At 49.3% G+C, this 115343-nt stretch carries 102 protein-coding genes, 1 other RNA gene and 1 pseudogene (2 of these 104 running past the window's edge); 38 read left to right on the top strand and 66 right to left on the bottom strand.

The annotated features are described in order from the left end of the window. The 7 genes from ACJJII_RS04600 to ACJJII_RS04570 form a co-directional block, all read right to left on the bottom strand. A protein-coding gene (locus ACJJII_RS04600; RefSeq protein WP_444918454.1) for an alpha/beta hydrolase crosses the window boundary here: on the bottom strand, positions 1 to 898 show its 5' portion. It extends 32 nt beyond the left edge of the window; only the first 898 of its 930 coding nucleotides appear in the window; it begins with the start codon at positions 896 to 898; the stop codon falls past the left edge of the window. Between the two features lie 100 nt (positions 899 to 998). After that, positions 999 to 1817, bottom strand: a complete 819-nt coding sequence (locus ACJJII_RS04595; RefSeq protein WP_444918453.1) for a DUF5694 domain-containing protein — start codon at positions 1815 to 1817, stop codon at positions 999 to 1001. Between the two features lie 244 nt (positions 1818 to 2061). Then, positions 2062 to 2523 (bottom strand): YccF domain-containing protein, encoded by a 462-nt coding sequence (locus tag ACJJII_RS04590; RefSeq protein WP_444911708.1) that lies wholly within the window; start codon positions 2521 to 2523, stop codon positions 2062 to 2064. Positions 2524 to 2737: 214 nt separating this feature from the next. Further along, positions 2738 to 3262 (bottom strand): nuclear transport factor 2 family protein, encoded by a 525-nt coding sequence (locus ACJJII_RS04585; RefSeq protein WP_444911707.1) that lies wholly within the window; start codon positions 3260 to 3262, stop codon positions 2738 to 2740. Positions 3263 to 3554: 292 nt separating this feature from the next. Then, positions 3555 to 3785, bottom strand: a complete 231-nt coding sequence (locus tag ACJJII_RS04580) for a hexameric tyrosine-coordinated heme protein (RefSeq protein WP_108734816.1) — start codon at positions 3783 to 3785, stop codon at positions 3555 to 3557. A gap of 88 nt (positions 3786 to 3873) precedes the next feature. Beyond that, positions 3874 to 4251 carry a PH domain-containing protein gene (locus tag ACJJII_RS04575; RefSeq protein WP_282930901.1) on the bottom strand — a complete coding sequence of 126 codons (378 nt, stop codon included), beginning with the start codon at positions 4249 to 4251 and terminating at the stop codon, positions 3874 to 3876. A 231-nt stretch (positions 4252 to 4482) separates the two neighbouring features. Then, entirely contained in the window at positions 4483 to 5409 is a 927-nt protein-coding gene (locus tag ACJJII_RS04570; RefSeq protein WP_444918452.1) for a LysR family transcriptional regulator, read from the bottom strand. Between the two features lie 161 nt (positions 5410 to 5570). On the opposite strand from ACJJII_RS04570, the gene ACJJII_RS04565 reads away from it, so the two are divergent. The 3 genes from ACJJII_RS04565 to ACJJII_RS04555 all read left to right on the top strand — a co-directional run bounded on the left by ACJJII_RS04565 (position 5571) and on the right by ACJJII_RS04555 (position 9471). Further along, positions 5571 to 7016, top strand: a complete 1446-nt coding sequence (locus ACJJII_RS04565; RefSeq protein WP_444918451.1) for an NAD-dependent succinate-semialdehyde dehydrogenase — start codon at positions 5571 to 5573, stop codon at positions 7014 to 7016. Between the two features lie 126 nt (positions 7017 to 7142). Further along, positions 7143 to 8456: an omega-aminotransferase AptA gene (gene aptA / locus ACJJII_RS04560; protein WP_282930904.1), complete on the top strand. Its 1314-nt coding sequence runs from the start codon at positions 7143 to 7145 to the stop codon at positions 8454 to 8456. A gap of 430 nt (positions 8457 to 8886) precedes the next feature. Continuing rightward, positions 8887 to 9471 carry an HdeD family acid-resistance protein gene (locus ACJJII_RS04555; RefSeq protein WP_444918450.1) on the top strand — a complete coding sequence of 195 codons (585 nt, stop codon included), beginning with the start codon at positions 8887 to 8889 and terminating at the stop codon, positions 9469 to 9471. Between the two features lie 96 nt (positions 9472 to 9567). Here the strand turns inward: ACJJII_RS04555 and ACJJII_RS04550 are convergent, their stop codons facing one another. Further along, positions 9568 to 12306, bottom strand: a complete 2739-nt coding sequence (locus tag ACJJII_RS04550) for a M1 family metallopeptidase (RefSeq protein ID WP_444918449.1) — start codon at positions 12304 to 12306, stop codon at positions 9568 to 9570. Between the two features lie 129 nt (positions 12307 to 12435). Next, complete coding sequence (locus tag ACJJII_RS04545) at positions 12436 to 13986, bottom strand: CocE/NonD family hydrolase (RefSeq protein WP_282930907.1); 1551 nt, start codon at positions 13984 to 13986, stop codon at positions 12436 to 12438. 326 nt (positions 13987 to 14312) lie between these two features. Between ACJJII_RS04545 and ACJJII_RS04540 the strand changes: the two genes are divergently transcribed. After that, complete coding sequence (locus tag ACJJII_RS04540) at positions 14313 to 15815, top strand: hypothetical protein (protein WP_413663630.1); 1503 nt, start codon at positions 14313 to 14315, stop codon at positions 15813 to 15815. Positions 15816 to 16042: 227 nt separating this feature from the next. Beyond that, positions 16043 to 18250 (top strand): transporter substrate-binding domain-containing protein, encoded by a 2208-nt coding sequence (locus tag ACJJII_RS04535; RefSeq protein ID WP_444918448.1) that lies wholly within the window; start codon positions 16043 to 16045, stop codon positions 18248 to 18250. 77 nt (positions 18251 to 18327) lie between these two features. Here the strand turns inward: ACJJII_RS04535 and ACJJII_RS04530 are convergent, their stop codons facing one another. From ACJJII_RS04530 to ACJJII_RS04495, 8 genes are all read right to left on the bottom strand, one after another. Further along, complete coding sequence (locus ACJJII_RS04530) at positions 18328 to 19371, bottom strand: Kelch repeat-containing protein (protein ID WP_444918447.1); 1044 nt, start codon at positions 19369 to 19371, stop codon at positions 18328 to 18330. 44 nt (positions 19372 to 19415) lie between these two features. Continuing rightward, positions 19416 to 19877: a GNAT family N-acetyltransferase gene (locus ACJJII_RS04525; protein ID WP_444918446.1), complete on the bottom strand. Its 462-nt coding sequence runs from the start codon at positions 19875 to 19877 to the stop codon at positions 19416 to 19418. 275 nt (positions 19878 to 20152) lie between these two features. Continuing rightward, positions 20153 to 22846, bottom strand: coding sequence for an aminopeptidase N (gene pepN, locus ACJJII_RS04520; RefSeq protein WP_444918445.1), 2694 nt, complete (start codon positions 22844 to 22846; stop codon positions 20153 to 20155). A gap of 139 nt (positions 22847 to 22985) precedes the next feature. Next, positions 22986 to 24326: an omega-aminotransferase AptA gene (aptA, locus tag ACJJII_RS04515; RefSeq protein ID WP_444918444.1), complete on the bottom strand. Its 1341-nt coding sequence runs from the start codon at positions 24324 to 24326 to the stop codon at positions 22986 to 22988. Positions 24327 to 24552: 226 nt separating this feature from the next. Then, on the bottom strand, positions 24553 to 25116 hold the full coding sequence (locus ACJJII_RS04510) for a phosphoribosyltransferase (RefSeq protein WP_413663623.1): 564 nt from the start codon (positions 25114 to 25116) through the stop codon (positions 24553 to 24555). Between the two features lie 11 nt (positions 25117 to 25127). Continuing rightward, the gene (locus tag ACJJII_RS04505; protein WP_444895840.1) at positions 25128 to 26489 is read right to left on the bottom strand and encodes an NCS2 family permease; all 1362 of its coding nucleotides are present in this window, start codon (positions 26487 to 26489) and stop codon (positions 25128 to 25130) included. 1 nt (position 26490) lies between these two features. Continuing rightward, the gene (locus ACJJII_RS04500) at positions 26491 to 27276 is read right to left on the bottom strand and encodes an outer membrane protein OmpK (protein ID WP_444918443.1); all 786 of its coding nucleotides are present in this window, start codon (positions 27274 to 27276) and stop codon (positions 26491 to 26493) included. Positions 27277 to 28035: 759 nt separating this feature from the next. Then, positions 28036 to 29643: an ABC-F family ATPase gene (locus ACJJII_RS04495; RefSeq protein WP_444918442.1), complete on the bottom strand. Its 1608-nt coding sequence runs from the start codon at positions 29641 to 29643 to the stop codon at positions 28036 to 28038. A gap of 502 nt (positions 29644 to 30145) precedes the next feature. On the opposite strand from ACJJII_RS04495, the gene ACJJII_RS04490 reads away from it, so the two are divergent. Next, positions 30146 to 30562, top strand: a complete 417-nt coding sequence (locus ACJJII_RS04490; protein ID WP_282930918.1) for a VOC family protein — start codon at positions 30146 to 30148, stop codon at positions 30560 to 30562. Positions 30563 to 30637: 75 nt separating this feature from the next. Here the strand turns inward: ACJJII_RS04490 and ACJJII_RS04485 are convergent, their stop codons facing one another. The 4 genes from ACJJII_RS04485 to ACJJII_RS04470 form a co-directional block, all read right to left on the bottom strand. Beyond that, positions 30638 to 31558, bottom strand: a complete 921-nt coding sequence (locus ACJJII_RS04485) for a DMT family transporter (RefSeq protein ID WP_444918441.1) — start codon at positions 31556 to 31558, stop codon at positions 30638 to 30640. Beyond that, complete coding sequence (locus tag ACJJII_RS04480; protein WP_444918440.1) at positions 31555 to 32145, bottom strand: cysteine hydrolase family protein; 591 nt, start codon at positions 32143 to 32145, stop codon at positions 31555 to 31557. Before ACJJII_RS04480 ends, ACJJII_RS04485 begins: the two co-directional genes overlap by 4 nt. Positions 32146 to 32232: 87 nt before the next feature. Beyond that, positions 32233 to 33759, bottom strand: coding sequence for a cryptochrome/photolyase family protein (locus tag ACJJII_RS04475; RefSeq protein ID WP_444918439.1), 1527 nt, complete (start codon positions 33757 to 33759; stop codon positions 32233 to 32235). A 42-nt stretch (positions 33760 to 33801) separates the two neighbouring features. Next, complete coding sequence (locus ACJJII_RS04470; RefSeq protein WP_444918438.1) at positions 33802 to 35361, bottom strand: ABC-F family ATP-binding cassette domain-containing protein; 1560 nt, start codon at positions 35359 to 35361, stop codon at positions 33802 to 33804. Positions 35362 to 35736: 375 nt separating this feature from the next. Here ACJJII_RS04470 and ACJJII_RS04465 point away from each other — a divergent pair, with 375 nt between their 5' ends. Continuing rightward, positions 35737 to 36393, top strand: a complete 657-nt coding sequence (locus ACJJII_RS04465; protein WP_507015280.1) for a glycine-rich domain-containing protein — start codon at positions 35737 to 35739, stop codon at positions 36391 to 36393. A 39-nt stretch (positions 36394 to 36432) separates the two neighbouring features. Here the strand turns inward: ACJJII_RS04465 and ACJJII_RS04460 are convergent, their stop codons facing one another. The 4 genes from ACJJII_RS04460 to ACJJII_RS04445 all read right to left on the bottom strand — a co-directional run bounded on the left by ACJJII_RS04460 (position 36433) and on the right by ACJJII_RS04445 (position 42312). Then, positions 36433 to 37629, bottom strand: a complete 1197-nt coding sequence (locus tag ACJJII_RS04460; RefSeq protein ID WP_444918436.1) for a CaiB/BaiF CoA transferase family protein — start codon at positions 37627 to 37629, stop codon at positions 36433 to 36435. Between the two features lie 53 nt (positions 37630 to 37682). Continuing rightward, positions 37683 to 38831 (bottom strand): acyl-CoA dehydrogenase family protein, encoded by a 1149-nt coding sequence (locus ACJJII_RS04455; RefSeq protein WP_413663612.1) that lies wholly within the window; start codon positions 38829 to 38831, stop codon positions 37683 to 37685. Positions 38832 to 38936: 105 nt separating this feature from the next. After that, a complete protein-coding gene (locus tag ACJJII_RS04450; protein WP_444918435.1) occupies positions 38937 to 41093 on the bottom strand; it encodes a 3-hydroxyacyl-CoA dehydrogenase NAD-binding domain-containing protein in 2157 nt (718 codons plus the stop codon). 10 nt (positions 41094 to 41103) lie between these two features. Beyond that, entirely contained in the window at positions 41104 to 42312 is a 1209-nt protein-coding gene (locus tag ACJJII_RS04445; RefSeq protein ID WP_413663610.1) for an acetyl-CoA C-acetyltransferase, read from the bottom strand. 385 nt (positions 42313 to 42697) lie between these two features. Here ACJJII_RS04445 and ACJJII_RS04440 point away from each other — a divergent pair, with 385 nt between their 5' ends. Continuing rightward, positions 42698 to 43942: an OmpA family protein gene (locus ACJJII_RS04440; protein WP_444918434.1), complete on the top strand. Its 1245-nt coding sequence runs from the start codon at positions 42698 to 42700 to the stop codon at positions 43940 to 43942. 94 nt (positions 43943 to 44036) lie between these two features. On the opposite strand, the gene ACJJII_RS04435 is transcribed toward ACJJII_RS04440, so the two are convergent. Further along, positions 44037 to 45071, bottom strand: coding sequence for an AraC family transcriptional regulator (locus tag ACJJII_RS04435; protein ID WP_282930930.1), 1035 nt, complete (start codon positions 45069 to 45071; stop codon positions 44037 to 44039). A 364-nt stretch (positions 45072 to 45435) separates the two neighbouring features. On the opposite strand from ACJJII_RS04435, the gene ACJJII_RS04430 reads away from it, so the two are divergent. After that, positions 45436 to 45768, top strand: a complete 333-nt coding sequence (locus ACJJII_RS04430; RefSeq protein ID WP_413663608.1) for a helix-turn-helix domain-containing protein — start codon at positions 45436 to 45438, stop codon at positions 45766 to 45768. A 25-nt stretch (positions 45769 to 45793) separates the two neighbouring features. On the opposite strand, the gene ACJJII_RS04425 is transcribed toward ACJJII_RS04430, so the two are convergent. The 3 genes from ACJJII_RS04425 to rpiA all read right to left on the bottom strand — a co-directional run bounded on the left by ACJJII_RS04425 (position 45794) and on the right by rpiA (position 47800). After that, a complete protein-coding gene (locus ACJJII_RS04425; RefSeq protein WP_282930932.1) occupies positions 45794 to 46171 on the bottom strand; it encodes a DUF4168 domain-containing protein in 378 nt (125 codons plus the stop codon). A gap of 313 nt (positions 46172 to 46484) precedes the next feature. After that, entirely contained in the window at positions 46485 to 47111 is a 627-nt protein-coding gene (locus tag ACJJII_RS04420) for a transglycosylase SLT domain-containing protein (RefSeq protein ID WP_444918433.1), read from the bottom strand. Between the two features lie 17 nt (positions 47112 to 47128). Further along, a complete protein-coding gene (rpiA, locus tag ACJJII_RS04415; protein WP_282930934.1) occupies positions 47129 to 47800 on the bottom strand; it encodes a ribose-5-phosphate isomerase RpiA in 672 nt (223 codons plus the stop codon). A gap of 207 nt (positions 47801 to 48007) precedes the next feature. On the opposite strand from rpiA, the pseudogene ilvA reads away from it, so the two are divergent. Further along, a pseudogene (ilvA, locus tag ACJJII_RS04410) lies at positions 48008 to 49525 on the top strand (threonine ammonia-lyase, biosynthetic); the annotation flags it as partial. 244 nt (positions 49526 to 49769) lie between these two features. Next, a complete protein-coding gene (locus ACJJII_RS04405; RefSeq protein WP_192879435.1) occupies positions 49770 to 49907 on the top strand; it encodes a hypothetical protein in 138 nt (45 codons plus the stop codon). A 93-nt stretch (positions 49908 to 50000) separates the two neighbouring features. Here the strand turns inward: ACJJII_RS04405 and ACJJII_RS04400 are convergent, their stop codons facing one another. The 4 genes from ACJJII_RS04400 to ACJJII_RS04385 form a co-directional block, all read right to left on the bottom strand. Continuing rightward, on the bottom strand, positions 50001 to 50579 hold the full coding sequence (locus ACJJII_RS04400; protein ID WP_444915310.1) for a 5-formyltetrahydrofolate cyclo-ligase: 579 nt from the start codon (positions 50577 to 50579) through the stop codon (positions 50001 to 50003). Positions 50580 to 50607: 28 nt separating this feature from the next. Then, a non-coding RNA gene (gene ssrS / locus ACJJII_RS04395) (6S RNA) lies at positions 50608 to 50788 on the bottom strand. A gap of 85 nt (positions 50789 to 50873) precedes the next feature. After that, positions 50874 to 51203: a cell division protein ZapA gene (locus tag ACJJII_RS04390; RefSeq protein WP_444918432.1), complete on the bottom strand. Its 330-nt coding sequence runs from the start codon at positions 51201 to 51203 to the stop codon at positions 50874 to 50876. Beyond that, positions 51203 to 51445: a TIGR02449 family protein gene (locus ACJJII_RS04385; protein WP_444918431.1), complete on the bottom strand. Its 243-nt coding sequence runs from the start codon at positions 51443 to 51445 to the stop codon at positions 51203 to 51205. The genes ACJJII_RS04390 and ACJJII_RS04385 overlap by 1 nt, the downstream gene beginning before the upstream one ends. Positions 51446 to 51614: 169 nt before the next feature. On the opposite strand from ACJJII_RS04385, the gene ACJJII_RS04380 reads away from it, so the two are divergent. From ACJJII_RS04380 to gcvH, 8 genes are all read left to right on the top strand, one after another. Continuing rightward, a complete protein-coding gene (locus tag ACJJII_RS04380; RefSeq protein WP_413663604.1) occupies positions 51615 to 52169 on the top strand; it encodes a UPF0149 family protein in 555 nt (184 codons plus the stop codon). Then, positions 52169 to 53521, top strand: coding sequence for an aminopeptidase P N-terminal domain-containing protein (locus ACJJII_RS04375; protein ID WP_444918430.1), 1353 nt, complete (start codon positions 52169 to 52171; stop codon positions 53519 to 53521). The genes ACJJII_RS04380 and ACJJII_RS04375 overlap by 1 nt, the downstream gene beginning before the upstream one ends. A 64-nt stretch (positions 53522 to 53585) precedes the next feature. Next, positions 53586 to 54824: an FAD-dependent monooxygenase gene (locus ACJJII_RS04370; protein WP_444918429.1), complete on the top strand. Its 1239-nt coding sequence runs from the start codon at positions 53586 to 53588 to the stop codon at positions 54822 to 54824. A 50-nt stretch (positions 54825 to 54874) separates the two neighbouring features. After that, positions 54875 to 56113, top strand: a complete 1239-nt coding sequence (locus ACJJII_RS04365; protein ID WP_444918428.1) for a UbiH/UbiF/VisC/COQ6 family ubiquinone biosynthesis hydroxylase — start codon at positions 54875 to 54877, stop codon at positions 56111 to 56113. A gap of 149 nt (positions 56114 to 56262) precedes the next feature. Beyond that, complete coding sequence (locus ACJJII_RS04360) at positions 56263 to 57204, top strand: rhomboid family intramembrane serine protease (RefSeq protein WP_444918427.1); 942 nt, start codon at positions 56263 to 56265, stop codon at positions 57202 to 57204. Between the two features lie 5 nt (positions 57205 to 57209). Beyond that, positions 57210 to 58325 carry a CNNM domain-containing protein gene (locus tag ACJJII_RS04355; RefSeq protein WP_444907019.1) on the top strand — a complete coding sequence of 372 codons (1116 nt, stop codon included), beginning with the start codon at positions 57210 to 57212 and terminating at the stop codon, positions 58323 to 58325. 269 nt (positions 58326 to 58594) lie between these two features. After that, on the top strand, positions 58595 to 59683 hold the full coding sequence (gcvT, locus tag ACJJII_RS04350; RefSeq protein WP_413663598.1) for a glycine cleavage system aminomethyltransferase GcvT: 1089 nt from the start codon (positions 58595 to 58597) through the stop codon (positions 59681 to 59683). Between the two features lie 66 nt (positions 59684 to 59749). Continuing rightward, positions 59750 to 60136: a glycine cleavage system protein GcvH gene (gcvH, locus tag ACJJII_RS04345; RefSeq protein ID WP_282930945.1), complete on the top strand. Its 387-nt coding sequence runs from the start codon at positions 59750 to 59752 to the stop codon at positions 60134 to 60136. Positions 60137 to 60228: 92 nt separating this feature from the next. Here the strand turns inward: gcvH and ACJJII_RS04340 are convergent, their stop codons facing one another. From ACJJII_RS04340 to ACJJII_RS04315, 6 genes are all read right to left on the bottom strand, one after another. After that, on the bottom strand, positions 60229 to 60888 hold the full coding sequence (locus ACJJII_RS04340) for a hypothetical protein (RefSeq protein WP_444918426.1): 660 nt from the start codon (positions 60886 to 60888) through the stop codon (positions 60229 to 60231). Positions 60889 to 61130: 242 nt separating this feature from the next. After that, complete coding sequence (locus ACJJII_RS04335; protein ID WP_444918425.1) at positions 61131 to 61895, bottom strand: tRNA(His) guanylyltransferase Thg1 family protein; 765 nt, start codon at positions 61893 to 61895, stop codon at positions 61131 to 61133. Beyond that, complete coding sequence (locus ACJJII_RS04330; RefSeq protein WP_444918424.1) at positions 61882 to 62331, bottom strand: AAA family ATPase; 450 nt, start codon at positions 62329 to 62331, stop codon at positions 61882 to 61884. The genes ACJJII_RS04335 and ACJJII_RS04330 overlap by 14 nt, the downstream gene beginning before the upstream one ends. A 56-nt stretch (positions 62332 to 62387) precedes the next feature. Further along, the gene (locus tag ACJJII_RS04325) at positions 62388 to 63341 is read right to left on the bottom strand and encodes an alpha/beta hydrolase (RefSeq protein WP_444918423.1); all 954 of its coding nucleotides are present in this window, start codon (positions 63339 to 63341) and stop codon (positions 62388 to 62390) included. Positions 63342 to 63571: 230 nt separating this feature from the next. Further along, complete coding sequence (locus tag ACJJII_RS04320; protein WP_444918422.1) at positions 63572 to 63844, bottom strand: hypothetical protein; 273 nt, start codon at positions 63842 to 63844, stop codon at positions 63572 to 63574. Positions 63845 to 63846: 2 nt separating this feature from the next. Further along, complete coding sequence (locus ACJJII_RS04315; protein WP_444918421.1) at positions 63847 to 64290, bottom strand: hypothetical protein; 444 nt, start codon at positions 64288 to 64290, stop codon at positions 63847 to 63849. A 1097-nt stretch (positions 64291 to 65387) separates the two neighbouring features. Between ACJJII_RS04315 and csrA the strand changes: the two genes are divergently transcribed. Then, positions 65388 to 65576, top strand: a complete 189-nt coding sequence (gene csrA / locus ACJJII_RS04310) for a carbon storage regulator CsrA (RefSeq protein ID WP_444907032.1) — start codon at positions 65388 to 65390, stop codon at positions 65574 to 65576. Positions 65577 to 65669: 93 nt separating this feature from the next. On the opposite strand, the gene ACJJII_RS04305 is transcribed toward csrA, so the two are convergent. From ACJJII_RS04305 to ACJJII_RS04250, 12 genes are all read right to left on the bottom strand, one after another. Next, positions 65670 to 66032 (bottom strand): hypothetical protein, encoded by a 363-nt coding sequence (locus ACJJII_RS04305; protein WP_444907033.1) that lies wholly within the window; start codon positions 66030 to 66032, stop codon positions 65670 to 65672. Positions 66033 to 66125: 93 nt separating this feature from the next. Next, the gene (locus tag ACJJII_RS04300) at positions 66126 to 66926 is read right to left on the bottom strand and encodes an MBL fold metallo-hydrolase (protein ID WP_444918420.1); all 801 of its coding nucleotides are present in this window, start codon (positions 66924 to 66926) and stop codon (positions 66126 to 66128) included. A gap of 256 nt (positions 66927 to 67182) precedes the next feature. Next, positions 67183 to 67626, bottom strand: a complete 444-nt coding sequence (locus tag ACJJII_RS04295; protein ID WP_444918419.1) for a hypothetical protein — start codon at positions 67624 to 67626, stop codon at positions 67183 to 67185. A 1360-nt stretch (positions 67627 to 68986) separates the two neighbouring features. Next, the gene (locus tag ACJJII_RS04290; RefSeq protein WP_444918418.1) at positions 68987 to 69400 is read right to left on the bottom strand and encodes a hypothetical protein; all 414 of its coding nucleotides are present in this window, start codon (positions 69398 to 69400) and stop codon (positions 68987 to 68989) included. A gap of 276 nt (positions 69401 to 69676) precedes the next feature. Then, complete coding sequence (locus ACJJII_RS04285; RefSeq protein ID WP_444918417.1) at positions 69677 to 69835, bottom strand: hypothetical protein; 159 nt, start codon at positions 69833 to 69835, stop codon at positions 69677 to 69679. 267 nt (positions 69836 to 70102) lie between these two features. Further along, positions 70103 to 70744, bottom strand: coding sequence for a hypothetical protein (locus ACJJII_RS04280; RefSeq protein WP_444915334.1), 642 nt, complete (start codon positions 70742 to 70744; stop codon positions 70103 to 70105). A gap of 97 nt (positions 70745 to 70841) precedes the next feature. After that, complete coding sequence (locus ACJJII_RS04275) at positions 70842 to 71207, bottom strand: hypothetical protein (RefSeq protein WP_444918416.1); 366 nt, start codon at positions 71205 to 71207, stop codon at positions 70842 to 70844. Between the two features lie 18 nt (positions 71208 to 71225). Further along, positions 71226 to 71708: a hypothetical protein gene (locus tag ACJJII_RS04270; RefSeq protein WP_444918415.1), complete on the bottom strand. Its 483-nt coding sequence runs from the start codon at positions 71706 to 71708 to the stop codon at positions 71226 to 71228. A 35-nt stretch (positions 71709 to 71743) separates the two neighbouring features. After that, positions 71744 to 72208 carry a hypothetical protein gene (locus ACJJII_RS04265; RefSeq protein WP_444918414.1) on the bottom strand — a complete coding sequence of 155 codons (465 nt, stop codon included), beginning with the start codon at positions 72206 to 72208 and terminating at the stop codon, positions 71744 to 71746. A gap of 106 nt (positions 72209 to 72314) precedes the next feature. Then, positions 72315 to 72551, bottom strand: coding sequence for a hypothetical protein (locus ACJJII_RS04260; protein WP_444918413.1), 237 nt, complete (start codon positions 72549 to 72551; stop codon positions 72315 to 72317). A gap of 680 nt (positions 72552 to 73231) precedes the next feature. Beyond that, positions 73232 to 75484 carry a phosphoenolpyruvate--protein phosphotransferase gene (gene ptsP / locus ACJJII_RS04255; protein WP_444918412.1) on the bottom strand — a complete coding sequence of 751 codons (2253 nt, stop codon included), beginning with the start codon at positions 75482 to 75484 and terminating at the stop codon, positions 73232 to 73234. A 107-nt stretch (positions 75485 to 75591) separates the two neighbouring features. Beyond that, positions 75592 to 76098: an RNA pyrophosphohydrolase gene (locus ACJJII_RS04250; RefSeq protein ID WP_444919256.1), complete on the bottom strand. Its 507-nt coding sequence runs from the start codon at positions 76096 to 76098 to the stop codon at positions 75592 to 75594. A gap of 338 nt (positions 76099 to 76436) precedes the next feature. Between ACJJII_RS04250 and ACJJII_RS04245 the strand changes: the two genes are divergently transcribed. Together ACJJII_RS04245 and ACJJII_RS04240 are read left to right on the top strand one after the other, a co-directional pair. Beyond that, entirely contained in the window at positions 76437 to 77105 is a 669-nt protein-coding gene (locus ACJJII_RS04245) for a histidinol-phosphatase (protein WP_444919255.1), read from the top strand. Between the two features lie 42 nt (positions 77106 to 77147). Next, positions 77148 to 78332 carry an imelysin family protein gene (locus ACJJII_RS04240; protein WP_413663580.1) on the top strand — a complete coding sequence of 395 codons (1185 nt, stop codon included), beginning with the start codon at positions 77148 to 77150 and terminating at the stop codon, positions 78330 to 78332. Positions 78333 to 78400: 68 nt separating this feature from the next. Here the strand turns inward: ACJJII_RS04240 and mepK are convergent, their stop codons facing one another. From mepK to ACJJII_RS04215, 5 genes are all read right to left on the bottom strand, one after another. Further along, the gene (gene mepK, locus ACJJII_RS04235) at positions 78401 to 78934 is read right to left on the bottom strand and encodes a peptidoglycan L,D-endopeptidase MepK (protein ID WP_282930973.1); all 534 of its coding nucleotides are present in this window, start codon (positions 78932 to 78934) and stop codon (positions 78401 to 78403) included. Positions 78935 to 79793: 859 nt separating this feature from the next. Next, positions 79794 to 80972, bottom strand: a complete 1179-nt coding sequence (locus ACJJII_RS04230) for a L,D-transpeptidase family protein (RefSeq protein WP_444918411.1) — start codon at positions 80970 to 80972, stop codon at positions 79794 to 79796. A gap of 56 nt (positions 80973 to 81028) precedes the next feature. Further along, positions 81029 to 82252, bottom strand: a complete 1224-nt coding sequence (locus ACJJII_RS04225) for a L,D-transpeptidase family protein (RefSeq protein WP_444918410.1) — start codon at positions 82250 to 82252, stop codon at positions 81029 to 81031. A gap of 187 nt (positions 82253 to 82439) precedes the next feature. Next, positions 82440 to 84392: a L,D-transpeptidase family protein gene (locus ACJJII_RS04220; RefSeq protein WP_444918409.1), complete on the bottom strand. Its 1953-nt coding sequence runs from the start codon at positions 84390 to 84392 to the stop codon at positions 82440 to 82442. A gap of 414 nt (positions 84393 to 84806) precedes the next feature. After that, positions 84807 to 85628 (bottom strand): NRDE family protein, encoded by an 822-nt coding sequence (locus ACJJII_RS04215; protein WP_444918408.1) that lies wholly within the window; start codon positions 85626 to 85628, stop codon positions 84807 to 84809. An 88-nt stretch (positions 85629 to 85716) separates the two neighbouring features. On the opposite strand from ACJJII_RS04215, the gene lgt reads away from it, so the two are divergent. The 10 genes from lgt (at position 85717) to ACJJII_RS04165 (ending at position 94281) form a co-directional block, all read left to right on the top strand. Continuing rightward, complete coding sequence (gene lgt / locus ACJJII_RS04210; protein WP_413665894.1) at positions 85717 to 86568, top strand: prolipoprotein diacylglyceryl transferase; 852 nt, start codon at positions 85717 to 85719, stop codon at positions 86566 to 86568. 6 nt (positions 86569 to 86574) lie between these two features. Further along, positions 86575 to 87408 carry a thymidylate synthase gene (locus ACJJII_RS04205; protein ID WP_444918407.1) on the top strand — a complete coding sequence of 278 codons (834 nt, stop codon included), beginning with the start codon at positions 86575 to 86577 and terminating at the stop codon, positions 87406 to 87408. 9 nt (positions 87409 to 87417) lie between these two features. After that, the gene (locus ACJJII_RS04200) at positions 87418 to 87927 is read left to right on the top strand and encodes a dihydrofolate reductase (RefSeq protein WP_444915341.1); all 510 of its coding nucleotides are present in this window, start codon (positions 87418 to 87420) and stop codon (positions 87925 to 87927) included. A 287-nt stretch (positions 87928 to 88214) separates the two neighbouring features. Next, on the top strand, positions 88215 to 88997 hold the full coding sequence (locus ACJJII_RS04195) for a DUF3450 domain-containing protein (RefSeq protein ID WP_413663573.1): 783 nt from the start codon (positions 88215 to 88217) through the stop codon (positions 88995 to 88997). Then, positions 88994 to 90364, top strand: a complete 1371-nt coding sequence (locus ACJJII_RS04190) for a MotA/TolQ/ExbB proton channel family protein (protein WP_444918406.1) — start codon at positions 88994 to 88996, stop codon at positions 90362 to 90364. Before ACJJII_RS04195 ends, ACJJII_RS04190 begins: the two co-directional genes overlap by 4 nt. Before the next feature lie 14 nt (positions 90365 to 90378). Continuing rightward, positions 90379 to 90906, top strand: coding sequence for a MotA/TolQ/ExbB proton channel family protein (locus ACJJII_RS04185; RefSeq protein ID WP_108734755.1), 528 nt, complete (start codon positions 90379 to 90381; stop codon positions 90904 to 90906). A gap of 112 nt (positions 90907 to 91018) precedes the next feature. Beyond that, positions 91019 to 91420 (top strand): ExbD/TolR family protein, encoded by a 402-nt coding sequence (locus tag ACJJII_RS04180; RefSeq protein WP_413663571.1) that lies wholly within the window; start codon positions 91019 to 91021, stop codon positions 91418 to 91420. Positions 91421 to 91425: 5 nt separating this feature from the next. Further along, positions 91426 to 92043 carry an energy transducer TonB gene (locus ACJJII_RS04175; RefSeq protein WP_444918405.1) on the top strand — a complete coding sequence of 206 codons (618 nt, stop codon included), beginning with the start codon at positions 91426 to 91428 and terminating at the stop codon, positions 92041 to 92043. Positions 92044 to 92057: 14 nt separating this feature from the next. Beyond that, positions 92058 to 93410: a tetratricopeptide repeat protein gene (locus ACJJII_RS04170; protein WP_444915346.1), complete on the top strand. Its 1353-nt coding sequence runs from the start codon at positions 92058 to 92060 to the stop codon at positions 93408 to 93410. A 226-nt stretch (positions 93411 to 93636) separates the two neighbouring features. Further along, a complete protein-coding gene (locus ACJJII_RS04165) occupies positions 93637 to 94281 on the top strand; it encodes an energy transducer TonB (RefSeq protein WP_444918404.1) in 645 nt (214 codons plus the stop codon). A gap of 42 nt (positions 94282 to 94323) precedes the next feature. Here ACJJII_RS04165 and ilvD read toward each other — a convergent pair whose 3' ends face one another. The 6 genes from ilvD to ACJJII_RS04135 form a co-directional block, all read right to left on the bottom strand. Further along, a complete protein-coding gene (gene ilvD / locus ACJJII_RS04160; protein WP_444918403.1) occupies positions 94324 to 96156 on the bottom strand; it encodes a dihydroxy-acid dehydratase in 1833 nt (610 codons plus the stop codon). A gap of 127 nt (positions 96157 to 96283) precedes the next feature. After that, positions 96284 to 97606 (bottom strand): amino-acid N-acetyltransferase, encoded by a 1323-nt coding sequence (gene argA / locus ACJJII_RS04155; protein WP_444918402.1) that lies wholly within the window; start codon positions 97604 to 97606, stop codon positions 96284 to 96286. Between the two features lie 59 nt (positions 97607 to 97665). Continuing rightward, the gene (gene argE / locus ACJJII_RS04150; RefSeq protein WP_444918401.1) at positions 97666 to 98829 is read right to left on the bottom strand and encodes an acetylornithine deacetylase; all 1164 of its coding nucleotides are present in this window, start codon (positions 98827 to 98829) and stop codon (positions 97666 to 97668) included. After that, positions 98807 to 99685: a carboxylate/amino acid/amine transporter gene (locus tag ACJJII_RS04145; RefSeq protein ID WP_444918400.1), complete on the bottom strand. Its 879-nt coding sequence runs from the start codon at positions 99683 to 99685 to the stop codon at positions 98807 to 98809. Before ACJJII_RS04145 ends, argE begins: the two co-directional genes overlap by 23 nt. A gap of 181 nt (positions 99686 to 99866) precedes the next feature. After that, entirely contained in the window at positions 99867 to 101141 is a 1275-nt protein-coding gene (locus tag ACJJII_RS04140) for an inorganic phosphate transporter (protein WP_282930993.1), read from the bottom strand. A gap of 10 nt (positions 101142 to 101151) precedes the next feature. Next, complete coding sequence (locus ACJJII_RS04135; RefSeq protein WP_413663563.1) at positions 101152 to 101829, bottom strand: TIGR00153 family protein; 678 nt, start codon at positions 101827 to 101829, stop codon at positions 101152 to 101154. Between the two features lie 146 nt (positions 101830 to 101975). Between ACJJII_RS04135 and tfpB the strand changes: the two genes are divergently transcribed. The 3 genes from tfpB (at position 101976) to ACJJII_RS04120 (ending at position 107777) form a co-directional block, all read left to right on the top strand. Then, on the top strand, positions 101976 to 103751 hold the full coding sequence (tfpB, locus tag ACJJII_RS04130) for a type IV pilus assembly ATPase TfpB (protein WP_444918399.1): 1776 nt from the start codon (positions 101976 to 101978) through the stop codon (positions 103749 to 103751). A 169-nt stretch (positions 103752 to 103920) separates the two neighbouring features. Then, positions 103921 to 106764 (top strand): bifunctional [glutamate--ammonia ligase]-adenylyl-L-tyrosine phosphorylase/[glutamate--ammonia-ligase] adenylyltransferase, encoded by a 2844-nt coding sequence (gene glnE, locus ACJJII_RS04125; protein ID WP_444918398.1) that lies wholly within the window; start codon positions 103921 to 103923, stop codon positions 106762 to 106764. Positions 106765 to 106823: 59 nt separating this feature from the next. After that, positions 106824 to 107777: a branched-chain amino acid transaminase gene (locus tag ACJJII_RS04120; RefSeq protein WP_444895899.1), complete on the top strand. Its 954-nt coding sequence runs from the start codon at positions 106824 to 106826 to the stop codon at positions 107775 to 107777. Between the two features lie 52 nt (positions 107778 to 107829). On the opposite strand, the gene ACJJII_RS04115 is transcribed toward ACJJII_RS04120, so the two are convergent. Together ACJJII_RS04115 and ACJJII_RS04110 are read right to left on the bottom strand one after the other, a co-directional pair. Continuing rightward, positions 107830 to 109173: a UDP-glucose dehydrogenase family protein gene (locus ACJJII_RS04115; RefSeq protein WP_444918397.1), complete on the bottom strand. Its 1344-nt coding sequence runs from the start codon at positions 109171 to 109173 to the stop codon at positions 107830 to 107832. Positions 109174 to 109190: 17 nt separating this feature from the next. Then, a complete protein-coding gene (locus ACJJII_RS04110) occupies positions 109191 to 110474 on the bottom strand; it encodes an O-antigen ligase family protein (protein WP_444918396.1) in 1284 nt (427 codons plus the stop codon). Positions 110475 to 110750: 276 nt separating this feature from the next. On the opposite strand from ACJJII_RS04110, the gene ACJJII_RS04105 reads away from it, so the two are divergent. Next, positions 110751 to 111638 (top strand): ELM1/GtrOC1 family putative glycosyltransferase, encoded by an 888-nt coding sequence (locus ACJJII_RS04105; RefSeq protein ID WP_444918395.1) that lies wholly within the window; start codon positions 110751 to 110753, stop codon positions 111636 to 111638. Here ACJJII_RS04105 and ACJJII_RS04100 read toward each other — a convergent pair. Together ACJJII_RS04100 and ACJJII_RS04095 are read right to left on the bottom strand one after the other, a co-directional pair. Next, complete coding sequence (locus ACJJII_RS04100; protein WP_444918394.1) at positions 111635 to 112300, bottom strand: YrbL family protein; 666 nt, start codon at positions 112298 to 112300, stop codon at positions 111635 to 111637. The genes ACJJII_RS04105 and ACJJII_RS04100 overlap by 4 nt on opposite strands. After that, positions 112293 to 113423: a glycosyltransferase family 4 protein gene (locus ACJJII_RS04095; RefSeq protein ID WP_444918393.1), complete on the bottom strand. Its 1131-nt coding sequence runs from the start codon at positions 113421 to 113423 to the stop codon at positions 112293 to 112295. Before ACJJII_RS04095 ends, ACJJII_RS04100 begins: the two co-directional genes overlap by 8 nt. Positions 113424 to 113647: 224 nt before the next feature. Between ACJJII_RS04095 and ACJJII_RS04090 the strand changes: the two genes are divergently transcribed. Together ACJJII_RS04090 and waaA are read left to right on the top strand one after the other, a co-directional pair. After that, entirely contained in the window at positions 113648 to 114571 is a 924-nt protein-coding gene (locus ACJJII_RS04090; RefSeq protein WP_444918392.1) for a glycosyltransferase family 2 protein, read from the top strand. A gap of 103 nt (positions 114572 to 114674) precedes the next feature. Then, positions 114675 to 115343, top strand: partial view of a lipid IV(A) 3-deoxy-D-manno-octulosonic acid transferase gene (gene waaA / locus ACJJII_RS04085; RefSeq protein ID WP_444918391.1) — the 5' portion only. The gene runs 657 nt beyond the window's last position; 669 of the gene's 1326 nt are visible here — the first part of the coding sequence; it begins with the start codon at positions 114675 to 114677; the stop codon falls past the right edge of the window.

Genomic DNA, 115343 nt, shown 5'->3' with positions numbered 1-115343 from the left:
ATATTAATATTTCATCGAGTCTAGAATTCCATGATTTCTCATCATGAGCATGACCCTCAAATACTTGGGTTTGCCAATTTGAAGAGGAATACCCTTTCTGGCGCATGATTTTATCCACAGCCCGTTGCAGAGGTGGGTAATAAGCATCCAGCGTTTCTGTACCATGGTCAAAATAAAACCGGTGACTTCCAGGCTTAGGTAAATTTGCCTCTAGATAGTCGCGAATAGCCTCAGCTATCGGTAGTTTGTCGTCGGGGTTAATCCCTGGCCAATGGGTGGATATAGCTGCAGCCGTAGAGAACACTTCGGGGTACTCTGTGACCGCATAGAGTGATATTAATCCTCCCATACTCGCGCCGGCAATAAAGGTGTCGCTGTGATCACCACTCACAGCGTAATGACTATCAATATAGGGTTTCACCTTGGTCACCAAAAATTGTAAGTAAAGATCTCCACGCAATTCGGCTTGGTTAAATGGATGTTGGACCTGTGAAGCTTCTTTAGGCAAAAAACTCCGAGCTTTCTGGGGGAAGTAGTCACCGTGGCGAAGTGTCTCAATGTTATCGATAGCGACAACTATGAAGGGACGTACCTTCTTTTCTGCTATTAACCGAGAGGCGACTTCATCCATGCCCCACTCCTGACCATTCCAGGTGGTTTTACTGTCGAACAGCATCTGTCCATCGTGCATATAAAGGACGGCATAGGGTTTCTGTGTAGGATATTGATCAGGCAGCCATACATGAATTGGGCGCTCAGCAAGTCCTTCCAGTGTCAGGGAGGGCAGTGTTTCAAGCTTTCCTGCCGATACTTGTACTTCTTTAGGGGGTTCTTCAGCTGTACACGGTGGTATTAGACTGAAAAGAATACCGAATAATAAGGTCTTATAGATATCCATAGCGCCCTGCCTTTGGGGTGTAGATAAAGTTCTACTCTATCTATAAAACCAGTGGCAGGGCTCCTCCCTCTAAGGGGCTGACTTTGGTGTTGAGCCTTCTTTAGAAATAACTGCGGACATCCCAGGTTTCACGTTTATCATCCAATTCGAGCATCGGTCTCATTATAGAGCTATGCCCCTGTCCACCGAGAACGAAAACTTTGGTACCCGGTTGGGCGACGGCTTGGATATTGGCATACATACGGAAGTTTCTGGACCACCATTTGGAGGATAGATCGGCCCCGATAAAGTTATCACCTTGGCCAACATCATTGAGCATTATATAGGAGCCTAGGTTTACTTTGTCTTCGGCGGGGTCATTGTGTTTATCAAGAGCTTGCTCCAAGGTTGATGAGGCATACAAGTCATTGAAGCGTTTTCCCCAGGCTTCAAGGTAATCATCTATCAACTTTTTCCTCTCGGGAGAACTCTTCTCCAGATAGGATAAAAGCTCGCCGTAAGGAAGATCCTGATCCGAATCATAGCAATTTACTTTTGATAGGCCTGCCTTCTTGGCTACCCTAAATCCCAGTTGTTCGCTTTCTCCTATATTTAACTTATGCTCACCTTTAATATATTTGGCAAAGCGAAGGTTCATTTTGCTTTCGTCATTGGTGTGACATTCCAGAAGAACATGTGTTGGTGAGTCAGTGGCAATCCGTGAGGATAAGTCTTCCAAATAGTTTTGATTTTCTTCGGTATAAACATTAATGACTTGTGTTTTCACCATATCCTTACCGGGGTTGCTAAAATGAAAACTACCAAAAAGCATAACCTGTGCGGGCTCTGTATTTTTTACTGAATCCGCATAGGCACCCAGGCCAATAAGCCCCAAAGAAAGTATAATTGAGCCAGAGATTTGTCTTGCTATGTTTTTCATTAAATATCCTTATTTTATTATTTAGTTTCTATAGGTTGCCTAATTGCCGTACGAAATGAATAGCTCTGAATTTGATATTAATGGATGGATTCAAAATTGAATACTATAAATTAATCGTATCTACTTATAACAAAATTAATAGAGTGATTTTTCTGATCGAGTTAATACGATGAGGCTTGAGAGCTCAGGGCTATTTTATTAATAGCCCCAAGTTGGTACGGTATCATTGTTAATGTATGTTAACTTAAGTACCACTTCTTAATCTGGTCACTTCAACATCTGCATTACGCATTTTAGCGGAATGGGCTACTTCCTTGCTGACAATAGTCTTACCTATCGGAGAGAGTGAAATTGCTGCAAGCTTAAGGTGCTGCAAACCAAAAGGTATTCCAATAATGGTAATGAAACAGGCAATAGCATGCAGAAGGTGGCCAATAGCAAGCCAGATACCAGCCAATAGGAACCAGATAATATTTCCGACTAAACCAAAACCGCTTGTCCCAATATCACCGCGCAGGGTGAGTTCTTCTCGGGAAATTGCCTCCTTGCCGAAAGGGAAAAAGGAAAATTTGCCGATTACAAAGCAGGCTCTTCCCCAGGGAATACCAATAATACTGATAAAGGCAATCAGCGAGCAAAACCACCAGCAGAGTCCCATAAAGACACCGCCAAGGATAAACCAGAGGAAATTTCCAAGTGTTCGCATAACTACCCCTACCAATTCGGTAAAATTTATTAGTGAAAACGGTAATCTACTGATGTTACCGCAAATCCTAATCGCTATATCATTTATTTAAATTACAGTAGTTAGACGCAAATACCCACGCTTTGGATTCAGTTATGGCTATTTTCGTCGGCCTGATTGTGACTATCTGGTCAGGTTGGTTGTCTGCTTGGGTTTTACCCGTTGGGTATAAAATTTACGGTATCAGCTCATTTGCCGGAGCATTACTATTTAGCAAGCGATGACATTGACTACTTCCTGTTACCGGTAGACCTGACTGCAATATACCCAATTGATCCAAGACAGTCGCTTGGTCCCAGTAAATATGCTCAGAGCTGATTTTTCTATTGGAGAAGCTAATAATTCCCACATGGGGGACTGATAGCTTCTTCCCTGTTGCTTCGATACCAGGTGCGAACCAATCCATACGAATAGAATGGGTAAAGTGAAGAATAAACTCATCCACTAAGCTGTCTTTGCCCACGGTGCGGGAAAGAAGCTGTAAATTTATATCCGCTGGCATTTGAGGAATAAATATATCCCTATAAAATTTTCGTAAGGGTTCTTTCCCCGTTGCGCCGGTATTAACCGGTACATGAATTAATACGGGATTTTCTGTCATGGTAGCAATTGCGGTGTCGGCATCTTTTAGATCGAATTCGGCCTCGGTATGGGTTTCCCAAAGTTGAATTAAGTACTTTTCATCGTCATTGTATTCCATCTCATTCACCTTCCCATTTGAGGCGCAATATTACTGATCGTTGAATTAATCTATCTTGTGCCAAAGACAGTATCGCAATGTTTATAAATATCAATAAGGTCGAGAGCGTCAACAGTGAATATGACGATCTTGCAGCTACCTATAGTGATGGCTAATTTTTAGTACAGAATCAGAGTGTTTGTAGTACTAAAAGACCATAAATTATTGAGGAGGAGATGAAGGGAAATTGTTTGAAGGTTTGCAGATCTAGAATGCGTTACCCGTTCTACAAAGATAACGCATTCTTAACCCTTTAGCCGCGCCAGTAATTATTGGCTGCTGCAACGGTTTGGAAGTTAATGGCAACAACCTGAGAGGAGGCGATCAGGCTGTCTGCATTTTCCTCATAGGCGGACCTCAGCTTACCCCGTACTTCATCTGAAGGCTGGGTGTATTTAACTCCCATCCTGGATAGTTTCATTGCAAGTTCAAAGCCTTGTTGTGCATTTTCAGTAATTAGGCTTTCTAACCAGATTTGCGACATGGATATCCCTCTCTACTATCGGGTTGATTGATAAAGTTGTGGGGGCTGCTGAGCCCCAGTTATTTTGTATATTTACTAAGGGTTGATATCAGTCCAATATGTATTGGCTGATATATTTGTTGAACTGAATAAGATCGAAAGAACCTCTTATTTCGAACCTTACCTTACCGATCTCGCTTAAATAAACTTCTATTTCACAGTCCAGATCAAAAGTGCCAGCGGTCTCAACAGAAAATGCTTGTATCTTGCTGAAAGGCAAAGAGGTGTAGTCTACTTTTGAGCCCGTGATACCCTGAACATTGGCGGCAATAATGCGTTTGTTGGTGAAAACTACCTGATCGCGAATAGTTTTAAAACCTGCAAAAATAAACTCCCCCTCGATCAGGAACTTATTAAAGTCATCCCTGGATTCAGAGATATCTATAGGCTTAAGTTTAAATACTGGTGAGTTTTTAAAATCTATCACGGGTTATCCCTGTAATTCTATTGGAGGAGGAGATTACCACTGTGGCGCATTAAGTTACAGATGATTTACTTTTTGGTTGTGTTTTTATGTTTAAATTTATTTAATTATTATGACAATTTCCACAATAGAGGATCGATCATAAGTAGTTGGTAATTTTTGAAATGCTTATCTCTCTATTTACTGGATTCTTGACTCGATTATTTCAGTATCACTAGGGATAAACAGCAGTGGCTATATCTGTCTATTGATTTGCAAGGCTTCCAAAAAAAGCTGCACAGCGGGATGAGTTGTTGCACTTTTTTTGAAGGTGGCAGCATTTTGTATTTGGTAGTGAAACTTTTCCGGTAGCAGGGGGAGCAGGGTTCCTTCTCCGACATATCTGCGGGCCAGGTATTCCGGTAGGAAACCCACAAAGCACCCAGAAAGTATCATCGCCAACCTGGCCGCCATATGGTTGGCTGTGGATCGCTTGGGAAACAATCGATACAGGTGCGCCGCACCAGAGAGAACAGTATGACTGGGCGCAGCTAACTCCTGCTGGGTGAGTAGCTCCTCATCAATAGCTGACACCTGGGCACAGGGGTGGCTGTTACTGCAATAGAGAATCGATTGGTGATAAAACAGGGGTTGGTACTCCAGCCCCGGTCGGCGTGAGTGCAGGGGGTTGATACCGATATCGGCGCGGCCTGCGAGGATTTCCAACTCGAGTTCCTGAGGGGCGGCCAGTTGTACTTCCAGGTGGAGTTGCGGGGCCTTCTCACGCAGTTGGGTGATAGTTCCGGGCAAGTTCAGTTGCGGTATTTCCAATACATCGTCGGGCATTACCAGGCGCAGGGTACCGGTGAGTTGGGATTGGATTGCATTGACCTGGCTTTTGAAGGTATCCAGGTGCCCATCGAGCTCCAAAATAGCCCGATACAAGGCCTCCCCCTCCGGGGTCAGTTTGAAGTCGGCTCTGCCTCGAGAGCGCAAGCACAACTGCATACCCAGCCGTGTCTCCAGGTCGGAGATATGCACACTGATCGTGGAGCGGCTGATATTCAGGGTGACTTCGGCAGGGGTGATGCCTCCGGCGTGCACAACCTCGCGGAAGACGCGCAGCAGGCGCAAATCCATATCGCTGAGGCGGCCTCCCAGGGCGTTTTTGGTTTTGCTCATAGCTGCACTTCCTGGGGCGCTGAGATGGTTTCTGGCTGTAGATATAATTAAAGTTTGATAAATATAAACTTTAGTTGGAAAAATACTACTATTCTCCTCAGTCAGCTGCGGCCAGAATCGCCGCATACTACTAATAACATCTATTTACTAGGAATTTTCCTGTGAAACTTGCAAATTCGGACCTGTTGAAATTTCAGAACTATATAGCGGGCGAATGGCGTGACGCTGCCGCCACTGTAGATGTATGTGACCCGGCAAATGGTGAGTTGCTGGGCCGTGTGGCCGATGGTACCGCAGAGGATGCCGAGGCGGCAGTGGCGGCTGCCAGTGAAGCCTTCCCGGCATGGAGCCGCCGTACAGCTGGTGAGAGAGCTGCGGTGCTCAAGCGCTGGTACCAGCTGATCGTGGATAACAGCGATGACCTGGCAATGATCCTTAGCCTGGAGCAGGGCAAGCCGGTAGCGGAAGCGAAAGGTGAGATTATCTACGGGGCTTCCTTTATTGAGTGGTTCGCGGAAGAGTGCCGCCGGGCCTACGGCCAGACAATCCCGACCCACAACCCGGCCATGCGCCTGAATACCATCCGCCAGCCGGTGGGTGTGGTGTCCTGTATTACTCCCTGGAACTTCCCCAACGCCATGATTACCCGCAAGGCGGGTCCGGCACTGGCGGCGGGCTGTACTGTGGTGATCAAACCGGCCCTGGAGACGCCACTATCTGCGTTGGCACTGTGCCAGTTAGCGGAAGAAGCGGGCCTGCCCAAGGGGACTATCAATGTAGTTACCGGCAGTGATTCTCCGGGAATTGGCAAGGTTCTGACCCAAGATCCCCGTGTGGCCAAATTCACCTTCACCGGCTCCACTGTTGTGGGCAAGCTGTTGATGTCCCAGTGCGCCAGCACCGTGAAAAAAATGTCTATGGAGCTCGGCGGCAACGCGCCGTTTATCGTATTTGACGATGCGGATATGGATACCGCAGTCAGCGCCTGTATGGCGACCAAATTCCGCAATGCGGGCCAGGTGTGCGTGGCCACCAACCGTATTTACGTGCACGAATCCGTGCACGATGAGTTTGTGGAAAAGCTGCGCGAGCAGGTTGCCGCCCTGAAGATCGGCCACGCTACCGAGGAAGGGGTCAATATGGGCCCGATGATCTTCCGCAGGGCTGTGGACCGGGTTCAGGGGCTGGTACAGGACGCGGTTGCGGCCGGAGCAAAAATTGAAATTGGTGGTGAGCAGCTGGCCAATGGCGATAACTTTTTTGCGCCGACCATCCTCACTGGAGTTACCGATACCATGCGTATCGCTCAGGAGGAAATTTTTGGCCCTCTGGCGGCGATACAGAAGTTTTCCGATGAGGAAGATGTGGTTCGCCGTGCCAATGAAACGCCCTACGGCTTGGCGGCTTACGTGATGAGTGAAAACATTCGCCGAGCCAATCGTGTGGTAGAGGCGCTCGACTACGGCATGATTGCCTGTAACACCGGGGTTTTCTCCACCACTGTGGCACCCTTCGGTGGTGTTAAAGAGTCCGGTATTGGCCGCGAGGGCGGTGTCGAGGGTATGGCCGAATTTTACGAGACCAAATATTGCTGTTTCGGGGCCTGAGTCCCGGTCTGAACACAACTGGCCTGCGCTTGTCCTAGGTGACAAGCGCCCGAACAGATTTTCGGGAGCCTGTGGCTCCCCTACTTAAGAGTTTGAAACTTCAGGGAACTTGCGGAGATTAATACTATGTCTGAGATGCAAACCGATGCTTTCTGGATGCCGTTTACCCCCAACCGCACCTTTAAGTCTGCACCGAGAATTGTAGAGCACGCCGAGGGGATTTATCTCACGGAGAAAGGCGGTCGCCAGGTTATTGATGCGACTGCGGGTTTGTGGTGCAGCAATGCGGGTCACTGCCGTTCTGAAATTGCAGAGGCAATTTACCAACAGGCAAAAACACTCGACTACAGCTCTATTTTTAATTTTGGTCACGAGTTGGGTTTTGAGTATTCCGAGCGTCTGGTAAAGCACACTCCCGATGGCCTGGACCATGTGTTCTTCGGTAATTCCGGTTCCGAGGCAGTTGAGAGCGCCCTGAAAATTGCCCTGCAATACCAGCGTGTACGCGGCAAGGGCACTCGCACTATGTTTATCGGCCGTGAGAAGGGTTATCACGGAGTAAACTTCGGCGGTATTTCTGTGGGCGGTATTCCTCCCAACTACCAGGGTTTTGGCCAGCCGGTGAAAGCCAACCATATGCGTCACACCCTGGATATCGAACGCAATGCATTCAGTCGTGGCCTGCCGGAGCATGGTATTGAGTTGGCTGAAGACTTGGAGAGACTGGTAGCTTTCCACGGTGCCGACCAGATTGCCGCTGTGATTGTTGAGCCGTTTGCCGGTGCCGGCGGTGTGGTACTGCCTCCCAAAGGCTACCTGCAACGCCTGCGGGAAATTTGTGATAAGCACGACCTGCTGCTGATTTTTGATGAAGTCATCTCCGGCTGGGGCCGTACCGGTTCTGCATTTGCCTCCACGGAGTTCGGTGTGACCCCGGATATGATCACCTCCGCGAAAGGGATTACCAATGCCACAGTGCCCCTGAGTGCGGTATTTGTCAGCGACGAAATTTATAAAACCGTGATGAATGCGGCTCCCGATGGTGCGGTGGAATTCTTCCACGGTTATACCTACTCAGCACATCCGGTTGCCTGTGCTGCGGGTATGGCGACTCTGGATATTTACGAGCGCGAAGGCCTGTTGACCCGCGCTGCCGGTGAAATTGGCCAGCACTGGGAAAATGCTTTGCACAGCCTGGCTGACCTCGACAATGTTATCGATGTGCGCAATTACGGTTTAGTGGGCGCTATTGAGCTGCGCGCGCCGCAGGATCTGAAAGGGAAATACGGAGCCAAAGTCTCTGGTATGGCCTGGGAAGCTGGAGTGATGGCCCGTGGTATTGGCGATGCCCTGTGTATGTCCCCACCGCTGATTATCGAGAAGCACGAGATCGATGCTGTTGTGGATAAACTACGCGGTGTGATCGGCGCTCTGGCCTGATTATGCTATTGCGGCAGCCCGTTCGGGCTGCCGTTCTCTCCAAATTACTCTTTTGTCAGAAAGAATATACTTCTCTCGAGACGCGCTGTGCATACATCCCTGTAAGCTCATAATCGGCATCCATGCCTCATATGGTCCCGAGCGAAGTGTATTCTTTCCTTCCTGCCTTATTATTAGTTTTTCTCCCTTCCTCTCCTTTCCTGACCGGCAGGGCAGTTTGCGTAACTTCCCTATTGTCGTTTAGAGCTACACTGAAAATAGTGGTCTGCGGCGCGGTCACAGTCTTTGCAGAGTCGACTGCCTGGCCGCGCTCGTAGGCTGCCTTACGGAGTTATTCAGATGCTCCTTAAAAACCGCCGGGGGAAAATTCAATTCCCTGATGGTAAGGGACTCTTCAATATGGAAAGTTACTCAACCTGGGGACTTTTCTATGCCCGCTGACACTCCTCCCCTGGCGACCGGACCTATTTTGCAGGTGTTGTCTGCAAACTGGTGGCTACTCCTGCTGCGCGGTATTGTCGCGGTGATTTTTGGCGTGCTGACTTTTGTCTGGCCGGGATTGTCCTTGTTGACCCTGGTGTTGCTTTTTGGGATTTACGCTTTCCTGGATGGTATTTTTTCCCTGGTTGCGGCGGTGATGGGGCGGCATAAGTCCACTCCACTGTGGTGGTTGATTGTCTCGGGGCTGATCAGTTTGGCTGCGGGAATTGTGACTTTTATTTTCCCGCAGGTTACCGCATTAGTGTTGGTGATTTTTATCGGTGCCTGGGCCCTGGTGCGGGGTATCTTCGAAATTGTCGGTGCTGTTCGCCTGCGCAAGGAAATTGATAATGAGTGGCTGCTGATCGCCATTGGTGTTCTCTCGGTGATTTTCGGAGTTGCGATTTTAGTCAGCCCCGGGGCTGGTGCTCTGGCATTGCTCTGGGTAATCGGTGCCTATGCGATTATTTTGGGACTGCCATTGATCTGGTTATCTTTCCGACTGCGCAAACACAATAAATCCGCTTCTTCATAACCGTTTAACTCAAATACGCTCAGTAATAAAAAAGGCCGGTATTACTTAGTAATACCGGCCTTTTCGAATTGCTATTTAAATAACAGCTTCTGTTTTTTATTGTTTAGCAGCGAGATTGACTGCCTTCGGCAATGCCCCCATTAACGCTTTGCCTTTTTTCTCCAGTGCCATACACAGCTGGATTCGCTCCTCGGCTTGCGCGAGGCTGCGCTGGTATCCGGGAGCTAAATCACCTTTCTGGGCAAAGAGTTGTTGCAGTTCGCCCAGGTGCTGTTTATCGCAGAAGGCAGCGGCAAGTGATGGGGTGCGGCGGCGGATCTGGGCCGGAATCTTATCTACTACCTTGTCAAAGTTCTGTTGCAGCCACTCCCAGTGTTGTTCCTGAACCCTGGGTTGGGCCAGGGCGTAATGGATCAGGCCAAATGATTCTCTCGGCCCCATTTCGTCGCTGAGCGCTAATGCTTGAATGGTTTCCACTTGCTTGGGATTGTTGCTGGTACCGATGGCATTGGCACTGGCATTTTCAAAGCGGGGATCATCCAGCTCGGCGCGGACTTTGATCAGGTGTGCGAGGAAATCCTCCCCCGCATCCTGTACTGCCACACTCAGGGCTGCCTGGTATAGGTCAGAGCTTAACGCCTTCGCATCCCGTTCCTGTTTAAAGCCGGTAAAGGCGGTTGCCATTTTCTGTAACTGCTTGCGCGAGTCAGGATCTTCTGCAACTTGCGCCATAAAGGTTAGCAGGTCGCTGTGCAGCATCTGCTGGTCGCTATCACTGCTATTGGCGCTGCGATTTAGTATCGGCAGGTACAGGTTCTGGGCAAAGTTCAGAAATGCAGAGCGCTGGGATTCAACCAGGTAGTTATCCCGGTACTTCTGCAGGTAGCGCAGTGGCATGGTGATCACCTGGCGCTTGTCCGCCACTGCGGATTTGCGCACTACTTCCAGCAGTGGTGCCGCAGTGAGATTGCCGGCCTCGAAAGCTGAGAAGGCGCTGTCGATAATGGACAGCTGCTCAGTGGCAGAGAACTGGGCAAATTGTTTAATCAGTGCCTGCCACTGCGTCTTGGGAAGGTTCCAGCGGTAGTAGCCGCTGCCCTGAGCATTGGGCATTACCCAATTTGGGCAGGCACCGCCGGTAATCTCCAGGGTTTCCCTTGGCTCAGTCAGGATCTGGCACTGCTGCACGCCGCTATCGGTGCTGAAGCAGAAGGGGATGCTCCATTTATCGCTGGCGTCGGCGATAGGGGAGCCGAGTGGCTTGTAACGGCTCTGCTGAACCACTAGCGAGGCCTTGCCATCGCTATTGCAGTCCATGGAGATATCCAGTTGTGGAACCCCTTTTTGCTCGACAAAACTGCGGAAAGTCTCGGTCAGTTCCGGGGTGTTGGTTTCCTGGCCGATCACTTTGTAGAAGGGTGGTGAGTCGGCCACGCTGTCGGAGAAGGTTTCCAGGTAACGTCCCAGTGCCGGGCGGAAGTTTTCCGCTCCGAAATAGGTGTCCACCATGTGGATAACGCCCAGGCTCTTCGAGTAAGTGATCGAATCGTAGGCGTTGCGAATATTGTTGTTGTCCGCGATGGGCTCACGAATGGCGCGGGTGCTGGCCAGGGAGTCTAGCTGCATGGCGCCGATCGCATAAGTCGCTGCGTTGAGGTCGTGCCCCTCTTCAGGTTCCATAATGGTGAGGGCCAACGCCTCCCCCCAGGTAGCAAAACCTTCCTTCAGCCACAGGTCGTCCCACCAGGGAGGGGTGACCTGATTGCCAAACCACATATGGGCAATTTCGTGCGCATGAACTTCTACGAGAGCCAGGCGGGTGCCGGGAGCGGGGTTGTCGCCCACCAGGATACGCTGTTCGCGATAGGTAATTGCCGCGGACAATTCAGTAGCGCCACTGGGCCACTGGGGGGCGGCAATAATGTCCAGCTTCTTGAATGGGTAGGGGCGTTGCAGCTGGGTCTCGAAGGTCTCCACCATTTTGGGGGTGATATCGAGGATGTAGTTCATATCCTCACCGCGACCTTTACGGGCGAAGCCGCGCAGGGGAATGGGGTCTTTGCGGTATTTACTCGGCGGAATGGCTGGACGCTCAACCTGGTCAAAGGGGCCCACTGACAGGGACAGCAAATAGGTGGACATCGGTGGAGTGGTGGCGAAAGTGACTTTCTCCATGCCGTCACCTGCCGCTTCGCGCTTCAGCTCGGGCCCATTGCTAATCGCTGCGTAGCCTTCGGGTATTGTCAGGCTGACAGTAAAGGGGGCCTTCAGGCCTGGCTCGTCGAAGCCGGGTAAATACTTGCGGGCCTGGATCGATTCGGATTTTGCCAGGGCATAGGCATCGCCCTGTTCCTCGACCTTAAAAAGCCCGGCCAGGTTGCGATCAAATGCAGCACTGTAGTCGATGTGCAGTTTGAAACTGCCCGCATCGATCTTCTCAGCAAACTCTACTGCGGCAACACCACTGTCCAGTACTTCCCGGTATTCGGCCGGAATCTGGCGGCCGTCATCGAGCTGTGCGTAGACTTCGCCCACATCCAGGTTTTTGCCATGTAGCCAAATATGTCGGGCACCTTCCGCCAGCTGGATATCGATATCCACCTTGCCGGTGAAGGTGTCTTTGCGAGGGTCCAGCACCAGTTCCAGCTGGTAATCCAAGGGGGTAGTGCCCTCGGGCAGGCGCCCTTCGGGAGCCTTATCAAAATCGAGGCCTTTAGCCTCGACTTCCTGGGCAGTATTGGTTTTTGCTGGTTCCGATGCTTTTTCTGCGGGGTTACAACCTGCTACTGAGAGCAGGGCCGCGGTTAGCAGGGCGAGCGGGATGTTCTTTTTCATGGTAGGGGGAGCACTCAGCCAAAAGGCTGATTGTACCGCTTTGGAGAAAAATTACGCGATGCAAATAGTTGGGCTGAGGGGAAGGTGGGAGGAAACCCGGCAGTGGATGCCGGGTTTCTGTGGGGAGACTTACAGGTGCGGTACGGTCAGGCTAGAGACCTTGCTACTGCTGTAGGGCACTGTGATGGTGTAATTGGTATTTTCCGGCTTCTGGTAGATATAACCCTGAGTATCGATGGCCAATACTACACGGTGGCCAACCGGGACATCGTAGCTAGTGGTGAAAAAGTCCACTTCGAACTTTTGTTTTTGCCCAGACTTGTCTGAATGCAGGGTAATGGGGGCGTGAGTTATCAGACGCCCCAATCCCAACGGACCCACATCGTATAGGTGCACGTTGAGTTGCACTTCTTTTTTGCTGGGTTCCACCCACATTTCGAGTTTGGGTTCGCCGCGAATCTTCAGGGTTTCCCACTGAATCGGTGATTTGTACTCGATGGCGTAGTAGCCGTTGATAGCGATCATGGGCGCGTAAACGGGGATACCGAAGCCTTCCAGTGCATCGGAAACCAGCGGGATACCGGTGCCTGCAAAGGTATCTGAGCCGCCGTGGAATTCATTACTCCAGCTCCAACCGTCGTACTTGTCGCTCTCCATTTTTGCATTGTTGAACATGGTAAAGCGTGGCTGCAGGTACCAGGTGGTGCTTTCGTCTGTTACCGGGTAGTCCTCGAATTGCTCCAGCTCATTGCTGATACGCACAGTCATATCCACCTTGGGTTCGGTGTCGATCCCGTTGTCCTCGCCTTTAAGGTGGTGGTCGAACCAGCGGAAACTGGTGGACCAGATATGGCCATTGTTACCGGTAAGAGTCTCGGTAATCGCGTGGGTGCCGGGGTTTAGCATGAGTTTCTTGGGCCCTTCGAGCAGGGAGTAGAAATCGGTCATGCTATTCGGCTTAAACAGGTAGTCGGCGAAATTGTTTGAGAGCAACACCGCTGTGCCGTTTTGATTGATTTCGTCCACGTAACTCATTGCGGAGCGCTCAGCACCGAAATTAATTACCTGTTCCATATTTTCGCCGTCGCGCAGGTTGCTCCATACCTGCTCGAGTTCGGCCTCTTTCTGGAAGGCCGTAGTAACAAGCAGCGTGCCCCATACCAGGTTGACGGTTTCATTGGGGTACAAAGCTTCTACTACATCTGCCCAACCGGATAGCGCAGCTACTGCATCGACGCGAGGGTGCTTAGCGGCACTCAGTAGTGAAATTCCACCGCCGTAGGAAATTCCGGCCATACCCAGCTTGCCCACCGGGTAATTGGTTTCCAGCCAGTCGATCAGGACTCCCACATCGTTAAGGCTGTTATCCCCTGCGACGTCAACAAGTCCTCCCGAGTGCCCAAATCCCCGGGTGGAGTAGCTGAGCACCAGGTAGCCGTTTTCTGCCAGCTCTTTGGCCTGGAAGTGGTACTGGTGCTTCTCCAGCCCCCAGCTGTTGGTAAAAATAACGGTGGGGTAACCGTCTGCTGGTGCGGGCGTCTCCGGGATAAATAAGTTCGCATCCAGGACCGTACCGTCAAAAGAAGTAATATCCACGTCGGCGATATATTCCGGTGCCGACCAGGCATGAGCAGACATTAGGGCGCCGCCAAGCAGCGCCAGTAGTGGCTTGGTATTCATTAGTTTTCTCTCATCTGATGAAATCATTATTATTTTTTTGACCAGGATTCCCTCCTTGGTCGACCCCGTACTATAGGAGTTCATCCTAGTTTTGTACGTAAACAGGGCTAAATTTGAGACGTTTGTCTCGCTTCATGTCGCAATCTGCTGCAGAAAACTATTTGTGAATAGCTATCTATTTTGTGTCTTTCCGGTCACACAAAAATAGGCGAAAAGCCGTTTTGTGATCAAATTGATCTTTTTTTGATCAGTAAAAACCGGTACTGTGTCGTCTTCGCTAATCAGCTAGGGAGGGCTTCAGCAACAATGACTCGGTGGCCCGAACTATGGTTTCTCGTTCAGTTGTTCTATTAGTACTTTGTTTCGGATTTATCGCTTCAGCCTACGCCGCGCCGCGTGGTTTGGGGGAGGTGACCTGGTATGAAGTCGACAGTGATAATTTTCGCGTGATTACCGATGGTGATCCCAACGCAGTCAAAAGTCTGGTAGCAGACCTGGAGCGCTATCGCGCAGTGGCCTTGGAGTTACTCGATGCAGATCCAAAAAGCGAGCGATTAACTATTTATGCGGCCGCAGACCGGGACACCTATGCAAACCTGGTGGGTGTTGAGCTGGCGGATATGACCAACGGTTTGTTCGATACCTCTGCGGAGGGTAACTATGCCCTGGTAAACCTGGATGGTCGCAGCGTTGAGAGGCAGCTCAAAGCGCGCGAATTCCTGTTCCACGAATACACCCATTTTCTGAGCTATAACGGCAACACCACCCACTACCCCTATTGGTATAGCGAGGGGTTTGCTGAATTTATGGCAACCATGTCATTCCCGGAAAAAGGCACCTACGAAATTGGCTCCATTCCCAGCGAACGGGCCATGACCCTGATGTATACCGGGCTTATGCCGCTGGAAGACCTGTTGCGCGCGACGGTGTACAACACCGATGCGGACGAAAAGGCAGATGTCTATGCCGGAGGTTGGATTCTGTCTCACTGGTTGATGATGAAAAGCGGCAAGCAGGATAATTTCGATAATTTCGTCAAAGCCTATAACGATGGTGCCGACCCAGTACTCGCCCTGGAAGAAGCGCTGGGGATGTCGGTGAAAGAAATTGAAAAGGCCTATGTAGCCACTTATAAGGCGGATAGCTTTGAACATTTTAGTGGCGCTATCCCCGCGGACTTTAAAGAGGCCAGCCCTACGGTTAAACGCCTCAGTAAAAGAGAATCGGTGAGTATCCTGGCTGGATTTATCGCCCAGTCCGGTTACAACCTGCTGGCTTTGGATGAGTTGATTGAATATGCCTACAGTACGGGTATTTACAGTACTGAGCTGGCTGCGATTAAAGCGAGTGCCGATCTGCGATTGGGTAATTTCCCCCAGGCCAGCCACCTTTTGGCCAGTGTCCCCACTAAGGACCGGGGCCAGCTCTGGTACTTGAGTGCCCATGCTTGGTTAACGGTTAATCAGCAGGCGGTGGCGCCCGGTAGTAAGCGGGATCTTCGCAGCTTGAAAATGGCGCGGGAAGAGTTCGACTTCCTGGTGAAGGAAGAACCGAAAAATGCATCTCACTGGTTTGGCCTGGCGATGGCTATGGAGATGCTGGATTACCCCCGAGAGGAATATCTGGAAAAGCTGGAGCAGGCTTACAAGCGTGCCCCCCGTGAGCTGCATATTGCCCAGTGGCTGGCAGAAGAGCTCTACCAAAAGAAAGATGCGGAGTATTTTGCCCGAGTGGCGAAGCCGCTGATGTTCGAGCTCCCAGATGAGGAGCAGAACAAAGAAATAAAAATGAGGTTGGCAGAGCTGAAGGGCAAACCCAAGTCATCATAGCAACCATAAGAACGCTCACTGAATAAAAAAGGCTTGTCACTCTGTGTAAGAGACATCCGACATTCGCCAACGTATATTTGCCCGGCAATTGACTTTGCCGGGCTTTTTTTTAGGGGATAATTTCCCCGCAAACTGGTACGATTTCTGTAACAGCGGCAATACCATATTGTGAAGCATAGCGTGCGCGTTAAGGGTAATGCTTCTCATAGAATAAGAAAGGGTGCACTGTGAGCAGAAAACGGTTTTTCGTTATATTTCCGCTATTTGTCTTAATATTGCTGCTTGCCGCATGCGAGAGTAATAGAGATCCTGTTGTAGAAAACTCACAGGTTTTAACGGAATCTCCCCAACAACCGATACCAACGCCGCAGAATAAACAGCCCGCAAAGCCGCAGTTTGAAAATTATGTAGAGCAAGGAGATTTGCCAGCCCTGTTAGAGCGAGGTGTGTTGCGCCTGTTGGCTCCAAGGGGCCCCCAGGAGAGCGCCTTACCACGAGAAGGACTACCTGCAACAGAGTGGCGAAAACTTGCGGAAAATTTTGCTCGTAGCCGGGGATTAAAGCCTCAGTGGGTTTACGTAGATAACTTTTCCGATTTAATTCCTGCGGTTATTGATGGACGTGGGGATGTAATTGCCACCAATTTTTCCCGCACCGAAGAACGCAAATTATCACTGGGTTTTACCCGCCCATTACAATATGTTGATGAGTTGCTAATTACTCATAGAGAGTTCGAGGTGGAAGAGGCTGTGCCCCTGCAAGTCGTGCTGCGGCGGGGCAGTGCATTTGCTGAAACCCTGGAGCAGCGAGCCGATACGGAAAATTACAGGATCACTTACCTCGATAAGCCGGTTGCAGCCAGCGAGCTTATTGCGGCTGTAGCAGCCGGCGAATACCCCGCGACAATTATTGATAGTAATTTGGCCGATGTACTTCTAACTGATTACCCGCAACTCACATCCACCACAGAGCTCGATTCCCGCAGGCCTATAGCCTGGGCTGTACGCAAAAATGCTATCGCTTTGAGGCGTGAGTTGAATGAGTTCTTTACCGCAGAATTGGTATTGGCCAGTCAGAATCGAGAGCAGCCACTGAGAGATTGGCAGGCAATAAAGGAGAGCGGAACTTTAAGGGTGCTCACTCGCAATCACCCCGCTTCCTACTTTATCTGGCGCGGTGAGTTGATGGGGTTTGATTACGATCTGCTAAGGAAGTTTGCCCGTGACCACAAATTACGCCTGAGCATGGTTGTGCCCGATAAAGATCAGGATTTGGTCGAGGCATTGAATGATGGAATGGGGGACATGATTGCTGCATCCCTTACTGTTACCGAGGCCCGCCGCCAGCAGGGATTGGCATTTTCCAAGCCTTATATGACAGTTACGGAACAGGTAGTAGCCGCAAAATCAAAGGTGCCTGATAAAGAGTTACCCCTTCCAGAGAACCTGCTTTCTGGGCAAACAGTAGTGGTTAATCCCACCACGAGCTATCACGAGAGTCTGGTCAAAATAATGGAAAAGCAGCACGGGCAAGATATGGTGCCGCTACAGATCCATCGTCTAAAAGGCGCTACCAGTGAGTTTCTTATTGATGCAGTAGCCAGGGGTATTTTTCCCTATACCGTAGTTGACTCACACTTGGCCGCCATTGAGGGCACTTACCGGGATGACTTTACTGTAGTGGGGGAGTTGCCAGGGGAGCGAGATATCGCCTGGGCCGTTCGAACTGGCCAGCCGGTATTACTGGAACAACTGAATAACTTTCTGAACAAGCACAATCGGGACCTGTTCTTTAACGTTACTTACAATAAATATTTCAAGGAACAAAAGCGTATCCTCCGACATCAAGGGCAGCGCCTGCGCAGCACTGATGAACTATCGCCCTTTGATCCCATAGTAAAGAAATATACTGAGGCTACCGATCGGGATTGGCGTATGGTGGTTGCTCAGATGTACCAGGAGAGTCAATTTAACCCCCAAGCGCGCTCCTTTGCCGGTGCTCAGGGCTTGATGCAGGTATTACCGCGGACAGCACGACAGATGGGAGTTAACAATTTGTATGATCCTGAAAACGGTATCCGCGCAGGTGTATCTTATTTGGGGTGGCTGGATAAACGTTTTCCTGAAAATATACCCCTAGAGCAGAAGATCTATTTTACCCTGGCTGCATATAATGCGGGTCACGGCCATGTCAGGGATGCCAGGGCGTTAGCCCGACGACTGAAGTGGGACCCTAACCAGTGGTTTGGCCATGTTGAAGAGGCCATGTTGCTGTTGTCCCAGCCTGAATACTATCGCGATAGTCGTTTTGGTTACGTGCGCGGCAGGGAGCCAGTTAATTATGTGCGTGAGATACGGGATAGATATATTGGATATTTAGGAGTTGAGCGCCATCAGAACTATACAGATATTGATGGCAGCATTGCTCCCGATTAATTAATGCATCCCATCAGTGGGGCTCTGCAAGCCAGAGGCATTGTGGGTTTGCTCAAGGGTACTTTATTGATTGCCCTTTAGCTCCAGCGCAGCTGTATTGCGGAGGCGAGAGTTTCTTGCGGCCCAACTTTAGAGGCTCCACCAATCAAGTAGAGGCTTTCTCCTAGGGCTACTGCTCCGTGACCGTGCCGTGCCTGGGGCAACTGACCCTGATTGTTCCAATCATCTGTGACTGGATCGTAAATCCAAATATTGTTAAATGCTGTACCAGTCTTCCAGTTGCCATTGGGGCCAAATGCCTCACCGCCGGCAACTATTAATTTATTATTTAATGGGGTTGCTGTGAGCCCGGCAGCAGCCTGGGGTAGGGGGCGGATCTTTTCCCATTTATCCAGGCTGGGGTCATAAACTTCGGCATAAGTTAGATTCCTGGCCTTGCTACTATTGTCGCTAACCTGGCGGCCACCAACAACATATATTCTGTTATTTAAGTTTGCCCCACCTGCGGAGGTTCGCTTGATACTGGCTGGCGCTGCTTGCTCCCAATGATCCCCTCTTGTAAGCACATAATGAGAATTGGTATCTCTATTTTTAGACTGTTCGTCGGGGGCCCTACCGCCAATGACATGGATGTTCTCCCCAATGTTGGTGTAAATAGATTCAGCCAAGGGCCGGGGGAGAGGGCTGGTTTCTATCCAATGCTTATATTCGCTGGAAAGTTTATAAACGGTATTTCGGGCTTGCCAAGCGCTATCAGAATCGCCAAAAAATCCACCTATGCCATATAGGCTGTTGGAATTGCTGGCCATGCCAAGGTGATGTCTTGACTCAGGTAAATTGGGCCCTGGCCTCCAGTTTTGTTCCCGCGGAGAAAAGATATGTGTTTGTTTAGTTGGAGAGAGACCGAAGAAAACTGCAGTATCCGATGGGATAAATCCCCCTGCTACATAGATCTCGCCAGAAAAGACTGCGGGGTAAATCTCCTGTAAAGGCATTTCCAGGCTGGGAAGACTTGATATAGATAGACTGGAAATAGCCTCTTTAGCGGTTAGATTGACTCCACCAAAAGTAAGGGAAGCTAAGCTGGAATATTTAATAAAGGATCTTCTGGATAGCGTCATAGTAACAAACACTCTCACACTGACTGATAAAGAATACCTATTGATTATAATTTTTTACCTAAAAATAGGCTAAAAGGGTCATTTTTATAGTGACTGAAAGGGTCGCAATCGTCAAATCCATAACGGCGATAGAGAGCGATTGCGGGAGCAAAAGCTTCAGCGCGGCCTGTCTCCAGCTTTATCTCTTTATATTTACGCTGCTTTGCCTCCTCCAATATTCTTTCTATCAAGGCGCGGGCAACGCCTTTGCGCAGGAACAGAGGATGAGTTTTCATGGATTTTATTTCACCCAAATTAGGGTCGATCTCTTTTAGTGCACCACATCCGGCCAAAACTCCATCAATTCTTGCCCCCCAAAAGGTAATCATGGGGTCATTTAACTCATCAGAATTTAGTGCGTGAACGCTCCCAGGTGGGGAATGTCGGTACATTTCCCGTAGATGAGCTTCAAGAAGATTGTTAATGGAACCGTCGGACAGGTCGTCTAATTGTACTGATATATACATCTTTATTTGATTGTCTTTCTTTTTAAAACAATGGTTTAAATAGGAACGCCCGTTAAACTTTTAGGCTTTGAAATGTCACTGTAGCAAGATTTTTAGAGAAGGATAAGTATAATTTGGCTGGTGCAATAGATATGCTTTATTAGGGGGCATAGAGATAAAATATATATTTTTTGCACCGTTTTATTACGCGTAATACCCAGCCAAAAGCCTGGTAAGGGAAACTAAGGGCTGGATATTGCCCTTAGTTCAACATTAATAGCTAGTTTAAAGAAGATTTAGAGTAATCGCTTCCCGATATTGATACAGCGTTCACCGGAGTAGCGATTATTTTTTAGTGCTTTTACCAATATGAGCTTAAGTTGTGGTTTTTCTTTTAGTGACTTAGTAATCTCATTTACATTTTCTCTAGAGCACATTAGCGGTAAGGCGTAAGCATAAGCAGTAAGCAATTCCTGAGATTCATCTTCATTGACCTGAGCCAGTGAATCAAAAATCGGTTGACCGTGGATGTTGAATAGCTCTATTTGCTCTGGTGCAAAAAGGGACTCTGTAATTTTTCGAATTTCGCTTAACTTGAATTTGTCTCGATTAGATATAAGGTTAGCTACCCACTTTGATTTGTTTTCGGGTTGGGGGCGAATAACTTCAGCAGATAGTGCGTTGAGTTTAGATCTGTCGGAGTTATCTTTTTCCAATTCTCTTGTGATTGCCTGCTCATAATCTGAGAACAGATAACGATTCTGCAACTTGATAAGTTTCCAGCGCATATCAGGATCGAGTTCCAGTCCTTTAATGGCAAACTCTCCCATTAATAGGTCTCTAGCATGACTTAATGCTGGAGTGGAGTGGGCGATATTGGTAAAAACACCAAACCAGACTTTTTGTTGATCACTACCTTCAGCCGCCTCTAGTAGTTGACCCCAGACAAAGCTCTCAACGGTCTGAGTAAGTTCGTTACGGCGCTTTGTGCTTAGGGGGATTTGAGTCAGAAAATCGTAAGTGAATTCAATATATCTGGCATTCAAACGAATAATATTGATGTCCTTTTCGTCGGCGCCATTATTCACTATAAAACTAATATACTCATCCAGAGGGAGCTTTGCGTCATAGGTGCTATCAAATAGACTTTGCCAGAACATTAGTCGTGCAAACGGTTCTTCAATATCATTGATATGCTGAGCCATATTCTTGATGGTAACTTCATCCAGATTTACCTTCACATAGGCCCAATCTTCTTCATTGGGGTATAGCCCCTCTGGGCAGGGTAGCCCCACGGCTTCTTTTACTTCGGTTCTGGCACCACTATAAAGCACTGGAAGGGTTGCAACCCGTTTCATACTTCCAGCTTTCATTTGGTAAAACCCCAGCTGTGTGCGCTGTTCCCTTAATATCGGATATTCCTCTGGTGCTGTTTGCTGAATTACCAGATGATTGATTTGGTCATCATCGCACTGGAAGCTGGCTTCAATTGTGTTGAGGCCGGCCAGGTAAAGCCACTGTTGCTGCCAGGAATTAAGATCTTTATCCGCAGCTTTGCCCAGGTGGTTGATAAAGTCATTGAGGGTTGAATTGTCATAAGACAAAGCCTTTAAGTAATTACTGACGCCTTTGCGAAATTCTTCTTTGCCCAAATAGTAGGGCAATTGCTTGAGTATTGAGCCGCCTTTGCCATAAGTAATTCCATCAAAATTGGCAAAGGCTTCGTCAGTATTGTTGACTGGTAGTTGAATAGCGTGGGTAGTGGGGCGTTGATCAGTGTGGTAAGCCCATTGCTTGGCGCCTAAATAATAGTTCTCCCAAGCGGTAGTGAATTCGCTATTTTTGGCTAGAGCCAGATTGGCCATGTAAGTGGCAAAACTCTCATTGAGCCAAAGGTCATCCCACCAATTCATGGTGACCAAATTACCAAACCATTGATGGGCCAGCTCATGGGCAATAACATTGGCGAGGCGCATCCGCTGGGCTTGGGTCTTTTTTCCTCGGGATATGTAAGAATCGTTAAATGTTACAGCCCCAACATTTTCCATAGCGCCCGCGTTAAAATCAGGTACTAGTATTTGATCATATTTTTTAAATGGATAATCAATTTCAAAGTAGGGCTGAAAGAACTCAAAGGATTGTTTGGTGAAGGTAAACCAGTCTTCTGTTTTTACGTAATTTGCCAGGCTCTGTCTTGCCATTAAGCGAAGGGGGATATCTCCTACCTTGTCTTCCCAGATGTGGTAAGGACCTGCATGTAAAGAAAATATGTAAGATGAAAATTTCTTGGTTTGTGGAAAAAACCAGTGGTTTGACTTTCTCTTCTCTTCTACTCTCTCCTCTCTTTCCGCGCTAACTACTACCCAGTCTTTTGGAGCTTTTACATCCAGGGTGTAACGTGCTTTCAAATTGGGTTGGTCAAAATGTGGGAATAGGCGATTGGCATCATAAGGCTCAAAGTCCGTATATAAATAGACCTTTTCGTCTTTGGGGTCTTTAAAGCGATGTAATCCTGAGCCATTGTTAGAGTACGGGTGTTGATAATTCACCGTAATCGTGTGGGATATTTCTGGTAGATTTTGATAATCAATAGAAATAAAGTAGTTGTTGTACTCAAATGGAACAGATCTTCCATCGACCTGGATTGAATCAACCGCACCACCGGAAAAATCGATAGTGAGCGGCTGTTCAAGTATTTTTCTAAAATTGATATCTGCGTGCACAATTCCGGAGAAGTTCTTAGCTTGACTATCCAGATTGATGCTCAGCCGATAGTCCACTTCAGCAATTTGCTGACGACGAATGTCAGCATAAGATTCTGAAAGTCCTGGGGCTGTGGTTCTAATAGGAGATGAAATTTTCTTTGCTGGTAAGCTTATTTCTTGCTTAGTAGTTCTTTGCTCACAGGAACTTAATAAAATACCACATAGAATCGCTATAACCACTTTGTACTTTAGTAATACCTTTGTAAGGCGAATATATTTGTTCATGGCGCTATTTTTAATATAGAGTTATTGAATTACTATTTGCGATTTACTTTGTATCATTAAAGATAGCTAGGCGGCGATATAAATTTTCCGTATCAGTAGGGGGAATCTTTTATACAGAGTGAGAAGGAATAGGTTCTGGCTACTGGCCGTTTGCGACCTCAGTAATTGATTCCGCTAATGCGTTGATAACTCCGTCAATCTCCTCTGCCTGTGCTATAAATGGGACGCCGATTTGCAATGTGTCGCCGCCGTAGCGAATATAAAAGCCTTTTTCCCACATCTTCATAGCAATTAAGTAAGGCCTGAGTAATGGCTCATCCGGAGCTGATTCGATTGTCAGGCCTGCGGCAAGTCCACAATTACGAATATCTTCTATTAACGGTAATCCATTGAGTTGATGGATATGGTCTTCCAGGATATGGGCAAGCTCCGCAGATCTCTCAAATAAATTTTCTTTCTTTAAAATATCCAGTGTCGCCAATGCCGCTGCGCAGGCTAGTGGGTGCCCAGAGTAGGTATAGCCGTGGGGAAGCTCCAGTTGGTATTGAGGTCCTCCATTTTCCATGAATATCTCGTAGATATCTTGACGCACAGCCACAGCGCCCATGGGAACAGCGCCATTTGTAAGCTGTTTGGCTGTATTGAGCATATCCGGGGTCACTCCAAAAAACTCTGCTCCGGTGGCTTTCCCCATGCGTCCGAAAGCGGTAATGACTTCATCAAATATCAACAATATGTCGTATTGAGTACATATTTCCCTAAGGCGATGGAGATAGCCTTTTGGTGGGGGCAATACCCCCGCAGACCCCGCTACGGGCTCGACAATAACAGCGGCAATGTTTTCAGAACCGTGCAGTTTGATAAGTTCCAGCAACTCGTCTGCCAGGAAACTTCCCTGTTCAGGCTGTCCTTTAGCAAAGCGGTTGTGGGGTAAAAGGGTGTGGCGAAGGTGGTCAGAATCTAAAGATGAGCCAAAGATTGCTCGATTAGCGCTAATACCGCCCACACTAAGACCGCCAAAATTAACTCCGTGATAGCCTTTCACGCGTCCGATGAATTTTGTTTTCCCTGGAGCGCCCATCTTCTGCCAGTAGGCTCTAGCTATTTTTAGAGAGGTTTCTGCGGATTCAGAGCCGGAGTTTGTAAAGAAAATACGATTGAGCCCCATGGGCATCATCTGGCTGACACGCTCCGCTAGTTGGAAGACTCCCGGGTGGCCATATTGGAAAGCGGGTGCATAATCCAGAAGGGCTGCTTGCCGGGTAATGGAGTCAATTATCTCCGGACGGTTGTGTCCGGCACCACTGGTCCACAAGCCAGAGAGACCATCGAAAATGGGGCGGCCATCAGCACTACGGTAATAGCAGCCGCTGGCTGAGGTAATAATACGGGGATCTCTTTTGAACTGGCGATTCCCGGTAAAAGGCATCCAGTAAGCATCGAGCTGCGATTTACTAAGTCCCGCTGATTTGTCGTTCATTTTTATTTTCCGACATTTGGCCTTATCGCATTAATTTTGGACCAACTTTTCTACTTTATAAATTGATTCTCACTAACTTTAGTTTCATAAGTGGGATTTATTAATAGAGTATTGAAGTATTGCCTATGGCAGGAGTTGAGTGCCGGGGGAGGGTTTGCCGGAATGGCCTAGGGGAGATGAGAGGAGAAAGAGAACCGGGGGCATTAGCCCCCGGTAATATTGCTGATTAAACAGCAGTGGCGATTCTGTCCACATAGGGGGCGAGTTCTGGTTTGTTCTCCAGAATCTCCTGCCGGGACAGACCGTCGATCTCGTGAGGGAACACCAACCACTCTTCGGTCTTGTGGATAAAGTAATCCGGCTCGCGCTTGGCCTTGTTGTTCTTCGGCTTGTAGTAAGGGGTCGCGATACGAATCTCCGGCGTGTTCTTCTTACAGGCAGCGCGCAGGTCTTCGATAGTTTGCTCAATACTCAGGCCAGAGTCGTGCACATCGTCCACGATCAACAGGGAGTCGTGGGACTCCAGGCGCTTGATCAGGTAGTTCAGGCCATGCACGCGCACTTTCTTGTCACGCTCACCGATACCGAGATAGGAGGAAGTGCGGATAGCGATATGGTCTGCATCCACTCCCATCACGTGCAGCAGCTCTTGTACAGCGATGCCCACAGGAGCGCCACCGCGCCAAACACCGACAATATAGTTTGGGCGAAAGCCGTCCTTATAGATTTGCTCGGCGAGAGCATAAGAGTCTATCAGGAGCTGCTGTGCGCTAATAAAGTGCTTTTTCATCAATGTACCCCTCAGAAAAAGGCAAACTTGGCAACAAAGAGTGCCGCTAACACGTAGACACTGATGCTGACGTCTTTGCTACGTCCGCTCAGCGTTTTAATAACTGCGTAGGAAATAAAGCCCAGGGCGATTCCGTGCGCGATCGAGAACGACAAAGGCATCATCACTGCGGCGATTACTGCCGGTGCGGCCTCGGTAATGTCATCCCAATCAATAGATGACATACCGGAAGTCATCAGGACGCCAACATACAGCAGAGCACCTGCGGTTGCATAGGCCGGAATCATACCGATTAGGGGCGAGAAGAAGGTCGCCAACAGGAATAGCCCGGCGCAAACCACAGCGGTCAGGCCTGTGCGACCACCGGCGGTAATTCCCGCAGTACTCTCTACATAACAGGTAGTAGTGGAGGAGCCCAGCACAGAACCAACGACAGATGCGGAGCTGTCGGCCATCAGGGCTTTGCCCATTCCAGGCAACTTGCCATCTTTATCCAGCAGTTTGGCGCGATCAGAAACGCTTAACAGGGTGCCTGCGGTGTCGAACAGGTCGACAAACAGGAAGGCAAAGATCACGCTGATCATGCCTACTTCGAAAGCGCCAGCGATATCCAGTTCCAGGTAAGTCGGTGCCAGGCTGGGAGGCGCGGATATCAGACCGGTGAACTCTACCTTACCAATTGCCAGGGCGATGACGGTTACCGCAAGGATACCGATCATCACTGAGCCCAGCATACGGCGGTAGGACAGGGCCACAATAATAAAGAAGCCCAGTGCTGCCAGGATAGCCTCAATTGACTTGAGGTCGCCCAGGGTTACCAGCGTTGCGGGGCTGGCCACAACGATACCGGCACTCTTCAGGGCAATGATCGCCAGGAACAGGCCAATACCCGCTGCCAGGGATTGTCGCAGGGAGAGGGGGATACTATCGATAATCCACTCTCGCAGCTTGAAGATACTGAGCAGCAGGAAGATTACCCCTGATATAAACACCGCACCCAGGGCTACTTGCCAGCTGTAGCCCATTTCACCGACGACAACGTAGGCAAAGAAGGCATTGAGGCCCATACCCGGCGCCAATGCGATGGGGTAGTTGGCGTAGAGCCCCATAATCAGGCAGCCAATAGCGGCTGCAAGGCAGGTCGCCATAAACACAGCGCCCTTATCCATACCCGCTGCAGCCAGGATATTGGGGTTCACAAAGATGATGTAGGCCATCGTCAGGAATGTGGTAACGCCGGCAATCACTTCCCGGCGAACATTCGTCTGGCGCTCTGAGAGCTTGAACAACTTCTCCAGGAATGAGGCATTGCCTCCCACCTGCGGGATGTCGGACCCTGGGGTCGCCGATGTTTGGATATCAGTGGGTTTCATATCAGAAGTGGTACTTTACTAGCAGGTTAACGTTGCGCTCGTTGGAATCGACACCATAAGTGCCATCTTTGATTCCGAACTTGTCGTTCCAGTGTACGTACTCAATACCCGCGTACAGGGTCTTGGGTTCACCCCAGGTGGCGCCGGCATCCCATTTCAGCTGGGAGGTAAAGTTAGTGCTCGGGTGTGAATCTTCAGAAGCACTGGTCCAATCGATAAATCCGTCGTAGACAAAGCTGGCATCACCCAGGGTAAAAGGCATGGCCCAAACCAGGGTCAGCTGCTCGTTGCTGGCCTTGTCATCGTTATCGCGGTGGTAAACATTCGCCTGTACAAAGGAGAAACCGGGAACCGCGAGATCAAAGCCCACACCTGTCAGGTAATTGGTGAAGTGGGGGCCTGTGGCCGTCAGGTGATCCGGGTCATCCATATTGCCTATCTCCACAGTTGTGGCGACAAGCACATCGGTAACCGGTCCGAAAGCCAGCTCACTGCCGCTGAGCTTGCCTAAGCTCAGGCGGGGAGAAATCTCACTATACAGCTCATTGGAGCCATCTTCCGAGTCCAGGTAGTCGGCAAAAATAAAGAGGTCACCCCAGCTGTGGCCACTGGCGTGCTCGAAAGTTACTACGGATCTTTCAGAGTCATCCGTGTTGAGGCTGTAGTTAACCTCGTAATCGTGGCCGTAAAGAAGGCTCAGGCTGTTGTCACTCCAGGTCATCTCAGCTTGGGCAGCTACGGACAACAGGCTAGAGGCCAGCAGTAGCAGGGGCTTGGTTGGTTTCATTCTATTACCTCTGTTACAGCGACAGGCGAATTTCGCACTGGCGGCCGATGAGAAAATCGGCAGTTGGTTAAAAAATAGTCGCGGAATGTACCAGAACTTAACCCCTGTTTTCCAGTGTTTTTTCTCGGGATTTACGCTTTTTTCCGAGCTTTTTAAGTAACTCTGCACCAAAAAAACACGCTTGGGGAAAACGAGATACTCATTTGTTGGTTAGCGATGGGTCGGTGTAGCAAAAAAGTATTGCTTGATTGGTTTGATAGTAGGGAATCGCTATATTGCAGGGGCAAATTAGGTAAATAGTCCAGAAAGTCGGCATCTGCTCCCCAGTGGTGCTTGCACAGGCAACATGAATACTTTTGGTGCTTTAAGGGGTCGCGATAGATGTTGTTTAACTTTGATGACACTGGAAGTCATCCGCTTGGTAGCAGAACAAGGATGGTTGAAATGTATCTTCTGAGCGCCTTCCTTATATAGGCAGGCATCGGCCTGAGGTCGATGGTTATAGTTGGGAAAAGTAAATCGACTTTTAACCTGTATAAAAATTATTTGGCTATTTGGTTTTTTTGCTAGTTCGTAGGAAATTGGCCCAGGAAGGAATCTGGATGGATTGCAGTAGCGGGGGGCGACTTTAGGGGGACGCAGGTAATGCCTACCGAGCCCCGTATTATCTGGTGGTGATTGGTTACACTTTGCAGCTTTTGAGACCTGGGGCGAGTATTGTTATCGCCCCAATATGCCTTTTCCGATTCGAGTTTGGAGTCAGGCTACCTGCTGTTCTGTACCTGACTGGTGCGCCAGGTATTCCTCGTAAGTGCCTTGAAAATCGATCAGTGCTTGGTCTTTGATTTCAATAACTCGGGTTGCCAGGGATGAGACAAACTGACGATCGTGACTCACAAAAATAAGTGTGCCCTCATATTTCTCCAGTGCCTTGTTTAGGGCTTCGATGGCTTCCATGTCCAAGTGGTTGGTTGGCTCATCCATGATGAGCACATTGGTGTCCATCATCATTAGCTTGCCAAACAGCAGGCGATTTTTCTCGCCGCCAGAGCAGACCTTTGCCTTTTTATTGGCATCATCTGCGGTAAATAATAGTCGGCCCAGAATACCTCGCACGGCCAGATCATCGTGCTTGGGGGTGCGCCACTGGGACATCCACTCAAATATTGTCAAGTCACCATCAAAATCTGCACTGCTGTCTTGCGGACAGTAGCCGATAGCGGCATTTTCTGACCACTTGACGACTCCGCTGTTTGCTTGGATCTCATTGACAAGACAGCGCAGGAAGGTTGTTTTACCAACGCCGTTCTCACCGATAATTGCTAGGCGCGCACCGGCTTCCAGCAGCATTTCGCCACCTTGAAATAGCGTTTCACTGTCAAAACCATGGGTAAGCCCCTCAAGAGTCAGCGCCTGACGGTGCAATTTTTTACACTGGTTAAACGTAATATAAGGGCTGACCCGACTGGAGGGTTTGATTTCGTCCAGCTTGATTTTTTCCATCTTCTTCGCGCGGGAGCTGGCCTGCTTGGCTTTGGATGCATTGGCAGAAAAGCGGTTCACAAAGCTCTGTAGCTCGTCCAGTTCGGCACTTTTCTTGGCATTCTCTGCGTGAAGTTGTTCTTGTATTAGCGTGGAGGCCGCAACAAAGTCCTCATAATTGCCGGGGAAAACCCGCAATTCACCATAATCTATGTCGGCCATATGGGTGCAGACAGAGTTCAGGAAGTGGCGATCGTGGGAAATGATGACCATTGTGCTTTTGCGTTGATTCAGTACATCTGCCAACCACTTGATGGTGTGGATGTCCAGGTTATTGGTCGGCTCATCCAACAATAAAATATCCGGGTCGGCAAATAGCGCTTGGGCGAGTAATACACGCAATTTCCAGCCGGGAGCTACCTGTTTCATCAGGCCAAAATGCAGGGATTCGTCGATGCCAGCTTCAAGCAGGATTTCTCCCGCACGGCTCTCTGCACTATAGCCATCCAGCTCAGCAAATTGGACTTCAAGCTCGGCTACGCGCATGCCGTCTTCTTCGCTCATTTCCGGTAGCGAGTATATGCGGTCACGTTCCTGCTTAATTTCCCACAGGCGGACATCTCCCATGATGACCGCATCGACGACGGTGTACTCTTCAAATGCAAACTGGTCTTGGCTCAAAGTACCCATGGTGCATCCAGGCTCAATGGATACGTTGCCGGCCGAGGGCGCCAAGGCACCACTCAGGATCTTCATAAAGGTTGACTTTCCACATCCATTGGCCCCGATAAGGCCATATCGGTTGCCATTGCCGAACTTTACAGAAATGTTTTCAAACAGTGGTTGGGCACCAAACTGCATGGTGATATTCGCGGTGGAGATCAAGAGCGTATTCCTGAGGATTACAAATGGGCTCTGGTAAGCCAGTTTCGCCAAAATAGGAGGCGTGATGTGGGGGCCGCACTATAAGGATTTGGCGCTGAAGTGTCGAGGAGTACGTTCAATAACTAAGCAGTTTCTCCGCGGGTTCGATATTAGAGATTGAAATATATATGTTAAAGTATACTCCTAGGCTAGGAGGATATTCCATTTCGGGGTGGGGTGCGATGATATGCATCTGTATACTCCCTGAGTTCGGGCTCTTTAGCTAAAGCTATGGGCCCTAATATTAGGAATATTCCCGGTATAAGTTGCCAGCGCGTAAAGCGGCCACTTTTATTTAAATAATTAACGGGATCACTTGATCTTATTTGTATCCTTTGGGTGGCTCCGACGGCAAAGTAAATGTTAATGCTGTCAGGGGGGAGGGTTGAAGGGCTAATGACTAGCAGATGTCAGTCAATCAATTTTTGATCTCTATGAGGAGCTAGCAAAGGCTGGAGGCTATATGAAATCGAATTGTTTGCACCTTGCGATTCCGGCAGGGGATCTGGAAACCGCCAAGAAATTCTATTGCGATGTCTTAGGCTGCAAGACCGGCAACAGTGAAGAAGGTCGCTGGGTAGATATCGACTTTTGGGGTAACGAACTCACCCTGCACCAGAGTGAGGAGAAGCTCCCCAATGTTCGCCACAAGGTGGATATGGGAGAAGTGGCTGTTCCTCATTTTGGCATTCACCTGCCGGAAGATGAGTTTCAGGCACTAAAAGGCCGTATCGAAGCTGCCGGGCTGGAATACCTGGACAAGCCTTACCGTCGCTTTGTCGGCAATGAATATGAACAGGAAACCTTTTTTATCGAAGATCCAAACGGCAACGTTCTGGAAATGAAAACGATGGTTAATCCTGAACTGATGTTCAAGTAATCGTCTGGGCCCTGCAGATAGTTGAATCTGTGGGGCTGGGTTTCTCCGGCTATTCCTGGCCCTCCCTTATCCTTGCTAAGAATGCGATGCCTTAATCTGGGGTTGAGTTCTGATTGCCTGAATAATACCTCCTATTACTATCAGTAAGCTGCCGGCATAAGTATTCCAGGTTGGGAGTGTGTTATAGACCAACCAATCCAATATGCCGGAGAAAATCAGGCTTGTATATAAATAGGGAGATAAGCTGGCAGGTCTGTTTACCCGACGATAGGCTTTAGTGCGTAAGGATTGATTGCTGATTGTCGCCAGGCTAAAAGCAATAATCACAATCACAAAACTTACCGAGTCCGATAGAGATACCGCGACTTTCGCAAGCTCCCCAAGATTTCCTTCAATCAATAAAATGGCAAGCATATAGAGGCTGGATAGGCCGAACATCTTGGTGGTTGAAGATATTGTATTTTGCTTCTTTGAAGAGTGGTGCATTACAAACTGTGAACAAGCTCCAAAGAAGCCCGATAGCAGGCCCACTATCATATAGCTATCAAAGCCAGCAGTTGGCTTCAATATAAAAGCAACGCCGATAAAGCTGATTAAACAGGCCGCTAATGTCTTCTTTTTTATCGGATCCTTTTTGGCAAACCGGGTAATAAAAGGGAGAAATAAACCTGACGTTGAAAATAGAAGGGCGGCGACAAGTAAAGAGCCCTTGGACAAATAATAAAACAGGCAATACTGAGCGAGACAAGTGAATAACGCCCTTGCACCATCAATCCTGTCTATTCGATGAGTCACAGGGTTTTCATCGAAAACAACGAGGCAAATCCAGGTTAGGAGTAAAAATGGGGCAAAGAAACGAATAAAGACCACCAGGGATAAGGAGCTAAAAGTAGTTAGTTCTTTACCAAATAGCCCGGTTAGCGACATACAGCTGGCCGCCAGAATAGCGGTAATGACACTGAGGGCAAATTCTCTATTGGAAATGCGGGTACTCATGGTTTACTAGCACCCTCACTAGTAATAATCTCATCGACAGTTTTTACACTGCCTATCTTCGTGAGGAAGTTCAGGCTATTCTGTTTATTGTTTTCCGTGTCAGATTCACAGGCATCTGAGGCAATGAGTACTGAAAAGTCTCTATCGTGAGCTTCCCTGGCTGTCAGTTCGACTGTATTTTGTGTTGATACCCCGCAGAGAATAATCCTTTCTATATTGTGACTAGCAATAAGTACTGGGAGTTCGGTCCCATAGAAGCCACTGACACGCCTCTTATAAATAGATATATCGCTATCAGTGATATTGAGATCATCAACAAAAGCAGTGCCCCAGCTTTTCTGACGGAGGGCGCCTATATCTTTGATATAGCTGAAGAGAGGAGAGTTAAAGGAAGATTCCCTGTAGTCGGTGGAAAAAGCGACTCTGATATGGCAAATAAGATGACGTCGTGCTCTTCCCCACGTAAGGAGTTTATTGGTGTTCTCAATAACTCTATTCTTATAGACTCTTGGGGCCGCTGCTGATATTTTTCCCTTTGGATGACAAATATCGTTGATAAAATCGAGGGTAATGATTGCAGTCTTCATGACCAGAGTCTATTGAGGCGAGTATTGGCTTAGTTTAGTAATGATTAAGGAAGCCTTCGATAAAGGATTTTATGATCTATATAGAGATTACGATTTCTTTGTCATAAATTGCTTTGCCCTTTTTTTTATTGCTGTCACTTCACTCTTCTCAAGCTTATCCAAAAGGCTGAACATCATTGTCATTCTATGATTGCCCTCTAGCATTTTTCTTTTTTCAATTAAGAAATTCCAGTAGAGACTGTTAAATGGGCAGGCCTTCTCCCCAGTTCGTTGTTTGACGTCATAAATACAGTCGCTGCAATAGTTACTCATTTTGTTGATATAGGAGCCACTACTAATATAGGGCTTTGTTGCAACCAATCCACCATCGGCGAACTGGCTCATTCCCCGGGTATTAGGCATTTCAACCCATTGAATAGCATCTATGTAAATACCGAGATACCAACTTTCCACCTGGTCAGGGTCAGTTTGTGTTAATAGCGCAAAATTACCGGTAATCATAAGCCTTTGGATATGGTGAGCATAGGCATTTTCCAAGCTATTCCTGATGGTGTTATGAAGGCAGTTCATGGTCGTTTTGGCATCCCAGAAAAAATCTGGCAAATTATTTTTATTCTTCAACTTATTCTGATGCTCATAACTGGGCATAGACATCCAGTAGACACCGCGCATATATTCTCGCCAGCCCAATATTTGGCGTACAAAACCTTCAATCTGGTTAAGTCCTATTGAAATTTTTCCATCTTTCCAAGATTTTATCGCTGTATCGATAGCCTCTTTTGGAGATATGAGTTTACTATTTAGGGAGAAGCTAATTCGGCTGTGATAAAGAAAGGCTTCATCTGGATCCATTGCGTCCTGAAAATCGCCAAAATGAGCAAGTAGATGTTTACAAAAATGACGAAGTAGTTTTATAGATTCCTCCCTGCTGGTTGGCCATATAAAATTCTCTGGATCAATCTCTCCAATACTCTTAACTCCAGACTTTTTTATACGGGATAAAGTTGAAGTGACATTACTTGTTATTTTTTCCTGCTTGGGTTTGCCCAGCTTTCCATTCCATTTCTTTCTATTGCTTTGGTCAAAATTCCACTTTCCCCCTTCAGGTTTTCCATTGTTCATCAGAATGTCATGCTTCTTCCGCATATAGTGGTAGAAGCTTTCCATAAGTAGCGATTTTTTCCCCTGAAAGAAGTCTGCCAGCTCTTTTCGGGTGGTTAAAAAGTGCTCAGTGTCGTAGGCTTGAAATTCTATTGATAGTCTCTTTTCTAGTTGTAGCAGCTGCTGATCTAGTCGGTACTCATCGGGACGTTGGTACTCAAATTTTTCAATTTTGTGTTTTCTAATAATATCTTCGATATTTTTTGTAAGGTTTTGTTTGTTGTTTTTATCGTCTATTCGATAGTAGATGACATTGCAGCCCCTATTTTTAAGCCACTCTGAGAAAATCTGCATAGCTTCAAAAAAGGCAACGATTTTTTGGATGTGGTGAACAACGTAATCGGTCTCTTGGCGCATTTCAGCCATAAAGTAGATCTTATCTTCCTGGTTACCTCTAAACCAGGAGTGTTTTTGGTTCAATTGATCCCCTAATAGCAAGCGCAGCGTTTTCACATCTCACTTCCTTTATTTAGGTCATACTAGGTCTTAATATGCCTATAGATAGATCCTTCTATTCACTCCCACATTTTCTACAAAAGTAGAGTCATGGGAAATCAATAAAAATGTTCCGGGATATTCTACCAGCGCAGTTTCCAGCGCTATACGCGACTCCAGATCCAAGTGATTGTCCGGTTCGTCCAGTAGTAGCAGGTCTGGTGCCTCAGTGCCACGAGTAGCGGCAAGTAAAGCAACCTTTAGTCGTTCCCCTCCACTTAAAGTATTGGTAGAGCGAAGTGCAGAATCACCTCGAATATTCATTGTGGCTAGGGCTGTGCGCCAGAAGTTGGTATCTTTATCAGGGTGCAGGCGGGATAAAGTTTCCAAGGCAGATAGATTTCCATTTAGTTGACTTAGGTTCTGATCCAGATAAAAACAGCTGCCAAAAGTTTTACACAAACCGCTGCGAGGTTTAACTCGACCAGCAATGATTTTTAGTAGCGTTGTCTTTCCGCTACCATTGGCGCCACAAATATGCCAGCGATCGCCACTGTGCATGGTAAGTGAAATGGGATCACTCTGAATACCGTAGGGAAGTTTGAGATCCTCAACATGCAGACGAATACCACCCGTTAGCCCTGTTTTGCTAAGCTGCATATTTGGGAGCTTATGACTCTTATAGTCCTTTTGGCAACTTTCTAAATCTAGCTTTAACTTATGGTGCTGACGATCAAGGTTTCTAGTCAGCTTGCCTAAACTTTGCCCTGCACGATCTTTTTTCGCATCTAGTAGCGATTTACATTGGGAACCTTTTAATTTCTTACCCTGGTTTTTTCTGGTTGTAGTTTTTTCAGCAGAACTTTGCTTAAGTTTATTTAGGCTTTTTATATTCTTTTTGGTGCTTTCAATTTTCTTTTCTACAGACTGTCTCTGTATCTCTTTTTCTTTCTTGTAGTGTGAATAGTTACCACCATATGTGCGTAGTTTTCCTGAATCTAGTTCCACTATCGTGTCAGCTTGTTGGAGTAAGCTTCGATCATGACTGACCATTAGAATTCCGGCAGAATGGTTTCTAATTTTCTGCTGTAACCATTTTCTACCGCCTGAATCTAGGTGATTACTAGGCTCATCCAGTAGCAGGTAGTGTTTTTTATGAGAGAAGGCATTGGTTAAAGCCAGTCGGACTCTTTCACCACCGCTAAGATTGCCGATAGGAGTGTCTAACGTGAGGTTTATTCCGGCGCTGTATAAATGCTGTTGCCAAATTGTAGGTAGCTCCCATGAATCTGAGACACGTATCAGATCTTCCTCACTCTGATTGCCAGATTCAATACGTGAAAAACAGTCATATAGGCCTGTAGGGTCGAATATATCTACAATTCTCTTGTTGGAATTGCTGCTCACTTGATCCACTTTAAGGTAGTCCGTGTACCAAGTAATACTTCCCTGTTCAGGCTTTAGTTTCCCAATCAAAGCCTCTAAAAAAGTCGATTTTCCACTGCCATTATTTCCCACTAAGCCAGTAAATCCCGGAGGGAAGTCAAGATGGATCCCCTTAAATAGAGATTTCTCAGGGACGTTTAAGTAAAGATTTTTTATAGAACAAATGCTCTGCATGTCACCCTCCGGTAGTCGGAATGGGTGGCGCAATACCATGATCTTGAGAGAAAGTTGTAGAGAATGGAGTACGCCACTTGCACGGGAATTGATGGCCTCTTAAGAAACCGGTTTATCTCCAGTGTGTGCAAGGCTTAATTCATTGGCGTAGATAGCTCCAAAAAGAAAAGTTGTTAATTGTTAGCTTAATAAAGATTCAAAAATACTTCAAGTCCTAACCTATAAGCACTCACTTGGTACTCTCAACTCTTAAAATAGAGTGGTATAAGAGTATTATTGATATTACATTGAGATAAAGCATTTTTACGACTTGATTTAGAACAATAAGTGTTTAAAAGCGGGGGTTACTATGGTATTTGAAGGTTTTATAGCAACTTGTCTATTGATCGTAAGTACTATGCTTTTTTCTTTTACCGAAAATCACAGCGGGAACGATTTTTAAGAGACTATCAATTCCATCCGTCTCTCAAACAAAGAGTGAAGAACAAATACCCTCATCTCAGCAACAAGCAGCTGGGTATGGTACTTGATGGGTTGAGGGAATATTTTATTATCTGTCAAACGGCTGGTAGACAAATGGTCGCTATGCCATCTCAAGTGCTTGATGTCGCTTGGCATGAATTTATATTAAGCACACAGATGTATCGCAATTTTTGTAATAAAGCTTTTGGACACTTTCTGCACCACACACCCAATGAAGTTATGCCAGATAAGGATACAGCTAGTGAGGGGATTAAGAGGGTGTGGCGAATTGCTCGTGCTCGAAGTGGTATAAGTCTATCCAAGCCAAAGTCGTTATCTCTGGTTTTCTCAATTGATAAAAAGCTGGGGATTAAAGATGGATTTCATTATTCGCTAAACTGTCGATCGAGAAATAGTCCCGCTGCGGATCACTGTGTCAGTCATATTGGTTGTGCCGTGAGCTGTCAAGGCGGAACTTCCGGCAGTGCCTTCTCTGGAATTTGGGGTGGCGGCTCCTCTTCAGATTCTGGAAGCAGTTGTGGTGGGGGCTGTGGCGGGGGTGGCAGCTAGAGGCAGCTATCACTGCTCTAGCAACCCTGTTCAAGATGATTAATGAGTGACACCCTGAACTTCGCAAAGCTCTTCAATTTCTTCAGCGCTAAAGCCGAGCTCACCCAGCACAGTGTGATTGTGCTCTCCCAGAGCTGCCCCTCGGTTAACTAAGTGGGGCTTTTGGCCGTTAAATCTAAAGGGTGTGTTGATCTGTTTAATGTCTCCATTCACAGAACAGATCATCTCTCTGGATTGGATAAGATCGCTATCAGCAGCTTCTGTAAAATTAAGTACGGGTTCAATACACGCATCAATATCCTGAAATATATCAATCCATTCTTTCTGGCTTTTTGTGGCAATAATTGCTGCAATATCTTTCTTAAGTGTTTCTTGTTGTCCGTCTTGGACAATGCGAGTCAGCCACTCCTTTCGGCCTATTTTTGTTAAAAATTGCTCAGCAAATTGTGGCTCTAAACTTCCCACAGAAAGATAGCGGTTATCTGCCGTGCGATAGTAATCATAATAACTTCCACCGTTTAGCAGTTCGGATTCCAGCTTGGGATCGGTATTTAAAGCCAGTGCATTGGCCCCACTAATTGCGTTTAACGCGAAACTACAGTCCGTCATACTGATATCGATATAACTGCCTTCACCGGTTCTCTGGCGATGATATACCGCAGCCAGTATCGACATAACCGCATGGTGTGAACCGCCGGCGATGTCTGCTATCTGTGTGCCGCTCAGGCAGGGGCCATGGTCACGGTTGCCGGAATAGCTGGCCAGGCCAGATAGTGCGAGATAATTGATATCGTGCCCAGCACGTTGCTTTAATGGTCCAGTCTGGCCATATCCGGTAATCGAACAGTAAATAATGTCTGCGCGCTGTTGGCTTAAGCTTTGGTGGCCAAGGCCCAGCCTATCCATCACTCCGGGGCGGAATTGCTCGATCACAATATCGTATTGCTGAAGCAGTCGGTGAATCACCGCTTGCGCCTTTGGATTTTTTAGATCGATCGCCAGGGAGCGTTTGTTGCGGTTAATGGTTGCGTGGGCGGCGGATAGGGAAGCCGTGTCATCGACTAAAGGGGGAAAGCCCCGTAGTAAGTCTGGCCGTGTGGGAGACTCGATTCTTAGTACTTCTGCGCCTAAGTCCGCCAATAACATAGTGGCATAGGGACCGGGAAGTAGGGTAGAAAAGTCGAGTACTTTTAGCCCCTCAAGAGGGGCGCAGTGATTCTTCGTTTGCTGTTTCACTTTTTATTTCATTATTTTAATTGAGAACAGAAATTTCAATCTAGCACTTTAATTTAGTCATCGCGCAGGAGGTCTCGGGAAATAATTAATTTCATAATTTCATTGGTTCCGGCATAAATACGTGCTACACGAGCATCGGCCCAAGACCGGGCGATGGGGTATTCCCACATATAGCCATAGCCGCCATGTAACTGAACACATTCATCCAAAAGTTTGCATTGGAAATCTGTACTCAATAACTTGGCTTTCGCTGCAGTTGCAACGTCGAGTTCCTTTTTATAGTGAAGCTCCAAGCAGCGATCGATAAATACCCGAAGAGCGGTTAACTCACTATCCAGCTCAGCCAGCTTGAATTGTGTATTTTGGAAGGCAGAGATGGGTTTGCCGAAAGCCTTGCGATCCCTTACGTAATCAATCGTCCATTGCAGGGCTGCTTCTGCATTAGCTATTGCATAAATTGCCACACTTAAACGTTCTTGAGGTAATTCCTGCATTAAATAAATAAATCCCTGTCCCTCTCCACCGAGAAGGTTTTCCGCAGGGACTTTGACATCATCAAAGAACAGCTCTGAAGTATCCTGGGCCTTCATGCCTATTTTTTCTAGGTTACTGCCTCTCTTGAATCCAGGGCTATCTGCTTCCACAAGCAGCAAACTGACCCCAGAGGCCCCCTCGTGAGGGTCGGTTTTGGCCACGACAATAACCAGGTCTGCCTGCTGTCCATTGGTAATAAAAATCTTGGAGCCATTGAGCAGATAGTGATCCCCTTTGCGCACCGCTGTGGTTCTCACGCCTTGTAGATCCGATCCGGCACCAGGTTCGGACATGGCGATAGCGGTAATCATCTCACCACTAATGCATTTGGGAAGGTACTTTTTCTTCTGTTCTTCCGTGCCGTAATTAATAATGTAGGGCACTGCAATATTAGAGTGCAGGCCCCAGCCAATACCGGAAAGTCCCGCTCGGGCTACCTCCTCATCAATAATGGAGTTGTAGCCATAGTCCAGCCCCAAGCCACCATACTTTTCGTCAACTTGCGGACACAGAAAGCCCATTTCTCCAGCTTTATTCCACAGTTTACGATCTACCTGACCATCTTTTTCCCACTGATGGTGGTAGGGTACAGCTTCATTCTCTAAAAATTTACGTAAAGTTTCTCGAAACTGTTCGTGATCTTCGTTGTAAACAGTTCTTGGTACCATCCTTACACCACCGCATTTTATTACTGAAAAATTGAACCAGTGTTTTGATTGGCGATGTAAACAGCAAGACTTTAAAAGCTTGTTTACATCGCTCAAACCCCTGGGTTAAGGGTTGTCCGCCAGAGCTTTTCCTGACTCTGCCAGATCCAGCAAAATTGCTGGCGGGGCAAATCGATCTCCATAGGCATCAGCCAGTTGCTGGGCGCGTTGGGTAAACGCTTTCAGGCCAAACTGGCTGATGTATTGCAATGCACCACCGGTCCAGGGTGGGAAGCCGATACCGAAGATAGAGCCAATATTGGCATCGCGTACGCTGCGTAGCACATCCTCTTGATAACAGCGAAGTGTCTCCAGAGCCATAATAAACAGCAGCCGTTCCTTCACATCTTCTATCGGCAGTGCCTCTTTGGCGGGGAACTCCTTCTCAAGGCCACTCCATAAGTGCTTTTTCCCGCCCTCAGGGTAAGTATAGAAGCCGCCACCTGCGGCCTTACCAGCGCGACCAACTTCAAGCATTCGGTCGATCACTCCGTCGGCGGGATGCGTGGGGGCGGGTTTACCCTCTTTTTGCAGGTCATTGATGGTCTGCTGGCGTATCCGGCTCATCAGCGTTAGGGAGACCTCGTCACTAACAGCTAGAGGACCGACTGGGAAGCCAGCTAGGGCTGAGGCATTTTCAATAGTGGCGGGATTAACCCCTTCGCTAAGCATGCCGATACCTTCATTGGTAAAGCAGCCGAATACTCTTGAGGTGAAGAAGCCACGGCTGTCGTTAACAACGATAGGAGTCTTGCCAATCTGCAATACAAAGGCGAAGGCTTGGGCGAGAGTCTCATCACTGGTTTGCTCCCCACAGATAATTTCCACCAGTGGCATCTTGTCGGCAGGGGAGAAGAAATGTAGACCGATAAATTGCTGGGGACGGTCGGAAGCTTGAGCGAGCCCAGTGATCGGCAGTGTCGAAGTGTTGGAGGCAAATACTGCATTTTTCGGCAGCTGTGCTTCGGCTTCCTGGGTAACTTTACGCTTGAGTTCCCGGTCTTCGAAAACTGCTTCTATCACCAACTCACAATCAGCCAGGTCGGTATTGCTGTCTGTGGGCGTGATACGGGAGAGGATCTGATTGACCTTGTCCTCGGTAATGCGACCCCGCTGTAAGCGTTTTTGCAGGGATTTCTCTGCATATTGTTTGCCGGCTAAGGCACCTTCCATGGATACATCTTTTAATACGACATCAACACCTTTACTGGCACAGGCGTAGGCAATGGCTGAGCCCATCATGCCGGCGCCGAGTATGCCAATTTTTTGCATGGGCGACGTTTTATGATCGCGGGCGGCGGCGGGCAGTGATGCTCCGGCTTTGACCTCATTGAGTGCAAACCAGAAAGTACCAATCATATTTTTGGCAACCTGCCCGCAAGCGAGGCCTACAAAATGTCGGGATTCAATTCGCGTAGCAGTTTCGAAGTCGACCCGGGACCCTTCGACGACGGTTGCCATTATCGACTCTGGCGCCGGCAGACATCCCTTGGTTTTTTTCTCCAGCATTGCTGGGGCGATCATCAGTAACTGCGCATTTTTAGGGTTCTTTGCGTCCCCTCCCGGCATCCGGTAATCCGGTTGATCCCAAGGCTGAGCAACAGGTTGCTCACTATTCTCTCGAATATAAGAGACAGCCTTCTCTAGTAATTCTCTTTCACTGGTAACGAGCTGATGTACCAGACCGGCTTTGAGAGCCTGTTGCGGCCTCACCTGTTTTCCTTCCAGTAAGTAGGGTAGAGACTCCTGGATGCCTAAAAGGCGGGGCATACGTACACAGCCGCCACCACCAGGTAGTAAGCCTAATGTGACTTCAGGCAATCCCAGTTTTATTGCGGTGCTATCGATAACAATACGCTGATGGCAGCTGAGGGCAATTTCCCAGCCACCGCCCAAAGCTGTGCCATTAATCGCAGCAACGACGGGTTTACCCTGGGTTTCCAGCCAGCGCAGGTTGGCTTTCATTGATTCGCAAGATTCGAAGAAAGGTTTAGCTTCTTCAATTTTTGCCGCATATAAAGACTTAAGGTCGCCTCCGGCAAAAAAGGTTTTTTTTGTGGAGCGAACAATAATTCCAGAAAATTCTTGCTGCTTGAGTTGTTCAACCACTGCGCTCAGCGACTCGGTAAAATCCCGATCCATCACATTGGCTGAGGCATTGGGGTTGTCCATGATCAGGTGGACAATATTGTGATCGTCTTTTTCCAGGCGAATGGATTTCATAGTCTGCCCCCTAAACTCTTTCGATAATGGTTGCTACACCCATACCGCCGCCCACACATAGTGTGACCAGGCCGTAGCGAAGTTGCCGTTGTTCCAGCTCATCCAATACTGTGCCGATCAGCATTGCACCGGTCGCGCCGAGGGGGTGGCCCATAGCGATTGAGCCGCCGTTAACGTTGAGTTTTTGTGGGTCCACGTCCAACTCGTGTTGGAAACGCATCACCACTGCCGCGAAGGCTTCATTCACCTCAAAGAGGTCAATATCCTGCACCGTCAGGCCTGCGGCCTTCAGGGCTTTGCGAGTGGCGGGCGCGGGGCCTGTGAGCATGATAGTGGGTTCGGTACCCACTACCGCAGCGGAGACAATACGGGCGCGGGGGCTGAGCCCCAGATCTCGCCCGGCCTGTTCACTGCCGATCAGTAGGGCGGCTGCGCCATCGACGATTCCTGAGGAATTTCCCGCAGTGTGAACATGGTTGATTGATTCGACCTGTGGGTAACGGGATATGGCAATGCTGTCGAAGCACAGGTCACCCATCCCGGCAAAGGACGGCTTGAGTTGTGCCAGGGCCTCTATGGACGCATCTGGACGCACCAGCTGGTCGTGATCGAGAATGGTCAGGCCATTTTGGTCGCGTACGGGAATCACAGATTTTTCGAAAGCACCGCGCTTCCAGGCGGCTGCCGCCTTGTGCTGAGAGTCCAGCGCAAAGTTATCCACATCCTCGCGGGAAAATCCGCCGAGTGTAGCGATCAAGTCCGCGCCAATGCCCTGGGGTGCAAATCCAGTATCTATTGCTGTACGTGGGTCCATCGCCCAGGCGCCGCCATCGCTGCCCATGGGCACCCGCGACATGGACTCTACACCTCCGGCCACTACCAGATGCTCCCACCCGGAGCGAACTTTGGTAGCGGCGAGATTGACCGCTTCGGCACCGGAGGCACAGAAGCGATTCAGAGTTACGCCACCGATATCCCAGTCCCAATTGGCAGCTAAAGCTGCAACTTTTGCGATATCGGCACCCTGATCTCCGATCGGTGTAACACAGCCCATAACGATATCGTCCACTTTGGCAGTGTCGAATCTATTGCGGGTCTGTAATTCTTTCAGGAGATCTGAAAGCAGGGTGATAGGTTTGACTTCGTGAAGGGCACCGCTGGATTTGCCTCTGCCCCGCGGGGTGCGGATAGCATCGTAGATGTAGGCTTCGGTTGGCACGGTTTTAGCCTCTTTTTATTTTATGGTTTCGCTTATTACCATAGTGCGGTGCAGCTTGGGTTCAATGATAAAAATTGCCACGGAAGATGACTCAGCTTCCAGGTACTACCGAAAAATTCCTAGTCAAATATCTTTTTATTTATTCCAAATTAACCTAACCATGTGGAGGTACTGCCGTACACTCAAGTAAGGCGCCTAAATCTATTGAAATTTTGGCACGGTAAATTGGCACTTAAATTATCTTTGCGACTGGAGGAATTCCATGTCAGGCAGGGTAATGGGTGATTCAGGGCAGCTGAGAAAAATTTGAATGGGTAACACACGGGTGACCCCGGACAAATAAATGTACTTTGACGGTCCCTGAGGTGGTGAGCGAGGTTTGGCTATGGCGGATAATGTTTTGGATATGGCTACCGGCCAATTGGGCTCCGGGGGTATTGATGCGCTGACAAAGGCTTTGAATTTGCCGGCAGGGCAAGGTGAAGCTGCACTCTGTTCAGGCGTTGCTTACATACTGGCTGGTATGTTGAACAGGGCCAGTAGTAAAACAGGAATGGGTTATTTATTTAATTTAATTTCTGAAAGTGAAGCGCTGGATTTGTCTAAATTCGCCACCGCTATCTCCTCACCAGAAAAGTTGAAGTCAATTACAGACATCGGTGAAAAAATGCTGGAAAAAATTTTCAGCAGCCGTAAAAAAGAGGTCCTGGAAGTTGCAGCGAATAATTTGGGGAAAGAGGGCGGAGATCTATTGAGTGTATCCGCACCGATAGTTACTTCGTTGATGCAAGGCCAGGCCAAAGCTCAAAAAATGGATGTTTCCGACTTGGCTTCATTCCTGATTGGGCAGCGGGAGCATTTACAGGGGTATATACCGGATAACCTTCTTCAAGCAATCGACGTTCCAGATTTTGGAAAGTTGGGAGACGCTCTGGTTACCCATGGCCACGCCAAACCCCAGGAACCTCGGGCTACAGCAATTCAGGGGCCCGAAGAAAAACGTAAACCGGTGAGTTTCAGTAGCTGGTTTTTTCCTTTGCTGTTGGTACTTGTGGTTCTCTACGCATTGAATATGTGTATGTTGAAAGGAAAAAAGGAAAATTCAGAAAGTAATCCTTCCATGACCTCCCAGGAAGCGAGCTTTATGGAGTCCGCTTCACAGCCGGTAGGGGATTCCCCCCTTGAGAAAGCGGAAGAGGAAGCGCAACTGGGTCCCGATAACTTTTCCAGTAATTTGCGTGATTATCTCAAGAGTTTTTCAGACAATCCCGACCGGGAATTCCCCATGCGGGTGAACTTTGAAAAGGGAACCGCAAAAATCACCAACCCTGCAGCTGAGGATATCGATGCTCTGGCAAAAATCATGCAGGACAACCCCAACTTAACCATTGCTATTGAAGGGCATGTAAAAGGTGAGGGTAATGAAATTGCAGAGCAGGAAATTTCCCAAGAACGTGCGGATGTAGTGAAAGAGCTTCTACTGAAGAAGGGGATAGCGGCAAATCGTATCACTGCAACAGGAATGGGCTCAGCTAAGCTTGTCCCGGAAGATATGGCGGAGAAGAGGGACCAAAAAGCCCTTAATGTTGAGCGAGTTAGTATCCGGGTAGTGACAAACTCTCAGGAGTAGCCGGGATACGGGAACCCCTTTAAAGGATATTTTCCAAGGTGGATTTCATTTATAAAAAATCCCGGTCTTTTGACCGGGATTTTTTAGTGCCGCCTTAACTACGGAATTTATCCCTGTAAGCTCCGGGAGCTAGCCCTGTCCACTTTTTAAATGCGCGATTAAAAGCGCTGGGCTCGGAAAAGCCCAGGCGCTCGGCAATTTCAGCTACAGCAGTTTCCTGCTGCTTCAACTGGTAAACCGCCATATCCCGCCGAACAGAGTCTTTAATATCCTGCCAACTATTGCCCTCCTCTTTGAGGCGGCGGCGCAGCGTCTGTGGAGATGTGTATAAACGTGCGGCGACATCATCCAGTGACAGATTTTCGATACTGTTTTGCTGTTGCAGCATACGGCGAATACGACCGGTGAAACTGTGGTCGGATTTGTATTGGGTCAACAGGCACTCGGGGGCGCGGGACAGGAAGTCTGCCAGCTGTTGCTCATCGCGTACCAGGGGCATTTGCAAATAGCGAGTGTTAAATACCAGGCAGGTTTCACCTTGGTTAAAGTAGTGCCTGCAAGGGAACATATCGCTGTAGTCTTCGTTGTAGTCGGGCGGGGGAAACGCCAGAAGAACGCGCTCTAATAAAATGGTACGGTCGATCAGCCAGCTAAAAAAGCGCAACCAGATTACCGCGATAGATTCGACGAAAATTTGGTTGGGCAATTTTTTTTCATTGGTGTGATGAATGATCAGTCGAGCTTCTTCACCATCCTCGACCAGCTTGATGTGCAAGTCGTCACTCACCATGCTGATAAAGCGGCTGGAGCGAAGCAGGGCTCGGCGCAGGTTGGGACAGGTGATACAAGCGTGCCCCATCATGGCAAAAGTGCCCGGCAGCCAAGGGCGCGCCAGGAATCCTCCTGACTCATCGTTCAGAAAATCCCACTCAAGGCGTAACAAGTTGGCCATCTGCTCCCGGCCAACGCGGCTATCGGGATCATCTAGCTGGGCGGGGGCGATTCCGCTATCGATGAGTAGTTGTTGGCAGTCCAGTCCGGTCGCTTGTGCGCCAACCAGATGGGCCTTTACCGCAGCGGCGGGAATACCTAGCCCCGCTTCGCGGAGTTTGGGGTTTTCATTGTCCACTCTTTCAGCCTCACAATTATTTTCTGTCTGCTGCTGTATTACGGTATGGATTATGCGCAAACAGAGAGAGAAAGTCAGGCTTCTGCTTAATTTATATGCAACTGCCTGTGCTTTTATTAGTGGTGACAGTTTCGAACTTGATGGGCTTATGGAATAAAAGTTGTCTATTTCTGTCTTTTAATGTGTATTTTTTGCGTTAACGACTGAAAATCCCAGTTTTGCTCTCAACAATTTTCTATGCTTGATCCTCTGTGGACTGACAGTTCTTTTATAGTTTGATAGCGATAGTGAATCACTATTTCCTCGACCTGTAAGTCATATTCGTCAACAATAGGAAAAATTCCGTTAGTGAAGGACTGGTCAAATGTCACCGACGTCTGTTGCAAGTCTGTTAAACCCGACCATTTGCCGGCGAATGTTGATTGCTTACCTGATCGAGCATATTCCGCGTCCCAATAATCCTACTTTGGAGGAGGCAACTGGATGGCCTCGCCGTACGGTGCAGGACATTATTGCGAAAGGATTGCCGGGGCATGGCACAGTTGTAGAGTTCATTCAGGAAGGCGTGCGCCACAATGACGGCTACTACCTACTGCGTGATTGGGGGTCTTTTGACAAGAATTGGGTGAAAACCAATTTGCCGATTATTTGCCAGGTGTTAGATGTAAAGCTGGATTTGAGTGACGCAATGAGCTGATCAGAGCGCCACTCACAAAGTTGGATTACTGCTGTGGCGCGTGGCTTTGCTGAAGAATTTTGTTCACTTTCTCCAGTAGGGCGGGATTCGATTTAATGCTGTTGGCAATTTCCTGGTATTTGGTTTTGGAAAGGCCGGCTTTTTCAATTGCGGCGATCATTTTTCCCTGTGCTTCTTTGTTGATCGCTTCCGCTTCCTTGATATCGGCAGCCGCTTTCAGTTTGGGAGCGTATTCTCGACTCAGCATCACGATAGAGCGATAGGCGTTGGCAAATTGCTTGAGCTGTGGTTCGCTAAACGAAGCTTTGGGGGCGGTTGTTTGGCTGGTAGCAGGTTGTGCGAAGGTCATCGGCACGCTGAGTGATATTGCCAATACAGCCAGGTATTTCAAAAAGAGCTTCATCGGGCACTCCAAAAAGTATAAGGACGCTTTTGCTTCTCAGAGGGAGCACCCAGCGTCACGTTGGGGCTGTAAATTTATGCTTGTGGCGGAGCTTTAGTGACCTGTACCAAGTCTAAAGCGGGTAGCTATTAGTTTTCAGCGTAGTCAGTTTCTGGCGCCTTGTAGCGCCTTTTTCCGCCAGCAAGGAGAATTTTTCCTGGAGTGGTTGTGGGGTCATAAAATTTAGTGAGCGGCTGCGGCCGCTCATAATGCAGGAAAACTGCACCGGATTTAAACCGAGGTGGGCCTTGCGACTAACGGTCGCTGTGATCAGCTAGAAAATCCAGAGAAATTTCTTGCGTTTTTTCAGCGACTGTTCGCAGCTATTGAGTTGTTGCTGATATTTTTGCGCCCTAGCAGATACCTTGTGGGATACATTCTTTAGCCAGGTTTTATTCTGGAAAGTGCGCCGATTAAAACCACCGTGCCCCTCGTGGTAGGCGAGGTAAAGGCTGTAGGTGTCATTGGCGCGTATCTGGCACTGGCGTGCACTGGTGTTGTTATACCAGCCGATAAAATCGATGGCGTCGCCAAAATCATCCCGATCGGCACCGTAGTTAAAGGAAGACCTTTGGTAGTGGCGCCAAGTGGTCCCCAGAGCCTGGGGATAACCGTAGGCATCGGACGGCCTCGGGCCGGGGATAAAGCCCAGGATCTTGGTGCGCGGGGGCTTGGCATCATGCACAAAACGGGATTCCTGGTGCATGATTGCCATCATCACTGCAATTGGAGAGCCCCATTTTTCCTCCGCATCTTTTGCCTCGCCGTACCACTTCTTTTTTTCCTGGAAAATAGAGCAAACGTTGTCGAGATTACTTGGAGGCGCGGTTGCACAGCCGCTGCTCAGTGCAACAGCACTGAGCAATACCAGCAGTCCGCATTTTTTATTTTTTTTGTGCATAACTATTTACGACATGTTTAAACGGTAATGGTCTTCACTCCGGCACTGGTGCCAAGCAGTAAAATATCGGCGGAGCGCTTGGCAAAGATACCATTGGTCACCACACCGGTAATGTTATTGATGGTTTCTTCAAGGACAGTGGGGTGTTCGATACGCAGATTGTATACATCGAGAATGGCATTGCCATTATCTGTGATCACACCTTGACGATAAACCGGATCACCGCCCAGTTTAACCAGCTCCCGGGCAACCAGCGAGCGTGCCATGGGGATAACTTCAACCGGTAGGGGAAACTCTCCCAGGACTTTTACCCACTTGCTCTCATCGGCAATGCAGATAAATTCTTCAGAGCAGGCCGCCACGATTTTTTCTCTAGTCAATGCAGCACCACCACCTTTGATCATTTCAAGGGCCGGGTTCACTTCATCGGCACCATCCACATAGAACTGGATGCTGTCGACGGCATTAAGTTCATAAACGGGAATGCCGTGGGATTTGAGTCGCTGTGCGGAGGCTTCAGAACTGGCCACAGTACCGTCAAAGGTACCTTTGATCTCCGCCAGGTAATCGATAAAGAAGTTAGCGGTGGAACCGGTACCTACGCCGACAATGGAATTGTCCTCCAGGCGCGGGGCGATATAGTCGATAGCGGCGCGAGCTGTCGCCTGTTTCAATTCATCCTGGGTCATACTCTGGATAGTTTCCTTTGCAATTATTTCGCCTTAATTTGTATCTGACGATAAAAAAAAGCGCGTTTGGTTGTTTTTTGTGGCAAATATACTTCTCAAGGCTTAGACTGTCATGCCGGTGCTGCGCTTCACACAGGGCCTTTGTAACCCTGCTATTAGTCTACGCTGAGTCGCGCACAGTAATTAACCGCTACGGCCGTCAAACACGTCATGCCCAAGTCCTATATCAAGCGCATTTTAGACGCACGTATTTACGATGTCGCTACCGAGACGCCATTGGAGCAAATGCGCCAACTCTCCCATCGCTTTAACAACCGGATTCTGTTGAAGCGCGAAGATCTGCAGCCGGTGTTTTCCTTCAAGATTCGAGGGGCATACAACAAGCTCCTGCAGTTGCCCGCCGAGGAGCGGGCCCGGGGAGTGATTGCTGCATCGGCGGGTAACCATGCCCAGGGGCTTGCCCTGAGCGCTGCCCAAATGGGAGTGCGCGCCACTATAGTGATGCCCAAAACCACCCCGCAAATTAAGGTGAGTGCTGTGCGCATGCGCGGTGCCGAAGTCGTGCTACATGGAGATACTTTTGATGAAGCGGCGGCGAGGGCTCGCGAGCTGGTTGAAGAGCGGGGGTTGGTATTTATCCACCCCTACGATGACCCCGATGTAATCGCCGGCCAGGGCACCGTGGCTATGGAGATGCTGCGACAGCACTCGGGTAACCTGGACGCGGTGTTTATTCCGGTCGGAGGGGGTGGTTTAGCTGCGGGTATGGCCGCCTATATCAAATATGTACGTCCGGAAACCAAAGTGTACGGTGTAGAGCCGCAGGATGCTGCCTGTCTGGAGGCCGCGCTGAAAGCCGGCGAGCGCGCTCGGCTAGCGGAGGTGGGCTTGTTTGCCGATGGTGTTGCCGTTGCACAAATCGGTGAGGAGACCTTCCGGGTTCTGCGCGAAACCGTGGATGGGGTTATCACTGTTAGTACCGATGAAATCTGTGCGGCCATTAAGGATATATTCGAGGATACACGCTCTATCGCTGAGCCGGCCGGGGCCGTCGGTTTAGCGGGGCTGAAGAAATATCTGGAGCAAAACGACAATCGCAATGGCACCTTCGCCACAGTGTGCAGTGGAGCCAATATTAATTTTGATCGCCTGCGCTACATTAGCGAGCGCACCGAGATCGGTGAAAAGCGCGAGGCGGTCCTCGCGGTAAAAATTGCTGAGCAACCGGGAAGTTACCTGCAGTTCTGCCGGGATTTAGGGGACCGCTCAATTACTGAGTTTAACTATCGTTTTGCCAGTGATAACGAAGCGCATATCTTTGTGGGCCTGCAGGTGGTATCTGAGGAAGACCGCAGCCAATTGGTTAGTCAGCTTGAGTCCAAAGATTATCAGGTTACCGATCTTACCGATAACGAAATGGCGAAACTGCATATTCGCCATTTAGTGGGAGGTAGAGTGCCGGGCTTGCCCGACGAAGTCATTTACCGCTTTGAATTTCCCGAGCGCCCGGGGGCCTTGCGCAAGTTCCTCGAGCATCTCGCCGGGCGTTGGAATATAACGCTGTTTCACTATCGCAATCACGGGGCAGCTTATGGGCGTGTTCTTGTGGGATTGCAGGTGGAGCCGGCAGCGAGGGACGAACTACAGACACTATTACACCAGCTTCAATTTCGTTTTTGGGATGAAACACAGAATCCGGCTTATCGGTTATTTTTGGGCGCTTAAACCATCGCTTCCCGATACCTGAGAAAGACGTCTCATTTATCGAAACGTGTATAGACTGCAAATCCTGTTTTGTCGAACTTGCTTGTCTAATTTTGAGACAAAAAACTCATAAAATATCCAATAAACGGTTACTATTACGCCGCTTCTTGAGTATTGTCTATTCGCGTGGAACTTTTGCTGTGGCTCTGGTCATAAGCGGGGCGAAACGCATATAAAAACAAAATTATCGTACAGGATGGTCCCAATGAAAGCCGATGCGCTGACAATCGCTGTGGTTGTCTTTGTCGCGGGCGTTCTGTTGAGTACCAGTGGTTTATCTGAGGTATTTTCTTCCGAAGCTGAACCGCCGGCTGCTCTGCAACAGGGAGTGGTTACCCGTTAGGCTGATGCCGGGGGGGCGCTCTGCCCACGAGCAAACACAAAAAAAGCCGGACACTTAGGTGTCCGGCTTTTTTTGTGCTCCACTACCCACTTTTTAGCGGCAGCGGTAAATCCTTTGCTCTGTAACCACCATATCCAGTGGAATATCCCAATTGTCTGTGGGCAGGTTATCCACACATTGTAGATGGTGCGCCGCGCCGATAAGTTGTGGTCCAGTGCCTGGTAATAACTGTTTGCGCTCAAAAGTCCGATCGTAGAAACCGGCCCCCATACCCAAGCGCGCTCCGCTGGGGTCGAAGGCGACCAGAGGAACCAAAACAAGATCCAGGAGCTTGGGTGCGCGGTAAGTTGTGCGCACAGGCTCCGGAATGCGATAGCGATTGCGAAAAGCCAGGGGTTCGCCTTGCCAACGCCTGAACCGGAGGTGGGGGTGTGGTTCTGCCGGTAGCTGTGGCAAATAAAAATGTTTTTGTGGAAAACGTTGCAGCAGGTAGCGGACATCCAGCTCGCCATCAGTCGGCCAATAGATACCGACATGCACTGCTCGATTCATTTGTGGGATACGGCTCAGGAGAGTGATGGCTGCACGGCCATGCAAACGCTGTTGATAGGCGCTGAGTTCCCGTCGCCCCGCGCGCATACGGCGGCGCAGTTGCGTTTTGGTTTCAGTCATTGTGGGAAGAGAAGAGCGTGAAGAAATAGGGTACCCCGAGTGTGCGGCTGTAGACGGAGCCTTGAACCGTAAGGTTCAAGGTGGTGGGATCCGGAGTACATAAGGCTTTCCGCTACAAGGCGGACTTGCTCACCAGCACCCGCTGGAAACCACCGGGGTAAGATTATCGGCTCAAGGACATAGTCTGCTGGCCAACACCCCAGGGTATGAACCAATTATAACTTGTAGAGCGGGGGGCTGTTAACCAGAAATTTAAATGAAGTGACCGGTAGCAGAAAGTGGCTTCTTGTCACCTTACTCCTGAATTTTTTCTTCCGAGTCTATTTCGCCCAATGCACTTTGCACCTTATCAGTAAGTCGCTCCAACATTTCCTCTTGCAGAGGAATGGAGCTGAGCTCAGCTTTCGCCTGGATAAGCTCGTGGGCAATATTAAGCGCTGCCATTACGGCGATACGCTCTAAGCCGATGACAGTACCTGTTGCGCGGATACGGGACATGCGTTCGTGTAGCAGGTGTGCCGAAGCCTGTAGTCCGGCGCGCTCGCTTTCCGCGCAGGCGACACGGTACTCTTTATCGAGAATAGAAACAGTTACAGTTTCGGAGGGTGATGCGGTTTCAGACATCAGGTATCTTGCGTTAGCCCCTTAAGACGGTTAATCATAGCTTCTACCCGCGAGCGGGCGGCCTCGTTATTTTTTATCAGGCGCTGGCGTTCACGCAGCCAGTCGGCTTCCTGCCGGCGTAATTCACGATTGTCATCCGCCAATTGTTGACAGCGGGCAATGAGTGAATCCACGGTGCTTTCTAGCGCTTGCAGCTTATCCATATTTCCTGCATTTGAGGTCGACGTCTGAGTTCGCAACACGACAGACTGCGAGGGATTCCGCTACTATATTGCCGGCGTATTGGTGGGTCAATCGCTGCACCTGCGCGGACAATCACAAAATTGTCTCTTAATGCCTCAAATTCCCGGTTTGGCACCAGTGTGACGGCCGGATTGAAAAGCCTAATTTACAAAAAGCTGTACGGTAACCATGACTTCTGAAGCTAGCCGATTTGAACTCCTCGCCAACGCCATTCTCTCAGCTGGGGGGCAGGCTGACCCCAGTGAATTGCACGGTTTTATCTGTGGCATTTTGGCGGCGGGCGAGCGACCGGACAAACAGCGTTGGCAGAATGAGCTGGCCGGATTGCTCGATGTGGAGGCGGTGCCGGCAGATCTCAATCGGGATTTTTTCCAGCTGACTGAGGAAAGTCACAAGCAGCTCGACGGCTCTAACTTCGATTTTCAGTTGGTGCTGTGCGATGACGAAGATGTTGTCTCCCGCGCTCTGGCGCTGGGTCATTGGTGCGATGGATTCCTGCACGGCTTTGGTGTCGGCGGGGCCCGGGAAAAATTGATGCCCACCAGTGACGAAGCTTTAAAAGATATTAGTGCCATCGCCCAATTGGATGCCGAACATGTTGAAGAAGGTGAGGAGACTGAGCTGCAACTGGTGGAACTTCAGGAATACGTACGCGTAGCCGTACTCAATATATTTACTGAGGTAAAGGGTAAGGACTCCAATAGCGAGCCCACCATTCACTGATGTCTAAGACCCCGAAAACCACAGCGGGAATCAGTCGATCTGAGTACGCCCGCCGACGCAACCGCCTGATGGCAGAATTGCCCGCAGGTAGTTTGGCAATCGTGTCATCTGCTGGGGAGCAACTGCGTTCCCGGGATACTTTTTTTCCGTTTCGCCAGGACAGTGATTTTTTGTATCTCACTGGGTTTGATGAACCGGAAGCGCTGCTGGTTTTGGTGCCGGGACGAACACAGGGAGAAACCCTGTTGTTCTGTCGCGAGCGCGATGCGGAAAAAGAAAAGTGGGATGGCCCGCGCCTGGGGCCGGAGCGCGCGATGCAGCAGTGCGGCTTGAACGATGCATTTCCCATCGGTGATCTCGATGATATTTTGCCGGGGCTGCTAGAAGGGCGCGAGCTGCTCTATTTCCCCATGGGCCGCTACGCCCATTTGGATAAGCGAATCCGCAATTACCTGGAGCGGATTACCGCAGCGCCGGATACCGGGGGTGCACCGGAAATGGTCGACCTCGATTACCAGTTGCGGGAAATGCGACTGATTAAGTCGGCCCAGGAAATTCGCTTAATGGAGCAGGCGGCCAAAATCAGCGCCGAGGCACACAGCCGGGCTATGACCCGATGCCAGCCGGGCCTTTACGAATACCAGCTGGAGGCTGCTCTCCTGCATACCTTTGTCGACTCCGGAGCTCGGGAAACAGCCTATCCCACTATCGTAGGGGGTGGCGGCAATGCGTTGGTGATGCACTATTGCAGTAATAATGCCCAGTTGCGCGATGGGGACTTGGTGCTGGTGGATGCGGGCTGTGAGTACCGTGGTTATGTGGCCGATATTACTCGCACCTATCCGGTTAATGGTTCATTTAGCGGACCGCAGCGCGCACTTTATGAGATCGTTTTGGCGGCACAGCAAGCGGCGATTGAACAGGTTTCAGTGGGCAATCACTGGGACCATCCCCACGCTGCCAGTGTTGAGATAATCACTCAGGGGTTGGTCGATTTAGGACTGTTGCGAGGCGACACCCAGGGGTTGATAGAGTCTGGCGCTTATCGGCAGTTTTATATGCACCGGGTTGGCCATTGGCTGGGCATGGATGTGCACGATGTGGGTGATTATCGCATTCATGGAGCCTGGCGCCAGCTGGAAGCCGGAATGGTAATGACGGTCGAACCCGGAATTTATGTCCCGGAGGACGATGAGAGTATTCCCGCAGAATTTCGCGGGATCGGGATTCGAATCGAAGATGATGTCGCACTTACCAATAGAGGGCCTCAGATCCTCTCAGCAGCGGCTCCAAAAGCGATTGAAGATATTGAATACACCATGCTTCATGGACGGGACTTACTGACCCGTTAGAAGTGATTGTTGGATTGTTCGGCCAATAATATTTCAATGCCGAATAATCAAAGGGGGAATTGGGATGGGTGAGTCGGCGCGTAAAGTAGATGTGGCCATTGTCGGTGGCGGTATGGCGGGAGCCAGCCTGGCATTAATGTTGTCACATTTTTGTCCTCAACTCAGTGTGGCGCTCCTGGAGCAGAGAGCACTGCCGGATGCCGCTGCCAGTATTCAGTTGCCGAGTTTCGACACGCGAGCCACAGCCATTGCCGCAGGCAGCTTGCAGTTGTTTGCGGAGCTTGGACTCTGGCCTGCTCTGCAAGCCTATAGCGCCCCGATTGATCGTATTCATGTGAGTGACCGGGGGCATGCATTTGGCGCCTCCCTCTCGACCCGTGAGGGACAGGGAGTCAACTTTGAGGGCATTCTGGGCACAGTGATAGAAAATGCAGCGCTGGGCCCGATTCTCCACAGTGCACTGACTAGCACTTCCACCCAATTATTAGCGCCGGCGCAGGTTACTGACATTACCATGACCTCTGCGGGCGCAAACCTGTTGTGGCGATCCGAGGATAATTCCCCCGATCAGGCACTGTCCTGCGGATTGGTGGTCGTTGCCGATGGGGTGAACTCTCCCCTTTGCCGCCAGCTGGGAATAGAAATCAGCTCGGTTAAGTACTCTCAGAGAGCGCTGGTCGCTACGGTCGCTCTGCAACAGCCTCACCAAGGTGTGGCTTACGAGCGCTTCACCCGAATGGGGCCCATGGCACTTTTACCGCTGCCAGATAGAGAAGGGCAGCACCGCGCGGCACTAGTGTGGGCTTGCGAGGAAGCAGAGGCTGAGCGTGTCGGTGTAATGCCTGAGGCTGAACGCCTGAAAAAACTCCAGCAGGTATTTGGCTGGCGTGCCGGACGTTTTATTAAGGTTGGAGCCGTTCAGGGGTATCCACTGAGTTTATCGATCGCCCAGGAACAGTGGCGCCGGAATGTGGTGTTGATGGGCAATTGCGCCCACTTTCTGCACCCAGTAGCAGGGCAGGGTTTTAACCTGACTCTGCGGGACTGTTATGGATTGGCACAAGCGCTGTCGACAGTGACGTCGGATACATTGCCAGAGCGGCTCGATTTCTTGCAGCAATACGGAGAGATGCGCCAGCTGGACCAGCAATTGACGATTGGATTCAGTGACCGTATTCCTACACTGTTTTCCTCTTCCGGCTGGCTGAAGCAGGGAATTCGTCAGTTGGGAATGCTCGGCCTTACAATGGTCCCGCCGCTGCGCCGGGAATTTGTCAGTCAAGCGGCGGGATTTGGGCTTTAAAAGGTGCAGGGTCGGGGACGGCTACTGCCACTTCAGCGGAATTGGCTTTTATGAACAGACATCGTTTGGATTTTGCCATTGTGGGTGCAGGCATGGTGGGCATGGCCCAGGCAGCGCTGCTGGCAGTTCGGCACCCGGGCATGCGTCTGGCCTTGCTGGAGGCGTCCCCGGAAACAACGCTGCAATTGTCACCGCAGTATGAACCCCGCGTGGTGGCCCTGACACAGGCCTCCCGCGAGCTGCTCGAAGAGGTGGGAGCCTGGGATGATATTGCCAGCCGCCGCGCCTGCCCCTATGTGGAAATGCGGGTTTGGGATGCAGATGGAACCGGCTCAGTAAGCTTTAACAGCCGTGATGTGCAGCTGCCGAATCTCGGTCATATCGTCGAGAATAATGTCATTGTCGCCGCGTTAAGAGCACGGCTGGAAACCCTACCCAACGTGGAGTTGGTCAATGGTTTTCGCCTGGAGAGCTGGTGGCGCGACTGCGGACTCTGGCATTTACAGCCTCGCGGTGAAGATCGCTTAAATGAAGAGGATGGCCTCCGTGAGCAACCTGAGATAGTGCGCACCCGCCTGTTAATCGGTGCCGATGGCGCCCGCTCTAAAGTGCGGGACTTACTGCATATCCGCTCCCAGGATACCGATTACCATCAAACTGCGTTGGTGTGTGTCGCGCGCAGTGAGAAATCTCACCGTCACACCGCTTGGCAGCGTTTTTTACAAACGGGTCCACTGGCATTTTTACCTCTCGCGGGGTTGGGGGATGACAATCACTGCGCCGTGGTTTGGTCTGCGGATGAAGAGCTGGCGCAAGAGCTATTGATGCTGGATGACCAGGCCTTTGCCCTGAACCTGGAAAAAGCCTTTGAGAGCCGTTTGGGCAAAGTGGAATCCGTCAGTGAGCGCTTTTCCTTCCCCCTGCGCGCGCGCCATGCGGAACGTTATCGCGGCCCTGGCGCTGTATTGGTGGGAGACGCCGCCCACAGTATCCACCCCCTCGCGGGCCAGGGTGTAAATCTTGGGCTGCAGGATGTGCGGGTGCTGGCAGATGAAATTGACCGCGCTATGGCGCGCGGCCTGGAGCCCTCTCACTCTTCAGTGTTGGCCCGCTACGAACGCCGCCGTCGCGGCGACAATGCCGCCACTATGAAAGCGATGAGCGCCTTTAAGTCTTTGTTCGGCGCTGGCGATGTGCACTGGCGCTGGCTGCGTAACACTGGGTTGAGCATGGTAGATGCCAGCCCCATGTTAAAGAAGCGGATTATTATGCGGGCTATGGCGGTTTAAATTTGCTATTCCCGCAAAAATGGATCGGGAGAAAGTGCTCAGTGGGGGTGTCAGAGAAGTTGCTGGTGTTTACCTATCTACTAAGTGGCTTTTCCCTGAGGCAGAGGGGAATTAAAAGCCTTGCTGTCGGTAAAAAAGGTTAATTTCAATTGAGTCACTGGATTACTGTTTACTCATTTCCTATATCAAAGGATCTTAGCGCGCTTTTTCGCTTAATACAGCGTTACCAATTGCCATTGAGAATTGCTGAGGAAGAAAATCAGCAGGCGTTGCTGACGACAGATTCAGGTATAGCTGAATTGCTGAAGCCGCTTTTGCAAGATTGGGAGCGGGGATTAGTTAATCTGGACAGAGTTCAGCTAACAAAGGCAGAACCAGAGGCCGGCGACCATTTACCGGGTGAAGAGAGACGAGCACCAAAAGAGAAAGCACCTGTAAGCCCCTCATTTTTACCGACTTTCCCAATGGATAAAACACCGATTAGTTTACTGCTAATCGGCCTGTGTTTTTTTGGTTGGTTTTTACATTCCAATAATCTGTCTGCCCCGCTTTTAATATATCCAGATACCAGTGGTGGCCCACTTTTCTCACAGTCGTCTTTAATGTGGCACTTGGAGAGAGGGGAGTTTTGGCGATTGTGGACCCCTGCAATCATCAACTTGTCTTTTCAGCATGCCCTGTTCAATGCCCTGGCTATCTGGATACTTGGGCGTCCACTGGAAGCACGCGGAGGGCCATTTATTTATAGCCTTCTGGTGTTGCTCGGCGGGATTGCAGCTAATTTATCCCAATATGCCTGGAAGCCCGAGGTGATATTCGCTGGAATGTCGGGTGTTGTATACACGCTGGTCGGATTTGCTGTGGTGATGCAGCGTTGGCAACCGGCATGGAGAGATATACCCCCGGGTATTATTACCCTGGCGATTGTGTGGATGATATTGTGCGTTCTTGGAGTGATTACCTATTTTACTGGGATCGGCATCGCCAATGCTGCGCATTTAGGAGGCTTTTTTGCCGGTTTTTTGATTGCGCTGGTTTACTGCGTTGCTGGTGGTGCGCGAAAATTTAACTCTTATCCCGCTTCAACCTGAATTATATGATTTTACTGATAACCTACGTTTTTATTGCCCTTGGCTTTTCTTTCCTGTGCTCGATAGCAGAGTCAGTTATTCTCAGCGTAACTACCCCATACGTGCGCCTGATGGAGCGGGAGGGGCATAAAGCGGGGTCTTTGCTGCGCAAATTAAAATCCGATATTAATGCCCCCCTGGCCGCTATCCTCACCCTGAATACCGTCGCGCACACAGCGGGTGCTGCAGGTGCCGGTGCCCAGGCAGCAGCGGTTTTTGGCAATGAGTACCTGGGTATCGCCTCAGCGATCCTGACCCTGTTGATCCTGGTTTTTTCTGAAATTATTCCCAAGACACTGGGAGCCGTGTACTGGCGCCAATTGGCCCCAAGCACCGCTTATGTATTGCGCGGCCTGGTCTGGTTACTCCACCCGTTTGTAAAAATGTCCGAGTGGTTGACCAAAGGCCTGTCCCATGGCCCAACCCTTACGGGCTTTAGCCGCGATGAGTTTGCCATTATGGCGGAAATTGGCGAGGCGGAAGGGCAGTTAGAGCAGCGGGAGTCCAGCATCCTGCGCAACCTGTTCTTCACCCTGCGGGACCACTCCGTGCGCGAGGTGATGACTCCCCGCACAGTGGTCTTCTCCCTGCCGCAGGACATTACTGTGGAAGAGGCCTACGAGGATGCAGAGAAAGGGCGTTTTTCCCGTATCCCGGTCTATGAAAATCGCGACCCGGATTGTGTGGTGGGTTTTGTATTGCGACAGGAGCTATTGCTGGCCTACGCCAAAGGTGAGCACCAGAAAACTCTGGCGGATTATCGCCGTGAAATGTTGATCCTGCCGGAAACAGCGACTATCTACCAAGCGTTCCAGAAAATGCTGTCCCGCCGCGTGCAGATTAGTGCGGTTATGGATGAATATGGCAGTCTCGAGGGCTTGGTGACCCTGGAGGATCTGCTGGAGACCCTGCTCGGGGAAGAAATTGTCGACGAGGCAGATAAAACACCCGACCGCCAGGAGCTGGCTAAGCGTTTGTGGCGCTGGAGATCGAAGAAGTACGGCCTCAAAGTCGACGAATCCGCAAACACAGAAGAGAACGCGGAAGAGGCTGGTCAAGGGCGCGATCGGGGCAGCGACTGATTAAGAGTCCCTCTGATTAAAAAATGATCATTTCTGCACTAGCCCAACACAGTGGGGGTTGGGTGTTGCCCGATTCCCAAACACGGGCGAATGCAGGATAGAGCGCCAGCGGAATCTTTGACGGCCTCTGTGAACCTGGACAGGTTTTACTACCAATGCCTGCTAGGCTTGCAGAGCATATATATTGCCGCGCCTGCCCCGCTGGCAAGGCCGGTACCCAAGCCGCTAGAATACGCCGCTTCGGAACCTGACGGACTGAGATTTTAAAAATGGGAAATAGAACTCCTCTGTATGACACGCATGTCGCTATGGGCGGCAAAATGGTGGATTTCGGTGGATGGGACATGCCGCTGCACTACGGTTCGCAGCTGGATGAGCACAACAAGGTGCGCACCGATGCGGGGATGTTCGATGTCTCCCATATGACCGTGGTTGACGTAGATGGCGCCCAGGCCCGCGACTACCTGCGCTACCTGCTGGCCAATGATGTTGCCAAGCTGGATGGCAACCCGGGTAAGGCCCTTTACACCGGCATGCTCAATGACAAAGGCGGTGTGATTGACGACCTGATCGTCTACCTGCGCGATCCCGGCTACCGAGTGGTTGTTAACTGTGCAACTCGCGAGAAAGATCTGGCGTGGATGCGCAAGCAGGCAGAGTCCTTCGATGTGACCCTGACAGAGTGCCCGGATGTAGCGATGGTCGCTATCCAGGGCCCCAATGCCATCGAGAAAACCAAAGAGGTTTTGGGCATTGATTGGACTTCCGCGATTGATGCACTAAAAGTTTTCCAAAGCGTTGCCCGGGGTGGCTGGTTCGTAGCGCGCACCGGTTACACCGGTGAAGATGGCCTGGAAATTATGTTGCCGGGTGAAGACGCCAGTGGTTTCTGGCGCGCCCTGGCCGAAGCGGGCGTTTCCCCTTGTGGACTGGGTGCACGCGACACCCTGCGCCTGGAAGCGGGTATGAACCTGTACGGGCATGAGATGGACGATGAGACCTCTCCGCTGGTTGCCAACATGGCCTGGACGGTTGCCTGGGCACCGGAGAGCCGCAACTTTATCGGCCGTGGTGTTCTGGAGCAGGAAAAAGCCGATGGCGTTAAGCACAAGCTTGTAGGCCTGGTGCTTGAAGAGCGCGGTGTATTGCGCGCAGGTCAACCGGTAGTGGTAGACGATAGTGATGACCGGGGTATCATTACCAGCGGCACTTTCTCCCCCACACTGGGTTACTCTATCGCCTTGGCGCGAGTTCCGGTGAGTGTTGGTGATACCGCACAGGTGGAAATCCGCAAGAAACTGCAGCCAGTCAAGGTGGTTAAGCCCTGCTTCGTACGCAACGGCAAGTCAGTTATTTAAGCGTCGCCCAGAGGTGTACGCGTCACTAAGACAATAAACTTAGATGCTTAATCAAGGGATAACAGCATGAGCGAAATCCGCAATGAATTGAAATACCTCTCCAGCCACGAGTGGGCACGCCTGGAAGAGGACGGCACTGTAACCATCGGCATCAGCGATCACGCTCAAGATGCCCTGGGTGATGTGGTTTACGTTGAGACTCCAGAAGTGGGCACCAACCTGGCTGCTGGTGACGAGGCAGGTGTAGTTGAATCCGTTAAAGCTGCCAGCGATATCTACTCCCCGGTTTCCGGTGAAGTAGTTGCTGTCAATGAAGCTCTGGAAGAAGCTCCGGAAACTGTAAACTCCTCTCCTTACGACGATGGCTGGTTCTTCCGCATCAAGCCCTCCGACGTGAGCGAGCTGGACAATATGCTGGATGCAGACACATATCGTTCAGAGTCTGAAGACTAATAGAGCGAATGTGCTGAAAAGCATATTAAAAAAAGGCTGTGGGTAATCCCCACAGCCTTTTTTGTTTTATAAGCGCCTAAATCAATTTCCGCTTATTGATCAAACGATACTGCGTTGCGAACTTCCTCATCATTCACAATCTGATCTAGCTGAGCTTTATAGGCCCGCAAGATATTGTTTTGTGGAGATTCACTAGCCTGCTCGTCAACGACATCCCTTTCAGCAATATTCTTGGCAAGTAACTTCCCTTCTTCCAGGCTGTATACGAGGATGTCGGTATTCGTGTCGAAGTTGAATGCTGAAACCCAGTTCAAGTTAACACTGAAATACCACTCATTAAGCACAAGACTAATCATTTTTTCGGTGTTATTTTCTTCCATCAAGGCTTTGATGGCTTCATCACTCGGCACTTCATCTAAATCTACTGCTGTGGTATTCCAGCCCGTTTCATTCAAGCCGTGAGTCAATCGGCTTTGTAGAAACTGAGCAAGATTCTTTTCTTTATCTCCCGGCTCTGTAGCTAACACCTGATTAACATGCCAATCAACCGGGATACCAAATGAAACGTGGGCTTTACCTATAAAGTTCTTATCTTTCCCTTCTTGAACACGTTTGCGCTGATCAATAACAGAAATTAAAACAGGCTCTTTAGTTGTGTACTCTGCTTTTGCGGACTGCTCCTGTAACGGAATAGGTGAAACACAGGCAGTGATCATTGTAGCTAGTGCGAGAAGCGCTATCTTTTTTAGCACGATTTCATTCCTTGTTTTATATGCGTTGGTTCATCATTGCGCACAAACTTCTAGTGAGTTTTAAATAAATGGGCGCCTTTATAGTGTATCACTCGGGCTAATTAATCGTTTAGATTTGTTTTTAACTAATTTGGTACAATAGAGCCAACTTTATTGGTTTTAAGAAAAGAAACTTGAGTGCTTTCATCTTCTAAAAGTAGCTATAACCAGAAAGGCCGCATTGCGGCCTAAGTTCACACTTACTATATGATTTCAGGAACAAAACCACCAATAAAATCACTGTATTGGTTCTTCATCGGAAGATTGAGGTCAACTTTCAGTCGATTGCGACTTGCTTTAACTGCCTCACCGGTAATGGGATTAAGTGCGTCTTTTTCGTAAGGCTCCCAATAGATTCCCACTCCTCTTTTTTGCCAATTCGGTAGATCGTTGAAGTTGATTCCCTTTTGGAAAAGGAATTCATTTTTATGAACTACTGACATTTTTGTAAATGTAGCAGCAGACTCTTCGGGAGATAAGCCTTCCTTGCGTAGGCTCCAGTAGCAGTGGGCATTCAGAGCGTTCCTGTGAGCATCCTCATTCCTCCAACGGAAATAATCGATGACAAGCTGCCGATGGGGTAGCTGGCAAATACGGCAATCAAAAGCCCCAATGTCGCCTAGAAGTAAACTAAATTTTGCACTCGCCTCTCCTGCGAAGACTGAATTTAGTTTTCGCTCCTTCCTCTCGAAAGTATTCTCATTCAAATCAAGAAGTAGTGATATTTCATCGCTTTGTGTATATCCATAAAGAACCTTAAATCCACATTGCATCAAGTGCTTAACGGTTTCGACCATCATATCTCGAAATTTGGAGTCATAAGGTGCTTCAAAACTGTGTTTATCCTTAGTTAGTGTTGTAAAACAACGACCATCAATTCGAGCAACGATATATATACCAGGTAAAACACTGTGATCATGCGCGGTTTCATATACACGCATTTTCTTATCTAACTCATTGAACTTCATCTTTCCACTCTTCTACTGTGAAATCCCCGTTTTTCATTGATACATAATATAACTTGTCAAAGCCTTCTGTATATTCTGGTAGTTCCAGCTTGTTGTATGTCCCTTTTAGCCCAACGTCTGGTATTCGCTCTTTGCCCTTTCTGGAGGCATTTCTTTGAATACACTCAGTCAAGTTTGATGAAAAATAATACCCAATAACTTCAAAACGGTGCTCTTTAAGGCCATTAATATACTTTTCCCGCTCTGCTTTCGTTGGGTTTGTGTTGTCAATCACAACTGGCTGCTTAGATTCCAAGCAAGCATTGAAAAGAATATTCTCTCTATGCCGTGTTCTAAGCATATCCATGTTCAGGCGGAGATGGCTTTTATAAAAATTACTAAGATAAAAAGAGGATTTTCCGCTGGCTTGTAAGCCAATGAATATAACACCATTCATGGTTCGTCGCTCCGTTTAATAGATGATTAAATGCTAAGCCGGTTATGCTGAAATCGTCATCTTGATAGCTTGCCAAACCAGTGAACCAACTCCCGACTTTCATTGTCACCAATTATTGACATACTTGGGTGGTTTCGGTCGTCAACTTTTACAATTGAAACACTATTCGATGCTAGATTGCTATAGCTTCTGTGTGGAGCAATAGGATCTGAAGATGATGCAAAAATAATTATAGGTACACTAGAGGATCCAATAATTGGTTTAATGTCCGTCTGCTCAGGAGTGATATCAGCTCTAACTAAACTATCTAATGCTCCTTGCTTGATGCTTTCCTCTGAAAAAAGCAATGTCATACTCGGAAAGTTAGCTTTAGTATAATTTAAAACTGCGTCATCAAATCGAAGCATTGGAGCTTGTAGAATTATTCCATCAATGTCATTTCTTAAAGTAGAAATGTGCATTGCAGTTGTGCCACCCATAGAGTTACCAACAATATACAGGGGTCTATTTGCATATTTGTTGATGATATCGTTGACTATTTTACTATCACCAACACCGTATTCTTTATCCTCATCAGACTCACCATGCCCTAATAAGTCAGGGACTATAACTCTAAAACCTAACATCCTGAAGTACAGAGCCGAGTTCAGCATAAACTCTTTAGATGCCCTAAAACCGTGTATAAGAACAACTGTTCCTGAATGTAATTCAGGTAGTGAGTTTTTTGAAATATCTAAACTGACAGTACTTTCCGCACCGCTAAATGATTCTAGAGAAACTGTATAGCGAAGTTTCTTGTTTTCAAGTGGCTCCCCTAGAAGGTAGTTTGTGCATACTTTATGCTCTGTAGAGCAATACCTGTTGTTTTTAAAGCCATAATTTTCAATAGTATCGAAAGAAACAATCTCTTTAAAATCAAAGCTATTAGATCGCTCAATATATTCTGTAACTACTGTGGAGCAGCCAATAGCTATGCTGCTCACAAATACTAATACCAATTTCTTAATCATAATCTCTAATGGTATAGGGAAAGATAATGCTTTTACCTTTTACACTTGATGCCAAAGCTCAATAGATTGTGTGGTTGGGCCGTCTCCCCACCTTATTGTGATATTACCCCTACCGAGAACAGATGGAGTATTAATAAAGATAACCACTTTATCAGATTGTGCTGTGCACGCGCTTTCACCACAACTTATAATTAAAGCGGTACATGCTATAAGAACTAGAAATTTAAGTTTTACAAATTTACGTAACAATTAAGTTTGGACCCTATTGCTAATAAAAATACATCTATTGACAAATTCTCAGTGCCGGTTGAACTAGTATCTAAGACACTATTTACACTTACTTCTGATTTTTCAAAATTAAATACAAGGTCATAAACATTTCCATTAAACTCTCTAAAAGCTATCGATGGGTTAAGCTTGGCTTCTTCAACAGTCGCTTCAATACGCCCAATCAAGCGCTCGGAGAGTTCTTCACGAATAAAGTTTTCTAGTAATACACCCATTGTTAGGCCTTTCCGCTAATTAGGTTCCACCTCTGTATTAAACCAAGCGAATAGGTTAAGCCGAGAATTAAACATATGCCAGAGCTGGTTAGCCAGAAAGTTAGCGAATTATCTGGGAAGGCTGGCATTATAAAATAAAAACCCAGCGCACGAGCTAAAAATATCGTTGAGATTAGTATTAGGCCAAGCCGAACTAGCGGTAACCTAACAATTAAACCCGCTCCAGAAAAAGCATAGCTAGCCCAAAGCAGTAGAACGGCTGAAATTACGCTAGTTACAATAGTTGGGTAGGGATGGCCACTTTCAGCTAGTTGAGCCATATGTTCACCGGCACCGAGAAACCGATACCAATCACCACCAAATACTATACACCCAATATGAACTAAAGCAGACAATACAGTAAGTATCCCTGCTATCTGCAAATAGTTAATTCTCTGACTGACCATTTACTCTCCTTGGCTGGTCTATTCGTATAATCGAAAGTGGAGGAAATCATATCATTTATCAGCATGCCCAGAGAATGGAAAACGACTCAAATCAGAGAAAGATGCCCACTAATATAATAACCAGTATCGATTGAAGAATATTCCAGTGGCCATATCACGTGTACAGTATATTCGCCTTGAGCCTTCTTTTAGAAAAAAATCTTTATAAATCAATGAGTTGTAATACTTGCTGCAATATTTGTAATATCAGAATGTATCATAAGTAGTGCCCAGCCAAAATATACGGCTTGAGAAGAGTAATTAATGAGTTTTCAGGGACATTGAACTTTTAAATAGGTACGATCATGCAGGATATCTCTCCTAAATTACTGGCTGAAAATCACAGTGCGAATACCAATGGGTAAGTCACATAAAACCCACGGCAATATATCCAATACTTAGAAGATACTTAGCCTTTCTCTTTTGAAATGAGGAGTACGTTTACGTATTTATTTTTGATTGTCTTGTGCCTTGAGGTTATAACGTAAAGGCCATTAAAGATTGCCAATCTAATTGGCCATTTTCTACATACTTCGATATTTTCCAAGGCGGTAACTTACAAAAAATAGGCACAAAAATGATCTTATTGAAATTTATTAAGTTTGTTTCAGTGTCAAATCTGCGTAAAATCGATAGATATTTATTGGTATTTTGGTCGTAAATGAGGCGCTTTTTGAAGGCCTATGACCAAAGAGATTCAATAGAGCAAGATTTTTCTAAAAGAACCACTCTCTAAAAGGAGAACGGTAGCGTGACGTAAGAGTAAGTAAAAGGCGCTGACCCAAGGTGCGGGAACACCAGGGGCCAGCTAACCAAATTGATAACTAGACTATCAAAATGGCTATATGGATCATACGCTAGAAACCCGCTCGTCTTCAATAAAGTGGAGTACATCCAGCGGCTTGGAGAGACTTTCCAAGCTCTGGGAGCGTTGCGTCCGCCTTTTCTTCTTCTATGCCTATCGTTCTCGCGCTCCCCCTGCATTCTTCAACAGATTAGTTTCTCAGCCGTCCATCAATAAAAGTCTACCCATGGCTTGAATATCAGAGAATAGAATTATGTTGATCTTAAAGCGCAGAACTGGTGAAAACCTAAGGATCGGAGCCAATGTCTCAATCACAGTATTGGAAGTTAAGGGAAATCAGGTAAAGATAGGAATACAAGCTCCCAGATCACTTCCAGTTCACCGTGAAGAAATTTACAAACGTGTCCAGAAGAGAAGGGTGCAGGGGAATAGAAACTGTTGAGAGCTTGGTCCTAATTGTGGAGCATCCAAAGCATCGGCATCAAAACCTTAGCAGAACCGCGGTCTTGGTGCCAGGTGCCGTTGCTAGTTACGTCTATTCACTTGATGGTACCACTTGATAAATACCTGCCTCATCTAGTAAAACGCCATTGGACATCATATAAGCAAAAATTAACATAGATAAGATAACTACAGCTAAATGAACCTTCGTTGCTGAATTGGCGTACTTAGAAAGATAACCCAGGCCATTCTTTTGGCCTGAAGTGGCTGCAATGGCGAATGGTAATAATACAACTATTGCTAGTCCAGCTAAAAAGAAGTACGAAAGATATTCCTCATAATAAGGGAACCATGACTCATAGAAAGCTGTAAAAGTAAGGTAATATGCAGCAAGTGCAAGTAGGAGTGTGATGGTAAAAATCAATAGTTTCTTTAAATCAAATACCAAGACTTTCAATAGAGCGTAGGCTCCTGTAGTTAACAAGTTTTACAGTGAAGGGTTCTTCCTCAGAAGAATAATAACAAAAGATGGGTGCTAAAGCTCACCCTATCAATGAGCTTGTTGCAAACTCTCTTCATTATCTATCACGGAGATTGTTCTCTCTATGAATCTTTTGTAAGCCTTTTCAGGTATAAATGTGGCTTTATCGATCGCGTTGAATTTCTGTAAAATACTCTTTAATTGTGTATCCGCCATTATTTTCTCTAGATCTGATTCCTTATGATAAAGTTCTCGAACTCTATTTATCCATGCAAAAGTATTTTCTCTAAATTCAATTAGAGATGATTTATTGGCAGTAACACCATGCCCGGGTATGATTAAGCTTTGATCATCACCCATATTTAAAATAGTATCAACTGCGCTGCTGAAGCCTTTAACTCCACCAGCATAAAATGTGGGATGCCAGCTAGTATCGAAAATATCACCAACAAATATTGCGTTACTCTCCTTATGATAAAATATATTGTCAATCGATGAATGAGACTCAACTTTAATATGAGTAAACCCTTTCAGGGGAATGTCACCCTCTATTAGCTTCCCACCTTTATTTTCAAAATACTTATTGCCTCCAGTGTGATCAGAGTGTGCATGTGTATTTAAGATAAAAATAACAGGCTTATCGTAGATCGACTGAATTACTTGGTCTAATTCACTCAGATGATTATCTCCCGGCATCGGATCAATTAATATCAAGCCATTTTCTGCAGCTATTAAACCGATATTAGTGCCATATTCCTTTCCACTTAAGATATATAGTTGTTCAGATATTTTCATCTTAACTATGCTTGATGAAGCAGTGGTGCTGATGAGTATGAATATTATTGAAAGCAGAATTTTAAAAACATTCAAAGCTAATCCTTTTGCATTTTAATTAAATTTCATCGATATGTTAAACACCGTAAGACGTGACTATCAACATATCGTGAGCTTTAATTTCAAAATTTTCCTTACCTTACGTAATTTAGGTGCACCTTTGTGTTATGGCTAAATCTAACTATATAGGGCGTCTACTAAATGTGGGTAAGTCTTGGATATAACGCCTTTAGTCGCAGACAGAAAATTCGTTAGTCTTTTTGTGTGATCTTGCCCTGATAAAATGGATACACTACTGAAATACCGCGTTAAATTTCTCTTTATCAAGGTGCTTCTCAAATGCTCCTAGCGACTGACCAACCGAGGGCTCAGCCATTAGTTCTTGCATTGCTACTTCTCCAACAACCTTAAATGCTTGATCAAAGGCAGCTGAACCCAGTACTTTTGAAGCCGCCTTAGCTTGACTGGGGCAATCTTCAGTTATAAGCCGGGTAATTAATGCCCCAACATACTCACTTGAATCGCCAATATCTGACTCGGTAACCTTTGAAAAAGGTTTGATCGAGCTATGCGAGGACATGCCAAAAAAAATCCATTTGGCCAAATTTTTCCTTTCTTTACCGTTCATTGAGTCTGTGAGGCATATACTAAGCTGCTGCGCCTCTTGGCTGGCATATGCCGCACCAGTAGCGATGAGGGATGAGGACAATACTATTGCTTTAATAATTTTATTCACTATTAACTTCTCCACTTGAATTCTACGACCTAACGTTTTTATTTGCGAAACAGCGTCAGCTGGTTCCGCAACCTAAACTTGGTACGCCCAACATGGTTGCGGACTAATGGGGTGAAAGTCCTCTGCAGAAAGATCACCATTTAATGGGCTCCATTAAATGCTAACTACTAGCGAATGGCAACTGAAACACCGTGAGGTCTTGTGGTGAGGAAGCCGCTGGCAAAGCTATGAGCTGATGAACAAAAACATAATATAGAGCTTAGCCTGGAGGCGAGGTAGCTAAGGATACCGAAGCCAAGTAACCTAATGGGCAGAGTAAATGATGCAGTATATTGTGTAAGTTCACGTTCATATCTGGGGAGAGCTGTGACACTCAACTCAGATGAAGATCTGCTTGATACTATCATTGGTAAGAGATTCATCACGGATAGGGAACCGCCCATTGCGGACTCGCACGATGGGTGGTGTGGGGGCTGGTAGCTAGAAACTACCGGCTACCCGATTTAGGTGTCACCACCTTCAACATATATGACTTTAGTGTTGCAGCCTTTAATATTTGAGCCTTTAACGTATGTCGTTGTTTCAACGAATTTAGATGCTGATCGATAGAATAGTGCACAGCGGTCAGTGGCTGTACTTGTGTCAATATTTACAGGCTTTGAGCTTTCAAGGTCAAAAGAGACATAAACTTCACAGGGGCCAAATGAGAGTATGTCTACACCTGCAGCAGTCTTGCTAGGGTAGATCTGTTTTCCTGGGATTAGTATTGCGTTGTCGCAAGAGGTATTAGCCATTAACGGCGTGCATAAAACTAGAAGAGTTACAATGAGACATCTCATGGCAAGAAGCGCCTAACGCCTTTGGCAGTAGCGCACGAAGTGCGCCTGGGATGCGTAGCAGCCGTACTGCCTAAACTGGTTATGCATTTTTTGCCTTTATATGTGACAAGCCGAACAAAAGACCAATAATCAAAAATATCAGATGCATGTTCCAGGGCCAGACAAAGTAATTATATAAGCTTGGCGGCCGATGGCTGAATACAAGCATATAGAGAACTACAGCCAAAGGCCCAGATAGGGTACAAAAAAGTACCGCCCATCCCTTTAGATTGAATTTACTTGAAATCCAAATAATTGGAGAGCCAACTAGCAATAGATATATCGCTACGATAGCCAAGGAGAGCAGCCAAGCCTCTATGCTGTCAGAAGCCCAAAACCATCCCAGCTGTAGCCAAGCAATGCACTGAAACATTACAAAGCCAACCGTTCCCAATAGCAGAACGTGCTTAATGTAGTAGATGATAAGTGCCTTCATGTTCCTATACATAACGTCCCAGCCAGCTGGCGCCTTGAATGGCTTGTTATAAGTTTTTATCTCTTAGCTGTTTTAATATATCTCGGCGATAGTGTTCCGCGTGATCTACTGTATAAGAGCAATGGCTATAGCTGGTATATTTTTTTTCATTTTTTCCACAAACTAAGTATTTACTACCTATCGTTGGATATTGGTCACAAGACGAACCAATCATATGCTCAATCTTAAGCCCTTTTACTTTACCAGGATCGCCTTGAAATACTTCAATCGGGGCACCAAATTTTCCCTTTATTTCGCCTCCTGACTCATCAGATTCTTTATATTCTGCTTTTACTAACCGAGCGATAAACAAAGAATCACACGAAGACAAATAATCCTCGACTTCAATATTTGAACAAGAGCATGCCATACCCATTTTGGGAAGTATTAATACCAATAGAAATATCAGGACATTCTTCATTTTACACTTACTCATAACGCTAAGCTAACCGGCAGCGAGTGCGAAGCACGCTTTTGGCTGTCCGACTCCGGCCGCTTGCAGCCGGAGTGTAGTTGAGCGCCTTGTTAAGCCTGGCACGAAGCTCGCTATTCACCATGAAACTGTTCCCACGCTTCAGATTCAAGATCACCACAATCTGATACTAAATTTCCAGACTCGTCATATACCTTAAATCTATGTTGAGTACCGCCTATGCTTCTAGAGCCATCAAGCCCCAATAGCAAGGAATAGAAGGTATCAGTAAGAACACCATCTAGGACTGATACCATCAGCTTCTGCTGGTTTGGATTTCTTGATTATGGAAGCCACCTCAGTTTCTTCACTGCCGGAGGTATAAAGTTTCAGGAGATCTTCTTTCTCGATCTTCCAGCGTTTTACAAACTCTTTGGCATCCATACTTTTTCTCTGAGGGCTTAACGAGGGTGTAGAAAAACTCAGCCCTCTTTTCGTATTGTGCTTCTACGTGAAAAATAGCCTACTCATCAGCGAAAGCTAGATCAGAATTCACGTAGAATCACGATTTATGGTTAATATTTGATCACACCTAAGAAAGCAAAGACATAAATTAGTTTTTCTACAGCCTGAACGCCGCCAACACAGGCCGAGCGCAGCGAGGTCCAGCCCAATGCGTTTTTTTGCATTGGGCAATTGTGCTTGGCTTTGTTAGGCATTTTGTAGTTCGGTTAATAATTGGGAAGCTGATATTACATTTGGTTTATAAACTAGACTTTTAGCCTGATTTATAGACCTTTCTAATTTGGCATCCAAGGTTAAAAAGTAATCTGCCTCATTTATCTCTGCACACCACAAGAAATACGCATCTGCAAGCTGATTGTAATTGGCATCCTTTCCTTGTAATGCACCAGAGAATTTCGCTAACTCTAAGAATCTTGGGTGTTTCAGATTATGAAGGAAATTGTGAAATTGCTTGTCGGTAGGCCCTGAATTTAACCAGCTAGGACCCCCTAGAACCGTATTAAATTCAGGCGGCCGCTCCGCGTATTTGATGTCGCTACCATAAAAGAATTCTTTTCTAAATCTTCCCGCCCTACGCACCTCTGAATAGATATTATCAAAATCCATGATCAGAGTGGCACGGAGAGCTTTCAATTTAGATGCCAGCTCTTCCAAACAATCAATTTCCGCCCTCAGTTTTTGGTTTTTTGCTGGTTTCTTGTTAATTGTTTGAATTGGTCCTTTTCTTACCAATGGCTCACCTGGCTTAGCTCCACCAAAATATATATCCATAGTGCGATATGTTGTCGCTGAGTGCTGAATAATATTGCTATCTAGGAATACCTTCATATCTCTACATGCCTAACGCCTCAATAACCCGCAGCTGAAACGCAGCGAAGCGGAGTGTAAGCTGTCGGGCGCCGAAGGCGCGTAGTTCATTGATTTGTTAAACATAATACACCACCAATGCCACTATAACTAAAAGTAACAACAGGTAGATTGGTTTGATCTCAATTGAGCGGACATTCTCTGCCTCAGCCTCTAGCTTCAGTAGTTTTTCGGTATCGCCAATATTGTTTAGGAGCATTCTATTTGAGAATTTCGCAATCCTAATACTCCATTCATTAGGGCCAAGCTCTTCTAAAGAGTCACAAAGGGCAATCAGCTCTCTAGATTCTTGTTCGGGGAGACTCTCAATAACCTCAGAGATCAAATCATGCAATTCGATAATATCCATTGGATGTTTAACGCTTGCCACATGGGCCGAGGTGCGGAGCGCCGAAGGTCCAAGCACACGAAGTGTGCTGAACATGCTGGCACTTGTTAGTTGCTATAGCTCTTTTTCAAATTCTCTGAATACTGAGTTTACTTTGTCCGCCAATTCGTTTGGTAAATATAAACCTCTATAGCACTGGTCTAAAGGTATATAATGTACAAATTTTCCTGGGAGTTTCGGCTCAACAATTTCTTCTATAAATTTAAAAAACTCTCCAGACACCCAATCCGTTTCTTGTTTCCATTCAGATGAATATGTTTCTCCATCGAGTGTAATGCTAATCGTTGCCAGTTTATTTTCGAAATCAACTTCTGAGGTATAGGCTCTTCTGTCGAGTTTTAAGTCATCTCTGAAGGCCAGTTTATACTGATTGAAAATCACCTTGTAGCTGTTGTAGCTTTCAATGGCTTCAGTGTCAAAGTCGATGGCTTTGTCACCTAGATACGCTTTAATAATATTCCATACATGACCTGGACTATCTTTTACTTTTAGTAACCCTGTTTCTTCTAGGGCCTTTATTAAATCTATAGAATCCATATCTTTCCTCTCGTAAATTGGAAACTAACGCCGCGCTAATGGGCGCCGTTTTTTGGCGTCCCAGCAGGCGAAGCCTGCGAATTGAGCGCCTTGTTAAATTTTTTGTACAGGTAATAGCAGGTAACTGCTGAAACTATACCTGACGCAATGTAATACAAACCAACTATTGAGAACATTAGCCATTTCCCCGACAGCATAGATATAACCAGGCCACCACCCACAGCCCCAGCAATAACCACAACTGGCAATGAAAATAGTCGGCTCTTGATTAGGGCAATACCCAGCAGGTAAGCAACTATCACGATGGTTGGCGCCATTACCATAAACAATATTGGCATCCATAAAAATACGGAACTGAAATTGTAATAATGAGTAACAACACCATCAGGTGTAATCGTTTTTCCATAGCCTGAAAAAAAAGCCATTACAACGGTGCTCACAATTGCTGAAATTAGCACCGACTTCAAGAGAGCTCTGTGATTAATGTGAATATGGCTCATAGAAATTTAACGCCGCGATAACGGGCCGCAGCAAGCGTAGCTTGCGGAGGTCCGGCCGCTTGCGCAGCAAGTGGCGTAGTTAATTGCCTTGTTATGTGTTTTTACGCTACTGAGTTTTTTCAAACTTAATTACCCTATAGACTTCATTGTCCGTAACACCACGATAATTACCACCGCTTTGACCGCCCTTGATTTTCTTAAGCTTAAGATCACCAAAATAACAATGATTATAGGTAGGTGTGAACGTCGCCTCCCCACGTAGCTCTTCGCAGCCAGCGTAAACATATGCACCATTATCGGTTAACCGAGTAATCGCTACTTTATATTTTGGTTTCGTTGGCATCTCGTCCCCTACACATAACATTTATATAGTAATCATTCTGACCACTTTTATCATGATTACTATTTCGGAATCAATTTTCCCGATATAACGGAAATTTTAAATAAAAATCATAGGGTTAGATGTATTTGGTGCTAAAGTGCAAACTACAAAAATGATCACTTTGACTACTATCCCGGTTTTTAACTCAACTTATAACTGACTGATTTGTAAAGTATTTTTACACATTCTATGTGAAGCTCAAAAATAACGGTCAAAATGATCATAATTACCTGAGCTGGCACTCACTAACTTGTCGGAATTATCGGAAATTTAGAAGTGTGATGAGGCCAAGGCTTCAGGATTGAGTGTTGTGGAGGGTTAGATATTTTTTGGTTTGAGTGTACTAATTGAGTATCACGTGTATTTAGTAGTTATTTGTTTTTTTCTTTTGGTGGGGGATATTCTGCTATGCCATTGGCACGCTTAGAAATAAAGTGAGCTTGCCATTTCTGAAAAGTAGCTTAAGGATTAGGAAACATTGAGAAGCTATTTAGTGGGTCAGAATAATGTTGAGCAATATAGCTCTTCATTAGTCGCTTGGGCAAATATCTTACTGTTGCGAGGGACTAACGGTCTGGTTGTTAGCTATTGAGCGCAGGCTTTATAAAATCGGGTAAATTTAGATTTAAATACCTCATCATTTACGGCTGCAAAGACACCTTCAACCCCGCCTCATTAAGAAACCCTTTCACGGTACTTTCAATTTGCTCAGGGCTATTCATTTGCAATACCTGTTGCAGGAGCTGCTCAATATCAGCTCGGCTAACGGCGCGCAGTGTAGCTTTTATTCGCGGTAAGTTAGTGGCGTTCATCGATAGCATATCGTAGCCCATGGCTACTAATAACAATGCACCGCTAGGTTCTCCTGCTAGTTCTCCACAGATCCCCACTTTGGTACCAACGGCATGGGCTGCCGTTACGATTTCCTGCAAAGCGCGCAGTACCGCTGGGTGCAGGGCGTGGTAAATATTGGCTACGCGGCTGTTATTGCGGTCCACCGCCAGGAGATATTGGGTGAGGTCATTACTGCCTACCGATATAAAGTCTGCATGTACGGCGAGTTCCCGCACTTGGTAGACGGCGGAGGGTACCTCTACCATTACCCCGAGTGGGGGCATAACAATTTCGTACCCTTCTTCAAGCAGCTCCCGGTAGGCTCTTTCCACCAGTTTGCGCGCGGCTTCGAGCTCGTTCAGGCCGCTGATCATGGGGAGCATAATCCGTAGGTTATTTAGCCCCAGGCTGGCTTTCATCATGGCACGCACTTGCGCCAGGAATATTTCCGGGTGGTCGAGAGTTACGCGAATACCGCGCCATCCCAGGAAGGGATTGGTTTCCTCGATAGGGAAATAGGCCAGTGCTTTATCGCCGCCGATATCCAAGGTGCGCATGGTGACGGGCAGGGGGGCAAAGGCTTCCAGTTGCTCCCGGTAAATTTCCCGCTGCTCTTCCTCGGAGGGGAAACGGTCTCGCAATAGAAAAGGTACTTCGGTACGGAAAAGTCCTACTCCTTCAGCGCCGCGCTCCAGGGAGCGAACAACATCGGCCATCAGCCCGGTATTTACCATCAGGCGAATGCGATGGCCATCGGAGGTGATTGCCGGGAGTTGAGCCAGGTGGTCCAGGTTGCGGGCCAGTTGCTGCTCTTCTGCAACAATATCGTCGTAGCGGCGCTTGAGTTCTGCGCCGGGGTGAATATGCAAATCGCCCCGGTAGCCATCTACCACCATATCGACACCGTCGATGGTTTCGTAGGGCAGGTCCTGGACTCCCATTACAGCGGGCAGTCCCATGGCTCGGGCAATAATAGCCACATGGCTGTTGGAGGAGCCTTTAACCGATACGGCTCCGATCAGCTTTTCCCTGGGTACTTCTGCCAATACCGCTGCGGTTAGCTCTTCGCCGATCAGGATGGTGTTATCGGGGAAGTCCCGGTCGCTCTGTTGCTGTTGTCGCAGGTGCATCAGCACTCGAGCGCCCAGGTCGCGAACATCGGCGGCCCTATCGCGAAAGTAGGAGTCGGACATGGCTTCAAAGCGCCGCACATGTTCCAACATAACTTCGGCCCAGGCCCGCTGGGCACTGAGTTGTTGTTGGATGCGATCGCATACCTCGACGGCGAGGGAGCTGTCATCCAACATGCTGATGTAAGCATCGAATAGCGCCCGTTCCTCGGGGCTGAGGTCGCTCTTCAGGCTCTCACCGACTTCGCGAATTTCTTCTTGGGCGGCTGTCAGGGCCTGTTGAAACAGGGCCAGTTCAGTGTCCACATCCTCGCATTCGGAGTAGGGCACTGTGCCGAGATTCGCATGCGGGGTGACAATATGTACCCGCCCGATAGCCACACCGGGGGACGCGGCAATGCCAGAGAAGTGAGTTTCCCGTTGTTGCTTGCCAATACAGGCGAGAAGACCGGTAGCTTCGGCGTGAGCGATAACGCCGGCGAGCTGCGCTGAAAGTGTGACCAGGAAAGCTTCCTCCCACTCGTCGAATCGGCGCTTCTCTTCTTGCTGCACAACCAGGACACCCAGTACGGCGCGGTGGTGAATAATCGGTGTGCCGAGAAAGGCGCTGAAGCGCTCTTCTCCTGTAGAGGGGAAATATTGGAAGGCGGGGTGGGCTTCGGCCCTTTCCAGGTTAATCGGCTCTTCGCGGGTAACTACATTGCCCACCAGTCCCTCGCCGGGGGCCAGGTGGACCTGGCCAACCGCTTTGGGGTTGAGGCCATCGGTGGCCATCAGGACATAGTTGCCGTGTTGCTTGTCGCGCAAGTATACGGAGCAGACGCGGGTGTGCATGATTTCCCGCACGCGATGCACAATGATTTCGAGCACCGCGGTGAGGTTCCGGGCGGCATTTACTTCCTGAACGATACTGCGCAGAGATCCGAGCAATGGCCTGTCCTCGCCAATCAACGGAGAAATTCGATGGCCCCGGAAAGTAGAATTTCGATGCTGATCGGGGCCATTTGTGAAGATACGCTGCTAACTACCCTGTGCGGTCAGCTGTCCTGTCCGCGCAGCCAGCGTCTCTCCAGCTGTATTTGTTGTGGGGCCAGCTCGGTCAGTGCACGCCGGTATACTTCACGCTTAAAGGTCACCACTTTACTCAGTGGGTGCCAGTAGCTTACCCAGCGCCAGTGGTCGAATTCAGGTTTGTAACCATTGTCGAAGCTGATAGAGGCCTCTTCTGCATCGAGCCTCAGCAGGTACCACTTTTGCTTTTGCCCGATGCACAGTGGTTCGGAGCGACGTCGAATCAGCCTTTGAGGCAGGCGATAACGCAGCCAGCCTCGAGTACAGGCAATCATACTGACTTGATCGCGAGTAAGGCCTACTTCTTCGTACAGTTCCCTATATAGCGCCTGTTCAGGGGTTTCGCCCGGATTAATACCACCCTGGGGAAATTGCCAGGCGTCCTTGCCACCTACCCGCCGCGCCCACAGTGCCTGACCGCGGGCGTTGAGCACGATAATACCGACATTGGGGCGGAACCCCTCGGCATCGATATTGCTGCTGCTCTCGCCACTCGTGCCCCGGTTCTTGTTACCGGCCGGAGCTTTATCATTGCGATTCGAATGCTTGGCGGGCTTACGGCGGTTCTTTCGTCCGGCCTGTGCCGGCTTGCCGTCGCCCAAAATACCATCCTCAATACTGTTGTGTGCGGCCGTGCGCTGCACTTACTTGTTCTGCATTGTTCCACAGCGGGGGGTTTACAGCAATTCAGTGACGCAGTCCGTGTGCTGTCGTGCGGCGCAAGGTAAAATTAGCGGCCGCGCAGGGGACGTTTCCGGCTTCCTGGCGGTCAAATGCTTATGGGGAACCTATAGTTATGGGAGAGTCGACGGTGCACTTGGCAATCTTTGATCTGGATAACACGCTGATAGGTGGTGATAGCGATCATGCCTGGGGCGAATTTCTGGTGGAGCGTGAACATGTCGACGGGACCCGTTACCGCTCGGCTAACGATCGCTTTTATCAAGATTACCAGCGCGGTGAATTGGATATTTTTGCCTACCTGGAATTTGCCTTGGAGCCCCTGGCTCAGCTTTCCCGTGGCCAATTGGATAACTTGCAAAGCGAGTTTATGCAGGAAGTTATCAGTGAATTGTGGCTGCCTCGGGCCCAGGAGCTGATCGGCGAACACCGCCGCAAAGGCCACCACATCATGATTATCACTGCGACCAATCGTTTTGTGGTTGAGCCCATTGCCTCGCGCCTCGGTGTCGACACCTTGCTGGCCACTGAGCCAGAGGAAGATGAGGGGCGGTTCACCGGGAAGGTCGTTGGTGAACCCTGTTACCAGGGGGGGAAAGTTGTCCGGTTGCGCCAATGGCTGGCCCACAACCCGGAATACGCCAACAGTGAAAAGTGGTTCTACAGTGACTCCATCAATGATCTGCCCTTACTGGGCGAAGTTGAGCACCCAATTGCGGTGGACCCGGATGATCGCCTGCGCGCAGAAGCTAAGGCTCGCGGCTGGCCGGTGATCAGTTTGCGGGAAGAGAGTGAGTAGGTGCTTGCCAGTATTTGTGAAATGCACAAGATGGGGAATTGAGTGAACGGATCTATTATCCAGTACCGGGCCCTGGCTGTTTTAATCGGGGCCCTGGCCGGACTTTCTGCCTGTGAGCAAAAAGCGGTAGAAAAACCGCAGCAGGTATCGCAACAAAGTATTGCGCCGCAACCTGTGAATGAAAAGGCTGCGACCGAGTTATCCCTGGCAATTTGGCAGGCGGGTGAGGCCCAGGTTATCCACGCCCATGCCGCTGTTGAAACGTTGCAGCGTGAAGTGGATGGTCTCCTGGCTCAGCCGAATGAAAATAAGTTGGAAAATGCCAGGCTTGCCTGGCTGGATGCCCACAGGGAATTTGCTGCTGCATTGCCTTATATCCAGTTGGCTTTTTCTTCGGGAGAGTTGCGCAGCCAGGGTAGAAAATTACTGTTATCAGTAGATAGTTGGCCGGCCCAGGCGGGCTACCTGGATACAGTGCCGGGTTATTCTGAGAGCGGTATCGTTAACGATACGGCCATTGATCTGACTTTAACGAACCTGCGCAAGCAGCACCGCCTGACGGCACATGAAGAGGCCAGCACCGGTTTTCACGCCCTGGAAATTATGCTCTGGGGGCCCACCAGCGAGCGGGTTGCGGAGCAGTTTTTAGCTAAGTCCGATGGGGAAAAACCCGAGGCCCTGGCCGTCAATCGGCGCCGTGAACTAACCCGCTTGATCGTTAAAGGTGTGGAAGAGGATATGGCAGGCTTGGCCCGCCGTTGGCCGACGGCAGCCAACAGCCTGTCGCGGCCCTATCTATCCCTTGGACCGGTTGCCCGATTGCAGCAAATCCGTGCATCGCATACCCGGGTGATTGATGAGCAGCTGTTGCGCAGGTTGCCGGAGAGTTCCGAGAGCGATGTGGAAAGTAGCCGTGCTGCGGATTCAAAGCAGGCGATATTGGCAATTATGGCAACTCTCCAGTCAAACTGGATTCCCACCGGTGGGGGCGGCTTGGCGGAGCTGTTGCTGGATCGACATCAGGTGACGGCTTTAGAGCAGGCTTTTGTGGATTTCGAGAGCTTGTTGTTGCAAATGGAAGACCCGATTGAGCTGGCGGAGCTGACCCAATTGGCCCAGGCACGCAAACTTCTGGAACGTATCGCCGGGTTGATGGCAGGTACTACCCAAGTGCCAGTATCCGATCAGGATGTGATGCCGGTTAGCTTACCGGTTGATGGTGAATAAATCTTGCTCTCACAGGCATAACAAAAAACCCGGCGACTGCCGGGTTTTTTGTATCTATTGGGAGGGGATTACCAGCGACGTACGGGGCCAGTATCCACGTGTACGAAGTTACTCTTCGGGTAGTATCCGACACCGCCCGCTTTCAGGTTGAGTGCTGCCTGGCGCAACTTCGACAGGGACACACCCGGCATACGGATATCCAAGGCCATGCCACGTGTGTGGTAACTGCGTTTCGCTACGCCTCGGCCAGCTGCACGCAGCTTGGCATTGGTTTTAGGTGAACGGTATCCAGAGATAATCTCAATGGTGCCGTTGTAATTGAACTTCTCCTTCAGCTTGTAGACGATATCTAGAAGCTTGGGGTCCATTCGGGTCACTTCGTTGGCGCGGTGGTCACGAAGCAATTTGTTGAACTGCTTCAGGCCTCCGCTGCTGTAATCTCCGTTAGTCCAGTAGGCGGCCTCCAGCTTCTCCCCGGTGTGCAGGTTGCGCATTTTCAGGGTGCGGGAGCTACCTACTTTTGCGAAAGTCGGTCCGGCGCTGACGGCCGCCGCAGTTGCGCAGGTCACTGCCAGGAATCGACGTCTGGATGGATTCTTCATAATTCCGCCTCGTCGTTAAATCTCTCGTCGGTTTGCCTTAGTTGGCGCAACCGGGTACGGCGGAAAATGTACAAAAAATAACCAGTTGTTACAAACCTGAAGCTGCTAATTCGGAAATAATTAGATAGCCTGGGTGGTATATTTTTTCTTTTCTGCTACCTGAAATTGGAATTTTTATTGCTGATCAGTCGATAGTGCTGAATAGATTGGAGACAGCGTTGTCATTGCACGCTAATCACTAAAAAATTATTTTTCTGCGACTTATAAGTTTTATCGGGCGGTTTCGTCAGTGTACTTGGGAGCTATCCGATCACCTCTTCGGTCATGAGCTCGATAGCCTTCTTTACTAGTGGCTGGTTTACCCATCTATATACAGAGGACAACCTAAATATATAGAAGATAAGAATTTGTATGTACATGTATATACAGGTAGGTTGGGCGCTGCCAGCGTAGTATTTCTCCGGACATACAGCTGTTTAGGTTATCTGGCAGACTCTGGACCGCCCTATATTTGGGGGGCGTATTGATCTCGATTTCCTGGAGCCCGCCAGTAGCAGCGGGCGATAAAAAGAAACCTGGAAAAATTAGATCCGGCCAGTATTGCTACCACGGTTGTGAATATGGCAAATCTCTAATTTTTTAATGACAAGGATGTAGTTTCCAAATCAAGGCCAGGGTTTAAATAGGAATGTGAGTAGTGCTTTGAAAAATTAAATCAAACTTGCTTAGGTGGTTTGACCGGTGTCTTTCAAGTTCTATTGTTTGGAGAACTTTAGCGTTATAGAGCACTGCCAGCGAAAATGAGAACAGGCAAAATTCTTTAGCGATACTTAATATTTTTCACTTGCCGATAAGCTCCCTAATTTGGATAAGGCAGCTCTTTGTCACGATGATAAATATCAGGGCGGAATTGGGGGCGCCCATCCCTATCTATCCATGCTGTCATATAAACAATGTAAATACGGGGTGATCCCTTAACCTTTACATTCAGGGCATCGTGCCCATTGGCTGCCTGCGCTACCCGAGTCCTGTCCCACCCCTGGTCACGGAGAAGAAAATAAGCTAATTCTTCTGGTGCTTGTAGCCTTACGCATCCGTGACTTAATGCCCGCTGGCGAAGTTTAAACAGGCTTTGAGCTTGGGTGTCATGGAGAAAAATAGCCTGCTTATTGGGGATAACAAATTTCACTTTCCCCAGAGTATTCTCAGGGCCACTCAATTGCCTCAAAGTAGCGTGCCCACCGGCTGCCTTGGCAATAGTCTCCTCTGTAATAGGGGACGATTTACCGCTGCGATATTGCACTACTCGATAACCCCGTTTGTGCATGGCTGTTGGGTTGTGTCGTGCCTTGGGCAAAAGCTCGGTGACAAGAATACTTCGGGGGACTGTCCAGGTTGGGCTGAAAACAATATTGGTTATCCGCGTGCGTAAATTTGGTGTGCGCGTACTGCTTTTTCCCACGACGGTTTTCATATTGAGAGCGACCGAACCATCTTCAATAAGCTGCAATCGATAGTCGGGCACGTTGACGATTACGTAGCGATCATCCTCTGGGAGCTTTAGCTGCTCCCATCGGGATGCATTTAATTCCATTTGCTTAGCGCGTTCTATTGGCGATATAGCCAAGGCTGCAAGTGTGTCTTCATCGGCGATACCGGTAACGTTCAATCCGTGGCGTTCCTGAAAGCGCTCCACTGCAGCTTGGAGCGCACTGTCAAATCTTCGGGGGTCTTTTTGCGGAGCGGAAAGCGGCCCGGGCTGACCGTGATAATCCTTATACATTGCCAGTAAATTACGTAGTTGTAGGACACGAGGGCCTTTGTCTCCGGGCTGTAAAGTTTTCCCCTGGGCAATAGGTCGCCAGTTTTTCGCTAACACTCGGTAGGCCTGAGCGGTATCGCGTAATTGCTGGGTCGAACTGATTGGCTCAATAATGACATCGGTCTGCCCAGTGAATGAGGCATTCAAAGGGCTGGCCGAGGCAATTACGAGGCTTATCAGTGCGGCGATGCCGAGCTGGAATGGGCCTTTTGCCATACTGATAACTCAGTAGTCCCTATAGCTCTTTATCCGCTTCACTCCGCTACCTCCTATTACTGATCCCGGTTATAGATATCCGGCCGAAACTGAAGCTGCCCATTTTCATCGATCCAGGCAGTCCAGTAAGCGATATAAACCGGTAGGGGATTTTTAAGGGCAACGCCATGGGTGCGACCACTTCCCAGCGCGCGATTGATGCGAGCATCACTCCACTTGTTTTGTTGGGCTAACATCATGCGAGCAAACTGCAATGGTTTTTCCAGACGAATACAGCCGTGGCTAAAGGCCCTTTGGGATTTTTTGAATAAGTGCTTGCTATTTGTGTCGTGGAGAAAAATGGCCTGCCGATTGGGGATAACAAATTTCACTCTTCCCAAAGCATTTCCCGGTCCGCCTTTTTGTTGCAGCGAAATCTGCCCTCGACGTACTGCAGCCACATTTCCACGAGTAAAAGGCACCGATCTGCCCCGATGATTCATTAGGCGATAACCTTTTGCCCTGAGGGCGGAACTGCCCTTGGGTAAAAGTTCCCGCAGCGCAATACTGGGCGGGACACGCCATACAGGGTTAAATTCCAGTCGCGTCATACGGGTAGCGATTTGCGGTGTTTTGTGTTTTGGTTTTCCCACAACCACACGCATACGGAACTGCTCTTTATCGCCTTCAATTAGGCGCAAATTAAACTCCGGAACATTCACGATGATATAGCGAGGCCCTAAATCCTTGGGGAGTTGTTTCCAGCGTTCAATATTCGCTGCCAGAATTTTGGCAACTTTATCTGGAGGGGTATTGAGTCGACTCCGGGTTCCCTCATCAACCAGTGCCGTTTGTTTTAATCCGTGACGTTTCTGAAATCGTTTAACGGCCTGCTGCAGTTTTTTGTCGTAGACATCTGCTTTAGAAGTATCTGCTCCGTACTCTTCGGGATGGTGATCACCATAGAGCATTAACAGGCTTCTCAATTGCGCAACCCGGGGACTGCGACTGCCCGGTGCGATAGGTTGTCCAGCACTGAGCGGTTTCCAGTAATTACCTTGTGCCAGGGTTTGATAGCGTGCTAACGCTTCGCTGAGTAGGGAAAATTGCCTGCCCTGAGGTAAAAAAGGATCGCGACTGCCGATCAAGTCAGGTTCGACGGTATCTTTAGCTTCGGCGATTATTTGTGGTGAGTGAATGCCCAGCGATATTGCTATGGCAATCGCAGCGGCACTCGCCCTGAGGGAGGTTAGTTGGTTGCGTGGCAAAAAAGCGCAAAGTGAATTGTTGGCAGCACCCATAAGTCACCCCTGCAAGCACTGAGAAATCAGTGAGATTTATCACTGTGCTCACATTGATAACTTGTGACTGATAGTCTTTAAATAATTTTCAGGAATGGTGCTGCTTAAGAAAGGCTAATTAATGGAATAACACGCTTAATAATTCCCTGGTTATAACCGGGGCGACATATAGCCGCCCCGGTTTCTTTTAAAATTGATTATCGGTCAGTCCATCTTTGCCATAAATATCCGGGCGGAAGTTCAGGTTGCCCTGACCATCGACCCAGGCAGTCCAGTAGGTGATATAAACCTTCACCAGTTGGGACATATCCACTTCTGTGGTTTCCTCTCCTGTGGTCAATTGATCGATACGCCATTGATCCCAATCCCCTTGGGGACGAAGCAGCGCTTCGGCCAAGTGGCGGGGTTTTTCCAGGCGGATACAGCCATGGCTATAGCCCCGTGTGGTCAGGGAAAAAAGTTTGCGCGCGCGCGTATCGTGCAGGTACACGTCGTGAATATTGGGGATTTCAAATTTGACACGTCCCAATATGTTTTCCTCACCGCCCATTTGGCGCATAAGGTAGGAACCCGCACCTGCAGCAGATAGGTTTTGCGGAGTCAGGGGCAGTTTTTCACCCCTGCCGCTAATCACCCGATATCCCATTTTTTCCATACCCGCTGGGTTTTTACGAGCTTTGGGGAGTATCTCATTTACCAGGATACTGCGCGGTACTGTCCAAGTGGGGTTAAAGACTACCTTACTGACACGGGTGGTTATTTCAGGCGTTGCGTGCTTTTTCTTGCCGACGACCACATTCATCGCCAGTTTGACCTGGTCGTTTTCCACGTATTTGAGACGATACGCAGGAATATTGACCTGGATAAAGCGGCTGCCCAATTGTTCCGGCAACTCTTCGCGGCGCTTGATATTCATTTCCACAATGCGGGCGCGCGCAGCTGGGGATAAGTTCAGGCGCTTGCGAGTTGAGCGACCGACAATACCATCTGCTCTCAGGCCGTGACGTTTCTGGAAGCGCACCACCGCTTGGTGAAGGCCCCGATCGAAGCGATTGCGATCAGTGCCGCCGTAGCTGTAGTAAGACTGGTAATCACCGTATAGGGAGAGCAGGTTGCGCAGGAGGCCCACATGTGGGTGGCGTGCACCCATGGTCATGGCAGGGCCCGCCGGGATCGGACGCCAGCGACCGCTGGAGGAAATCTTGCGCAGTCGTTGCAGCTCACCGCGCAGCGCCCTTACATCGTTCCCATAGGGCCGGTTTTCCTCGTAGTAAGGCCCCTCACTGTTTTCAGATCTCACCGGTGGGGCGGCAGTATTTGGCCGCCCCTGATTGTAATAAACACGGCTGCCGGAACCCGAGCCACTATTGTTGTCCCGGTAGGAACGGTATCGACTGCGCTCATAGGTGCGAGTGCTACCGGAATAATTGCGTCCTGAGTAATTGCCGGAAGTATCCGCATTGTATTCCCGCGAGTAATAGCGGCTGCGTACATTGCTGCCGAGATTGGCTGCGCGATCATATCCGCGGAAGTACTTGCGCCCGCGGGGTTCACTGGAAGCCTGCGGTTGAGCGGTGCTGGTAGCAACCAGGCGGAAACCTTCGCTATCCCGCAGAACCGGTGTGACACCCCGACGCGGGCGGGTTTTGGGCTTGAGCCTGTCCAGCTGGGTATCTTGCGCGTAGGAGACAAAGGCATCGGTCAGTAAGATATCCAATACTGCAGCCATCTGAAGCCGTTGTGGAGTATCGCGGAGGGTGCGATCGAAGTACCCTAGGTGGTAGCGGTAGTCGACCATGCTGCTCGGATTGCCGGAGCTGGCAGCTGTGAGTTGTTTCAGCAGGTCATTGGCACTATCACTTAGGCTGTAGTTATCGAACCAAAGCAAGCGGTAATCCGTGCGCTGGTAGATCTTGCGCACAGCGGCGGGGTTAAAAATGGGGTCCTGGGCTGGCCAGGCATCAGGGTTTTCCTCTAGCCAGTGCACTAAATGAGGGCGAACAGCGTTCTCCGGTAAAACGGGTACGGTCTTCTGGTTTGCTGCGAAAGCATAATAAAGAATGAAGACACAGAGGCTACCCAGTGTCAGCAATGGAAGTACAGATTTGCGTCTACGATGCTCGGGGTTGAAATACGACATGGTACCTCAGCGATTCTGCGGGGGCCCGGTGCGATATTTTGGAAAATGCCGGGCGCCAGATCGTTCATACCTTCCCAACCTGTGGCGAGCCCATCCAGATACTCAGGGATATTATCGGTGACTCGCACGTGTCATGCGTCCCGCGCGACTTCCTTTTATTAAGGCTGATGTCGGTGTCCTGCTTGCGCGAAACTCAACCAACTTCAGTCTGTGAAAGTAAGTATGGCAAGAAATGCAAAATTTGCTTGGCGCTTCATTCTTTTTAGAGTAAGGATTTGCGAATGATGAGTTTTGCGTCAAATATTTCGCTCGTGGGTGAAAAAGGGGCGTGTTTACTGGGGCTTATTTGAATATGGTGCAGAGGCTTGCACAAAAAGTTATGCACAATTTCTCTGCCATTAGCATTGAGCCTGCTTAATTGGGCGACTGGGTAGTGAAGTAGCGCAGGAGTCCATTTTCATTGCCCTGTATAAAAGTCTGCTCCCAAAGTTGGCCACACCCACTCTGGTCGATGGTGATCACGGTACTCGCGCGGGTACCGTAGCCTCCATTGCGAAGCATTGGTTCTGTCGCCGAGCTATCGGCATCAATTTGAATGAATATCGGAGAGAGTGCCCGCTCAATCTCCAGTGGTAGCCCGGTATGAGGGAGTTGTTGGTCTGGCGCGGGGGTGCGATCTTTGAGTAGTGCCAGTGCTGGCTCCACAAAGCTCTCGATTGTTACCAGTTGGTCGGCCGCAGGTATTATTTCTGCCAGCCCCGCTTTGCCCCTTTCCACCTTTGGCCAGGGCTCGTCCGGCGCTCCGTTGGAGATACCGTGAATGCCCGGTTCAAAAGTAAATGGCTTGTGCCGGTTCCCGGCACAGAAGAGAGTGTTTTGATTCTGAATATCAAACAGCAGGGCGTTAAAGCCCCGGTACTGCTGGGATTCCAGGTAGTGGATGAAATGCTCAGGGCTAATTTGTTGGCTGAGGAATTTCTGCGGTATTTCCCCGCGGGATAGCGCTCCTACAGGTTCCGGTGTTCCAGGTTCCCGGATATTGGTTACAGCGGCGACCCGACCGGGGGAGGCGCCGGCCCATGTTCCCTGGGCTTCAAGGTCTCTACCCGCAATTAGCTCGGTCCCTGGCCAGCGCGCCGCTGCAGCGGTTGGCCGTTGATAGAACTCATCCCGATTGGCGATCAACAGCAGAGGGTATTTCGGGTGGCATTGATAGGCGAATAGCAGTAGACACATGGGGATCTTCCCTAGGGGCAAGCTGCCCTTCCACAGCGGGGGGCTTTACGACCATAATACGCCCTTTATTAGCAATCGCGATTCCCCCATGCTGACCTATCCCGAAATTGACCCGGTAGCCTTTGCAATAGGCCCCTTAAAAGTGCACTGGTATGGGCTGATGTACTTGGCTGGCTTTGTCGCGGCCTGGTGGTTGGCATTGCGCAGAAGTGCCAAACCCTGGTCACCGGTTATTAAATCCGAAGTTGAGGACTTGATTCTCTACTGTGCCATTGGTGTCGTTATCGGTGGCCGCTTGGGGTACATGTTCTTTTATAACTTCCCCCAGTTGCTCGAAGACCCGATATCACTGATCCGGTTGTGGGAAGGAGGGATGAGCTTCCACGGCGGGCTGATAGGGGTAATGTTGGCCACGGCACTCTACGCACGCAAAATTGGTACAACCTTCCCGGCTCTAATTGATTTCGTTGCTCCTCTGGTGCCCATAGGTCTTGGGCTTGGGCGGATCGGTAATTTTATTGGCCAGGAGCTTTGGGGGCGTGAAACTGAAGGCCCTTGGGGCATGGTCTTTCCAAAGGACCCGGACCTTCTGGTCCGGCACCCATCCCAGCTGTATCAAGCCTTCCTTGAGGGGCTGGTTCTCTTTGCGCTGCTCTGGTGGTTCTCCAGTAAGCCGCGCCCTCGACTCGCGGTGGGTGGTATGTTCGTGACGCTCTACGGTGTATTCCGCTTCCTGGTGGAATTTGTCCGGGAGCCCGATGGGCATATTGGTTTTGATTTATTTGGATGGATGACACGTGGGCAGCTTTTGAGCCTGCCAATGATTATTGCCGGCATCGCATTGCTGGTGTGGAGTTATAAAACTCAGCCGCTTCCCGAGGGGCGAACTGAGCAGAAAGGTAAGAAAGCAGGGTCTTCCCGAGTTAAAGGCGGAGCATAGCAGTAGATGAAGCAGTATCTCGATCTAATGCGCCATGTGCGCGATAACGGCACCGTTAAAGGTGACCGCACCGGCACTGGTACTCTCAGTGTGTTTGGCTATCAAATGCGCTTTAATTTGGCGGAGGGTTTTCCGCTGATCACCACTAAAAAGTGCCATTTGCGCTCGATTATTCACGAACTTCTGTGGTTTTTGCAGGGGGATACCAATATCCGCTATCTGCAGGACAATAAGGTGCGGATTTGGGATGAGTGGGCGACAGAGGACGGTGATCTGGGCCCTGTATATGGCCATCAATGGCGCTCCTGGCCCACTTCTGATGGTCGCCAGATCGACCAGATTGAGCAGTTGGTACACCAGTTGAAAACCCGCCCGGACTCCCGGCGCCTGATGGTTAGCGCCTGGAACCCTGCGGATCTGCCAGATGAAGGTGTTTCACCTGCTGATAATGCCCGTGAAGGGCGCATGGCCCTGGCTCCCTGCCACGCCCTGTTCCAGTTCTATGTCGCTGATGGCAAGTTGTCCTGCCAGCTGTACCAGCGAAGCGCAGATATTTTCCTGGGGGTGCCTTTCAATATCGCCTCATACAGCCTGCTGACCCTTATGCTGGCACAGGTATGCGGTTTGCAGCCCGGCGATTTTATCCATACCTTTGGTGATGCTCACCTCTACTCCAATCATATGGAGCAGGTTGAGCTGCAATTGCAGCGCGACCCTCTGCCTCGGCCACAAATGCACTTGAATCCAGATGTGAAAGATCTGTTTTCTTTCCGCTTCGAGGACTTTGAACTTAAAGGTTATGAAGCCTATCCACATATTCCGGCACCTGTAGCGGTTTAAGGGGCAGTAATGACGGTTTCTATTGCTTTGATTGCGGCAGTTGCCCGCAATGGTGCTATCGGCAAGGATAATGAACTCCCCTGGCGCATCTCCGGCGATCTGCAGTTTTTCAAGCGGACCACTATGGGAAAGCCTGTAGTAATGGGACGAAAGACCTTTGAGTCTATTGGTCGCCCACTTCCGGGGCGTGTCAATATTGTCATTACGCGTAATGCTGACTGGGTTGCGGATGGTGTTGAGGTGGTCCAGTCTCTGGATAAAGCCCTGAGTCTGGCCCAAAGCTGCGCTAAGGACAGCGGCGCCACTGAAGTGATGGTTATTGGCGGAGCACAAATTTATCGCCAGGCACTGCCTCTGGCTGCCCGTTTATATGTCACCGAAGTTGACGCAAATATCGACGGGGATGCATACTTTCCCGACATGGATGACTCGTGGGTCGAGTCGGCACGAGAGTGTTACCCGGCCTCGGACAGGAATGAGTACAACTACTCATTAGTCCAATATGACAGATTTAAATAAAAACAATTTGATCAAAAGTTGATCGATCTGTTAAATTCTCCAACAGCTTACACAAGGAACGTCGCCGCCAATGTGTGCAAGTAACCCGGGAATGTTACCCGAGTGTTACCTTGCTACCCAGGCGGGCCGATGCTGGCAATCGGCATTTGAATAATCAAATCGGCTGTTTACAATGTGCGGCTCTTAGCTGTCTTCTAACCAATGTTTTTAAAACAAAAGGACACCGCGTTGTGGCAGCTAACTCATCGCGACCATGTTGTGAAATATTGAACCCACTGGGGGGTCTAATGAAAACCAAGCGATTCATGGCTGTGGCGCTGACCACTGCGCTGTCTGCCGGCGCGCTCTACGGCAGCGTAGCCACTGCGGATACTCTCGATAACGTACTCGCCGTCGGCCAGCAGAAAACCACTGCGGCCCAGGCATCGCAAAAACGCATCGACAAGATTGCCGACGAAACCAGCAGCCTGCTGCAGGACTTCAAGGTGGTTAATAAAGAAATCGATGGTCTGCGCGTATACAACCGTCAGCTGGAAAAGCAGCTGGCCAATCAGCTCGAAGTTATCAATGAGCTGGATGAGTCTATTGCCAACGTTACTGTCATTGAACGTCAGATTCAGCCGCTGATCCTGCGTATGCTGGAAGGTCTGGAGCAGTTCATTGAGCTGGACGCACCGTTCAAGCTCGAAGAGCGTATGGCGAACCTCAACGGTGTTAAGAGCACCATGGACCGTTCCGATGTCAGTGTTGCGGAGAAATTCCGCCAGGTACTGGAACTGTACAACTTCGAAGCGGAATACGCCCGTAAGATCGACTCTTACCGCGATACTCTGACCGTTGCTGGTCAGGAGCGCGAGGTGAGCGTTCTGCAAATCGGCCGTATCGCCCTGCTGGCTCAGACTACAGATGCAGAAATTGCCCTCGCATATGACAAAGCGCAAAAAGCGTGGGTTGAGATCGACGCTGGTGAATACCGCCGTGCTCTCATGAACGGTCTGAAAATTGCCAAGAAGCAGGCCACTATCGACATCATGACCATGCCGATCCCGGCTCCGGAGGCAGCGCAATGAAAACCTCTTTCGCCAAACGCGTTTTAGTAGCGGCAGCAGCTGGTCTGATCAGCTTCTCCGCGGTTGCTCAAGAGAAGGCTGCTTCCCTGGATGACCTGCTGAAAATGGTTCAGCAATCCAAAGTTGCCGAGTCCAAAGAACACAAGCAGCGTGAAGCTGAGTTCCGTCGTCAGAAAGCGAACCAGAATGCTCTGCTAAACCAAGCCAAAAATACTCGCACCGCTGAAGAAAAGCGCTCTTCTGACCTGGAAAAGAAATACCAGGAGCAGGAAGTCGCTGTTGATCAGAAGCGTCAGCAACTGGACCAGCGTCTGGGTTCCTTGAAGGAACTGTTCGGCCATATGTCCTCTACTGCTGCTGATTTGCGTGCCAATATCGGTTCCTCTCTGGTTTCCGCTCAATACCCTAACCGTACTGAGTTCATCGATGGTCTTCTGGCCAAAATGAATAGTGCTACCCAGCTGCCGACTATCGAAGAGATCGAGCGTCTGTGGTTTGAAATTCAGCGCGAAACTGTTGAATCCGGCAAGATCGTTAAATTTAACGCGACCGTGATCAAGCCAAATGGTGAGCAGGCTGATCAAGAAGTGGTTCGTGTAGGTAACTTCAACCTGGTTTCCAACGGTAAATACCTGGAAATGAACAATGCCTACAAAATGGCTGAGCTGATCCGTCAGCCGGATGCCAAGTTCCAAGGCATGGCTGAAGCTCTGCAAGCTTCTACCAGCGGCTTCAGTGCCTTCGGTGTAGACCCGACTGGCCCTACCGGTGGTTCCTACCTGAAAGCCATGATCAATAGCCCGGACATCGTAGAGCGCTGGCACCAAGGTGACATCGTTGGTTACATCATCACTGCTGTTGGTGTGTTCGCGATGCTGCTGGCTATCTTCCGCCTGATCGTTCTGACCGGTGTTGGTGCCAAAGTGAATGCTCAGCTGCGTTCCTCTACTCCGAACACCAATAACCCGCTGGGTCGTGTACTGGCTGTTGCGGAAGAGAACAAAGGTGTAGACGGCGAAACTCTCGAATTGAAGATGGAAGAAGCAGTACTGAAAGAGCGTCCGGCAATCGAATCCGGCCTCAACCTGCTGAAGATCATCGCCATGGTTGCTCCGTTGCTGGGTCTGCTGGGTACCGTTACCGGTATGATCGTAACCTTCCAGGCGATCACTATCTTTGGTGCGGGCGATCCCAAGGCAATGGCCGGTGGTATTTCCTCAGCCCTGATCACTACCGTTCTCGGTCTGTGTGTTGCTATCCCGACTGTACTGATGCACACCATCGTAAATGCCCGTGCCAAGCGTGTTCTGCATATTCTTGAAGAGCAGAGTGCCGGTATCGTGGCAGAAAACGCCGAGCGCAAATAAGAGGAGGCGGCAACATGCACGCATTAATCGACGCATGGGCCGCCGTCAACGCCTTTATGGCGTCGGGCGGGCCAGTACTGTTCCTGATCGCCGGCCTGACCTTCTTTATGTGGACGCTGATTTTTGAACGTGTTTTCTATTTCAACAAAGGGTTGAAAAGTGACGTTCAAGGTGCGGTAGACCAATGGGAGGGGCGCGGTGAGCGCAAATCCTGGGCTTCGCACCAGATCCGTTATGCAATGATTTCCCGGGTATCCGAGAAAATTCAGGACAATATGGACATGATCCAAGCTTGTGTCGCCCTGGCCCCTCTGTTTGGGCTGTTGGGTACAGTTTGGGGCATGATCAACGTGTTCGATGTTCTCGCGATTACAGGTGGTGGTGACGCCAAGCAGATGGCCAGTGGTGTATCCATGGCAACTATCCCGACAATGGCGGGTATGGTTGCGGCTCTGTCAGGCGTATTTGCCAACACTTATCTCGCCCGTAAAGCTGAGCGTGAAACCCAGCTGCTCGAAGATCATCTGACGATGGATCACTAAGCACACACCAGCGAATAGGCCAACTTATTTGCTGTGAAGGTTTAGCCAAGCCAGATACTTTCGCCGGGGGCTCCCTGAGCTCCCGCTGAAAAAGTTCGCTAAGAGAGTTGCTATGAGCAAAAGACAAAATACGGCAGAAGAAGAAGCCGGCGCAATTGACCTCACGCCCATGCTGGACGTGGTGTTTATCATGCTGATCTTCTTTATCGTCACCGCGACCTTTATCAAGGAGCCGGGTGCTGATGTTGAGAAGCCGCAAGCGACAACCGCTGAACTCAAGGCCGCCTCTATCCTGGTAGCGATCAACGACAGTGACGAGGTTTGGATTGCCAAAGAGAAGGTTGATGAGCGTCAGGTACGAATTGTCCTGGAGCGTCTCTACTCGGAAAACCCGAAAGGGTGGTTGGTAATTCAGCCCGATAAGGGAGCGAGTATTGAGAAAATTGCCCTGATTGCAGAAGCAGCCAGGAAGATTGGTATCAAGAAAGTTTCCGTCGCTACAGAGAAGAGTTAACAGCTATGAATCCGGTAAGACTTCTTGGGGCAGGTACATTGGCGGTAGCCACGACCTTTGGCCTCATCTTCACCATGCATCAGCTGATTGCGGCCAACATGAGAGCTCCTGAAGAAAAAGAGACTTTCAAGGTTGCCGATGTGGTGATGCCTGATACGAAGATTGAAACACAGTACGACACCGCCAAGCCGGTAAAACCAGACGAGCCAGAGACTCCGCCGCCGGAGATGCCGGAGCCCGACTTTGAGGAGCCGAATATTGATGGCAACATCAGTATCGCCGCTCCGAAAGCAGGAGGTGGGGTTAAGCTGTCTGGCTTCAGTTTTGGTGAAGGTGACTACCTACCGATCGTAAAAGTACAGCCTCAGTACCCCCGTCGCGCTCTACAGCGCGGTATGGAAGGCTATGTAATCGTTGAGTACACAGTGACGACAAACGGTTCTGTACGCGACCCGATCGTAATTGAGGCGTTTACGCTGCAAGGTAAACCGACCACGGTTTTCAATCGGGCTGCTCTGAAGTCCGCGCTGAAGTACAAGTACAAGCCGCGGGTAGTCGATGGCAAGCCGACCGAGGTTCCTAATGTTAGGACTAAGATCAGCTTTAACATGGCTAAGGACTAAAAAGGGGAAGCACTATGAAGTTGACGACCATCACTAAAGGTTTGTCCAAGTTCGCTCTGCGCACGTCAGTAGCGCTACCCTTGGTTCTGGCACCGACGGTCAGCGTTACCGTGCTGGATGCGGTGGGTGTATCAGCACCTTTCGCCTCTGCACAGGCGCAGGAACAAAAAAAGCCGAGCAAAGAAAAAACCCGTAAAGTTCCGGCGATGCGCGAAGTGGCGTATAAGAAGCTGGAAAAAGCCCAGGAAGCTGCGGATGCAGAGGATTGGGCAGCGGCACTAGTTGCACTGCAAGATATGGATGCAGCTAAGAAGCGCTTCAACGGCTATGAAATTGCCCAGATGTATAACTTTTTCGGTGTTGTTTACTACAGCACTGAGCGTTACAAAGAGGCGATTCCCTACTTTAAAAAGGTTCTGGACCAGGGTGAAAAAAACCTGCCGGTAGCTTTAGAAGTAGGCACTTTGTTTACACTGGCTCAGCTGTATTTTGTCACTGAGGATTACAAGCAGGCGATTAACTACCTAAACAAGTGGTTTAAGGTCTCCGATCGCATCACTGCGGACTCCTATGCCTTGCGCGCCCAGGCTTACAATCAGACTGGTAACCAGGACAAGGCCCTCGCGGATATCAATATCGCGGTATCCATGTACGAGAAAGAGAGCAAAACACCCAAGGAGAGTTGGTACGGATTGCAGCAGTACGTTTATTTCGAGCGCAACGACTACAAGAGCGTAGCCGCTGTTCTGGAAAAACTGGTGCAGTACTATCCTAAGCCGGTGTACTACAAAACGCTGGCTGCCATGTACGGTGAGCTCAAGCGTGACAAGGATCAGCTGCATATGATGGAAGCTGCTTACCTTGCCGGTGCACTGGAGAAAGATAGAGATCTGCTGAATATGGGGTATCTCTTTATGGGGCATGAAATGCCTTATAAAGGAGCCAAGGTGATTGCCAAGGGTATTCAAGACAAGAAGATCCCGCGCACGGCTAAAAACCTGGAAACCCTGGCCCAGGCATACCAGATGGCACAGGAGCTGCAAAAGGCGATTCCACAGCTGGAAGCGGCTGCACAGCTTTCCGATAAAGGTGAGATCTATTCACGCCTGGCCGGTATTTACCTGGATTTGGATCAGAACGAAAAAGCCATCGCTATGGGTAAAAAAGCCCTGGCAAAAGGCGGTATCAAGCGGGTTGACCAACTGCATATCGTAATGGGTATGGCAAATGCCAACCTGAAGCGTTATGACTCATCGTTAAAGAGCCTCAAGCTTGCACTGAAAGATGAACGCTCTGAGAAGTTCGCCAAACAGTGGATTACCTTTGTTGAAGGTGAAAAGAAGCGTGAAGAGCAGTTAGCCATCTAAAGCTAATGAGCTTTCCAGGCTTCTCAAAAAGCCGCACAGAAATGTGCGGCTTTTTTTATGCTCGCCTTTTGTTGTATGGCGATACAAAATTTTGAGATAACCTGTATTAACAGACTATTTGCATTTTTTTGTAAATTGGCTAATGATTAATGGTAGCTGATCAGCTTTTCCATTTTCGGCATATGAATGCCGCTTATCGCACCCTAACAATAATAGGAGAGGTGTTATGGACAGAGCTTGCCAGTCGATTTCCAACCCCTTATTTTTTCCCCCACATATACTCGCGGGTTACACAAAGAGCCTTGGTTTTGCCGCTGCAATCACAGTTGGATTGATCTTTTTGATGAGTCAACTAGTGGCTACTGATATCGAGGAGCCCAAAGTCAGCTTGTTGCCTGCGATAAAACCGGTACATATGCCAAAAAAAGAGATTGTTACCCAAACTTATGAGGAGCCGACACCGCCGCAAGCTGTGCTGGAGCAGCCAACGATGCGGGTTGAGGAAACTGAGGTAACACCGGTTACGATGAATGTAGTGATTGGTACGCCCACTCCTGTTACTTCTACCGGGGTGCAAATAACGCGCGACTCTTTGCCAGTTTATAAAGCTAAACCGCGATACCCCAATGCGGCACTACGCAGGGGGATAGAGGGGTATGCCGTTGTAGAATTTACGGTAACCAAAACGGGGGCGGTACGTGATGTTCGTGTGGTTGGGGGCTATGACTCTAATGGTAACCCCACGAGCGTATTTGATCGCTCCGCTGTAGCCGCGGCAGAACGGTTTAAGTATCGCCCCCAAATGGAGAATGGCCAGCCAGTGGAGCGCTACGGGGTACGCAATCGAATCAGTTACAAAATAGCGGAATAAAAAAACGGCCCTTTGGGGCCGTTTTGTTTAGAACAGTTTTAATCAGTCAATTTCCCTCACCGCCCCGCGGTCTGCACTGGTGGCAAGCATGGCATAGGCTTTCAGTGCCTTGCTGACCTTACGAGGGCGCTTTTCGATTGGCTTCCAGCCATTGGGATTTTTTTCCATTTCCCTGCGTCGCTTATCGAGTTCACTTTCCTCAATAGCGATTTCAATTTTCCGCCCTGGAATATCAATACGTATAAGGTCTCCATTGCGAACCAGAGCGATGTTACCTCCAGAAGCTGCCTCAGGTGAAACATGTCCGATAGAGAGGCCCGAAGTACCGCCTGAGAAGCGGCCATCGGTAATCAATGCGCAGTGCTCACCGAGTCCTTTGGACTTTAAATAACTGGTGGGGTAAAGCATCTCTTGCATTCCAGGTCCACCTTTAGGGCCTTCATAGCGGACGATAACAGCCTCCCCTTTACTGACCTTCCCTTCGAGGATATTGGAAACCGCCTCTTCCTGGCTTTCTACTACGTGGGCGGGGCCTTCGAATTTCCACAGCGACTCATCGACGCCGGAAGTCTTCACTACACAGCCATTGGGGGCCAGGTTACCAAAGAGAACGGCGAGCCCTCCCTCAGAGGAGTAGGCGTGCTCAGCAGAACGGATACAGCCACGCTGGCGGTCTGCATCTAAAGTGGACCAGCGGCATTCCTGGCTAAAAGCTGTTTGGGTGGGAATGCCTGCGGGGCCCGCGCGATAGAATTCCAGTACAGATTGGTCGTCCGTGCGGCAAATATCCCAGCGTGCCAGGGCATCGGCGAGCGAACCACCGTAGGCGGTTGGTAGTGAAGAGTCGATAAGACCTGCGGCCTCCAACTCCCCGAGGATAGCCATTACACCGCCAGCGCGGTGTACATCTTCTATATGGTATTTCTCGGTATTGGGGGCAACTTTGCACAGCTGTGGAACCTCACGGGAGAGGCTGTCGATATCTTCCAGGGTGAAGTCAATCTCACCTTCCTGAGCGGTTGCCAGCAGGTGCAGGATGGTATTAGTGGAGCCTCCCATGGCGATATCGAGTGCCATGGCATTGCGGAAGGCTGTACGGTTGGCGATGTTGCGCGGCAGGGCAGTTTCGTCATCCTGCTCATAGTAGCGTTTGGTCAGGGTTACGATCTCGCGGCCAGCGCGGAGGAATAGCTCCTTGCGGTCGGCGTGAGTCGCTAGCATGGTGCCGTTACCAGGGAGTGAAAGCCCCAGGGCCTCGGTCAGGCAGTTCATGGAGTTCGCTGTAAACATACCTGAGCAGGAGCCACAGGTCGGGCAGGCAGAGCGCTCATACTCAGCAACTTCCTCGTCGGAGGCCGTATCTGTAGCGGCGATCACCATAGCATCTACTAAGTCGAGCTTGCGGTCAGCCAGTTTGGTTTTGCCGGCCTCCATCGGGCCACCGGAGACAAAGATAACTGGAATGTTCAGGCGCATGGCTGCCATCATCATTCCCGGTGTGATCTTGTCACAGTTGGAGATACAAACGAGGGCGTCGGCACAGTGGGCATTGACCATGTACTCCACTGAGTCAGCGATAATTTCGCGGCTGGGCAGGCTATAGAGCATGCCGTCGTGACCCATTGCGATACCGTCATCCACAGCGATCGTATTGAACTCCTTGGCCACGCCGCCGGCGCGTTCAATCTCCCTTGCGACAAGCTGACCCATATCCTTTAGGTGTACGTGTCCGGGGACAAACTGGGTAAAGGAGTTTGCGATGGCAATGATTGGCTTATGGAAGTCCTCGTCCGTCATACCGGTGGCACGCCACAAGGCGCGGGCTCCGGCCATATTGCGACCGGCGGTAGAGGTGCGGGAGCGGTATTGGGGCATAGTCACAGATTCCAGCTGGCAACAATGAATGCGCCAGCTTAGCAAAAAACGGACTTTCCTGGGATGTTTTTGCGCCCAAACTACCCATCAAAGGAGTAATAAGGATAGATGTTTCAAATTTCTATGACTAAGTGGACTGACTTTTCCCCAGGCGTTTACGCAGGATTCTCGAATTGCGCTGAATGTTGTACAGGGACTTTCGCGCGGTAGGCAGCTCACTGATACCGACTTGCTCAAAGCCCTGTTCGATAAACCAGTGCTCTGTCTGGGTGGTGAGGACGTAGAGTTCATCAACCTGGACTGTTTGCGCCTGTCTCTCAAGGTGGCGCATCAGCTTGGCACCACGCCCTCCACCGCGAAATTCCGGGTGGCTTGCAAGGCAGGCAACTTCGGCTGCTGTGGTAGTACCCTTATCATCCTTAATGGGATACAGAGCTGCACAGGCAACTGGAGTACCATCCACTTCCACAAGCGTGAAGTGTTCAATTTCTGCCTCGAGCTTCTCGCGGGAGCGCCGTACCAAAACGCCATCTTTCTCTAACGGGCGGATCAGTCCAAGAATGCCGCCCACATCGGTAATTCGCGCTCTGCGCACAACTTCGTAGCTGTCCCGGTAAATCATGGTACCGGCCCCTTCACGGCGGAACAGCTCCTGAATTAAGGCGCCGTTTTTACAAAAGCTAAGTAGGTGTGTACGGGCGATCCCTGCATTACAGGCTCGAATGGCGCAGCGCAGGGTTGCGCTTTGCACTTTGGGTGAAACCTGCTCTGCCTGCAAAATACTCAATTCGTGTACCGAATTTCCGTCCACTTGGAGTTGCTCAGGTTCGCGGAATAGCACTAGTTTCTCGGCGCGCAATACCCTGGAAGCCTCAGCGGCCAGATCCAGGTAATTGATATTGAAAAGCTCCCCGGTCAGGGATGTGCCCAGGGGAGAAAGGAGTACCAGGGAACCCTGATCCAGGTTTTGCTCCAGAGTGCTGGTGTCCATACGTCGCACGGTGCCGGTCCAGCCCAGGTCCACGCCATCGAGCACGCCACTGGGGCGGGCGGTAACAAAATTGCCTGAGACCACCTTGAGGGCCGAACGCGCCATCGGTGAGTCTGGCAGTCCTTGGGAAAAAGCAGCTTCAATATCGAAGCGCAGTTTACCCACGACGGACTTAACAATCTCCAATGTCTCTCGATTGGTAATACGCTGGTTCTCGTGAAACCGATTTTCTATGCCGCGCTCATCCAGGGCTCGATTAATTTGTTCCCGCGCGCCGTGCACAACAACCAAGCGAACCCCAAGGCTGGCAAGCAGCGCCATATCGTGTACTAGATTGCGGAAATTGGCGTGCTCTAAAGCGTCGCCGGGGATACCAATTACTAAAGTGCGACCGCGCAGGTCGTTGATGTAAGGTGCCGCGTGGCGAAACCAGTTCAGGGAGGCGTTATCGTCGCTCACTAATTCTTACCGTGTGCAAGTCTTGTGGTGTTTTAACCCCGGAGGCTGTCGCAGGTAGATTAAAGGCAAAAGCGGCCAATCAAGTCGCGCAGAATATTGACCATAGGGTTGATACGATCCAGGGCGAGAAATTCATCCGGCTGATGAGCTTGGTCAATATCGCCGGGGCCGAGCACGATAGTGTCAATATTCAAACTCTTCAAGTAGGGCGCTTCAGTACCAAAGGCAACACTTTCAGCGGGATGGCCACAAAGTTGTTCTGCAACTTTTACTAACTCTGAATGGGCATCCTGTTCAAAGGGCGCAGTGCCGGGGAATAAAGAGGCCACTTCCACCTGAATTTTATTGTCTTGTGGAATGGTAAGGATACGTTTGTTTAGTTCTTCCCGTAGGTCAGTAAGTTGCATTCCTGGCAACGGACGAATATCAAACTGGAGTTCTGTATGGCCGCAGATCCGATTGGGATTGTCACCCCCATGGATACATCCTAAGTTCATCGTGGGTACTGGAACGGCGAATCCGGGGTTGTTGTATTTTTGCTGCCACTCTTTTCGCAGTGTTAATAGTTCACCGATAACTTTATGCATGGCCTCAAGAGCGTTGGCTCCCAAGCTTGGATCCGATGAGTGGCCGGATTGCCCGGTAATACGCACTGCTTCCATCATAACCCCCTTGTGCATACGTATCGGGCGAAGCCCGGTGGGCTCACCAATTACCGCGTAGCGCGCTTGGGGTTTGCCAGCCTGCACCAGGGCGCGGGCACCACTCATACTTGTTTCTTCATCGGCTGTTGCCAAAACAATCAATGGTTTTTGTAACGGCTTGTCGAGAAAAGTCTGCACAGCCTCGATAACCAGAGGGAAAAAACCCTTCATATCACTGGTGCCGAGACCGTATAAGCGGTTGTCGCGCTCTAAAACCTTAAAGGGGTCCGATTGCCAGCGCCCCGCGTCAAAGGGGACTGTATCAGTATGTCCGGATAGAACGAGCCCGCCTTTATCACCACTTTTACCGCCGAGAGTAGCAATCATATTGGCTTTATTGGGAGAGCCCTTTAAAGGCATTATCTCTACATTGAAACCAAGTCCTTCCAACCATTCACCCAGTAGCTCAACCACCGGGCGGTTACCCATATCCAGGGAAGGATCGGTTGCACTGACACTGGGGCAGGCAATCAGTTGATGTAATTGGGTCTTCAGGTCAGGTACTGCGATACTCGCCATGGTGACTTTCCCTACTCTTGTTGCGCCATTCATTCAAGATAACAGCGGCTCCGATCAGTCCTCCCCCAAGGGCGAGACGGGTTAGATCGGCATCCCGATTCCAGATTAACAGATTTACCAACAAGCCAACGGGAATCAGTGCATTATTCATTGCGGCCAGGGTACCAGTAGAGACCTGCGTAGCACCCTTGTTCCACAAAAAGTATCCCAGACCTGATGCCACCAATCCCAACCAGAGTAGAACACCCCATTGCTGTGAGCCCTGTGGGTACTGCGGTTCTCCGAATAGGAGCCAGGCAATAACAGTGATCAAGCTGGCGCCGACAAAAAACCAAGCGAAGGTTTGTCTCGGGAGGAGGCCTTGCTCTCTGGACATCAGGCGCTTGTATGCCACCTGCCCCACGGCAAAACATAGGTTGGCACCCTGGACGACTGCAAACCCAATCCAAAAGTCGTTACTGGGAGAGCCCCAGCGAATAGTGGCGGCTCCCAATACGGCTATGGCTGCGATAGTGAGGTTCCAGACAGAAAAGTGCCTGTTAAGGAAGTCCTCAAGGGCGGTGATATACAGGGGAGTGAAAATAGTAAATAACAATACTTCGGGGACACTGAGCAGTAAAAATGACTGGTAGTAAAACAAGTACATCAGTCCCAATTGTACCGCACCGATCACAATTAAACGTATTGCGGTACGGGGAGGGCAACCCTTCCATTTTAGCATGGGTAGAAATACCGCTGTGGCAAGGAGCACCCGTGTCATTGCGGAAAAATAGCTATCCACCTGTCCGGCCAGGTAGGCGCCTATCAAACTGAAGGAAAAGGCCCACAGAAGAGTGACAAACAACAGTAATGGCATCTGGTGAATTCGCAGGCATAGATTGGTCGGCGGGCTCGGCCCAGTTTATTTCCCTAAATATTAATGCCAGAGGAGCGAAATAGATATCGACATGGAGCCTTACTAAAGTGGTGGATATGAGAGGCGTAAAAAAGGGGGCTTTAGCCCCCTTTGCTGATCTGCTCTGTGTGCTGCTTCGGTTTTAGCCGAACAAGCCTTTGAAGAAGTAGAAGAACAAGATCGCAATACCTGCACCCGCTGGGAGGGTAACTACCCAGGATGCGGCGATAGTGGTGATCATACGCAGGTTCAGGGCACCAATACCCCGCGCTAGGCCAACACCCAATACCGCGCCCACCAGAGTGTGAGTCGTGGAGATTGGCAGGCCGGTACCAGAAGCCAATACGACGGTGGAGGCCGCACCCAGCTCGGCAGCGAAGCCACGGCTTGGGGTCAGCTCGGTGATTTTCTTACCGATAGTGGCCATTACCTTAAAGCCATATGTCGCCAGGCCCACCACGATACCGATACCGCCGAGCAGCAATATCCAGGAAGGCATAGTGGATTTAACGGTGATAGCGCCGCTCTGGATGGTGTTAACTACGGCAGCCAGAGGACCAACGGCGTTGGCAACATCGTTGGAGCCGTGAGCGAAGGCCATGGCACAGGCGGTGAAGACCATCAGGATCGCAAATACGCGCTCGACGTTGGCGAAACGGTTTTCAGCTTCAGCTGCAGGGTCGCGCTGGACGCGCTTGAGCATGGTGACCCCGATACCGGCGACAGCAAGGCCCACCAGGGCGGCGATACCGGCATCCTGGATAAAGCTGAGCTGGATATTGGCATCTTTAAGAACGTGCTTGAGGCCCTTGGTAAGGGTCACCATGGCAATCATCCAGCCCACTGCAAACATGTAGAAGGGGATGTAGCGCTTGGCATTGTTGAAGGGGTCTTCCGTGTCTAGGATCAGGCGCTGGACACTGCGGAATAACAGGAAAGACAGGGTGCCCGCGAGAACCGGGGAGACCACCCAGCTAGCCACGATGCTGCCCACTTTACCCCAGGCCACTGCATCTGGGGATATACCTACCGCAGAGAAGCCGACAATTGCGCCGACAATAGAGTGGGTGGTGGATACCGGCCAGCCGAGAATACTGGCTACCAGCAGCCAGGTGCCCGCCGCCAGCAGTGCCGAAAGCATACCGTATACCAACAGCTGCGGTTGGGCGGCGAAGACTTCAGAATCGATAATGCCTTTGCGGATGGTTGCGGTAACCTCTCCGCCTGCCAAATAGGCGCCGGCAAATTCAAAGATCATGGCGATAACAATCGCCTGCTTGATAGTCAGTGCACGGGAACCTACGGAGGTACCCATGGCGTTGGCTACGTCGTTGGCACCGACGCCCCAGGCCATAAAGAAGCCTGCCACACAGGCCAAAATCAATAATATATGGCCGTATTGACTAATAATTTCCACGCCAAACCCCCTAACGTGCTAACAACAACTGCAATCGGTTGCCCACGCTGTGGGCGCGATCGGCGAGTTCACCGATCCATTCAATAACCCGGTAGAGGAACATAACGTCCACCGGAGGTAAGTCTTTCTCAATAGCAAACAGCGACGCGCGAATTTCGACTTCAAGCTTGTCTGACTTGCGCTCCAGTTCATCCAGCTCTTCGGTCATGCGTTTGGCGATATCCACCTCGCGCCCGGCAAAGCCGCTTTCCAGCAACTCGTCCAGTTCGTTGATCGCGCGCAGTGCCTGTGCAGAGGTGGCGACAGCGCTCTCCACAAAGGTGGTCATCAAGGATTGGAGAGGTGCGGGAATCTGCATCTTCCTGCCTACAGCCAGACCAGCAATATCCTGGGCAGTGTTGGCTACCTCATCCTGGGCATGCAGCAATTCCAGCAAGTCGGTCCTGGACACTGGCATAAACAGGCTGTCCGGCAGATGCAGACGCAGGTCTCTCTTGATATCGTCAGCGCGATTCTCCGATGCGGAGATGCGCAGTTGGATCTGTTCTGCCTCTTTGAGGTCACCTTTGATCAGTGCTTCAAAGAAGGGGATCAGGTCAGCCGATGCCTCGTGGGCCGTAGCCATATGCTTCTCGATTGGCTTAATCGGAGAGCGGCCAAATAAGTTGGCAATATTCGACAGGGCCATGGTTAGCTCCATTGCTCAGAATGCGAAAACGGCGGCATGGTACCCCAATCGGGGCAACTTCGTAACAGTGCGTTAACAGCGCACTTTCACAGCTTGATGATAGGGCTACAATGCAACGTCGCCATATGAGAATAAAGGGGCTGCCAATGGCAGAAAGCAGAGTTACAGACCGCATACTTGAACTGCGCGGATTACTGGAAGATTTGGTGGGGCAGGGCTTTGTTAGCCGTGAGGATGCCAACCGCATCGTAGGTACTCCGCGGACAGCAGAACAGGCCCAGATGCACCCGCTCAGCTATATCGCCAGTTGTGACCTGGCCAACCGCAAGCAACCGGGTAGTCTGCTCAATAGCGAATCCCTCAGTGCCTGGTTAGCGGAGAGCTCTTCCCACCCCTTGTATCATATTGATCCTCTGAAGGTTAATGTGAGCGCTGTCACCGAGGTGATGAGCTTTCAATTTGCCAAGCGACACCAAATCCTTTGTGTCGAGGCGAGTACGGAAGAACTTCTGGTAGCGACAGCTCAACCGTTTACCTATGGCTGGGAAGAGCAGCTGGAACATACCACCGGCCGCAGAGTTCGCCGTGTGGTAGCTGATCCGGCCGATATCAAGCGACATTGCGTCGAATTTTACTCCCTTTCTAATTCAATCTCTGGCGCAAGTGGCCTTCAGGGAACCTCAGCGGCAAATAATTTTGAACAGTTGCTGGAGTTAGGCGCCTTAAAGGACCCTGAAGCTAACGATCAACACATCGTCAATATCGTCGATTGGTTGTTGCAGCACGCCTTCGACCAGCGCGCCAGTGATATCCATATTGAACCGCGCCGGGAAGTGGGACGTATTCGCTTTCGTATCGATGGCGTATTGCACCCGATTCATGAGCTTCCAGATCAGGTAAATGCTGCGGTTACCAGCCGCCTGAAAATCCTCGGGCGCATGAATGTGGCGGAGAAACGCAAACCTCAGGATGGCCGCATCAAGACAAAAAGGCCCGATGGCAGCGAAGTGGAGTTGCGCCTCTCCACTCTTCCCACAGCCTTTGGCGAGAAGCTGGTAATGCGGATCTTCGATCCAGAGGTTCTCGCGCGATCTTATTCCGACCTGGGACTGGGTGGTGATGACTTGGCTCGCTGGCAGGCGATGCTGTCACGGCCCAATGGTATCGTACTGGTCACCGGTCCTACCGGTTCGGGAAAAACCACCACTTTGTATACAGGCCTCAAGCAGTTGGCCACCAGTGCGGTGAATGTCTCTACCGTTGAAGATCCTATCGAAATGGTGGAAGAGAGCTTTAACCAAACCCAGGTTCACCATGCTATTGGCTTTGATTTTGCTGCAGGTATCAGAACCCTGATGCGTCAGGACCCCGATATCATCATGGTTGGTGAGATTCGTGACCTGGAAACCGCTCAGATGGCGGTTCAAGCGGCACTGACAGGCCACCTGGTTATCTCAACCCTGCATACCAATGACGCTCCAACAGCAGTTACCCGCTTATTGGACTTGGGCTTGCCGCATTATTTATTGAAGTCCACCATTCTCGGGGTGATGGCCCAGCGTTTGGTACGAACACTATGTCCCAGTTGCAAGCAGGAGGACAAAATTGAAGAGGCCGATTGGCAGTCTCTGGTGAAACCCTGGAGAGCGCCGCTGCCGGACAAAGTCTACCGGCCGGAAGGTTGCCTGGAGTGTCGTAATACGGGCTATCGTGGGCGTCAGGGAATTTATGAAATCCTGCCATTTAGCGAGTCGGTACAAGCTATTGTCACCTCCGATTGTGATTTACAGCAACTGCGGCGCCAGGCGATGCGCGAAGGTATGAATAGCTTGAGGCTTTCCGGTGCGAAAAAAGTAGCGGCAGGTTTGACCACTGTGGCAGAGGTATTGAGGGTGGCCCCACCGCCGGATATCGCTTTCTAGCTTGGGTGGCCTCTCTGAGATAACTGTTTGAAGATGTAGAGGCCTTTGAAGTGACGCGAGAGGCGGGCTTGCTCGGCCACTCATCATTATCCGATACCACCGCTAGCTATTGGAATGCCGATAGCTAGGCAGAATTGCCCGCTGATATTCGCACCAAGGATCGAGCCTCATGTTTGACAACATTCAGTGCCCAAAACCCATCCGCGCTCAACTTCAGTCACTTTGGTATGACTGGTGTGAACTGGCGGAGGCCGCGCTTGTTGTTGAGGTGGAGGGCTTGCTGGCAGAGCCATTGCTTGCGCAAGGAGTGGCTCGGAGCTTAATTGGTTCAGAATTTTTTTATCAACAGTGCTGTCGCCGCCCAGAGCTTTTACGGGATTTGTTACTTAAACAAGATCTTGGACTCTTCCTCCCGACCATAGAAAGTGATGAGGAGTTAGATCTTCAATTGCGCTTATTGCGTAACCGGGCAACAGCTGAGGTCATATTTCGCGATTTTGCCGGGCAGTGGGATATTCCCCAGGCATGTCTGCGCCTCAGTGAATTGGCAGAGCTATCTATTCGCACGGCGATGCAATGGCACCATGAAAAGCTAGTGGATCGCTATGGGGAGCCTCGTAGTAGAGCCGGCGATAGTCAGTCGATGGTGGTGTTGGGGATGGGCAAATTGGGAGCCCGGGAGCTCAATCTCTCATCGGATATCGATCTGATTTTTGCTTACCCAGAGCCTGGTTATACCGATGGCGAAAAGAGTGTAGAAAATCAGCAGTTTTTCCAAAAACTCGGCCAGCGCTTGATTAAATCGTTGGATGGAATCAATGCGGATGGTTTTGTTTTTCGTGTAGATATGCGTTTGCGTCCCTACGGTGACAGTGGCCCCCTGGTAAGCCATTTCGCGGCTCTGGAGGACTATTACCAAACTCAGGGGCGTGAATGGGAGCGCTACGCCATGGTCAAAGCTCGCCCTGTTGCTGGCAGGGAGGCGTTTGCTGAAGAGCTGATGGAGTTGCTGCGCCCATTTACTTATCGCCGCTATATCGATTTCAGTGCTATTGATGCTTTGCGTGAAATGAAAGCCCTGATACAGCGGCAAGTGCGCGCTCGTGGTTTGACGGACAATATCAAACTTGGACGGGGCGGCATACGCGAGTTGGAATTTATTGCCCAGGCATTCCAGTTAATTCGCGGAGGGCGCGAACCCGCGCTGCGCGAGCGCAGCTTGCTCAAGCTACTGCCCCTTTTGGAAAGTGATGGCCATGTTGAACCAGGAGTGGGCAGTGAACTGACCAGTTGTTATTTGCTGCTGCGGAGAGTCGAACACGCACTGCAAGCTTACCGGGATCAGCAGACACAGGCGCTCCCAGCTGAGGAGGAAGAAAGGGAAAAATTGGCATTTGCCCTGGGCCGCGATAATTGGGAGCAATTGGAGAGTGAGCTGGTCGATGTTCGTTCCTTGGTTGAGCGGGAGTTCGATACTGTAATCGCTCCACCAGAGGAAATGGCTGCCCCAAGTGTGGCTGAGGAGTGGCAGGGACTCTGGGCAAGTTGCGGCGACGAATCTGCAAATGAAGAGAATTTACAGATTTTGGAAAGTACAGGGTTTCTTCCTCCACCTCAGGCACTCGAGCACTTAACGGAGCTGTGCCAGTCAACAATGGTTGCGGCACTACCTGCTTCTTCCCGTGCGCGCCTGGATCAATTTATGCCTACGCTACTGGCCGCAGCAGGGTTACAGGCTGATCCCTTGTTAGTGCTAACCCGTGTTTTACCTTTAGTGCGCTCAGTACTGCGTCGTAGTGCCTATCTCGTCCTGATTAATGAAAATCCCCCCGTGCTCAACCAGCTGGTGCGTCTTTGTAGTGCCAGTCCATGGATTGCTGAGCAACTGGCGTGCCATCCAATTCTGCTGGATGAGCTGCTGGATTCGCGTAGGTTGTTGGCACCCTCTACGGCGGCAGATATTGCCAATGAGTTGCGTCTCGAATTGTTGCGGATTGACCCCGAAGATCTGGAATTGCAAATGGAGGCGCTGCGATATTTTAAACAGAGTCAAAGCCTGCGCATTGCGGCACAAGAAGTAAATGGTGCCCTGCCTTTGATGAAAGTCAGTGATTCCCTTACCTGGTTGGCAGAGGCGATACTGCAGAAATCATTGCAACTCGCCTGGGCACAGATGGTGGATAAATACGGCATCCCTGCGGGGGCCTCGGCAGAGGATATGCACTTTGCCATTATCGCCTATGGAAAGCTGGGGGGATTGGAGCTTGGCCACGGTTCTGACTTGGATATTGTTTTTGTGCACGATGCAGATGCGATGCAGGTTACCGACGGTAAAACCAGTATTGATAACCTGAGCTTTTTTACCCGACTAGCACAGCGACTTATCCACATATTGCAAACCCGTACACTCAGCGGGCCTCTTTATGAGGTAGACACAAGACTGCGCCCCTCGGGTAATTCAGGACTCTTGGTGACGTCATTGGCTGCCTTTGAAAAATACCAGAGGGAGAGTGCCTGGACTTGGGAACATCAGGCGCTGGTGAGAGCTCGACCTGTCGCCGGTAGTCTCCGCCTGAGTGAGTCGTTTCAACAGTTGCGCACGAAATTGCTTTGCCAGTCGCGAAAGAGCGATAAATTGCGTGATGAGGTGGTGGAAATGCGTAATAAAATGCGTGCGCACCTCGATAAGAGCAACGATAAAAAGTTTGATCTAAAGCACGGTGAGGGCGGTATTGTCGATATTGAATTTATGGTTCAATATGCTGCTCTGGCCTGGGCAAAAACTTCGCCCTCGATCGTGCGGTATACCGATAATATTCGCATTCTCGAAAGTCTAATTGATGCAGGCCTGATGCCGGCCCAACAAGCCGGACATCTGATCGACGCCTACAAAGCCTACCGATCTGAAGGTCATCGCCTGGCACTACAACAACTGCCAGGGATTGTGAGCGATGACCAATTCACAGCGGAAAGAAAGACCGTTCAAACAAACTGGCAGCAATTGCTCGGTTAATACCGGGTTTCTACCTGCTGCCCGATTAAACTGTTTTTCAGGATTTGTAGGAGTTACCCATGTCTTTTGCCGACCGCGACGGCGTTATCTGGTTTGATGGTGAATTGGTTCCTTGGCGCGATGCCCGGGTGCATGTCCTCACTCATACCCTGCACTATGGAATGGGGGTGTTTGAAGGCGTACGGGCTTATGAAACCGGTAACGGCACCAGTATCTTTCGTTTGCAAGAGCACACCCGTCGGTTGTTTCGCTCTGCAAAAATAATGAATATCCCAATGCCCTATAGCACTGATGAGCTGAATGAAGCTCAGCGGCTTGTGGTGCGCGAAAATAACCTGCGCCAAGCGTATCTAAGGCCAATGGTATTCTACGGGTCAGAGGGAATGGGGTTGCGCGCAGAAAATCTTTCAACCCATGTGATTGTCGCTTCCTGGGAGTGGCCCAGCTATATGAGCCCCGAGGCGCTGGAGCAGGGGATTAAGGTGAATACCTCCTCATACACCCGACACCATGTGAATATCAGCATGTGTAAGGCGAAAGCCAATGGTAACTATATAAACTCGATGTTGGCGTTACAGGAGGCGGTGCGCAATGGGTGCGAGGAGGCGTTATTACTGGACCCCGAGGGTTATGTTGCTGAGGGTAGTGGAGAAAATGTCTTCATTGTTCGCGATGGGACTATATATACCCCGGAGCTGACTTCATGCCTGGATGGAATTACCCGCGATACAGTTATTGAGCTGGCACGGGAGTGCGGCTATAGGGTGCTAGAGAAGCGTATCACTCGGGATGAAGTCTATATCGCTGATGAAGCGTTTTTTACTGGCACAGCGGCGGAAGTATTGCCCATTAGTGAATTGGATGGGCGTTCTATCGGCAGTGGTCGTCGCGGCCCTATCACAGGGCGTTTGCAAAACCTTTATTTTGATGTGGTACATGGGCGTAGTGCCGCACATCGGGGCTGGCTCAGTGATGTGGCGGGCCAGGCGGAAGTAAAAATGCGAATAGCATGACGGAAAATAAAAACCCGGCAGATGCCGGGTTTTTATTTTAAGTAAGGTTTACTTAGTAAGAGCTGGTGGTGTCCGGGCGCCCTACGCAGTAATAATCAAAGCCTGCATCGCGCATTTCCTCTGGTTCGTACTGGTTGCGTCCGTCAAACACAACCGGGGCACTGAGAGCGCTGCTTACTTCATCGATATCAAGAGATTTGAACTGTTGCCATTCGGTCGCGACAATCAGGGCGTCGGCACCCTGTAAAGCCTCTGTCTTGGAGTCGCAAAGGGTCAAGTCTTCGCGATCGCCAAAAATTCGCTGACACTCCTCCATGGCCTCAGGGTCAAATGCCCGCACCTTCGCACCCTGCTCCCACAATCGAGCTAACAGCACACGGCTTGGGGCTTCGCGCATATCATCTGTATTGGGTTTGAATGACAGGCCCCAGAGCGCAAAAGTTTTGCCCTGAATATCTCCGTTAAAATGACGTTGTATTTTTTCGGCGAGATAGTGTTTCTGGCGCTCGTTGCGGGATTCCACGGCGGCGAGAATATCTGCAGCAATGCCCAGCTGTTGAGCCGAGGAAATCAGGGCTTTCACATCTTTCGGGAAACAGGAGCCACCGTAGCCGATACCTGCGTAGATGAACTGGTAGCCAACTCGTGGGTCTGAGCCGATTCCGGCTCGAACTGCTTCAATATCAGCGCCAACTTTATCGGCAATATTTGCCATCTCGTTCATAAAGCTGATTTTGGTTGCCAGCATGCAGTTGGCGGCATACTTGGTCAGCTCCGCACTTTTTACGTCCATCACTAGGATTTTTTCGTGATTTCGGTTAAATGGCGCGTACAGGTGGCGAAGCTTCTGCTCTGATTCTTCTTCGGAGGTGCCGATAATAATTCGATCCGGGCGCATACAGTCATTGAGCGCCGAGCCCTCCTTGAGGAATTCAGGGTTGGAAATAATATCAAATGGCAGATCAGATCGGTCCCGCTTGGAGAGTTCTTCCTCAACGGCAGCCCGCACCTTATCGGCAGTCCCCACTGGTACTGTGGACTTATTGATAATGTATTTCTTGCACTCCATGTGTTTGGCGATGGTTCTGGCGACAGTCAACACATGGCGAAGATCCGCTGAACCGTCCTCATCAGGAGGGGTGCCCACAGCGATAAAGATCAGTTCACCGTGTTCTACGCCAAAGGGGGCATCGGTTGAAAAAGACAGATTGCCTGTGGTGATACTGTTCTTCACCATAGGTTCGAGGCCGGGCTCATAAATGGGGATAATGCCCTGTTTGAGACGATCGATCTTGTCCGCGTCTATATCGATACAAACTACTTTATTGCCAGCTTCAGCTAAGACTGCTGCTTGCACCAGGCCCACATAGCCGGTGCCAAATACGGTTACATTCATCAGTGTGACTCTATCTCTCAGCGGTTACTGTTTTGAGGGTTAATTTCCTGGATAGTTTTACAATGGCTCAAACCCTGGTCTTCAATGCTGCTTCGTGCCAGCAGGATAGCTAGGGGAATCCAGTAAAAAAACCAAATATAATTGGGCTTGGCCAAAGGTTGCTGGGCGTATGTCAGCATTGCCAATACACCGAATAGGAACCAGGTGAAGTACAAACCGGGAATCCAGCTCAGAAGCCTCTCTTTGGACCTCACTGTCCACAGGACTGCGAGTCCTTGCCAGGCACAAGCGGCCACCCCCAATATTCCACTGAAGCGTGCGATATCCAGGAGGAAATTATGTGGATGGGGAACCATTCTGTTTAGCTCGATAAATTTCTTGTGCACCAGGCCTTGACCAAGCAGAGGGGATTGCAGGAACTCTTCAAAGGTCTTTTGCCAGAGTGTTATTCGAACGGAATAGGCACTACCCCGGTGTATAAGAGGCAGATCACCATACAAGGCGAAATAGGCTAGGGGCAGCACACAAACTATGGCAACAACAGCGAGTATCTTCAGCAGTCGTGGAAGGTTGCCGAAAACAACCAAAAAGATTGAGAAGCCCGCCATAACAATCGGGACTTTGGTTTGTGACAAAACTATATAGATACAGGAGGTGAGTAAACCTACTCCTGATAGCCAGCGCCAAATACGGGGTTGTTGGTAGAGACCGTAGCAGCAAAAAAGGGCGTGGAAGCCGAACAGCATTCCTGTTTTATCAATATTGCCCTCTAGAGATATACCTCCAATCCGACGCAGATCTTGTAGGCCCCCATCAAGGGCATAAGCAACTAACGAAGCGATACCAGATAGCAGCCCAATCACAATAAGTGCGAGTAACAGCTGATGGAGTATGTTGTCGCCGTGCTGCTCCAACAGGAAGAAAACAGTGCAGTAAAATAGAGCTAGGTATGATACCAATTTCCAGTAGTAATCAGATTGCCTATAAACATCAGCGGTGTCAGGTGAGGCCCACAGTGTTGATAGCGCTAGAATGATTGGCAGGCTACAAAAGGTAAGAAATTGCCAGGAAATTAAGAAGTGATAGCTCTTCCTCCATGCCAACAGTAAAAAGGCTGAGGGCAATAAAGTCAGGTAAAAGCTGGTTTGTACCCCTGAAACCTTGGGGAAAATATAGAAGCCACATACCAGCAGAAATAGTCCCAGAAAGGCCCATTTAAGCAGACCTGAAATCCACAATGAGCTTTGCTGACGGTAAACGGGTTGAGAAAGCTTATTTAGAGTACTTCCAAGTTCAGGCATAGGTGCAACTATCGACCAAATAGAAAAGGTTGTATTAGGTGTGCGGATATAGGATGTATGGTTGCGTACTATATAAAAGTCTGTTGTCCATGAGCGCTTTAACAGGCCTCCTGAGGGTACGGATTTGCAATGGCACTTACCGGGTACCCCGCTAACGTCTGAAGGGCAGTATACTGGATGTTTTGGGGCTCCCAAAGCCTTGTCACAGTGGTCTCACTGACGGGGGCTAGGTACACTGCCTTATATTCCTGTGATTCAGTAGTTTAGGGTCCTATCTTGCAACTTACTATTTGGCGTTTTTTAGATGGCAACCGAGCCCATGAAAAGCAGAGCGCTGCTCTGATTGAAGGGTTACGCAGGAGCTATATCGGGGAAGTGCAGGTTTTTGATATATCGCCAGAATATACAGCCAGCCGTATTCTCCTAAAAGCGGGAGAGGATCTGGAAGAGCTCCCACCCCCCCACTTTCTGATTGGCACAGGTCGCCGCAGCCGACTACCGATGCTAGCTGCCCGTTGCCGGTTTGGTGGTCGCACGGTGGCAATTAACCGCCCTTTGTTACCATACAGCTGGTTTGATTTTGCGGTCGTCCCCGAACACGATCGTCCGCCCCCTCTACCTAATGTGATTGTGAGTCAGGGTGCGCTGACGGAACCGCTCAAGAGCGATGTGCTGCAGCCCGGAAGGGGGCTTATTTTATTGGGTGGACCCAGCAAGCACTACAGTTGGGATACCCTCTCAATCCGAGAGCAGGTTGAGAAATTATTGGCTCACCCCTTGAGTTGGTGTATCTCTGACAGTCGGAGAACACCGGCGGGCACCATGGAGCAGCTGGAGAAAAGTCGTGTTGAGTTGGTTAACTGGCGCTCTTGTCCGGCGGGCTGGCTTCAGAAGCAGTTGTCGGAAGCGGAAACAATCTGGGTCACAGAGGACAGTATCTCTATGCTATTCGAGTCGTTACAAAGTCGGGCCCAAGTCGGTGTAATTCGGGTTCCGAGTCGCAGCAAGTCCAATAAGGTTCGTTCAGCGGTATTAAGACTTTTGGATCAAGGCTTGGTTAGTGAAAAACTCGAGCTGAAGGCGAGAGGTCAGCGCGCCCCCCTGGATCAATACTTATTATGTGCACAAGCATTGTTGCGTCGATCGGGGCTGCCAAGTCGCTAACGCTTGAGTCCTTGAGCTTCAAATTTTCGCCAGGGAGTTTCCTTATCAGAAATTTCCCACTCAACTCTAAGCCACATACGCTCGATTCGGCGCTGTATATAGCGTTTCGCAAAGTAGCTCGAAATTTGTGGTAGGGGCAGAAAAGAGGCGCAGCCCAAACCATCAATCAAGTAGGTTTGCAGTTTGCCATGCTCTTTTCGCAATATCAGGTTATGGGCAATCAGGTTCTTGGTGAGCACTTCATATTCAAGCAGCCACTCGGAAAAACGCTGTAAAGACTCGCGAACCTCTGCATTGAGGCCATATTTGTTCAGGTATTGGCGCAGGGTGGGCGCTGGATTGCCATCACTGTCAAGGATCATATCGGTAACAGCTGCAGGGCCTAAGTTGGTCTCCTGTATCCCATACCATCGAGGTAAATGCTGCCAAAGGCCGTCTTGATTACTGCCGAAAGCTCGTTGGTTATAACCCTCTTGCTCGCGAAGGTTATCGTCGAAATAGGACTCCCCTCGCCAGGTCTTATACCAGGGCGCTCGCTCAAGCAGTACAGTTGTTCGACCGGGCCGCATTACCTTGACACAGATTTCTGGTCGCTCTGGATGTCTGTAGCAAAAGCGATTGCCTCCACTGGCAAACGGCTCGCTTTGACTTAAATCAATCACTCGGGCTCGCTCCGGTACGCTCTTTGAGTAGACTGCTGTAAATTTCAATGGTGTGTTCGGCCTGTCTTCTCAAAGTGAAATCGTTAGAGAGATGGGGTCTCTGTTTAGGGTTGTCGAGCAGCGTGTGAGTACGCTTGAGCAATGCTTTTGAGTCATTGATATCTACTAACCCCTGAGGGAAGCAGGCCCTCAAAGATTCTGCTGGCCCCCCGATGTTATAACCAATGATAGGGGTACCAATTGCAGCGGACTCGATAACGGTTCTGCCAAATGGTTCAGGTCGGCGTGATAGGTTATACACTAAACTAGACGCACTATACCAGTAGCGTATATCACTGCGATGGCCTACCAGAGTTATGTGGTTCTCAAGTCCTAAGGAGTGGATTTTTTGTTCCAGCTCACTTGTGTAGTGCTGTTTGTTTTTTTCTGCGCCTCCGAGGATGATACCGTGGATATCAGTTCGGCTTTTGACCAATTGATGAATAAGGTCAATAAAGTCCTCTTGTCCCTTCCAGCGGGTCAGTCGACCGGGGAGGAGTAGCCAATGCTTACCGACAAGCTGAGGGAACTGTTCGTGAACTTTTTCCTGCCAGGATGCAGTCGGTTGGACTTGGGAATTGAACTCTTCTGTATCTACTCCGCGGTAAACAATTTGTGGGGGCCGCTTCAAGTACTCTGCATAATTTTCTAACAAGTAGCTATTTACGCACTCCGAAATGGCGATTACCTGCTCTGCTTTGGCCATAATTGCGCTATATCGATTAATTGAATAAAGGCCGTGAGCAGTACTCACAAGACGGGGACGATCTTTTGGGCTAAGTTTCAACCAAGCTAGATAGGTTAGCCAAGCTGGAACCCTAGAGCGAACGTGGACAATATCTGGCTTTTCGCGGGAGATTATTTCTCGCAGTGGCTTAACTTGCAAAAGGCTAGTGAGGGATTTTTTGTGAATTGGTAGTTCAATATGAGTGGATCCCTCTCCCTCAAGCTGCTCTACCATAGTCCCACCACTAGAAATAACGATTGATTGATGGCCAGAGGTCACGAGGAAGCGAGCAAGATCGACAGTTCCCCTCTCGACCCCCCCAGAGTTGAGGGCGGGCAAAAGCTGCATAATTTTCATGGGGAGATTTACCGAGAATTATGAATTTTATTTGACTAATTTATTGCTTGTAAGTAGGAAAAATTACCCCTAAGCAAGTGTTGAATTGTGCAGAAGTCTTTATATGGCAATAGGCTAAAAAGGTATTATAGACAGGTCATTCTTAAGGGTATAGGCTGATTTATTTTTGATCTAGTTCAGAAACTATCACTCGACTTGTAATTGGCCGCTTTTTGGAGTTTACATTGCATCTTCCCCTGCTAGTGATCTGTGTTTGTACTTATCAGCGACCAGAGCGGCTTCGCAGCTCCCTGCGAAGCTTAGCTAACCTACGACTGCCTTTAGCCGTGAATGTGGCTGTGTTGGTTGTTGATAATGACTCGGACGTTCAGGCTGGTAGGAAAGTTGTAGCGGAGATTTCGGAGGGCTTTCCCTTGCCCCTTCATTGCGCTGTTGAAAAACAGCGGGGAATCCCTTGTGCGCGTAACCGGTCCATTGATGAACTAGAAAGTATGGGCGCCGACTATCTTGTTTTTATTGATGATGATGAATGGGTAGAGGCCGATTGGTTAATTCAGTTGTATACCTATGCGCAAAAACTAGGGGGAAACAGTGTAGTTTGTGGCAGTGTTATTCGGCGTTGGCCCGATTCGGCACCGGCTTACTACTCAAATATTTTTTACCGACAGAAGCGAAAAACTGGTGAAGAGCTCAGTTATTGCGCAACCAGCAACGTATTGATACCCATGAGCAATATTCGTTCATTGGGGTTAAGGTTTAACGAGCAGGATCCTCTTGGTGCTGGTACTGATGTGATATTTTTCACCGAGCTATCCGCGCAGGGCGGAAAGATAGTTTACTGTCTGGAGGCGAGGGTTTACGAGGCTGTACCGGAGAGTCGCGCCAATATGCGTTGGTTATCGCGTAGAAAATTCTCCGCTGGTATTACTCTGGCAAAGCATAAAATTGCCAAAGGTCGCGGTCATACCAGTATCTTTGTATCGGCTCTGGGGCAACTATTGATCTCCAGCATAGGCTGTATTTTAGGATTGATTTTCGGTGGAAAGCGCTTGGGTTCTGGGCCTTGGCTCCGCGCCTGCCGTTCAGCCGGCATGGCTTGTGGTGTTTTTGGGGTGCGCTCTGAGTTTTACCGGGTGGTCGATCACTAATGGTCTGAGGCCTACCTTACGGGGGTGTTTTACCTGGAAGAGATAACCGTCATCATTGCACCTTCTTTGGTGGCAATATTGATCTTTAGGTGATCCCTGCTTCATGCAAATATTTTATTCCTGGCTCTTCCGCCTGTTTTTACCTGTTGTCCTTTTACGTCTCTGGTGGAGAGGGCGTAGTCAGCCGGCCTATCGGTTGCGTTTAAGAGAGCGTCTGGGTCAGGTTCCCAAAAGGCACAGCCGTGCACCGTTAATCTGGGTCCATTCTGTATCTGTAGGGGAGACCCTAGCCGCCGTACCAGTGATCTCTAAATTGGCTGCGCGGCATACAGACTGGCAGTGGCTGGTAACGACTACAACTCCAACCGGGTCTGAGCGGGTGAAGGAAGCCCTGCAGCCAATTCTTGGTGGCCGCTTACTTCACTATTACCTCCCCTATGATCTCCCTGAATGCCTGGTGCCATTTCTCAATGCGCTTAGCCCGAGTGCATTGGTGATTATAGAGACTGAGCTTTGGCCCAACCTACTCAAGCTCTGCTCGAGCAGGAAGATCCCAATTTTATTGGCCAATGCACGTCTCAGTGAAAAATCTGCACGAGGTTACGGGCGTTTTCCCTCTTTGAGTCGAACAATGTTGAGTAACCTGGATCGTGTTGTTGCGCAATACCCTGCGGATATGCAGCGGTTTATCGATTTGGGATTACCAGCGGATAGAGCAGTAGCCAACGGCAATATCAAGTTTGACCTCAGTATTGATATGGGACTGGCTAGT

Source organism: Microbulbifer maximicatervae (SeqCode), assembly GCF_052467825.1.
This window is presented reverse-complemented; position numbering and strand designations above follow the sequence as displayed.

Excerpts from the sequence above, each read along its gene's own strand:
- ACJJII_RS04490 (WP_282930918.1), top strand. The coding sequence starts at position 30,146 with ATGAAATCGAATTGTTTGCACCTTGCGATTCCGGCAGGGGATCTGGAA.
- ACJJII_RS04120 (WP_444895899.1), top strand. The coding sequence starts at position 106,824 with ATGTCTTTTGCCGACCGCGACGGCGTTATCTGGTTTGATGGTGAATTG.
- aptA (WP_282930904.1), top strand. The coding sequence starts at position 7,143 with ATGTCTGAGATGCAAACCGATGCTTTCTGGATGCCGTTTACCCCCAAC.
- ACJJII_RS04320 (WP_444918422.1), bottom strand. The coding sequence starts at position 63,844 with ATGGGTGTATTACTAGAAAACTTTATTCGTGAAGAACTCTCCGAGCGC.
- ACJJII_RS04580 (WP_108734816.1), bottom strand. The coding sequence starts at position 3,785 with ATGTCGCAAATCTGGTTAGAAAGCCTAATTACTGAAAATGCACAACAA.
- ACJJII_RS04375 (WP_444918430.1), top strand. The coding sequence starts at position 52,169 with ATGTCTAAGACCCCGAAAACCACAGCGGGAATCAGTCGATCTGAGTAC.
- ACJJII_RS04290 (WP_444918418.1), bottom strand. The coding sequence starts at position 69,400 with ATGAAGAATGTCCTGATATTTCTATTGGTATTAATACTTCCCAAAATG.
- ACJJII_RS04485 (WP_444918441.1), bottom strand. The coding sequence starts at position 31,558 with ATGAGTACCCGCATTTCCAATAGAGAATTTGCCCTCAGTGTCATTACC.
- ACJJII_RS04330 (WP_444918424.1), bottom strand. The coding sequence starts at position 62,331 with ATGAATGGTGTTATATTCATTGGCTTACAAGCCAGCGGAAAATCCTCT.
- ACJJII_RS04440 (WP_444918434.1), top strand. The coding sequence starts at position 42,698 with ATGGCGGATAATGTTTTGGATATGGCTACCGGCCAATTGGGCTCCGGG.
- ACJJII_RS04225 (WP_444918410.1), bottom strand. The coding sequence starts at position 82,252 with ATGGGTGCTGCCAACAATTCACTTTGCGCTTTTTTGCCACGCAACCAA.
- csrA (WP_444907032.1), top strand. The coding sequence starts at position 65,388 with ATGTTGATCTTAAAGCGCAGAACTGGTGAAAACCTAAGGATCGGAGCC.
- ACJJII_RS04185 (WP_108734755.1), top strand. The coding sequence starts at position 90,379 with ATGCACGCATTAATCGACGCATGGGCCGCCGTCAACGCCTTTATGGCG.
- ACJJII_RS04470 (WP_444918438.1), bottom strand. The coding sequence starts at position 35,361 with ATGCAGAGCATTTGTTCTATAAAAAATCTTTACTTAAACGTCCCTGAG.
- ACJJII_RS04380 (WP_413663604.1), top strand. The coding sequence starts at position 51,615 with ATGACTTCTGAAGCTAGCCGATTTGAACTCCTCGCCAACGCCATTCTC.
- ACJJII_RS04500 (WP_444918443.1), bottom strand. The coding sequence starts at position 27,276 with ATGAAACCAACCAAGCCCCTGCTACTGCTGGCCTCTAGCCTGTTGTCC.
- ACJJII_RS04180 (WP_413663571.1), top strand. The coding sequence starts at position 91,019 with ATGAGCAAAAGACAAAATACGGCAGAAGAAGAAGCCGGCGCAATTGAC.
- ACJJII_RS04175 (WP_444918405.1), top strand. The coding sequence starts at position 91,426 with ATGAATCCGGTAAGACTTCTTGGGGCAGGTACATTGGCGGTAGCCACG.
- ACJJII_RS04390 (WP_444918432.1), bottom strand. The coding sequence starts at position 51,203 with ATGTCTGAAACCGCATCACCCTCCGAAACTGTAACTGTTTCTATTCTC.
- ACJJII_RS04275 (WP_444918416.1), bottom strand. The coding sequence starts at position 71,207 with ATGTTCAGCACACTTCGTGTGCTTGGACCTTCGGCGCTCCGCACCTCG.
- ACJJII_RS04095 (WP_444918393.1), bottom strand. The coding sequence starts at position 113,423 with ATGAAAATTATGCAGCTTTTGCCCGCCCTCAACTCTGGGGGGGTCGAG.
- ACJJII_RS04420 (WP_444918433.1), bottom strand. The coding sequence starts at position 47,111 with ATGCACAAAAAAAATAAAAAATGCGGACTGCTGGTATTGCTCAGTGCT.
- ilvD (WP_444918403.1), bottom strand. The coding sequence starts at position 96,156 with ATGCCCCAATACCGCTCCCGCACCTCTACCGCCGGTCGCAATATGGCC.
- ACJJII_RS04425 (WP_282930932.1), bottom strand. The coding sequence starts at position 46,171 with ATGAAGCTCTTTTTGAAATACCTGGCTGTATTGGCAATATCACTCAGC.
- ACJJII_RS04510 (WP_413663623.1), bottom strand. The coding sequence starts at position 25,116 with ATGAAAAAGCACTTTATTAGCGCACAGCAGCTCCTGATAGACTCTTAT.
- ACJJII_RS04570 (WP_444918452.1), bottom strand. The coding sequence starts at position 5,409 with ATGAGCAAAACCAAAAACGCCCTGGGAGGCCGCCTCAGCGATATGGAT.
- ACJJII_RS04545 (WP_282930907.1), bottom strand. The coding sequence starts at position 13,986 with ATGAATACCAAGCCACTACTGGCGCTGCTTGGCGGCGCCCTAATGTCT.
- ACJJII_RS04145 (WP_444918400.1), bottom strand. The coding sequence starts at position 99,685 with ATGCCATTACTGTTGTTTGTCACTCTTCTGTGGGCCTTTTCCTTCAGT.
- ACJJII_RS04110 (WP_444918396.1), bottom strand. The coding sequence starts at position 110,474 with ATGCCTGAACTTGGAAGTACTCTAAATAAGCTTTCTCAACCCGTTTAC.
- ACJJII_RS04590 (WP_444911708.1), bottom strand. The coding sequence starts at position 2,523 with ATGCGAACACTTGGAAATTTCCTCTGGTTTATCCTTGGCGGTGTCTTT.
- ACJJII_RS04200 (WP_444915341.1), top strand. The coding sequence starts at position 87,418 with ATGACGGTTTCTATTGCTTTGATTGCGGCAGTTGCCCGCAATGGTGCT.
- gcvT (WP_413663598.1), top strand. The coding sequence starts at position 58,595 with ATGGGAAATAGAACTCCTCTGTATGACACGCATGTCGCTATGGGCGGC.
- gcvH (WP_282930945.1), top strand. The coding sequence starts at position 59,750 with ATGAGCGAAATCCGCAATGAATTGAAATACCTCTCCAGCCACGAGTGG.
- ACJJII_RS04505 (WP_444895840.1), bottom strand. The coding sequence starts at position 26,489 with ATGAAACCCACTGATATCCAAACATCGGCGACCCCAGGGTCCGACATC.
- ACJJII_RS04525 (WP_444918446.1), bottom strand. The coding sequence starts at position 19,877 with ATGTATATATCAGTACAATTAGACGACCTGTCCGACGGTTCCATTAAC.
- ACJJII_RS04335 (WP_444918425.1), bottom strand. The coding sequence starts at position 61,895 with ATGAAGTTCAATGAGTTAGATAAGAAAATGCGTGTATATGAAACCGCG.
- ACJJII_RS04365 (WP_444918428.1), top strand. The coding sequence starts at position 54,875 with ATGAACAGACATCGTTTGGATTTTGCCATTGTGGGTGCAGGCATGGTG.
- ACJJII_RS04285 (WP_444918417.1), bottom strand. The coding sequence starts at position 69,835 with ATGGATGCCAAAGAGTTTGTAAAACGCTGGAAGATCGAGAAAGAAGAT.
- ACJJII_RS04555 (WP_444918450.1), top strand. The coding sequence starts at position 8,887 with ATGCCCGCTGACACTCCTCCCCTGGCGACCGGACCTATTTTGCAGGTG.
- ACJJII_RS04530 (WP_444918447.1), bottom strand. The coding sequence starts at position 19,371 with ATGACGCTATCCAGAAGATCCTTTATTAAATATTCCAGCTTAGCTTCC.
- ACJJII_RS04220 (WP_444918409.1), bottom strand. The coding sequence starts at position 84,392 with ATGTCGTATTTCAACCCCGAGCATCGTAGACGCAAATCTGTACTTCCA.
- ACJJII_RS04190 (WP_444918406.1), top strand. The coding sequence starts at position 88,994 with ATGAAAACCTCTTTCGCCAAACGCGTTTTAGTAGCGGCAGCAGCTGGT.
- glnE (WP_444918398.1), top strand. The coding sequence starts at position 103,921 with ATGTTTGACAACATTCAGTGCCCAAAACCCATCCGCGCTCAACTTCAG.
- ACJJII_RS04540 (WP_413663630.1), top strand. The coding sequence starts at position 14,313 with ATGGTTTCTCGTTCAGTTGTTCTATTAGTACTTTGTTTCGGATTTATC.
- ACJJII_RS04450 (WP_444918435.1), bottom strand. The coding sequence starts at position 41,093 with ATGAAATCCATTCGCCTGGAAAAAGACGATCACAATATTGTCCACCTG.
- mepK (WP_282930973.1), bottom strand. The coding sequence starts at position 78,934 with ATGAAGAATCCATCCAGACGTCGATTCCTGGCAGTGACCTGCGCAACT.
- ACJJII_RS04260 (WP_444918413.1), bottom strand. The coding sequence starts at position 72,551 with ATGCCAACGAAACCAAAATATAAAGTAGCGATTACTCGGTTAACCGAT.
- ACJJII_RS04230 (WP_444918411.1), bottom strand. The coding sequence starts at position 80,972 with ATGGCAAAAGGCCCATTCCAGCTCGGCATCGCCGCACTGATAAGCCTC.
- aptA (WP_444918444.1), bottom strand. The coding sequence starts at position 24,326 with ATGAACGACAAATCAGCGGGACTTAGTAAATCGCAGCTCGATGCTTAC.
- ACJJII_RS04400 (WP_444915310.1), bottom strand. The coding sequence starts at position 50,579 with ATGACTGAAACCAAAACGCAACTGCGCCGCCGTATGCGCGCGGGGCGA.
- ACJJII_RS04430 (WP_413663608.1), top strand. The coding sequence starts at position 45,436 with ATGTCACCGACGTCTGTTGCAAGTCTGTTAAACCCGACCATTTGCCGG.
- ACJJII_RS04595 (WP_444918453.1), bottom strand. The coding sequence starts at position 1,817 with ATGAAAAACATAGCAAGACAAATCTCTGGCTCAATTATACTTTCTTTG.
- ACJJII_RS04280 (WP_444915334.1), bottom strand. The coding sequence starts at position 70,744 with ATGAAGGTATTCCTAGATAGCAATATTATTCAGCACTCAGCGACAACA.
- ACJJII_RS04205 (WP_444918407.1), top strand. The coding sequence starts at position 86,575 with ATGAAGCAGTATCTCGATCTAATGCGCCATGTGCGCGATAACGGCACC.
- tfpB (WP_444918399.1), top strand. The coding sequence starts at position 101,976 with ATGGCAGAAAGCAGAGTTACAGACCGCATACTTGAACTGCGCGGATTA.
- ACJJII_RS04355 (WP_444907019.1), top strand. The coding sequence starts at position 57,210 with ATGATTTTACTGATAACCTACGTTTTTATTGCCCTTGGCTTTTCTTTC.
- ACJJII_RS04325 (WP_444918423.1), bottom strand. The coding sequence starts at position 63,341 with ATGATTAAGAAATTGGTATTAGTATTTGTGAGCAGCATAGCTATTGGC.
- ACJJII_RS04585 (WP_444911707.1), bottom strand. The coding sequence starts at position 3,262 with ATGGAATACAATGACGATGAAAAGTACTTAATTCAACTTTGGGAAACC.
- ACJJII_RS04195 (WP_413663573.1), top strand. The coding sequence starts at position 88,215 with ATGAAAACCAAGCGATTCATGGCTGTGGCGCTGACCACTGCGCTGTCT.
- ACJJII_RS04405 (WP_192879435.1), top strand. The coding sequence starts at position 49,770 with ATGAAAGCCGATGCGCTGACAATCGCTGTGGTTGTCTTTGTCGCGGGC.
- ACJJII_RS04170 (WP_444915346.1), top strand. The coding sequence starts at position 92,058 with ATGAAGTTGACGACCATCACTAAAGGTTTGTCCAAGTTCGCTCTGCGC.
- ACJJII_RS04115 (WP_444918397.1), bottom strand. The coding sequence starts at position 109,173 with ATGAATGTAACCGTATTTGGCACCGGCTATGTGGGCCTGGTGCAAGCA.
- ACJJII_RS04550 (WP_444918449.1), bottom strand. The coding sequence starts at position 12,306 with ATGAAAAAGAACATCCCGCTCGCCCTGCTAACCGCGGCCCTGCTCTCA.
- ACJJII_RS04165 (WP_444918404.1), top strand. The coding sequence starts at position 93,637 with ATGGACAGAGCTTGCCAGTCGATTTCCAACCCCTTATTTTTTCCCCCA.
- pepN (WP_444918445.1), bottom strand. The coding sequence starts at position 22,846 with ATGAACAAATATATTCGCCTTACAAAGGTATTACTAAAGTACAAAGTG.
- ACJJII_RS04315 (WP_444918421.1), bottom strand. The coding sequence starts at position 64,290 with ATGGTCAGTCAGAGAATTAACTATTTGCAGATAGCAGGGATACTTACT.
- ACJJII_RS04480 (WP_444918440.1), bottom strand. The coding sequence starts at position 32,145 with ATGAAGACTGCAATCATTACCCTCGATTTTATCAACGATATTTGTCAT.
- ACJJII_RS04215 (WP_444918408.1), bottom strand. The coding sequence starts at position 85,628 with ATGTGTCTACTGCTATTCGCCTATCAATGCCACCCGAAATACCCTCTG.
- ACJJII_RS04265 (WP_444918414.1), bottom strand. The coding sequence starts at position 72,208 with ATGAGCCATATTCACATTAATCACAGAGCTCTCTTGAAGTCGGTGCTA.
- ACJJII_RS04370 (WP_444918429.1), top strand. The coding sequence starts at position 53,586 with ATGGGTGAGTCGGCGCGTAAAGTAGATGTGGCCATTGTCGGTGGCGGT.
- ACJJII_RS04455 (WP_413663612.1), bottom strand. The coding sequence starts at position 38,831 with ATGGTACCAAGAACTGTTTACAACGAAGATCACGAACAGTTTCGAGAA.
- argE (WP_444918401.1), bottom strand. The coding sequence starts at position 98,829 with ATGGCGAGTATCGCAGTACCTGACCTGAAGACCCAATTACATCAACTG.
- ACJJII_RS04270 (WP_444918415.1), bottom strand. The coding sequence starts at position 71,708 with ATGGATTCTATAGATTTAATAAAGGCCCTAGAAGAAACAGGGTTACTA.
- lgt (WP_413665894.1), top strand. The coding sequence starts at position 85,717 with ATGCTGACCTATCCCGAAATTGACCCGGTAGCCTTTGCAATAGGCCCC.
- ACJJII_RS04135 (WP_413663563.1), bottom strand. The coding sequence starts at position 101,829 with ATGGCCCTGTCGAATATTGCCAACTTATTTGGCCGCTCTCCGATTAAG.
- rpiA (WP_282930934.1), bottom strand. The coding sequence starts at position 47,800 with ATGACCCAGGATGAATTGAAACAGGCGACAGCTCGCGCCGCTATCGAC.